We start from the raw sequence: 114906 nt of genomic DNA, 5'->3' as shown, positions 1-114906 counted from the left end.
GAAGTTTCCTTGTCGACCAGGGGGTTGCGCACCGTGCCGCCGGTGTATACGCCGTTGACGATGCTGCCGCCGGAGATCAGGCCGAAGTAGGAGAAGTTGCCTGGCGCCTTGAAATTCTTCGCTGCATTGAAAAACACCGAATCCGCGGTGGTCAGCTGGTAGCGTGCACCGAAGCTTGGCAGCAGGTCGGAATACGACTTTTGCAGCGTGTAAAAGCCTGGCGAGCTCTGGCTTGGATTGTTGGTGAAGTCGCGGTCGATGCTCGAGTAACGGGCGCCGATCTGCAAGTTCAGCTTGTCCTGCATCAGGCTGATATTGTCTTGCGCAAAAGCCGATTTGCCGGTGCTGATGGTCATGGTGTCGCGGTACTGGACGTAAGAGCCATTCTGGTTCTTCAGCCACAGGCCCGGATTGTTGAGCCAGACATCGGCAGCGTTGCCGTTGTTGTCGATCGGCGTGAACGGGCCGGTTTGCTGATGGCGCGCGCGCTCGTACCAATAGCCGACCATCAGCTTGTGGTTGTCGATCTGCTGGTTGTATTTGATCGTCACGCCCGGACGGTAGGTGCGGGTGCGGCTGCCTTCGTAGACGAATACGGTGTCCTTGGTGTCGCCGTCGTGGTTGATGTCGCGCACGCCGCCGCCCAGCAGGTTGCCGGCGTTGCCTTCGGTGAGGGTTTGCAGCTGGTTGCCGCCAGTGCCGAAGCCGTACCACATGTAGGGACTGACATCGACGCTGGAAGTCGGCGCCAGCTGGAAGTGGGCGTTCATGGTGGCGAGCCAGTTCTTGAACGGGTTCAGGTTATAGCCGTAGTACAGATTCTTGTTGCCGGAATTGATGCCGGCATTCGGCCCGTAGGTCGAGTCGTTTTGTGCGCCCGGGCCACCGGGCTGGTGCACTGGCGGTACGGTGCCGAAATCCAGGTTCGGACCGAACTGAGCGATCTGCGCCTTGGTCAGCGAACGATAGTTGTTGTTGAGCGCCGAGTTGTACATGAAGCCGGTGTCGACATAGCTGCCGCCGCCGAGGTCGAAATTACTGTTGAAATCGGTATGTTCCTTGTCGGCGCGGCCGTCGCCCTTGAATTTGTTGGCCTGGGTTTTCGAATAAGAGATGAAGAACTTGAAGCGGTCGTTGAATATCTTGCCGGAATCGAGGCGGACATAGCCTTTTTGCAGACTGTGCGAGCCGAAAGTGTATTCGGTGCGGAAACGCTGCTGGTCTTCCGGCGTGCACATGGTCATGCCGATGTTGCCGCCAGAGGCGCCGACGTGAGGCGCTTCGGTATCGGTGGATCCTTGCGTGACGAAGATATTACACAGGTTTTCGGCGTCGGTGTATTCCTGCGGATAGACAGCAAAGCTGCCGGAATCGTTGACCGGCGCGCCATTGATGGTGAAGCCCAGTTGGTCGCTGTTGAAACCGCGCACCCGGACGTTGCCGCCGAACAGGCCGCTGCCGTCCTGGTCGTAGGAATTCACGCCAGGCAGCAGGTTGATCATCTGGAACGGGTTGCCAGTGCTGCTTTGCTTTTCGATATAGCCGCGGTCGACCGAGCTGCGCGCCTTGGCCGACTCTTCCTGCTGGATCAGGCCGGTGCTCTGGCCGCCGCCGGCATCACCCTGCACCGTGACCTTGCCGATATCGGAGGTATCGGCGGCATAGGCCAGCGGACTGGCGGCGATGAATAGCCCGGAGATCAGCAGCGACAGCCGGGTGACTTTGAATTGCATGGTTCTACTCCCTGTAGTTTTTTGGTGTGTGCCTGAACCAGGCGTTCAGGCGATGTCTTCAACTCGGTTTGCAAACTGCTGCTTCATCCCGCTCCCGGGATGAACTCCAACTCGGCGCTGAATCTGTGGGTGGCTTCGCCAGCCCAGCTGGACTCTGGGAAAGCGGTAAACGTGGCGCGGTTGATGGTCTTGCGGGCGGCTTCGTCAAGCAGCATGGAATTAGACGATTCAGCTATCCCTTGCTCGACCAGCGTGCCGTCGCGGTTGAGCACGAACCAGACCTTGACCTTGCCTTGCGGCCGCTGCTGGCTGGCTTCGCGGCCGGTCGGGTAGCGCTTGATGCTGTTCAGGTGGGCGCGCAATTTACTGATATAGCTGGCCTCGATGCCGGCGTTGTTCGGCTTTGCTGCTGGCGCCGGTGGCGGCGTTTCCTGAGGTGGCGCAACCGGTGCTGCGATCGGCCCGGCTACCGTTTTGGGCGGAGCCGGCGCTGCAACTTCCGGGTTCGGTGTGTTGCTGACCGGGGTTGCGGTGACTGTCTGCGGCGGGGTTGGCCGCGGCGTCGGTTGCGGCGTCGGCTTCGCCACCGCTTGCGGTTTGATTTCTTGCGGCGCTACCGGTGTCGGCGGCGTTGGTGCGGCTACCGGTGGCGCCGGTTCCGTCAGCGCAATCTGCACCAGGGAGTCGTCGACGTGCGGCTGGATCTTCACGGCTTTCTGGATGCCGGCGAAGATCAGGATCGCCAGGATCAGCACTGATGGCAGGATTGCCAGCGCATCGCGGAAGCGATAAAAGAACGGCATGCTCATCATTGCCTGCATCACGGCTTGCGGGTGGCGATGGAAATGGATTCGAAGCCGTTCTGCTTCAGGTTATCCATTACTTCCACCAGCCGTTGCACTTCGACGCCGCGATCGCTGTTGACGATCACGTTGAGTTTTTCACCGTTCTTTTTCGCCAGGTTCAGGCGGGTAGAGAGTTCGCCGATTTTTGTGTCGACGCCGTCAACCTGCAGCGCATCGTTGAGGCCGATGGTGATCACTGCCTTGTTTTGCGGCTTCAAGTCCTGTGAACTGCTGGCGCTCGGCAGGTGCGTCTTCAAGCCCAGGGCCGGAATCACATTGAGACTGATCAGCACGAAAAACACCAGGAGAAACATCATGACATCGATCATGGGAATGATTTCGACGCGTGCTTTCCGCTTTTTTGGTTCGTCCCAACTACGCATTGCTATACCCCGATGTATGAGTTGTCGTGATAGCGGAACGCGCACAAAGCTCCGCCCGAGGCGTAGCCTGGCGTTGGCTGACCGCTATAATTTCTATAACTGTGCGGCAGAATAGCGAGGAATTATTTCGGCAGTATTACAATCGATGACAATGTGGCGATCGTGCCACGCAGCACCGGCAGCACCGGCAGGACGCGCTCAGCGGCGCGGCACCGGGAAGAAGGACAGCAGGAGCTTGATCGCATACACCACGATCAGCGAGCCGGTGAGATCGCCGATGGACATGACGATCAGGCCCGACCAGAAGTGATAGGAAATGCCGCGCATGACAAACCACATCAGCTGCAGCAGCGGATTGGTCAGGCCGTACAGCAGGATGCAGGCCAGCAGGCGCGTGGTGGTCAGGTTCCCGAGCGAAGGCTGCAAGCGCATTTCCTGCAAGGTGAAGCGGTAGGCGAGATAGGGCGCCAGCGCCGAGATGACGCTATAGCCGATGGTGGTCACCGGATCGCCGGGAAAGATGGCATAGATGCTGGAGGTAAGCAGCGAGGCGATCAGGATGCCGAACACCCCGGCCTCGGCAAACAGCAATGTGCAAATCAGCCGTATCCCCGCCGGCAGATAGATCCAGGCGATCCCCTGGGTAAACTCTATGTGCTTGAACAGCCAGTCATTGGTCATGTACACCAGCATGTAGGCCGCCACCGTGATGGTGACAGTCAGCAGGTGCAGACGGAATTTCTCGGTAGGGAACGAAGTGGGGGACATAGCGCGCGTATATTACCGAACTATCCGCATATGTGTGGCGGGAGTGTGGCAAGATGCTTGCGGAGGCCGTAAATTGGCGAGTATGATCGTTATGAAATCAACAGCGATAGTTTTTCGTTTTTCCTGCAGTTTATAAAATAGCCATGGACAAAAACAGCCGACCTGCAGATATCTATGTGCGTTTCCTGCAACTGGCGAACGCGCTGCGCGGCTTGCCGTCGTTGCCGTCGCTGGATCCGCTGGAAGACCGCATCCTGGCCTTTGTGGCCCGCGCAGGGCAGGCGCGCGAACGGCTTTCGGTGCGCGACATGATGGCGCAGAGCGAACTCGGTTCGCCAGCCATGCTGCATGCGCGCCTGAAGTCGATGCGCGAAAAGGGCTGGATAGTATTGTCGGATACCGACGATGCGCGCCGCAAGCAGGTTGAGCTGAGCCAGGCGGCGTGGCTGCATTTTGACAAATTATCCAAGTGCTTGGTGCAGGCAACGCGGGACGTCAGCAAATAAGACCGTTTTCCCTGCTGTCGCGGCAGCACCTTCCCTGAAATGAAAATACGCCGACGGCATGCGCCTTCGGCGTATTTTTTTGCCTGCCGAATGTAACAAGCGCGTCACATTTTATTTTTATAATTTATCAACTCAGCATTATCCACCTTCATCCTTGCGAGCATCATGGACGCCATCGAGCAACAGCAGCACCGTAAGCCATTTGTAAATGCGTTCAAGTTCGCTTCAAGCATGGCCCTTGCTCTGCTGGCAGCGGCCTGCGGCGGCAGCGACAGCAACGTTGACGCCGGCGTCAAGGCAGCCTGGGTGGCGATCGGCAGCAACAACCAGGCTATCGTCAGGGTGATCACCAGCGACGCCGGCTGCCCTGATGTGCGCGATGGTTCCAGCTATGTGGCGATGACGGTGCGCGCCGCCGCCGCGACCGTGGCGCAGCGCCCTACCGCCAGCGCGGCTGCGGATTCCAAGCCTTCCGCTTTCCCGGTCACCGCCTGTGAATACCTGGTGCCGGCCGACAGCAGCGGCGTCTCGGTCGGCTCCCGCAGTCTGCCGTTGCCGAAACAGGCGCCGCAGCGCATCGTGGTGCTGGCGGATACCGGCTGCCGCCTGAAAAAGGCCGACAACGCCTGGCAGGCCTGCGATGACGGCGACTCCTGGCCGTTTCCCGAAATCGCCAGCACCGCTGCCGCCATGAAACCGGATCTGGTGCTGCACATCGGCGATTATCATTATCGCGAAAACGCTTGCCCGGCGGATATCGCCGGTTGCAAGGACAGTCCCTGGGGCTACGGCTGGGATGCCTGGCAGGCGGACCTGTTCAAGCCGGCGGCGCCCTTGATGGCGGCGGCGCCGTGGGTCATGGTGCGCGGCAATCACGAGGAATGCGCGCGCGCCGGCCAGGGCTGGTTCCGTTTCCTCGATACGCAGGCGGCGGATCCCAAGCGTTCCTGCAACGATCCGGCCAATGATGCGGCCGGCAATCTGTCCGATCCGTATGCCGTGGCGGTCGGCGCCGACACTCAGGTGATCGTGTTCGATTCGGCCAAGGCGGGCAGGGCGGCGCTGGCGACCAGCGATCCTCAGTTCATCGCTTACCAGGCGCAATTCCAGGCGGTCAACCGGCTGGCGGCGAAGGCCGGCGTCAACAGCATTTTCACGAATCATCATCCGATCCTCGGTTTCGCACCGATAGCCGGCGCGCCACCGGCCCCGGGCAATCAGGCGCTGCAATCGGTTATGCAAAGCGTCAACCCGACCGCGTTCTATCCGTCCGGCGTGAAGACGGCGATCCATGGCCACGTCCATGATTTCCAGGCCATCAACTTCTCTTCAGCTCATCCGGCCACTTTCGTCTCCGGCAATGGCGGCGATAATCTCGATGTGAATTTTGCCGATCCTTTCCCGGCCAACACCAATCCGGCTCCCGGCGCCATCGTCGACAAGATTTCCCATACCAGCAGCTTCGGCTTCATGGTGATGGACCGCCAGAGCAATGGCGCGTGGGCATACAAAGCGTATACCCGCAAAGGCCTGCTGCTCACCACCTGTCTGCAAACCGGCAGTAACATCAGTTGCGACAAGACCGGTTATCTGGCGCCAAACTGATGTTGTTGGCGCGGTTGAAATGGCTCCTGCTGAGCGGCCTATTCCTCGTCGGCGTAGCGCCGGCGGGCACGCCGCCGCTCTATCCCGAAATGCCGGCGCCGGCTGCCGCGCCTGCTGATTCCTCGGCGCTGGTTGCGTTGGGCCGCAAACTGTTTTTCGATACGCGCCTGTCGGAACCGCGCGGCACCAGCTGCGCCAGCTGCCATGCACCGGCGCAGGCTTTTTCAGGAAATCACGGATCGCGCACCGGCGTCGCGCTCGGCAGCCGTCCAGCCAGCCTGGGTACGCGCAATACGCCTTCGGTGCTGTACCTGCGCTATACGCCGCCGCGCTTTTTCTATCAGGACGATGATGCGCTGGCGCCGATTCCATTTGGCGGATTTTTCTGGGACGGGCGCGCCGATACCTTGGCGGAACAGTCGCAGGGCCCTTTGTTCAATCCGCTGGAAATGAATAACCGCAACCCGCGCCAGCTTGCGCGCAAACTGGCGCAAGCTTATGCACCCGATATGCGTGCGCAGTTTGGCGCCGCGATATTCGAGCGGCCGGCGCAGGCCAGCCAGGCTGCCGGCCGGGCGCTGCAAGCATTTTTACGCAGCGATGAAATGACGCCCTTCAGTTCCAGGTACGACGACTATATCCGCGGCAGCGGAAAATTGAATGAGGTTGAGCTGCGCGGGCTACGTTTGTTCAAGGATCCTGATAAAGGCAACTGCATGTCCTGTCACAAGTTCAACGACAAATCCGCTAATCCGGCTCGTTCGATGTTTACCGATTTCGGCTACGACGCGGCAGCCGTGCCGCGCAACCGCCGCATCGCTGAAAACCGCAATCCCAAGTTCTACGATGTCGGCCTGTGCAAAACCGCGGCCGATCTGAAGTGGCCGGACAGCAGCCAGTGGTGCGGCTATTTCAAGACCCCCAGCTTGCGCAATGTCGCCGTGCGTGAAAGCTATATGCACAATGGCGTGTTCACCTCACTGCGTGATGCCGTCGCGTTTTATGCAACGCGCGCCACCAAGCCGGGCGACTGGTACAAGACCGGCGTCAAATTCGATGACGTGCCGCCCGCCTATCGGGAAAACGTCAATATCAACTCGGTGCCATACAACCGGCGCGAAGGCAGCACGCCGGCCTTGAGCGATAGCGATGTCGACGATCTGGTGGCTTTTTTGAAAACATTGACCGACGCGCAGTTTGTCAAGCCGCCCGCAGAATCTGCCCATAAATAAAATGGCCGGTTGCATGCAGGGGAGGCCCTTTTCTCCTTGAGTAGCGACTGTTTTTTCAGCCAAGACTTATGAATATCCCTATGAGCCGGACGTAAAAATCAGGCGAGACTAGCATCTCTCGTTGAGCGAATGCTCGCTTCCATTTGTCAGTCCGATTTTATTGGAATGTCATGAAAGATGCTATTATTGGTGCTGTTAATAATACTTTTAAGAGTATTTCTATGGTGCACCTTATTCTTGCCGAAACCACCGCCAGTGTTTCCGAGTTAAAAAAAGACCCGATGGGGACCGTCGCCACCGGCGAGGGATTCCCTGTGGCGATCTTGAACCGGAACCAGCCTGCCTTCTACTGTGTTCCGGCAAAAGCCTATGAGGCCTTGATGAACAAACTGGAAGACATGGAGCTGAATGCCATTGCGGATGCCCGCACCGGGCAGGCTGTCATCAAGGTCAGGCTGGATGAACTTTGAGCTCGCGTTTCTTGAAGAGGCGCTGAAGGAATGGCGCAAGCTCGACCCCGGCATGCGTGAGCAATTCAAGAATAAGCTGGAAGAGCGTTTGCAGAATCCGCATGTGCCCTCGGCGCAGCCATCCGGCTCTCGCAGCCGTTATAAGATCAAGTTGCGCCAGGCTGGCTATCGCCTGGTCTACGAAGTGCGCGACAAACAGCTGATCGTGCTGGTCGTGGCGGTGGGCAAGCGTGAGCGCAATGCCGCGTACAAGGCCGCTGAAAGAGGTTAGGGAGCTTGCGTTTCCTAACGTCTTTCAGTGTGCTTAGTTTTTATTCAGGATGCTCAAGGCAACCGCTTCCGCCACCCGAATCCCATCAATCGCCGCTGACATGATGCCGCCGGCATAACCCGCGCCTTCACCCGCCGGGAACAGACCGGTGGTATTCAGGCTTTGCAGGCTGTCGTCGTGGCGCTTGATGCGGATCGGCGACGAGGTGCGGGTTTCGACGCCGGTCAGCACCGCATCATTCATGGCAAAGCCGCGTATCTGTTTATCGAAAGCCGGCAAGGCTTCGCGGATAGCGGCGATTGCGTAATCAGGCAGCGAAGTACTCAGATCGCCCAGCAGCACGCCCGGCTTATAGGATGGAATCACTGAGCCAAGCGTGGTCGACGCGCGGCCGGCGATAAAGTCGCCCACCAGCTGGCCCGGCGCATCATAAGTGCCGCCGCCCAGTTCAAACGCGCGCGATTCCCATTGCTGCTGGAAGGCGATCCCGGCCAGCGGATGACCCGGATAGTCGGCCGGCGTGATGCCGACCACGATGCCGCTGTTGGCGTTGCGCTCGTTGCGCGAGTACTGGCTCATGCCGTTGGTCACCACGCGTCCTGGTTCCGAGGTGGCAGCCACCACAGTGCCACCCGGGCACATGCAGAAACTATAGACCGCGCGGCCAAGGGCTTGATCCGATTCACAGTGATGCACCAGCTTGTAGTCGGCCGCGCCGAGAATCGGATGGCCGGCGCTCGGGCCGAAACGGCAGCGGTCGATCAGCGATTGCGGATGCTCGATGCGGAAGCCGAGCGAGAAAGGCTTGGCTTCGATGTAGACGCCGCGCTCGTACAGCATCTGGAAAGTATCGCGCGCGCTGTGGCCGATTGCCAGCACCACATGGTCGGTGACGATGGTCTCGCCGCTGGCCAGCACCACGGCCTGTACCTGGCCCTGGCCGTTTTCGGACTTGATGGCGATGTCCTCGACCTTTTGCTGGAAACGGAATTCACCACCCAGCGCCTCGATGGTGGCGCGCATCTGTTCGACCATCTTGACCAGGCGGAAGGTGCCGATATGCGGCTTGCTGACGTACATGATTTCTTCCGGCGCGTCGGCCTTGACGAATTCGGTCAGCACCTTGCGGCCGTAATGCTTGGGATCCTTGATCTGGGTCCACAGCTTGCCGTCGGAAAAGGTGCCGGCGCCGCCTTCGCCGAATTGCACATTGGATTCCGGCTGCAGTTCGCGTTTGCGCCACAGGCCCCAGGTGTCCTTGGTGCGTTCGCGCACTGCCTTGCCGCGTTCCAGGATGATCGGATTGAAGCCCATCTGCGCCAGGATCAGTCCGGCAAACAGGCCGCAGGGCCCGGTGCCGATCACCACCGGCCGCGATTTCAGCTGGCTGGGGGCTTGCGCTACGAAGCGGTAGTTGGTGTCCGGCGTCGCCATCACGTTGCGGTCGCCGGCGCGCCGTTTAAGAACCGAGCTCTCATCCTTGAGTTCGACATCCACCGTATAAGTCAGGATCACCGCGGTTTTTTTACGGGCATCGTAACTGCGCCGGAAAATTGTGTAACCGAGCATTTCCTCCGCGGCGATTCCCAGCCGCTCCAGGATCGCGGCATGCAGGGCGTCTTCAGGATGGTCCAGGGGTAGTTGTACTTCGTTCAATCGCAACATGGGTAATCCGGGAAGTCAGGTGGGGACAGGTCGCAAGCTTGGCCTGGCAAGGCCAAGGCGCTATCCCGCACATATTTTATAAAACGACAATGCCGTCTGGCAGGCCGTCATTTTACCTTAGGGGGCGCTGCTACGGCAGTTCGCAAGGTATTTCCATGCTTTCAAAACGTGTATCTTTTGGAAACACAAAATTACAAGTAAGCCCATGTTTATGACCTATATTTAATCGTCGTCCGATGTTTTCAAACAAATTAAGGAGGTCCCCAATGAAGATCAAATCGATATTATGCGTGAGTGTCCTGGCCCTGGGCGCCGGATTCATGGCGCCAATGACGCAGGCTCAGGCACAGGCATATGCGAACGTCCGGATCGGTCAACCGCCGCCGCCACGCCATGAAGTAATGCCGGCGCCGCGCCGCGGCTATGTCTGGGCGCCCGGATACTGGCAATGGAATGGCCGCCGTCACGAATGGGTTGGCGGCAGCTGGCTGAGAGCGCGGCCGGGTTACCGTTACGTGCCGCCAAGCTGGGTCAGAGGACCGCGCGGCGATTGGCAAATGAGGCCGTATCGCTGGGCTCGCTAAATCGACACAGGGTGCCTCAGGGCGCCCTTTTGACTGAGCCTGCGACATTTCGGTGCTGTTTTTTTAGTAAAAACCGCGCCGGATCGAGCGCCGCTGCCAGATCGGCCTCGATCGGCAAAGGCTCGCCTTCCAGTTGCGCCGCCAGCAACTCTGCCGCTAGCGGCGCCCAGATCAATCCCCGCGATGCATAACCAAGCAGACTGTACAGGCCGGGAAAGCGCGGCGGCAGGTCTTTCAGTTTCGCCTCGCGCACGCTGCATGGCCCGTGTTTGTCCGGCACGGCGCCGACCAGGGGTAAACGGTCGCTGGCGACACAGCGGAAGCCAACTCGCCCGGCCAGCGGCAAGTCGCCGGCGAACCAGCCCGGCAGCATATTGACCAGCCGCGCCAGATTGTCGTCCTGGCTGTTTTGCCGCAGCGCCTGATCGCTATCTTCGTCGTAAGAAGCGCCGACGCTGCAGATATTTCCGCTGGGCGGGGTCAGATAGGCTTCGCCGCAAATCACCGGCGCTATGGATGGCGCCAGGCTGGCGTCGACATGGGTGATCTGCCCGCGTACGGTGGTAAGGGGCAAGTCTTCCGCTTGCGGGAAAGCGAGTGCGTCGCAGCCGTTGGCCAGTATCAGTATGGGCGCGCGGGCAATTTCGATGCCGCCTTCAGCGCGCACTACCCAGCGTTGCTGCTCATATTCAAGTCTTTCGACTCGCTGTCCGAAAAGAATTCGTAGGCTGGCGCCGCAGTCGTCCAGCATGGCCCGGCACAAGCTGCGCGGTTGTACCCAGCCGCCGGCCGGGAAGTGCCAAGCGCCATTGCTGACCGGAGTACCGGCCAGACGGCTGGCCGCGGCCTGGTCCAGCCATTCCGCAAAATCGGCAGGATAGCGCCAGTGGCTTGCCAGTTGTTGCTGGGCGCCGGCGTGCTGGGCATCGCGGGCGATTTGCAGCACGCCGCAGGCGGCGCCGGTGAAGGCATTGCCGATGCCGCCCAGCTGGCGCCAGACGTGCCGGGCGAACAGATAGGCGCTGCGGCTGAGGCGTGAACTTGGGTTGTCGTCGCGCGACAGCAGGGGCATGAAAATGCCGGCGGCGTTGCCCGAGGCTTCCTGTGCTATTTCAGCGTGGCGTTCGATCAATGTGACGCTCCAGCCGCGTCGCGCCAGCCGCTGGCAAGCAGCGCTGCCGGCCAGTCCGGCGCCGATTACGATGGCATGGCGCTCTGTCAAAGGCGGTGTGCTTGCGAGCGGCGACCTGGGCGTAAAGCGCGGCGCAAATTGCGCGCGCAAGGCGTCTTCTTCAAAGACGAATCCCGCTTGCTGCAGCGCCGTCCGTTGCGCGTCTTGCGGCACGGCGCCAGGGCCGGAAATGGCGAGGCTGGCTTGCCTGGCGGCCAATCTGCCTAGCGTGTTGAACATGGGCAGCGGCCATTCCTGCCAGCCATGCCCACGCAAGTGGAAGGCATCGACACTGGCCACGATCTGGCGCAGGCAGGTGGCGCTATCGCCAAACATCAGCGTCAGCACCAGCTGGCCATCTTGCAGGAAGATCCGGTGAAATCCCGGGACGGCCGGCGGCCATGCGGCGCAAAGCTCGGCCGCCAGAGCCTGCCACTGCGGTGCTTGTTCCAGCATCCGGCGCAAGGTGTGTAGGGTAGTCATGGCCGGCACCAGCGCCAGGTAATGCAGTTGCCGCGGACGGTTGGCATCGTCGCGCCAGGCTAGCCAGGTCGCAAAAAACTGTGCGCTGTCGCCAAAATCGCTGTCCAGCAGCACGTAGCGATCCCGCCCTTGCCAGCGGCTGGAATCTGTCGGCAATGCTGAGACTGGATGAATGAGAGGCAAGATGGCAAGAAATTGGTAATCAATAAGCGATTATATGCAGTATCGAGCGTGCGGCGCTCATAGTAAAGCTGGCGCTTGATCTATATCAAAGCGCTTGCCGGCTCGGCCCGCTACGCTGTGGCGATGGATACAGCCAATCGCCGGAGCCGGTACATGTTAACTTCCCAAGAGACGATAGCCGCAGCAGCGCCGCTGGCTGCGCTGGCGTTTGAACCCGCATTGCTAAGCAGGATGAACCAGCTCGGACCGCGTTACACCTCCTATCCGACGGCAGACAGGTTCTCCGCGGAGTTCGACGCCGAAGCCTATCATCAGGCAGTGTCGGAGCGGCATGCGATGGGTGCGCGGCATGCCTTGTCGCTGTACTTGCACATTCCGTTTTGCGATACGGTTTGCTACTACTGCGCCTGCAATAAAGTGGTGAGCAAGAATCTGAGCAAGGCCGCACTCTACCTGACGTATCTGAAGCGCGAGATTTCGATGCAGGCCGCCTTGTTTGAAGGCATGAACCAGGTGGAGCAGCTGCATTTCGGCGGCGGCACCCCAACCTATCTCAGCGACCGCCAGATGAGCGAGCTGATGGCGCATTTGCATCAGCATTTTCAGTTCGCGCCCGGCCAGCTGGGCGAGTATTCGATAGAAGTCGATCCGCGCACCGTCACGCCGAAGCGTATCGTCACGCTGCGCCGCCAAGGCTTCAACCGGCTCAGCCTGGGCGTGCAGGATTTCGACCCGGCGGTGCAGAAGGCGGTGAACCGGATACAGGCTGAAGAAGACACGCTGCGCATCATCGATGCGGCGCGTTTTGCCGGCTTTCGTTCAGTCGGCATCGATCTGATTTATGGCTTGCCCAAGCAGAGCCTGACATCCATTGCGCAAACGCTGGAGAAGGTGATTGTGGCGTCGCCGGACCGCATCGCCATCTACAATTATGCCCACATGCCGCACCTGTTCAAACCGCAAAGGCGGATAGCCGGCAGCGATCTGCCGACGCCGGCAGAAAAAATCGACATGCTGTTTCTGTGCATTCAGCGCTTGACCGAAGCCGGCTATGTGTATATCGGCATGGATCACTTTGCCAGGCCGGGTGACGATCTGGCGATTGCGCAGCGGCAGGGGCGCTTGCACCGCAATTTCCAAGGCTATTCGACCCATGCCGAATCTGATCTGGTGGCATGCGGCGTATCGGCGATCAGCGCTGTCGGCGCCAGCTACAGCCAGAATGAAAAGACGCTGGAAGCCTACTATCTGCGGCTCGACCGGCAGGAACTACCGATTGCGCGTGGCATCAAGCTGAACCTGGACGATTTGCTGCGGCGGCTGATCATCCAGCATCTGATGTGTCATTTCGAACTGTCGCTGGCTTCGATCGAGATCGCGCATCCGGTCCGGTTTGCCGAATATTTCGCCGCCGAGCTGGTTCAATTGCGGCAGCTGGAAGCCGATGGTTTGCTGACCATCGATGAGGATTGGATCAGCGTGACCACGAAAGGGCGTTTGCTGATCCGTAATATCTGCATGGTGTTCGATCGTTATCTGGATCCGCACAGAACGCCGCTGCGCTATTCAAAAACCATCTGAGGCCAGACCGTCAGCAGGCTTCGGCGCCAGTCGCCAGCGCTTTCAGCATCGGTAAATCGGTCAGTTCGATTTCCCTGTTGCTGACTTTCAGCAGGCCATCCTTCTTGAGCTTGGACAGCAGGCGGCTGATGCTTTCGATCGTCAGGCCGAGATAGTTGCCGATGTCTTCGCGCGTCATGCGCAGCTGGAAGCTGGTCGGTGAATAGCCGCGCGCCGCATAGCGCGACGACAGGTTTACCAGGAAAGCCGCAAAGCGCTGCTCCGCGCGCATATTGCCGAGCAACAGGATGACGCTTTGCTCGCGCGTGATTTCCTTGCTCATGATGCGATGAAAATGCCGCAGCAGGGTCGGAATCTCGCCGAACAGTTCTTCCAGCCGCGCGAATGGAATTTCGCAGACTTCACTATCTTCCAAGGCTACCGCGTCGCATTGATGGGTGTCGGTGCTGATCGCATCCATGCCGAGCAATTCGCCGGTCATCTGAAAACCGGTGATCTGGCGCGCGCCGTCGGGATTGGTTTGCGAGGTCTTGAACTGGCCGACCCGCACCGCATACAGGGAAACGAACTTGTCGCCGATGCGATACAGGCTGGCCTCGCGCGATACGCGGCGGCGGCCGATAATGCCGTCGAGCCGTTGCATCTCAGTTTCATCCAGCCCCATCGGCAGGCATAGCTGATGCATGCTGCAAGACGAGCAGCTGGTGCGCAGGGCACGGACATCCAGCAGCGGCGCTGCACGGAGTGGAGCATGATTCATGGCGGGATCCGATGGAGGGCGTGGCGTTGCAACTTGCCAAGATCCCTCATTTTACCGCCATGTACCCTGCTACGGCTGCAATCCTGCCGCAATTGCACGCCGCTCAATTGAGGCAGGCGGCGCTGGTCGGCATGCCGGAGAAATCGGTCCAGCAATGGCGCCGGAAATCGTACAGCTTGCAGCGCCGCGCGGTATCAAAATACCAGCGCCAAGAGAATTTCTGGATCACGATGCGCAAGGGCAGCATGGTTTCGAGAATCTGCTGTGCTTCCTGCAGGCGATACAGCGGGATGCTCATGTCGACGTGATGCGCGGTATGTTCCATGATGTGATGCAAGAGCGCGCCGATACGGCAGCGGAACGTCAGGTGCACGGTGGTGGAGACAAACGGTTGCGCTGCCGCCCACACGGTTTTCTGGTCATACCAGGCGACCCCGGTATGGGTGTGATGCACGTACACCACAAAGCCGATCATCGCATTCCAGAACAGCAAAGGCAGCACAAAGCCGGCCAGCAGGGTCAGCCATAGCGGCTGCGCGGTCGCCAGAGCAGCTGCAGCCAGCAGGGCAATCCACAGCAGCGCCGCTGCCGTAACCAGTATGCCATCCCAGACGAATGCCGGACGCCGGGTCGGCATGGTGCGGCGGCTCGGAAAATACATGCGCTGCCACCACATTTCCACCAGATAGTAGAGCCAGGGCGCCCAGCCGCTACGGTAGACGCGCTCCAGCCATTGACGCCGGCGCGGCAGCGCCTGAAATTCCTCCAGCGACAGCGGATGCCAGACAAAGTCGAAACCCTTCAGATTGGTATAGCCGTGATGAACTACGTTATGGCCCATATCCCACAGACTGTAAGGCGTCAGCGAAGGCAGGAACAGCAGGCGGCCGAGCCAGCGGTTGAGGCGCCGGTGCGATGTAAAGCTTTGATGGCAGGCGTCGTGGCCGAGTATGAACAAACGGCCGATGATGAAGCCGGCGACTGCGCCGAGCAGCAATTTCGCGGCGGCATTGCGTAGCCAGACTGTGGCCAGGATAGCCGCCGAAAACAGGCACAGGTCAAGCAGCACCAGCGCCAGCGCACGGCCGGTATCGCGTTGCGCAATCGGCAGCAGCCAGGAGCGGATCACTTTGCGATGCGGCATGGCTGCCGACGGTGATGCCGGCTCTGGCAAGTGAGAGGAATTCATGTGGCAAACCTTTGAGATAGAGATAACGCCGGCTGATCTTAGAAGACTTGAAGCAGCCTGGCGTTGATTTCGATCAAAGATTATGCAGATTGCAGTACTGGTTCCGCCTGGCCGCGGCTTGCGGCAGGCAATGGTATGGCAAGGCGAGCGCCGCCGGCCTTCAGTAAATCCGCTTCACCGTATAGCCGCGCTGCTGCAGGATCGCCAGCACGCTGTTTGGTCCGACCAGATGCAGCATGCCGATGGCGACGAAGGGATCGGTTGCGGAGCTCGTCAGTTTTGCGATACCGTCCGCCAAGCCGGGATTCCTGCCGTCGAGCAGGGAGTGCTGCATGAATTTGCTGGCAAAGCTGTCCTCGGCATTCATTTCCGCCAGCATCGCGGCCAGGCCGTCGAGATCGCCGTTGCGCCACAAATTGACGAGGTCCAGGGAGCGCCGCGCCTTGGCCGGATCCTGTATCTCATCGACGCTATCCTGCAGGAACTGGACTTGTTCGGCAAGCGACAGCTTGCCCAGCAACGCCAGTTGCGCATCGGCGGTTTCCAGCTCGACCAGGCGCTTGTTGCTGCTTTTCGCCAGGCTGGCGAGCGTGCCGTCGACCCCGTATTGCGACAGATAACCCTGGCTGGCGTATTCGCTGATGCCGAGCATGGTGGCAATCAGCCATGGTTTCAGGCTGGCTATCTGCTCCGGCGCCATATTGTATTTATCCAGCAGCGCGGTCAGTTGTTTTTGCAGCTTCGGCGGCAAGTCTTTCTGGTGCGGTTTGCCATCCAGGTAGAAACCGTATTTTTTCATCAGCGGAAGCATGGCCTGAGTATTGCCAGGATCGATTTCCAGCGCAAGACAGCATGATTGTTGTAGAGCTTGCAATACTTTTGCATCCATCGGATAGAAATCCGGCTTGCCGACGTGGATGGTGCCGAATACATAGGCGCTGCGGCCGTCGCGCTGTATCTGGAACATGGCGCCGCCCTGGCGGACCGCGGCAGACGGTTGCAGGGAAGCGCCGGCGAGGACGTCCTGGGCGAAAAGCGGCGGCGCGCTCGCCAGCAAAGCACCTAGGCCGAGGGGCAGCATCAGGCGGCGCAGGCGGCTCCCTTGCAAGGGCTGCAGCAACTGCGCGAGTAATGTCACTATAATCTGATGAAACACATGTTCCCCTTTGGTTAACGATTTCAACGATTTTAATTCCGGGCAAGCACCGGCGCACATCATGGTAATGGATACACGCAAGAAAAAGCCAAGGGAGAAAAATAATACGGCGCTCTGGCTGTTCGACCTGGACAATACCCTGCACAACGCATCGCATGCGATTTTTCCGGCGATTCACGTCAACATGAACGCCTTCATGGCGCGCACCCTGGGCCGCAACGGCGTCGATGCCGACGTCGCCACTGTCAACGCCACCAGAGAAAACTACTGGCGGCGCTATGGCGCAACCTTGCTGGGCATGGTAAAACACCATCAGGTGCGGCCCGAGGACTTTCTGCGCGAAGCCCATCGCTTCGACGATTTGCTGGGGATGATCAGGGCCGAGCGCGGCCTGATCAATCTGCTCAGGCGGCTGCCGGGCCGCAAGATCCTGCTGACCAATGCGCCGCTGGGCTATTCCGGCGACGTCATGCGCCATCTGCGCCTGCAGCGTCAATTCGGCAAGCATATTTCGATCGAATCCATGCATGTGCACCGCCAGTTGCGCCCCAAGCCCTCGCGCCTCCTGTTGCGGCAGCTGATGGCGCGCGAGAAGGTGCCGGCGCGGCGCTGCATCCTGGTGGAGGATACCATCGCCAATCTCAGGGCCGCCAAGCGGGTCGGCATGCGCACTGCATGGGTGACGCAGTACTTGAAGGACCAGTCAAATACGATAAAGCGCCCCAACTACGTCGATGTCAAAGTAAAATCCGTCCGTCAGCTGAGCAAGAATCTGCACCGTTTGCGTTGAAGCCCCGATAGCGGCTGGATGTTGGCTTCAATCCTGCGCGCCGGTTCAGCCTCAGTTTTCCTTATCTCCATCATTACTAAAATAAAAAACCATGGCTACTACCAAACCAGGCGAGCGTAAACTACAAATCCTTCAGACCCTGGCGGTCATGCTGGAACAACCCAAAGGGGAAAAGATCACTACGGCCGCGCTGGCCGCCAGGATAGCGGTATCCGAGGCTGCCCTGTACCGGCATTTCGCCAGCAAGGCGCAAATGTTCGAAGGTCTGATCGAATTTATCGAGACCACCGTATTCGGCCTGGTCAACCAGATTACCGAACAGCAGGAAAAGGGACTGCACCAGGCGCAGGCGATTACCTTGATGCTGTTGAATTTTGCCGAGCGCAATCCGGGCATGACCCGTGTCATGATCGGCGACGCGCTGGTGAACGAGGACGAGCGCCTGCAACTACGCATGAACCAGTTCGTCGACCGTATCGAACTGGCGCTGAAGCAGGCGCTGCGTACTGCCGCAGCACAAGGCGAGGCAAATGAGGTGGAAACCGCGATGCGCGCCAATATCCTGACCAGTTTCGTGCTGGGACGCTGGCAGCGTTTCGCCAAGAGCCGTTTCCAGCACAAGCCAGGCGCCGACGCCGCCCAGCAGGTCGCCCTGATGCTGGTTTGATTTTTTTGCTACCATCGCTGGCGCGGTGGTAGTGTCTAACGCTGGCGACGCCCGCCATGGCAGGCCGCACGCCGTACAACTCAATGGAGCAGATCAGATGAAAAAAGCATGGTTGGGGACCACCGTTTCCGCAGCATTGGCAATTACCCTGGCCGCTGGCAGCAGCGGCGCATTTGCCCAGATCAAGGTGGGCGTGAGCGTTTCCGCCACCGGTCCGGCGGCGTCGCTGGGTATCCCGGAGAAGAACACGTTTGCCTTGCTGCCCAAGGAAATCGCCGGCCAGAAGGTGCAGTACATCGTGCTGGACGACGCCACCGACAGCACCACCGCGGTAAAAAATGCACGCAAGCTGGTCAGCGAAGAAAAGGTCGACCTGCTGATCGGCTCGACCACGGTGCCCGGTTCGCTGGCGATGAGCGATGTCGCCGCCGAATCCGGTACGCCGATGATTTCGATGGCGGCTTCTGCGTCGCTGATCGAACCGGTCGACGCCAAGCGCCTCTGGATTTTCAAGACGCCGCAGAATGATTCGCACATGGCGACCGCGATCATCGCCCACATGGCGGATGCCGGCGTCAAGAGCGTGGCCTTCATCGGCTTTTCGGATGCCTATGGCGAAGGCTGGTACCGCGAGTTTTCCAAGCTGGCCGAGCTGCGCAAGATCAAGATCGTCGCCAACGAACGTTTCGCCCGTCCTGACACTTCAGTCACCGGCCAGGTGTTGAAAATCGTCAGCGCCAATCCGGACGCCGTGCTGATCGCCGGCGCCGGCACGCCTGCCGCCTTGCCGCAAAAAACCTTGAAAGAACGCGGCTACAAAGGCAAGATCTACCAGACCCACGGCGTCGCCAATAATGATTTCCTGCGTGTCTGCGGCAAGGATTGCGAAGGGACTTTCCTGCCGGCCGGGCCCTTGTTGGTGGCGGAGCAGCTGCCCAACAGCAATCCGGTCAAGAAATCGGCCATGGCCTACCGCAGCGCCTATGAAAAAGCCTATGGCGCCGGCAGCATTTCCACCTTCGGCGGCCATGCCTGGGATGCCGGCATGCTGCTGGGTGCGGCTGCGCCTGAAGCGCTCAAGAAAGCCCAGCCCGGCAGCAAGGAATTCCGTGCCGCGCTGCGCGATGGCATCGAAGCCATCAAGAACCTGCCGGTCTCGCAGGGCATCGTCAACATGAGTCCAACCGACCATGTCGGGTTCGACCAGCGCGCCCGCGTGATGGTGGAAATCGTCAACGGCAAATGGAAACTGCTGGGCGCCGCGCAATAACGCTGTATAGAAAAAAGCATGGATCTCTCAATCGCCGCCATCCTGGCCCAGGATGGCATCACCAGCGGCGCCGTATATGCGCTGCTGGCCTTGGCGCTGGTGCTGGTGTTTTCAGTTACCCGCGTCATCTTTATCCCGCAGGGCGAGTTCGTGGCTTTCGGCGCCTTGACGCTGGCCGCCATCCAGGCCGATAAATTCCCCTTGTCGGCGACCCTGCTGGTGGCGCTTGGCGTATTGAGCTTCGTGCAGGAAACAGTGATGCTGCTGATCGGCCGCAATGGCGCAAGCCAGGCTGAGGCAGCGCTGGTCCGCCGCATCGGCCTGGCTTTGCTGAAATTCGTCGTGCTGCCTTTGGCGATCTATGGCGTCGCCCGCCTGTATGGCCATGCGGCGCTGGCCATGCCTTTGCAGGTCTTGTTGACGCTGGCGATCGTGGTGCCGATGGGGCCGATGGTTTATCGGCTGGCCTTCCAGCCGCTGGCGGAAGCCAGCACCCTGGTGTTGCTGATTGTCTCGGTGGCGGTGCACTATGCCTTGATCGGCATCGGCCTGCTGATGTTCGGCGCCGAAGGATCGCGCACCACCTCGTTTTCCGACGCCCGTTTCGAGATCGGCAGCCTGACCGTCTCCGGGCAGAGTTGCGTGATCATCGTCGTCTCGCTGCTGCTGATCGTTGCGCTCTATCTCTACTTCGAGCGTACTTTGTCCGGCAAGGCGCTGCGCGCCACGGCCGTCAACCGCCTCGGCGCGCGGCTGGTCGGCATCGGCACCACGCAGGCGGGGCGGCTGGCGTTTACGCTGGCTGCTGCGCTGGGCGCCTTGTGCGGCATCCTGATCGCGCCGCTGACCACCATCTACTACGACAGCGGCTTCCTGATCGGCCTGAAAGGCTTTGTCGGCGCCATCATCGGCGGCCTCGGCAGCTACCCGATTGCCGCCGCCGGCGCTGTGCTGGTGGGTTTGCTGGAGTCGTATTCTTCATTCTGGGCCAGCGCCTTCAAGGAAGTGATCGTATTCACCCTGATCATCCCGGTGCTGTTGTGGCGTTCCCTGACCAGCAAGCAGATCGACGAGGGGGATCAGTGATGCCGCGCTTCTATCTGGTGAAACTGCCGTTCATCGCGTTCGTGGCGATCCTGCTGTTGCTGCCGATATTTCCGACGCCGGAGTTCTGGATCACGCTGGCCAACTATATCGGCCTGTATGCCATCGTGGCGCTGGGGCTGGTGCTGCTGACCGGCATCGGCGGCCTGACTTCTTTCGGCCAGGCCGCTTTTGTCGGCCTGGGTGCTTATTCCACCGCCTACCTCAGTACGCAGTTCGGCCTGTCGCCCTGGATCGGCCTGCTGGCAGGCCTGGGCGTGACGACGCTGGCGGCCCTGGCGATCGGCGGTATTACCATGCGCTTGTCCGGACACTACCTGCCGCTGGGCACGATTGCCTGGGCCTTGTCGCTGTATTTTTTGTTCGGCAATCTGGAGTTCCTGGGCAAGTACGACGGCTTGAACGGCATTCCCGCCGTCAAGCTGTTCGGCATCGAGCTCGACAACGGCCGCAAGATGTTTTACCTGATCTGGGCGATCCTGCTGCTCGCGCTCGCAGGCCTGCAAAACCTCTTGAATTCGCGTTCCGGCCGCGCCATCCGGGCGCTCAACGGCGGCGGCGTGATGGCGGAAGCGATGGGCGTCAATACCGCCTGGATCAAGGTGCTGATCTTTGTGCTGGCAGCCTTGCTGGCCAGCGTCTCTGGCTGGCTGTATGCGCATCTGCAGCGCTCGGTGAGTCCGACGCCGTTCGGCCTGAACGCCGGCATCGAATACCTGTTCATGGCGGTGGTCGGCGGCGCCGGCTATGTGTGGGGTGCGATCCTGGGATCGGCCTTGCTGACTGTGCTGAAGGACCAGTTGCAATCGTGGCTGCCGAAACTGCTGGGCGCCAACGGCAATTTCGAGACTATCGTCTTCGGCATCCTGATGGTGTTGCTATTGCAGCGTGCACGCGACGGCCTGTGGCCGTATCTGCGCAAACTGGTTCCGGCCAAAGCAACGGTAAGGGCGCCCGAATCGGCGGCTGCGCTGCCGATTCGGGACAAGCATGCCGATGTCGGCGTGGTGCTGGAGATCGATCGCGCGCGCAAGGAATTCGGCGGGCTGGTGGCGGTGAACGACATGAGCTTCAGCGTCGGCGCGGGACAGATCGTCGGCTTGATCGGTCCCAATGGCGCCGGCAAATCGACCATGTTCAACCTGGTGACCGGAGTTTTGCCTTTGACCAGCGGCGTGATCAGGTTCCGTACCCGGCAGGGTTTACAGCCGATCTCGGGTTTGCCTTCGCGCCGGATCGTCGCGCGCGGGATTGCCCGCACTTTCCAGCACGTACGCCTGATGGGTAGCATGTCGGTGCTGGAGAACGTCGCGATAGGCGCGCACCTGCGCGGTACGCACAAGGATGTCGGCGGCATTGCCGCCAGCCTGCTGCGGCTGAACCGGGCAGAAGAACAGAGCTTGCTGTTTGAGGCCAGGACACAGCTTGAACGCGTCGGTCTCGGACATTTGCTGTATGAAGAGGCCGGCAGCCTGGCGTTGGGCCAGCAGCGGATCCTGGAAATCGCCCGTGCCTTGTGCTGCGATCCCAGCTTGCTGCTGCTCGACGAACCGGCCGCGGGTTTGCGTTATCAGGAAAAACTGGCGCTGGCCGATTTGCTGCGCAAGCTGAGGGCCGAAGGGATGAGCATCCTGCTGGTGGAACACGATATGGATTTTGTCATGAACCTGACCGACCGGCTGGTGGTGATGGAATTCGGCAGCAAGATCGCCGAAGGCTTGCCGGCCGAGATCCAGCAAGATCCGGCCGTGCTGGAAGCTTATCTGGGAGGCATCGATGAGTGACGCGGTCGCCAACCCGGTGCTGGAAGTGAGCGACCTGCACGTCGCCTATGGCAAGGTGGAAGCCTTGCATGGCGCCAGCCTGCAGGTCGGCGCCGGCCAGATCGTGACTGTGATCGGCCCCAACGGCGCCGGCAAGTCGACCATGCTGAACGCGATCGCCGGCGCCATGCCGGCCAACGGCAGCATGCGCGGCACGGTGCGATTGCTGGGCCAGGATACCGCTGGAGTGGCGATCGAAACACGGGTCGCGCGCGGCATGTGCCTGGTGCCGGAAAAGCGCGAGCTGTTCGCCAGCATGACGGTGCAAGACAATCTGCTGCTCGGCAGCTATCGGCGCTACCAGGCAGGGGAGAGCGGCTACGCCGACCAGATGGCGGTGGTGTACGAGCTGTTTCCGCGTTTGCAGGAACGGCGCAAGCAGCAGGCCGGCAGCCTGTCCGGCGGCGAACGGCAGATGCTGGCGCTGGGACGAGCCTTGATGGCGAAGCCGCAATTGCTGATGCTGGACGAGCCCAGCCTTGGCCTGGCGCCGCTCATCGTCAAGGAAATTTTCCACATCATCGTGCGTCTCAAGCAGACCGGTGTAGCGATCCTGCTGGTCGAGCAGAATGCCCGTGCCGCCTTGCAGGCGGCCGATTACGCCTATGTGCTGGAAACCGGCGACATGGCCATGCAAGGGCCGGCAGTCGAGCTGGCGCATGATCCCAAGGTCATCGATACCTATCTGGGACTGGCGAAGAAAACCAGTTGATGTTGCGGATGCCGGATCGGGGCGGCTTGTGCAACGCCGCAAATTATGTGATAAATTCTCGGCTCGGTTAAGCGATTGACCGAGACGTTCTCAGGGCGGGGTGCGATTCCCCACCGGCGGTAATTGCGCGCAATGCGCATAGCCCGCGAGCGCTTGTTGCCACAGCCGTGGCGACAAGGTCAGCAGACCCGGTTGGATTCCGGGGCCGACGGTATAGTCCGGATAAAGAGAGAACAGGTTGCACCGTACTGTCAGCATTGATAAGGGTCTTGCTGCGTGTCGCCTCGGCGACGGCAGCGCTATTGCCATCGGCATGACGTTTATCGCAGCTGGCAAATGCGTGCTTCCTTTCGATCCAACGCGCCCTGTTTTTATCACTTAAACAGGAGTCTTCAGATGCAACAGCAACACAGCAAAACCCCCGGCACAGCCAACGAACGCATCGCTTTCATCCAGGCCGGCTGGCACCGCGAGATTGTCGATCAATGCCGCATCGCCTTCGTTGCGGAAATCGCCAAAGCCGGCTACAGCGAGCAAGACATCGATTTCTTCGAAGTCGCCGGCGCCTTTGAAATTCCCTTGCATGCCAAGCTGCTGGCCAATAGCGGCCGCTACGCGGCAGTCGTGGCCACCGCGCTGGTGGTGGACGGCGGCATCTACCGCCATGAATTCGTCGCCCACGCGGTGATCGACGGGCTGATGCAGGTACAGCTGGAAACCGGCGTGCCGGTGTTGTCGGCAGTGCTGACGCCGCACCATTTCCACGGCGGCGAAGAACATCACAAGTATTTCTTCGAGCATTTCCTGGTGAAGGGGGCAGAAGCGGCGCGCGCCTGCGTCGACACCATCCAGAAGCTGCGCACGCTGAAGGCCATGCAGGCCTCCGGCGCGGTACGTGCCTTGCATAGCGCTTAAAGTCGGACCCGCTGTCGCCTGCCGTTGTCTCGGCCGGCGACAGCGCCCATCAATACCCGATCAAATGTTGTCTTCGATCAGCGGCGTGGTGGAGCCCTTGGCCAGCGTCATGCGGGTGCGCTTCAGCAAGGGTTGCGCCGGCGCGCTGCCGTCGCTTGCCAGCGGCTTGACCTTGTTGAACACCACTACCATGCTGTCGCTGGTGATGGTGGCCGTGGCGTAACCCTGGGCATCGTGGTCGACATAGGCAAAGTCGGGATTGAAGTGTTTCAGCAGGCTGTCGAAAACCTGGGGCGTCTGCACCAGTGCGCCGAGCAGGGGATTGACCACGGCGGCGCCGGACTTGATGTAGTTGTAGAAGGACTGGCTGCTGATGCCAGCCGTCAGAAAATCCACCAGCACCGGCGGACTGTTCAGATCGCCGGGATTGGCGCGCACTACGCCGCACTGGAAGGCGTGCAGGTCGCCGGTGATGGCCACCACGTTCTGGATGTTTTGCGTATGCAGGTAAGACAGCAGTTCCGCCTTGTGGCTGGGGAAGCCGTCCCATGAATCGCAATTGATCACGTACAGCTGGTTGTAAGGCGGTGGAATGCCCAGCGCCGGCGGCGTCAGGTCGGCCCACATGCGGTTCAGCATGATTTCATTGCCCCATACCTTCCAGGTCGCATCCGAATTTTTCAGGGTGTCTTTCCACCATTGCGTTTGCGTCGGGCCGAGTATCGACGGCGCCCGTCCCAGCTTGGCGCTTTCCTGCGCTTCCATCTGCAGCAAGAGCGGCTGCGGCACAAAGTAGCGCGAACCTATCGAGTCGTCGCCGTTGACTGGGTCATGGCCCAGCTGCTGCGCCACCGATTGCTCGCTGACGATGTGATCGTCGCGGTACAGGCGCTCGTCGGTCATCACCAGGTGCACCAGCTTGCCGAAGCGGAAATCGCGATAGATGCGGATGTTCTGGTAGCTGCTGTTGTTGAGGTCGAAGGAGAGGTCGCCGAAATCGATAGGCGTATATTCCGCCCAGGCCTGGGTGGCGCTGCGGCGGCGCGCGGTCTGCTGCTTGTTTTCATTGGTGTAGACCTGATGGTCTTGCCAGCAATCGTCGGAAAATTCGTGATCGTCCCAGATCGCGATGACCGGGAATTTATGATGAATGCTCTGCAGGCGCGCATCGGTCTTGTAGGTGCGGTACAGGGTGCGGTAGTCGTTGAGCGTATTGGCGTAGATGCCGCCGCCCGGATGCGCCAGGCCGTCTGGCAGCTTGATCGTGCCGTGCGCCGGTTCTGCGCCGCCGGTCTGGAACGAGGCGCCCACGGTTTCATAGATGTAGTCGCCGACGTGCACCACGAAATCCAGGCTTTCCTGCGCCAGCAAGGACATTGCCTGCCAGTGGTTGACCGACCAGTCCTGGCAGGTGAACCAGGCAAAGCGCACCTGGCTGCTGCTGCTGGCGAGCGGCGCGGTCTTGGTCTGGGCGGTGACGCTGACGTCGCTGCCGGCGGCAAACCGGTAGTAATAGACGGTGTCGGGAGTGAGCTGCGTGACCTTGGCGCGTACCGTGAAATCGTAGTCGGCGCTGGCGCTCAGGTTGACTTGCGCCGCGAAGGTCGAGAAATCCTGCCTGGTGGAGACATCCAGGCGGACATTGACGGCGTCGGCAATGACGCTGTTGTTGCGCACCACCCGCCCCCAGAATACGACGCTGGTATCCTTCGGATCGCCGGAGGCAATCCCCTGCGGAAAGGCAAACATTCCCGGACTGCCGCCGCCGATATCAGCGCTGCCGCCGCAAGCGCTGAGTATTCCCGATGTTGCAGCTACTACCGTGAAAAATGCCGAGCCTTTCAAAAACTGTCTGCGCTTCATTGCTTTATCTCCTGCTTATAGTTATGTGATGTTTATCGCGGCATTTGATGACACGATAACAAGACGTAATTTAAAGCAGCGGATGAATTGCAGGAAGAAAAAACCGGCAATCTGAGGATTATTACTAATCATCAACTTAGCGATTGCATAAACGCCGATTCGCGGGCAGTTCCGCGCAATGCGTGCTCAGGGATGTTGCGCGCCGCAAACCGGGCAGCCGGCATCGCGGGCGACGCCGATGCGGGTCCATTCCATGCTGCGCGCATCAAGCATCAGCAGGACACCCGCCAGGGAGGTGCCGATGCCGGCGATCAGCTTGAGCGCTTCGGCTGCCTGCATGCTGCCGACGATGCCGACCAGCGGTGCAAACACCCCCATGGTGGAGCAGGCGACTTCTTCAAATTCGCGGTCCGGCGGAAACAGGCAGGCGTAGCAGGGCGATGTCTCGGAGCGCGCATCGAAGACGCTGATCTGGCCGTCGAACTGGATCGCCGCGCCCGACACCAGCGGTACTTTCAAAGCGACGCAGGCACGGTTGATGGCTTGCCGGGTGGCGAAGTTGTCGCTGCAGTCGATCACCACATCGGCATCGCTTATCAACTGCTGTAGGCGCGCCTGGTCCGCGCGCTCAGGCAGGGCGATGATGTCGATTTCCGGATTGATCTGCGCCATGGCGGTCTTGCCGGAGCTGACCTTGGCCTGGCCGACGCGGTCGCTGGTATGCAGGATCTGCCGCTGCAGGTTGGTCAGGTCGACCGTATCGTTATCCACCAGCGTAATGCGGCCGACGCCGGCCGACGCCAGATACATCGCCACCGGCGAGCCGAGACCGCCGGCGCCGACGATGAGCGCATGCGCCGCCAGGAATTTTTCTTGGCCGGCGATATCGATATCGTCCAGCAGGATGTGGCGCGAATAGCGGAGTAATTGCTGGTCGTTCATAAAAAACTGTCAAATAGGTAAGTTGTGCTGCCGTATCGGCCAAGCGCCGCATCCATAAAAAAAGGCCGCATCGCTGCGGCCTTAGTGTAGCGTGAAAAGCGATTATTTTTTATCGCCCTTCTTGCCGTCTGTCTTATCGTTGCTCGGTTCATCTTTATGGATGATGGCGCCGGCGGCCGGATCCGCCTTGTCATCTTTCGATGTCTTGTCGTCCTTGTCGCTTTCCGAGCGCACTTCCGGCTTGACCTTGGATATCTGCACCGGCAAGCCTTTCAGCTGGTTGAGCGCCTGCGCCAGCTGGAAGTCATCCTTGCCGCCGTATTCCAATGGCTTGCGCTTTTTCTCGGCAGCGGCGATCCGTTGCGCTTCTTCCAGTTCATCCACCTTCGCCTTGATCTCAGGACCCTTGTCGGTGTCGTTGCTCAGATGCTTGGTGAGGTCGGCTTCGCGCAGGCGCAGTCCGTTCAGGCCGTCGCCGTCGGCATATTCATCCACCATGACGTCCGGCACGATGCCCTTGGCCTGGATCGAACGGCCGTTAGGCGTGTAGTAGCGCGCGGTAGTCAGCTTGACCGCGGTGTTGCGGTCCGGCGGCAGGGCGATCACCGATTGCACCGAACCCTTGCCGAAGGTCTGGGTGCCCATGATGGTGGCGCGCTTGTAGTCTTGCAGGGCGCCGGCGACGATTTCCGATGCAGAGGCGGAGCCGGTATTCACCAGCACCACCATCGGCACCTTTTTCAAGGCGTCAGGCAGGCGCGCCAGCGGGTCGTTGCCCGGGTTGGCATAGTATTCGCGCTTGGCGTAGAAGGAAGCCTTGGAGCTCGACAGCTGGCCGTTGGTGGTCACCACCACCGAATCCTTGGGCAGGAAGGCGGCGGAAACGCCTATCGCGCCTGGCAGCACGCCGCCCGGATCGTTGCGCAGGTCCAGCACCAGTCCCTTCAGGTTCGGCTCCTGGGCATAGATGGCGGCAATTTTCTTGGCCATGTCGTCCACCGTCGGTTCCTGGAACTGGGTGATGCGCAGCCATGCATAACCCGGTTCAACCACTTTCGACTTGACGCTCTGGACGCGGATTTCCTGGCGCGTGATGCTGAAGATCAGAGGCTTGTCTTCATCCTTGCGCGAAATGGTCAGGGTGATCTTGGTGTTCGGTTCGCCGCGCATGCGCTTGACGGCCTGTTCCAGGGTCAGGCCCTTGACCGGGGTGGCGTCCAGACGGGTGATCAGATCGCCCGCCTTGATGCCGGCGCGGTAGGCCGGCGAATCCTCGATCGGCGAGACCACTTTGATGTAGCCTTCTTCCATGCCGACTTCGATGCCGAGCCCGACGAATTTGCCTTGCGTGCTCTCGCGCAACTCTTTATAGGCTTTCTTGTCCAGATAGGCCGAGTGCGGGTCGAGCGAAGCCACCATGCCGGAAATGGCTTCGGTCAGCAGCTTTTTGTCGTCCGCCGGTTCCACATAGTCGGACTTGATCAGTCCGAACACATCGGCCAGCTGCCGCAATTCTTCCAGCGGCAACGGCGCGGCGGCACTCTTCTGCGCAATGGCGTCGAACTGGATAGATGCGCCGATGCCCGCGATGACGCCTAAACTGATTAGACCGATATTTTTAAGCTTACTGCCCATGTTTCACCTAGTAGTTACCCATCCGAGTGGGTCAAACGCACGGCCTTGATGCCGAATTTCAAAGTATAAACCTGATTGTTCATTACCGCCGCTGTTGCCGGCGTTGGCAATCACGTCGCCGGCTTTGACCGCATCGCCGGGGCGCTTCAATAATGCCTGATTATTACCGTAAATAGTCATGTACTGGTTGCCGTGGTCGACAATGATCAGATTGCCGAAGCCGCGCAGCCAGTCGGCAAACACCACGCGGCCAGAGGCGACCGCCTTGACTTCGGTGCCTTCCGGGGTACGGATGAACAGTCCTTTCCAGCTCGGGCCGTCACCGCGCTTGCTGCCGAAGCGCGCCATGACGTCGCCTCGTACCGGCAGCCGCAGCTGGCCGCGCAGGGATTCAAACGGCTTGCCATAAGAGACATCCTTGACCTCGGGCTCTGGCGTCAGTTCGTTGCGCGCCAGCGGCGGCACAGGAGCCGGCGTCGGCGGCGTGACCGCCACGGCGGGCGGCTGATCGTCGTCGATGGCGTCCGGATTGACCGACTTGGGTTTAACCGTATTGTCTGTTGCCGGCGGCTTTCCGGCCTGCGCGGCGCGTTGCTGCTCCGCCAGGCGCTGGCGCTCGCGCGCCGCCTGGGCTTGCGCCAGCGCTTCGGCCTTGGCTTTTGCCTGGGCCAGCTGTTGCAGGCGCTGCTTTTCGCGGGCGGCGGCTTCCGCCTGCTTCTGCGCCTCGATCAGCTGCGCCAGCTTGTCCACCAGGCCGGACAGGCGCTGGTCGTCGCGCTGGATATTGCCGGCTTCCTTGCGCTGGCTGTTGAGTTTGCTGGAAAGCTGGGTCAGCAGCGTCGCCCGCTTGGCTTTTTCCTGTTCCAGCAGCTTTTTCTGGTCGCGCTGTTCCTGGGCGATCTCGTCCAGGTCGTCCTTGGCGTTCTGGGCTTCGGTCTGGTTGGCCTCTACTGCAGCGAGGTTGGCGCGCAGTGCTTCCAGCAGCTTGGCCTGCGCCTGCGAGACATAGCCCATGTATTGCAGGTCGCGATTGATGCGGTTCGGATTGTCGCCTGACAGCAGCAGCTTGATGCGGTCCTCGTTGCCTGCCACGTACTGCTGGCGCAGCAGGTTGGCCAGTTGGGTTTGCTGCCGGGTCACGGTCTTGCTGAGTTCGTCGTGCTGCTTGGCCAGCCTGGCGACCTTGGCCTCGGTCTGCTGCTGCTCCGCGCTCAGGTCGCGCAGGGAGCGGGTGGCCTTGGAAACAGCTTCCTCGGAGTTGGCCAAGGCGTCGCTGGCGTCGTCTTTTTCGGTTTCGGTCTGGCTGATGTCGCGTTTGAGGCTGTCCAGCTTTTGCCGCAAGTCGGCGCGCTGCGCTTCCGCCGCCTGTTTTTGCTTGCTGCGTTCGGTGATTTTAGCGGGGGCGGCGTTGACAACCACCGGTTGGGCTGCCGCCAGCGTGGCTGCCAGCAGCAGCGCCAAAGGCCACGCCAGGAGCGCCGGCTGGCGGCTTCTGGCGTGGTTGCTGTTGCGCTTGCTGAGAGGTGTCAGGAGCTGTCCCAGCGAGATATTTATTTCGCTTTCCCCTGGCTGGCGACGGCGTTCATCGCCGCTGTTATCGCCTCCTGGTCGCCCAGGTAGTAGCTCTTGATCGGCTTCAGGTCCGCGTCCAGCTCATAGACCAGCGGCTGGCCGTTAGGAATGTTGAGGCCGACGATATCCTCGTCGCTGATGCCGTCCAGCATCTTGATCAGGGCGCGCAGGCTATTGCCGTGCGCAGAAATGATGATGCGCTTGCCGCTGCGGATGGACGGCGCGATTTCATCGTTCCAGAACGGCAAAACACGCGCCACGGTGTCTTTCAGGCATTCGGTCAGCGGGATTTCCTCGCGTTTCAGGCCGGCGTAGCGCGGGTCGGCGTAGGAAGTGCGCGGATCGTTCGGGTCCAGCGGCATTGGCGGCGTGTCATAGCTGCGGCGCCATACCATGACCTGCTCGTCGCCGTACTTGGCCGCGGTTTCCGCCTTGTTCAAGCCTTGCAGGGCGCCGTAGTGGCGCTCGTTCAGGCGCCAGTGATGCTTCACCGGCAGCCACATCAGATCCATCTCGTCGAGCGTGCCCCACAAGGTGCGGATCGCGCGTTTCAGCACCGAGGTATACGCCAGGTCGAAGGTGAAACCGGCTTGCAGCAGCAGCTGGCCAGCCTGCCTGGCTTCCGCCACGCCCTTGTCGGTGAGGTCGACGTCGACCCAGCCGGTGAAGCGGTTAGCCAGGTTCCAGGTGGATTCGCCGTGGCGCATCAATACGATTTTGTACATAATAGTTTGCTAACTAAGTTAGATAGGTAAGTAGGAAATTGCTTGCTCGCCATCGGAATCCAGCTGCGGCGCTCAAAGGTTTTTCGAGCTGAGCTGATACGAATTGAATGGCGCTACAGCTTCTATTTTATAATGGCGGGATTAACTAATACCATTGGATCGCCGTGAAATTCTTGATTGATAACATTTTTCTGATTGCAGTAGCAATATTGTCGGGTGGCGCACTGTTGCTGCCTTTGTTGCAAAAGCGCGGTAACCGGGTGTCGACTTTACAGGCCACCCAGCTGATCAACCAGGGCAAGACGCTGGTGCTGGATGTGCGTGACAGCGATGCATTTGCCGCTGCTCACCTGATCGACGCCAAGAACATCCCCTTGAAAGATCTGCCGCAACGCATGGCTGAACTGGACAAGTTTAAAGCAAAGAATGTGTTGGTGGTGTGCCAGAGCGGCAGCCAGGCCACCAAGGCGGTAGCGCAATTGACCCAGGCCGGCTTTGCCCAGGCCTATAACCTGGAAGGCGGCATCGCCGCCTGGCAGACCCAGGGCCTGCCTACCGTTAAATAAGTGCCGCCAGCTGGCTGGCGTTGGGGTTGAACAAGGAAGAGTAGTCATGACAGCACATGTTGTAATGTATAGCACAGCGGTATGCCCATACTGCATCCGCGCCGAGCAGTTGCTGAAGGCAAAAGGCGTGGAAAATATCGAAAAGATCAGGATCGACCTCGATCCCTCGCAGCGCGAGACCATGATGCAAAAGACCGGCCGCCGCACCGTGCCGCAAATTTATATCGGCGCGACCCATGTCGGCGGCTTTGACGACTTGCATGCGCTCGATCGCGATGGCAAGCTGGAGCCCCTGCTGCAAAGCGCCTGATTTTCGGCAATTTCTCCAGGGAATCAGGTATTGTTGCAAACTGCATTGAAAACCGGCCAGGTCGCAGGCATTGCCGTCTGGCTAATTTAAATTAACTGAAAGAGTGTCATGGCTGAAGAGAACCAACAAGTTGAAGCACCAGTGTTCCAGATTCAACGCGTCTACCTGAAAGATTTGTCGCTGGAGCAACCGAATTCGCCGGCCATTTTCCTTGAGCAAGAGGCTCCGCAGATCGAAGTGGCAGTGGATGTGGGCGCTGAAGCGCTGGCCGAAGGCATTTTCGAGTCGACCGTGACGGTGACCGTCACCGCTAAAGTGAAAGACAAGGTCGCGTTCCTGGTCGAAGGCAAGCAAGCCGGTATTTTTGAACTGCGCAACATCCCGACCGAACAACTGGATCCATTGCTCGGCATCGGCTGCCCGAACATCGTCTACCCGTATCTGCGCGCCAATCTGGCGGACGCCATCACGCGTGCCGGTTTCCCGCCTATCCACCTGGCCGAAATCAATTTCGAAGTGTTCTATCAACAGCGTCTGCAGGCACTGGCCGAGCAAGCGCAAAAAGGTAGCGGCGACAGCATCGCGGTTGACGGCTCGACAGCCATCAATTAATTTCGCAAGGCGCAGCGGCGGCCTGGCACAGTGCCGGTCGCCGGCGCCGGCCGCGGATGATCGCGGCAAGGAGAAGGGCGCTCGCCCGCAGCTTTTTCCTGTGATTTTGCGGCAACCCTCGCCGTATCTGGAGACCAATAGATGAATTTTGCACGCATAGCCGCTGCCGCCGCGTTGTTGCTGGGAAGCTCGCTCGGCGTTGCCGGTTCTGCCCACGCCCTCGATTTCAAGGCGGTTGGCGCAGCACCCGTGGTTTTATACGATGCACCTTCGGAAAAGGGCCGGCGCGTGGCTGTTGCGCCGCGCGGCATGCCGGTCGAAGTGGTGCTGACCTACGGCGAATGGACCAAAGTGCGCGACGCCAGCGGCGATTTGTCATGGCTGCAGTCGAAGGGACTGGTCGCCAAGCGCAACCTGCAGGTGACCGTGGCCAATGCCAAGATCCGCGCCAATCCTGACGACGCCGCCGCAGTCGTGTTCAGCGCCGACAAGGGCGTGTTGCTGGAACTGGTCGATCCGGTCGCCTCGGGCTGGGCCAAAGTGCGCCATCGCGACGGCCAGAGCGGCTACGTCAAGGCGGCCGAAGTCTGGGGCGATTGATTTTTCCTCGTATTTTTGTCATTTCTAGCCGCCCGTGTCTTCTGAACCCACCATTCCATCCATGAATATAACTGTACTCGGCGCCGGCGCCTGGGGCACGGCGCTGGCGATCACCCTGGCGCAGCGCCATAGCGTGACGCTGTGGGGACGGAATCCCGACACCATGGCGGCAGCCGCCGCCCAGCGCGAAAACAGCGTCTATCTGCCCGGTTTCCCCTTGCCGGACAATCTGCGCCTCTCGTCCGATTTCTCGCAGGCCGTCGCCCACATCACCGGCGACGCGGCCGCCGCCCAGGCGGAAGGCTTGCTGATCGTGGCATCCTCGGTGGCCGGTTTGCGGGAACTGGCGCAGCAGCTGCAAGCCTATCCGATACCGAATATCGTCTGGCTGTGCAAGGGCTTTGAAGAAAACACCAGCCTGCTGCCGCACCAGATCGTGCGCGAAGTGCTGGGCGACGCGATGCCGGCGGCGGCGCTGTCGGGGCCGTCGTTTGCGCAAGAAGTCGCGCGCGGCCTGCCTTGCGCCTTGTCGGTCGCCAGCGTCCATGCGGGCTTGTGCGAGCAGGTGGTGGCGGCGGTGCATGGCGATAACATCCGGGTGTATTCGACCGACGACCTGATCGGGGTTGAAGTCGGCGGCGCGGTAAAGAACATCCTGGCGATTGCCACCGGCGTCGCCGATGGCCTGGGACTCGGCTTGAATGCGCGGGCTGCCTTGATCACCCGCGGCCTGGCGGAAATCACCCGGCTCGGGGTAGCCCTCGGCGGCCGCAGCGAAACCTTCATGGGTTTGTCCGGCGTCGGCGATCTGATCCTGACTTGCACCGGCGATCTGTCGCGCAACCGCAAGGTCGGGCTGGGACTGGCGCAGGGCAAGCAGCTGGCATCTATCGTCACCGAGCTCGGCCATGTCGCCGAGGGCGTGCGCTGTGCCGCCGCAGTGCGTACTCTGGCGCAGCAGCGCGGGGTCGACATGCCGATTACCAATGCGGTCGCCGGCGTGCTGTTCGACGGCGCTTCCCTGCGTTCCGTGATGGAACTCCTGCTATCGCGCAATCCTCGCGAAGAGGCCGCATAAGGCGCTTGCCAGCCGGCCGGCAAAGCCGATTTACATAGTGATGCAATGTCTCCATGCCGCTTTGCCACAGCATCAAGTAATATCATTTCTTTGTGTCAAATCAATGACAAAACCTGGATAAATACGCCGAAGATAATTAAGTGTATTTCTCCTGCTTGTTGGCAACGATTGCGGCATATAATCGCCCTTTCCAAACATGGTCGTGGTTTTTTTGATAAGGAAAGAAATGCATAGCACAATGTTCCCGGCTGTTCGACGTCGCTCTGCCCTTATGCAACGCGGATTCACGCTGATTGAAATCATGGTGGTGGTGGTGATCATGGGGATTCTGGCGGCCTTGGTCGTGCCTAAACTGATGGGCCGCACCGATGATGCGCGGATCCAGGCTGCGCGCCAGGATATCGGCACTCTGATGCAGGCGCTCAAGCTGTACAAACTGGACAACCAGCGTTATCCGACCACTGATCAAGGCTTGCAGGCGCTGGTGGTCAAGCCGACCAGCGGTCCTGCCGCCAATGGCTGGAAAAGCGGCGGCTATATCGACAAGCTGCCAAAAGACCCTTGGGGCAATCCGTATCAATTCCTGTCGCCCGGCATCCATGGCGAAGTAGATATATTTTCCTATGGCGCCGACGGCCAGCCGGGTGGCGAAGGTAACGACGCCGACATCGGCTCTTGGGACTTGTAATAATGTCCCTCATGGCGCATCGCAATCTGCGCCAGGGTGCAGCGCGCGGCTTTACCTTGCTGGAGCTGCTGGTGGTGGTGGTGATCGCGGGCATCACGCTTGGCGTGGTATCGCTCAACGCGTTTCGCAGCGATCGCCAAGTCATGCAGGACGATGCCAAGCGGATTGCCTTGCTGCTGCAGCTGACGCGGGAAGAAGCCATCCTGCGCAATCGTCCGACGGCTTTCGAAGCTGACGCCAGCAGCTATCGTTTCATGGTGCGTGAAGAAGCCGGCTGGCAGCCGCTGGCCCAGGACGACATGCTGCGCCAGCGCGATTTCAAGCGCAGTCCCATGCTGCTGGCCATGGATCCGGCGCCGACCGAGGCGGCGCCGCCAAATACCCTGCGCATCACCTTCGGCCGCGAGCCGGTCGACAAGCCTTTTACCCTGACCATGAGCAGCGGCGACAGCACGGTCCTGATCCGCGCCGATGGCATCGGTCATTTTGCGGTTGAATAAATGCCTAACTTGCGCATGCCTCCCCACAGTTATGAAGCAGGCTTCACCTTGCTGGAAGTGCTGGTGGCGTTGGTCATTGTCGGCACCGCGCTGGGCGCCAGCTTGCGCGCGGTCGGCAGCCTGACGCAGAACAGCAGCGGCTTGCGGGCCGCCATGATGGCTTCCTGGTCGGCGGAAAACCGGCTGACGCAAATCCGCATCGGCCATGAATGGCCGGCAATCGGCAACCGCTCCTTCGATTGTCCGCAGGGCGATCTGCCGCTGTATTGCCAGGAACACGTGCTGGGTACGCCCAATCCCTATTTCCGGCGGGTGGAAGTATCGGTGTTCGCCGATGCCAACTCCGAGCGGCGCATCGTCAATCTGTCGCAGGTGGTGCCGAATGCGCGTTAGCAGAAAGCTGAAAAGCGGCAGCGGCGGTTTTACGCTGGTGGAGCTGATCATCGCCGTCACCATCCTGGCGATGGTGGCGATACTCGGCTGGCGCGGCCTGGACGGCATCGTGCGTTCGCGGATTTCGCTGACGGCGGAAATGGAGCAGACGCGCGGCATGCAATTGACGTTTGCCCAACTGCAAAGCGACTGCGCCCAAATCGCTCCCAAGATGCTGATGACCACGCGCCCCTATTTATCGGCGGAGCCGGGGCGTTTGTTGATGGTGCGGCTGGTGTTCGCCGACCAGCAGCCGACCCGTCTGCAGGTGGTGGATTACCGTCTGCGCGACGGCCGCCTGACGCGCCAGGAATCGGTGGCGACGCGGGATCCGAGCGTGATCGATACCTTGTGGCAGAACGCGCTCAACGATAGCGGCGACGGCGCCAACAGCCAGGCGGTGTTGCTGCAATCCGATATCGCCAGCATGCAGACGCAGGTGTGGGGCAGCGACCAGCAAGGCTGGCGCCCGTCTTCCGCCATCAGCGCCGGTAGCCAGGACAGCAACACCAACGCCAACAAATGGACTGGCTTGCAAGTGGCGCTGCAGCTACGCGGCCGTAGCGGCTCCATGGCCAAGACTTTTCTGCTGGGGGCCTCATGAGACGCTTGCCGCGGAGCCGGTATGCCCAGCGCGGCGTCGCGGTAGTAACCGCCTTGCTGTTGACTACCCTGGCAGTTACCATCGTCGCCAGCCTGTTCTGGCAACAGCAAGTGCAGGTGCGTTCCATCGAAAACCAGCGTTTGCAACTGCAGAAAAACTGGATCATGCGCGGTGCGCTGGATTGGGCCAGCATGATCCTGCGCGCCAGCGGCAAACAATTCCGTTACGCTGACCTGAGCCAGCCGTGGGCTGCGCCCCTGGCTGACACCCGTCTCGACCAATATGTGGAAGACGGACAGGCAGTTGGCGATGCCGGCGACGCCATCCTTTCCGGCCATATCGTCGATGCGCAATCGCGCTACAACCTGAATAACCTGAGCGTGGGCGGCAAGCCTTCCCCCGATGAGGTGGCCGCTTTCAAACGCCTGCTGAGTTATCTGCGCCTGCCAGGCACGCTGGCCACGGCGGCCGCCCAGGCCATCGCGCAAGGGTTGCCGGCCGCGCCGTCGGCCACCCCGCCAGCCACGCCGCCGACGGGGCAACAGGGGAACGCCGCTACCACTGCCAGTTCGACATTGCCGATGATGCAGGTCGACGATTTGCTGTCGGTGCCAGGATTCACGCCGGATATCGTGCGCCAGCTGCAGGATTATGTAGTAGTGCTGCCCTGGACCGGTGGCCCCACGCCGATCAACGCGAACACAGCGTCGGCCGAGGTGCTGGCTTCCCGTTTTCCTAACTTGTCGCTGGCGCAAGCCAATACGCTGGTGGCCATGCGGCGCACGGCGCCATTTACCGATATCGCCAATTTCGCGGCGCAGCTGTCAAACCTGTTCAACATAACAGTACCGGCAAACGCGTATATCGAGGTTTCCAGCAAAAATTTTTTGGTCTACGGCAAGATTCGCATGGGTCGCGCCGCCCTGAATACCGTATCCTTGCTGAACCGTGCCGATAACGGCGCTAGCACCAATATCGTGTGGATTAGAGAACAATAAATGGAAGATGCGTTTTGAGTACCTTACTTCTCCGCTTACCCGCCAGGGCGACTGTGGACAGCGCCGCGGCGGTGGCCATGCCCGATTGCCGCTACGCGCTGGTGTCGGACGCCGGCCGCATCGAGCGCCAGGGCGCCGAACAGCTGTCCGGCCTGGCCGAGCAGATTGCCGCGGCGAGCCGGGTGGTGCTGATACTGGCCGCGGCCGACGTCAACCTGCTGCAATTGCAGGTGCCGCCGCTGTCCGACGCCAAGCTGAAGATGGCGCTGCCGAACCTGGTGGAAGAACAATTGCTGGTCGATCCCTTCGACTGCGTGATCGTCGCCGGCCGCAAGCGCGTCGGCAGTGCCGGCCGTGTCGCCGACAATAACCTGCGCCTGATTGCAGTGGTGCAAAGAGACTGGCTGGAATTGCTGGTCAAGACCTTGCTGGCGCTGGGCGCGCATAACCTGCAAGCGTGGCCGGCCCAGCTTTGCCTGCCCCTGCGCGAGCCGGATACGGCGGTCGCCGCCATCACCGATCACGGCGGCGACATCGATGTCGCCTTGCGCCTGTCAGGCGAACAGGGCATGGGCTGGTCGCTGTCGCCGGTTTCGGGACAGTCGGTAGCGCAGGAAGTACTGGAGGGATTGACTTCCATCCTGCCGCAGCAGCAGATTACTTTATATGTACCGCAATCTTCCCTGGCGGCTTACCAGGAACTGGAGCCGGCGCAGGTCACAGTGCTGGCCGACGACTGGTCGCACTGGCTGGCCGGCACCCAGGAACAGGCGCGCAGCGGCATCGACCTGATGAGCGGCCTGACCGCCAGCGCCGCCGGCACCGAATTCAGCTGGCGCCGCTGGCGCTGGCCGCTGGGCCTGGCGGCGGCGCTGCTGCTGGTGAATGTCGTCAGCCTCAACTATGATTGGCTGCGCATGCGGCGCGAGGCTACTGCCCTGCGCAGCGGCATGCTGCAAAACTACCGCGCCGCCTTCCCGAAAGAAACCGTGATCGTCGACCCGATCGCCCAGGCCAAGCAAAAAGTCGCAGCGGCTCAGCGCGACGGCGGCCAGCTGGCGGCGGACGACTTCATCGCCCTGGCAGCCGCCTTTGGCTCGGCCTGGGCAGGCTTGCCGCAGAGTTCCGACAACGGCGCCATCGCCAGCCTGGAATATCGTGACCACCATCTGCTGGTGCGCCTGAAAAATCCCGGCGACGCGGACGGCGCCGAAGCGCAGCTCAAGAGTGCACTGAGCAGCATGAAATTAACGCTCAGCAAACCGGCTACCGGGGTCTGGCAAATCGGGAGCGGCAAGTGACGTCTACACGCAACCCCCTGCAGCAAGCCTGGCACAAGATTTCGCTGCCGGCCGGCGCCTATTGGGCGCAAAGAAACCAGCGCGAACGCCGTCTGCTCGGCGCTGCGGCGGCAGTGATCCTGCTGGCCGTCATTTATCTGCTGTTGCTCGATCCGGCCCTGAGCGGCCGTAGCCGCCTGCAAAAGGACTTGCCGGCGCTGCGCCAGCAAGCGGCCGAATTGCAGGCCTTGACGGCCAAGGCGGCATCGCTGTCCGGCCAGATGGCGGAGCGGCCGGCTTCGCCCTTGAGCAAAGAGGCGGTTGAAACAGCATTGAAGAGCAAGGGACTGAGTCCGCAAAGCGTGACGCTGAACGGCGACATGGCCAAGGTGCAGTTGGCGGCGGTGGCCTTTGCCGGCTTGCTGGACTGGCTGGACGAGGTCCAGAAGAATTCGCAATGGCAGGTAGTGGATGCCAGTGTCACGGCGCTGGGCGGGACGACGCCGCAGCCGGGCATCGTCAACGCCACGGTTACTTTATTGCAGCAAAAACATGAGTAATGTGCTGCAAGGGATGTCGCCGGCATCGTTGTTCCGGATTGCAGGATAGCGATGCGCGGACTAGGCAGAGCATTGATATGGCTGGTGGCGGCAGGGTTGAGTGCACTGATCACGATACTGGCTTTCTTGCCGGCGGCGTGGCTGGCGCCGTTGCTGGAGAGCCGCACCGGCGGCCGTCTCACCTTGGGCGATGCGCAAGGATCCTTGTGGCAAGGCTCGGCTTTTATCGGCGCCGCGCCTAGCGGCAAGGATGCGGTGGCGGCGCTGTTGCCGGGGCGTTTTTCCTGGCATTTGTCGCCGCTGGTGTTGCTGGGACGGGTCGATGCAAGGCTGGAGAATGCGCAAGTGCTGGCTAGCGCGGTCAGCATCCGCGGCAGCTGGAGCGAATGGACCGTCAGTCCGTCCAGCATGCTGTTGCCGGCCGAGCGTTTGTCGGCCTTGGGTGCGCCATTGAATACCTTGCAGCCGTCGGGCAAGATGCAGCTGGGCTGGCAGCAGCTGACGCTGGCGCGGACCAAGATAGGCAACGCCGACGGCATTGCCCTGCACGGCGTCATGACGCTGGACCTGCTGGCGATGGCGTCGCGCTTGTCGCCGGTCAAGCCGCTGGGCAGCTATCGCATGCGGCTAGACTGGCAGGGTACGCAGGCGGACATGACGCTGAGCACTTTAAGCGGCGCGATGTTGTTGAATGGCAGCGGCAAACTGCAAAACGGTCATTTTCAGTTTTCGGGGACCGCGGAAGCGGCGGTGGGACAAGAGGAAAAGTTGGCTACTTTACTGAGCCTGCTCGGCCAACGGCGCCAGATGAATGGCAGAAATGTTATCGGACTAGAGTTTAAATCATGAAAGATAAAATGTATCTCGCACTAATCAACACAACTGCGAACACCACTGCGTCGACCTGTGAAACTCCCCATTTGTCCCTGGCAGCGCGTAGTTCCTGGCGTTACGCCGCCGCTATTGCCTTGTTGACATGTGCCGCCGGCGTCCAGGTTGCCGCCAGTGCGCAGCCGGTGCTGGGTACGCCCCCCTTGGGCGCCAGCACTGAGGGGGCGAACGGCCAGGCAGTGATGAATTTTGTCGGCGCCGACATCGAGTCAGTCATCAAGGCGGTCGGCCAATATACCAACACGACTTTCATTGTCGATCCGCGCGTCAAGGGCACCATCAACCTGGTCTCCGAAAAGCCGGTGAGCAAGACGCAGGCCTTTGATCTGCTTGCCTCCACTTTGCGTCTGCAAGGCTATGCCGTGGTGCGCGGCGATGGTTTCGTCAAGGTCGTGCCGGAAGCCGACGCCAAGCTGCAGGTGGCGCCAACCCGCCCGGCCAGCGTCCGCGGCGACCAGATCGCGACACAGATTTTTTCCCTGAACTATGAATCGGCCACCAATATCCTGCCGGTGCTGCGGCCGCTGATTTCGCCGAACAACACGATCAACGCCAACCCGGGCAACAACACCCTGGTGGTGACGGATTACGCGGAAAACCTGCAGCGCCTGGGGAAAATGATCGCCGCGCTGGACGTGCCGGCGGTCAACGACCTCGACGTGATCCCGATCCGCTATGCGGTGGCCAGCGATATCGCCGTGATGGCCAGCAAGCTGCTGGATGCAGGCTCGGCGGCGCCGGGCGCCGGCGACAGTGCGCGCACCATCATCATGGCGGATTCCCGCACCAATTCGGTGGTGATACGGGCGCCGTCCGCCGGCCGCGCCAACCTGGCCAAGTCGCTGATTTCCAAGCTTGACCAGCCGACTGCCAATGCCGGCAACGTCCACGTGGTGTACCTGAAGAATGCCGATGCGGTGAAACTGGCCAAGACCTTGCGCGCGATTGTTTCCAATGACACCTCGCTGCCGACTTCCAGCCAGTCCAGCAAGAGCTCCGGCAGCGGCTCGGGCGGCATGTTGCAAGGTTCCAGCGGCGGCGGAGCGCTAGGCACAGGAAACTCGACCACGCCGCAGTCCCAGACACCGCAGGATAGTTCATCGCAATCGTCCGGCGGTGGCGGTGGCAGTGGAGCTGCCGGCTTTATCCAGGCTGACGACAGCACCAATACACTGATCATTACCGCCAGCGAACCGGTCTACCGCAATATCCGCGGCGTCATCGACCAGCTCGACACACGGCGCGCCCAGGTTTATGTGGAAGCCTTGATCGTTGAAGTGACCGACACCGCGGCAAGCGAGATCGGGGTGCAGTGGATGGCCTTGAGCGGCGACAAGAACAGCGCCTACCGGGTCGGCGGCGGTACCGGATTCTCTGGCACCAATAGCGGTATCAATCCGGCCAATACGAGCGGTAATCTGTTGAATGCGGCAATTGTGAACGCTGCAGGAACTGCTACCGGCACTCCCACTCTCGGCAGTGGCTTGCAGCTCGGCGTATTCCGCCAGATCGCTGGCAAGATCGGTCTCGGCGCGTTGGCTAGCGCATTGAATGGCACTACCGGCGGCAATGTGTTGTCGATGCCGAATTTGCTGACGCTGGACAATGAAGAGGCAAAAATCATTGTTGGTCAAAACGTGCCGTTTGTCACTGGTTCTTACGCCACGACGGGCGGCACCACCACTAGCAATCCGTTTACCACGGTTGACCGCAAGGATGTCGGCACGGCTTTGAAGATCAAGCCGCATATCTCGGAAGGCGGTACGGTGCGGCTGGAAATTTCTCAAGAAGTTTCTTCCGTGGTGCAAGGCACTGCGTCCAACCAGAATGGACCGACCACTAACAAACGTTCTCTGGATACCAACGTTGTGATCGATGATGGCGAGATCATTGCATTAGGCGGTCTGATCGGTGACGAAAACGCGAACAATATCCAAAAAGTGCCTTTGCTGGGCGACCTGCCGTTTATCGGCAATTTTTTCAAGTATCAAACCGGTTCTCGTAACAAAACCAACCTAATGATTTTCCTGCGTCCGACGATTGTGCGCGACAAGGAAACCAGCAGCAGATTGGCCGCGGATCGCTACGACTACATGCGTGCGCAGCAGATTCATGTACAGCCGGGCAAGTCGATCCTGACTGATTTCGGCTCTTCGGTGTCGGCCAAGCTGGAAGACGGCGGTCCGTTCATCGATTTGCGTAAGAAGCAGAACGCGCCGGATGCGCCCGACCAGCCAACGCCGGAACAGCAACAGATGCCGATGCTGGTGCCGGCCAAGCCTCAGGTCTCGCCGGCTCCCGGCTTCCAGAACGACAGAACGCCATGAGCGATCCCAGAATGACCGATACGCGCCTGCTTCCCTACGCCTTCGCCCGCAATTTTTCATTGCTGGCGCAGCGTACCGAGGATGCCAACGGCGCCGACAATCCGGTGGAGTTGTGGATTTCCGACGCCACCCAGCCGAGCGCGATCGCTGAAGTCAGCCGGCGCTTCGGCCGCATCAAGTTCCGCAAGTTTTCGCGCGATGAACTGGAGGCGGCGATTGCCGCTGCCTACGCCGGCTCTGGCGGCGATGCGGCGCAGGTGGTGGATGAATTCGAATCGGATCTCGACCTTGCCAAGCTGATGCAAGACATGCCGGCCATCGAAGATCTGCTGGAATCGTCCGACGATGCGCCGGTGATCCGCATGATCAACGTGTTGCTGACGCAGGCTTTGCGCGAAGGTGCTTCCGATATCCATATCGAACCGTTCGAGCAGATCTCGGTGGTGCGTTTCCGTATCGACGGCAGCTTGCGCGACGTGGTGCGGCCGAAGAAGGCCGTGCATGCCTCGCTGATTTCCCGTATCAAGATCATGGCGCAACTCGACATCGCCGAAAAGCGTTTGCCGCAAGATGGCCGCATCACCCTGCGCGTCGGCGGCAAGCCGGTCGACGTGCGTGTTTCCACTTTACCTACCGGCCATGGCGAACGCGCGGTGTTGCGTTTGCTGGACAAGGAAGCCGGCCGCCTGGATTTGCAGCATCTTGGAATGAGCCCGGATGTGCTGCCGCAGTTCGACCGTCTGATCGCGCAGCCGCACGGCATCGTGCTGGTCACCGGACCGACCGGTTCCGGCAAGACCACCACGTTGTACGCCGCGCTGTCGCGCCTGAATACCAGCAGCACCAACATCCTGACGGTGGAAGATCCGATCGAGTATGAACTGGCCGGCGTCGGCCAGACCCAGGTCAATGCGCGCATCGAAATGACTTTCGCCAAAGCCCTGCGGGCAATCCTGCGGCAGGATCCGGACGTCATCATGATCGGTGAAATCCGCGACCTGGAAACCGCGCAGATTGCAGTGCAAGCCTCGCTCACCGGCCACCTGGTGCTGGCGACCTTGCATACCAACGACTCGGCGGCTGCCGTTACGCGCTTGCTGGACATGGGGATCGAGCCCTTCCTGTTGTCATCCTCCCTGCTGGGCGTGGTGGCGCAGCGGCTGGTGCGCAAGCTGTGCGTTCATTGCCGCCGCCATGACGGCCAGATGTGGCATGCGGTCGGCTGCGAACAGTGCGGCCATACCGGTTATCACGGCCGGGTAGGGGTCTATGAATTGCTGCTGACTACTGACGAGATCACCGCGCAGATTCACAACCGGGCTTCCGAAGCCGAGATCCAGCAAGTGGCGCAGCGCAACGGCATGCGCACCATGCGCCAGGACGGCGAACGCTGGCTGACCGAAGGCGTGACGACGCAGGCTGAGTTGCTGCGCGTGACCAAAGAGTAAGCCTGAACAGTAAGCTGAATACATAAGCGAGGAGCAGAGTGCCAGCATTTCGTTACGAAGCGGTAGATAGCAGCGGCGGCAGCGCCAAGGGCGTGGTGAACGCGGACAGCGCCAAGGCGGCGCGGGCCGATCTGCGTGCCCAGGGTTTGCTGCCGATCACGGTCGACATCATTGCGCAGCAGGTTGACGCCGCCGGCAACACCCAGCGGCGCGGTTTCGGCGAGCATTTGTCGACGGTGGAGATCGCCTTGTTTACGCGCCAGCTGGCCAGCCTGCTGGAAGCCAGCCTGCCGTTGGAGCAGGCACTGACGGCCTTGCTGGAACAGTCCGAGCGCAATTACCAGCGCGACCTGATCGCCTCGATCCGTTCCGAAGTGATGGGCGGCGCTTCCCTGTCCAGCGCGCTGGCCGGCCATCCGCGCGATTTCGCCGAGATCTACCGGGCGCTGGTGGCGTCCGGCGAACAGATCGGCCAGTTGTCGCGGGTGCTGTCGCGCCTGGCAGATTACATCGAACGGCGCAACTCGCTGGTGCAAAAGGTCAAGCTGGCCTTCACCTATCCGGCGATCGTGACCGTGGTGGCGTTCGTGATCGTGATCTTCCTGCTGACTTATGTGGTGCCGCAGATCGTGTCCGTGTTTGCCAATACCAAGCAGAAACTGCCGATGCTTACCGTCATCATGCTGGCGACTTCGGATTTCGTCCGCAACTATGGCTGGATCGTCCTCATTGCGGTGATCGCGCTGTTCTACGGCTGGCGCACCGCGCTCAAGAATCCCGCCACCAAGATGCGCTGGCATACCTGGCTGCTGGTCGCGCCCTTGTACGGCAAGTTCGAACGCAGCCTGAACACGGCCCGTTTCGCCAGCACCCTGGCGATTACCACCGGCTCCGGCGTGCCTATCCTGAAGGCGCTGCAGACCAGCCGCGATACTTTGTCCAACGTCGCCATGCGCCAGCAGGTCGACACTGCCGCCACCAGCGTGCGCGAAGGTGTCGGCCTGGCGCGCGCACTGGCCGCGCACAAGCATTTTCCACCGATGCTGATCCACATGATACGCGCCGGTGAAGTGACCGGCGAACTGCCAGCCATGCTGGAACGCGCCGCCAGTGCCCAGGAACAGGATCTGGAACGGCGCGCCATGACCATTGCCGGCTTGCTGGAACCGGCCCTGATCCTGGCGATGGGGGTCGTGGTGTTGCTGATTGTGCTGGCTGTGCTGATGCCGATTATTGAAATCAACCAGTTGGTCCATTAGGAATATTAGGAATCAATGTGAAGCTACCGATAACAAAAAAACTGGGACGGCACACCAAGCGCCTGCCTGAATTCGTCAGCCTGCTGTTGTTCATGCTGCTATGCGCCTGTACCGCCTATTGGGTGATGCAGCTGATCAAGCCGCCGCTGCGGCCTGTGACTGCGCCGCCGCAGGCTGAGGATACTCAGGTCGACGTGACCTTGGCGGCCGGCTTGTTCGGCGGCCGCGGCACGGTCACCGTGGCCAGCAATTATCAGCTGCTGGGCGTGGTCGCAGCCAAGCGCGACGGTGAAAGCGTAGCCATCCTCAGCGCCGACGGCAAGCCGCCGCAGGCGGTCCGCCAGGGCAAGGAGCTGCTGCCCGGCACCAGCATCAAGGAGGTGCATTCTACTTACGTGCTGCTGTCGGAAGGAGGCGTGCTGAAGCGGGTGATGCTGCCGGAAGACGCGCGCGCCAAAGCGGGCCTGGGAGGCGCTTCACAGATGCTGGCGTCGCCACAGCCAATGCCGCAACAGATGCAGCAGCCACAGCCTGCGCCTAACCAGGACCTGCCGCCGGAACAGCCGGCGGTGCCGGTGCAGGATAAGTAAGCGTGGGAAATTAAGAAACTTCCCAATATCATAACGAACATCAGTGTCTTAGACTGTTTTCTCCAGGGCCAGTTAGGAGAGCAGCGTGTGCTGTGTTTCCCCATCGTGGGTAGTAGGTTGTGTCTTAATAATGTGCTGTTCTTATGCCGAGTCGTGCAGCATTTACTTCACATCCCCGCCTAAAAACAGTGTGCTACGTATTCCTAGCGTCACTCTTCGGGCCGCTGGCACTCCTGCCGTCTGGTCAAGTAATTGGGATTTGGTTGGGATTGATGAGGATGATCTTCCTTTTTTTGATGAGCTGGGTGAGCTGCCTAATCCAATGCCCTTTTTGATTATGATAATCCGGTAGGTCTCGCCGAGGGCCGTACCTTTTTCAAAGTATATGGCGAAATAGGCTTACCAGCAGTTTGCAAAGCATCAGATTCGATGCGCATATTTTATATGCGGCCTGGTGATCAGTGTTATGCGATGGTGGAAGAGCTTGATAAAATCCCACAACCCCCCCCAATGATCCGACCAACGGTTTTGTCATCAACCAGCGTTGTATCGCCAAATACTCTTGCGGCAGCCGTCCGCAAATGCAAGACCCAAGCTGGTTGACCAAGGTCGTGCCTGCTTTTGTGCAGCCGTTTTTGGAAAAATCGGGGAAATGGAATACCGTAATGGCTGAATGCCATCAGCAAAGTAACTGGTTACCTTCATATGTCCGCAAACGCTCGTGCGAGAAGTGGATGGCGGAATATCATATTGCGCAAGATCTTCAGCAGTCCCTGAACATGAATGGATGTGGTGTGTTACCTGACTGGGAAGAGGTCGGAACGTATATCAATGAATGTGTTGCGGAGCAAAATACTGCGGCGGAGGCGGCAGTGATTAAGTTAATTGTGGCAAGAAACCGAAACAAAGTACGACAAATCTGTATCCGGGAAAATGGAATACAGAATCTGGCTTCAAAATCCAGAAGGGATTGATATGAAACGAACTTTCCTGTTTTTTCTATTTTGTCTCATGACTTCTTGTGCGCTGGGTGCTTCTATTGGCGGGTATGTGGGTGATGCTCCAAATGTGGAGTTGCAGGTTAGTATTGATGGTCAAACCATCTTAGGTGAGAGAGAGTTGGAGAAACTATCATTGTCAGCGACGGAAGCCGAGCTTCGCACTGCCTTTGATCAAAATATAATCCGGCTGGTTCGAGGACAAAGCGTGCAGCTTACGGTTGAGATGGTAGAGCGCAATGGCACTCGAAGTAATGTAATGGCGAATCCAGCACTATTTTATGAAGCGGTTGGCAAAGATACGCTTTCCGTAAGCAAAGAAGGACTGGTAACTGCATTGCCTGAAAGTTCGGGGTCAACTTTAGGGCAGCTTCTGGTGCTATATAACACCCCGGAAAAATCGGGATTTAATTATATATATTTTGATATAGACCCGGGCAAGTAGGGCGGGCACAAATTACCAGCCCTACTGATTGTCTTACAGCACGTAGCGCGACAAGTCCTCATTGACCACCAGAGCGCCGAGGCGCTCATCGACATAAGCGGCATCGATCACCATGGTCTTCTCGCCGGCGTTGGTGGCCGAAAACGAGATTTCCTCCAGCAGTTTTTCCATCACCGTGTACAAGCGGCGGGCGCCGATGTTTTCCGTCTTTTCATTGACTGAAAAAGCGATTTCCGCCAGCCGCTGCACACCTTCCTTGGCAAATTCCAGCGTTACTCCTTCGGTCGCCAGCAGCGCTTCGTACTGCTTGGTCAGGCAGGCGTCGGTGCCGGTCATGATTCTTTCGAAATCGCTGATCGAGAGCGAATCGAGTTCGACCCGGATCGGGAAGCGCCCTTGCAGTTCCGGGATCAGGTCGGACGGCTTGGCCAGATGGAATGCGCCGGAAGCAATGAACAGGATGTGATCGGTCTTGATCATGCCGTACTTGGTGTTGACGGTGGTGCCTTCCACCAGCGGCAGCAGATCGCGCTGTACGCCGGCGCGCGAGACATCGGCGCCGCCGTTTTGGGAACGGGTGGCGATCTTGTCTATCTCGTCCAGGAAGACGATGCCGTTCTGCTCGACATTGCTGATAGCTTTTTGCTTCAGTTCGTCTTCATTGAGCAGCTTGGCGGCTTCTTCTTCGATCAGGACTTTCATTGCATCCTTGATCTTGATCTTGCGGTTTTTCTTGCGGTTGCTGCCCATTCCGGAAAACATGGACTTGATCTGCTCGGTCATTTCTTCCATGCCGGGCGGCGCCATGATTTCCATCTGCGATGCAGCTTCCGACAATTCGATCTCTATTTCCTTGTCGTCGAGCGCGCCTTCGCGCAGCCGTTTGCGGAATGTCTGGCGGGTATTGTTACCCTTGTCCGCGCTGTCGCCGTCACCGGAACTTTGCTCCGGATGAAAGCCGAAATCGCGTGCCGGCGGCACCAGGATGTCGATGATGCGGTCTTCCGCCGCGTCTTCCGCACGGGTGCGGACCTTGCGCATTTCGCTTTCGCGGGTTTGCTTGATGCCGATATCGATCAGGTCGCGGATGATGGTGTCGACATCGCGTCCGACATAGCCGACTTCGGTGAATTTGGTCGCTTCGATCTTGATGAACGGCGCATCGGCCAGTTTGGCCAGGCGGCGCGCGATTTCAGTCTTGCCGACGCCGGTAGGGCCGATCATCAGGATATTTTTCGGGGTGATTTCGTGGCGCAGCGGCTCGGCGATCTGCTGCCGGCGCCAGCGGTTGCGCAAGGCGATCGCCACCGCGCGCTTGGCGCGATCCTGGCCGACCACATGTTTATCCAGTTCCGAAACAATTTCTTGGGGCGTCATGTTCATGTTTTTTTCCGTGTTGGGTTTTGGGTGCGCAAATTCGCCGATTTGCCCGGCCGTATACAAGTCAAGCCAGGTCAGGCGTTCATCAGAGCAAGGCGGCGTTGCGCATCACAGAAGGAAGTCTTAGTCGAGGGTTTCGATGATGTGCGACTGGTTGGTATAGATGCAGAGCTCGCCGGCAATCACCAGCGATTTCTTGACGATCTCGGCCGGCGTCAGCTCGGTATTTTCCTGTAGCGCCTTGGCGGCTGACTGGGCGAAGGTGCCGCCGGAACCGATGGCGCCGATGCCGTCGGTCGGCTCCAGCACGTCGCCGTTACCGGTGATCACCAGCGTGGTTTCGCGGTCAGCTGTCAGCAGCATGGCTTCCAGCCGGCGCAACATGCGGTCGGTGCGCCATTCCTTGGCGAGGTCGACCGAGGCGCGCATCAGATTGCCCTGGTGCTTTTCCAGTTTCGATTCGAACAGGTCGAGCAGCGTGAATGCATCGGCGGTGCCGCCGGCGAAGCCGACCAGCACTTTGCCTTGGTACAGCTTGCGTACTTTGCGGGCAGTGCCTTTCATTACGACATTGCCGAGTGTTACTTGACCGTCTCCGCCCAGGGCGACGCTGTTGCCGCGCCGTACTGACAGGATGGTGGTGCCATGAAATTGTTCCATTTTGCTAGCCTCAGAAAATGCGGACGGTGCCGCTCATGCAGGGCGCAGGATGCTGCGGCCTTGCTGCATGTGATTCAGTATCAAGCGATAAGTTGATGCTGTTCCGAAAAAATGGGGACGGCTGGCGTGATTACAAGCGCGATTTAAAGCGACTTGGATAGCTTTGGCGTTGTTTTTTAACTACGGCTGAGCCTGGCTTTGTTAAAAAATCAATTCTTGCGCGGCACTACCCGCACGATTTCCTGTATGCCCACTACCTTGAACAAGGCGGTCACCAGATGGTTGACGTTGTGGAATTCGATCGCATTGCCGTTGCTGGCAAGCTGGGCCAGTCCGTTCAATAATTCGCCCGCGGCGCTGAAATCCACCCTGACCAGGCGCGAACAGTCCATGATCGCCGGACTGTGGCTGTTGGCGTGGGTTTGAATTTTGGTCAGCAGCTCTTCGGTGCGGCCCTCGATCAGGATCGGCATGAGCAGGCTGTTGCTGCCGACCGTATTGGCGGCAGGGGTTTCTTCAGCGGCCGTAATGATCTTGGAATGCGGCGCGACGAACGGCGGCGGCGAAACTTCGAAGGTGATCGAATAATCGATGCTGGCGTCTTCGTAGGCTTGCTCAAGATTGAGCAGATGCAGGATTTCCAGCAGCAACAGCCATGGCGCGGCGGTTTCGTCGCGGCGGCCGACCAGCAGGATCTCGCGGATCTTGTCGGCCAGCTCATCGGCGCCGACCAGGACTAGGTCGAGTCCGGATTTTTGCAGTTTTTTCAACATGCGCAGCAGCAGGCCGCAGCCGATAGGGTCGACCGAGCTGACGCGGGTGAATTCCAGCCGTACCGCCGGGTGGGTAACGCTCAGTTTCTGGGCACGCTCAAGTTGCTTGCCGATGTTGGCGTCGAGCTTGCCGGAAAATGCCACTGCGGGGGTGGCGCCGGTCTTTTCCTGGTTCTTGGCCTGCGGATCGAGGGTCATGATATCGATCCAGGTCGGCGGCGAGGTTTCAAATTTGTTGGCGAAATCGACCGAGAGGTTGTCAAATTCCTGTTGCTTGCCGGTGATCTGGTACAAGTCCAGCAGCATCCACCAGACAATGTGGGTGGAGGAGCCGAGCTGGTCTTCGCCGATCGCGCTCAGCAGCAAGGCTTCGGCGATGTCGCTCTGGTCGCTGGCAAACAGCACCGCGGCTTCTTCGATCACTTCCGGCGTGTCGGATACCGATACTTCGATGCTGCCGCTTCTGGATTGATCGTCCAGATATTCAGTGGTCCGGCTCATGACCGGCAGCGTCAGCTGAGTGGTATTCGCTCCCAGCGGGGCGGACGGCGTCGTGGCAGAGTCTGCCAGCGATTTCTGCGACTGCGGCAGATGGACGAATTCGGAAGACATCTCAGATTCGATCGCATCGATCTTCATGGTGGTCGTGCTGCGCACGGAACCATCGCGCACGGTGGTCGTGTTGACCAGCCGCTCCGGGCTTTCGCCAAACAGAACCGGCGCCTGATTGTCTGCCGCGGCTGGTAACTTGTCATCCTCCGGCCGCGTACCGCCTGGACGATTATTTTTGCCGAAGAGCGAGAAAATCCCCACGTGTTAATCCTGAAAGTTAGTTGCTGTTAAAGCTGCGTGAGTAGCTGTAATTTTGTTGAAAACCGGGTTGTCGGATAAGGCCGCTTGCTACCGGGCCGGGCACCGATTCCGCGAATTTCCAGATGCGCTTTTGTCATCGCTTTGCCAATGCTTTTGCTATCTTCATGGCCGCATTTTTGTTTTGGGACTGCCCCTGCTTTTACCTGTTTCAGATAAAAAAAAGCACGATCAATCGGTACCGCTAAAGGTAACACAAAGCCACCCAGGAAGTATGTCTGGAACCCTCTAAGTTATGACATAAATATGTTGTGATTTTTGCACATTTCCCACGAAAAGCGCCCATCCTCCAAGCGCTGGTTCAAGGCACATCGGGATTGCGCAGCGCTGGCGCTTTGTGCGCGCCTGATATTCCGGCCTTGCAATCCCGCTGCCTCAGCTTAGAACTTGCTGCGCACCCCCAGGATCAGGCTGCGTCCCGGCTGCGGCGCGACATCTTTCAGCACCGAGGTCGCCAGGCGGATATCCTGGTTCAGCAGGTTTTTGGCCAGGGCGAACCAGGTTAGCTTGAGTGCGCCTAAAGTTTGCGTGTATGCGAGGCTGGCATCGATCTTGGTGTAGGCCGGCGTGGTGCTGTGCTCGAATGCCGCCAGCCGGTCTTGCTGCTGGGCGCGCAGGATGGTGAGGCCGCTGCGCCATGCGCCTTGGACATAGCCGAGATCGACACCGTAGCGGCTGGCAGGCTGCAAGGGCAGATTGCCCATGTTAGTCAGTTTGCCGCGCGAAGTATCGGCAAAGCCGCGCACCGAAAAGCCTTCGCCCAGCAGGTTATAGCTGATTTCCGCTTCGGCGCCGCGGATGGTGGCGTCGGCCTGCGACCAGAGCCGTTCCGTGAATTCGCCATGATCATGGTCGTGATCGTCATGAGCGCTGTGATCGTGATCGTCCACAGCTGCCTCGCCCATGCGGCCATAAACATAGTTGCGTACGTGGTTTTCGAACAGGTTGGCTTTCCAGCGTATCAAGCCCGTGGTTTTCTGCAATGTGAGTTCGATGTTGCGCGAGGTTTCCTTTTTCAAGGCCGGATCGCCGATATCGAAAGTGGCGGTCGCTTCGTGCGGCCCATGCGAATACAGCTCTTCCGCGCCAGGCGCGCGCTGGGCGACGGAGAGTGTCGGACCGAAGCTGTAGCCGGGAGCGAAGCGCCACAGGCCGCCGATCGAGTACGAGGCCAGATTGAACTTGCGGTCGGCCAGCTGGGCTGCGGCATCCGGCTGACGCTTCACCGATTCCAGGCGCAGCCCGGCTGTGGCGAGGACGGGACCAAAATCGCGCTCTTCGACCAGGAATGCGGCGAATGAGGTGGATTTGGTTTTCGGCACCGTGTCGGGCATATTGCTGGCCGCGCCGAGCGAGGAGAAGCGGGTGTCGTCGCTCTGCACGCCGAAAGTGCCGTGCCAGCCTGCCATCGGCTTGTGCGCCAGCTCCAGCCGGGTTTCCGTGGACTGGTTAGAGAAAATCGTGTGCGCCGCGCCGTCTTCTCCCTTCTCGGTGTGGCCGTAGTCGGTGCGGCCCAGCTTGAAGCTGAGTTTTTCGAAGCCGGTCAGCGGCTCATCGATCTGGCCGGCGATGTCGTAACGGGTCTGGTGCAGGTCGATGAACGATTTTTCATCGGTTGGAATGCCGTAATGATCGTCCAAAGTTGCTACCGACGCGCCGATATAGCCCCAGGAAGCGATATACGAGGCGCCGAGGCCGAGATTGGTTTCGTGGGTAAAGGAGGTCGGTAGCCGGCCTGATGCTGAAGCGGGATCGTTCAGGGTGGCATTGCCGGGGATTTTGTAGTTGCCGGTGTCGCGCCAGTTGCTGTCCAGATGCATGCCGACTGGTCCGGCGGAGCCGTCCAGCATCACGGAGCTGCTTCTGCCGTTGTCGACGCTGCTATAGCGCGCCTCGGTTTCGCCGCTGATTTCTTTTTGCAGCCGAGTCGGGATGCGGTCGTTGACGACATTGACCAGGCCGCCGATGGCGCCGGAGCCATACAGTAAAGCGGCGGGGCCGCGCAGGATTTCAATTTGACGGGCCAGTGCGGCTTCGGTGGCGACCGCGTGATCGTCGGACAGGCTGGAGACGTCGGCCACCGACATGCCGTTTTGCAGGATCTTGACGCGTGGCCCTCCCATGCCGCGGATGACAGGGCGGGAAGCGCCGGCGCCGAAGCCCGATGCGGAAACGCCGAGCTCTTGCGACAAGGTATCGCCCAGCGAGGTGCCGGTCTTGTTGCGCAGCTCGGTGCCAGACAAGACTTTGGTCGGACTCAGGATCTGGGTGTCGACGTTGGCGTTGAGCGGGCTGGCGGTAACCACGATAGGCGGCAAGGCGCCGGCCTGCTCGACGATCTCGGCCTGGGCGGATGCCGCAGACGATAGAACGGCCAGGGCGGACAGAACCGCGCTGGATAACAGCGTACGTTGGACAAGCATGATGATTCCTAGACAGGTAAGGGCCGTCGATGTCGGGATCGATGCGTGAGCAATGCGTGCTGGCGCTGCATCGGCTGCCAGCAGCGCCAGGCAAGGTGAATCGTGCGAGGCGGCAGGCAGCTGAGCATGGCTAATGCGCTATCGGTCGGGCATGGTCCCGGATGACGGCAATAAATGATTTGGCGCTTCGCGGTGAGCGAAGCCGGCAATGGCGTCCTGTCAGGAACGAGGCGGAGCGCGCGAGGAGAAATGGCAGGTGAACGGGGCATCCCAGGAGGCGAATGCCTGCCACAGGGCCAGCAGGTGTTTGCCCGGCATTGGCGGCAAGGTTGGCGGCGCCGAGTATATCGTCGCCGCCAGGGTGGCGTCGTCGAATGCTGCGCAGGAGTGACGTGCTTTGCTGCCGCCCTCGATGGCGCGTTCAATCACCGAGGTGATGTGCGTCAAGTGGGTCTCGGCTTTATTTTCCCAGGCGGCATGGACAATGCTATGCGTCAGTCCCAGCCATTGGGCGAACAGGATCGAAAACATCAGCAGCGGCGTCAGGACGGCGTGCCGGAGATGTCTTGATCGGAATGGCTGGGCTGGCATCAGGGATTCTGGATAAAGCAAACGGCGGTGAATCAGGCGTAACGATCCGAAGACAGGGAGGCTATCCGCCGTGCGCCGGTTCCGACTGCAGGAACTTGTCCTTGCAGTGTTTGCCGGCAGCTCCTCTCTCAGGACCGCTGGCGCGGATCAGTCGCCGTAAAGTTTTTGCTTCAGTTCGCGGCGTTGCTGCGCTTCCAGCGACAGGGTTGCTGTCGGCCGCGCCAGCAAACGCGGAATGCCGATCGGCTCGCCGGTTTCTTCGCACCAGCCGTATTCGCCGGCGTCGATCGATGCGATCGATTGCTGTACTTTCTTCAGCAATTTGCGCTCACGATCGCGCGTGCGCAGTTCCAGGGCATGCTCTTCTTCGATGGTGGCGCGGTCGGCAGGATCCGGCACCAGCACGGTTTCACGCAAATGTTCAGTGGTTTCTCCGGCGTTTTTGAGCAGGTCGATTTCCAGCTGCTGCAAACGCGCCTTGAAGAACGCCAGTTGTGCCTCATTCATGTAATCCTTTTCGCCCATCTTAAGGATTTGCTCTTCGGATAACAGAATGTCAGAGGTTGGTTTGGTTGTTTTAGTAGCCACTTCGCTTGCTTTCGATACGACGTTTTTTTCAATTTTATCCGTTAATCCGGCGCTTGCAGGCTTGCTGCTGGTATTGCTGGCGCCGGATCTGGCCGTTGGTGAACTCAGTTTCTTTGTAGCAGAACTACTGGTCGTTGTCTTACGCGTCACCTCATTGCGTGTTGCCTCGTTGCGTCTTTCCTTGTCAGCGTCGAGATCGGATCTTGTTGCAGTCGCTGATTTCTTGGCTAGGGATTTTACAACAGGTTTGGGACTGGGTTTGGCAACTTTGGAAACAGCCTTGGTTGCGGTTGCAGCAGGGGCTTCGGTTTTCCGATGCCCCCCGGCGGAGAGTTTTGCCGATTTTTCAGCCGTTTTTGCGCCGTCGCCAGTGCCGCTGCCGATCTTGCCGGCGACAGCAGGAGCCTGGCCCGTTTTCAGGGCTTTGCTTGATGACGTCAGTTTCCCTTGCGAAACCGCTGCCTTGGCGGCGGTCTTCTTGTCGGTCAGGTTCATGGTCCTCTCCCTTAATCAGCGGCCAAAGGACGATGCTATTGGCCTGCTATCCAGTGATTTCCCAGCGCAAAACTGCCATAGTTTATACCAAACATTGCTCCAAACCGCGAATAAAGATGTCTTTCGGCAGATTCTTGCCGATGAAGACCATTTTGCTGCCGCGTGTCTCATTTGCATCCCATTTGCCGCCGACGTCGCTGCCCATGATCTGGTGCACTCCTTGGAACACCACCTTGCGGTCGGCGCCATCCATCAACAATACGCCTTTGTAGCGCAACATGCGCGGTCCGTATACCTGCACCAGGCTGCCGAGAAACTCGTCCAGGCGGGCGGTATCGAAAGGTCTTTCACTTTTGAACACAAAAGCGGCGATTTCATCGTCATGATGGGCATGATGATGGTCGTGGTGGTGCTCATGGCCATGCTGGTGGGACGGATGGTCGCAATCGTCGCCGCCATGGTCATGCTCTTCTGTTGCCAAAAAGTCAGGGTCGATCTCCAGCTTGGCGTTCAGGTTGAAACCGCGGATATCCAGGATTTCTTCAATCGGTGTGTGCTGCGGATCGAGTGTAATGAGCGGTGCGCGCGGATTGATGCGCTTCAGGCGTGTGCTCAGGGCGGCAACCTCCTCCGGGCTGACCAGATCGGTTTTGGAGAGCAGCAATTTATCGGCGAAACCGACCTGCCGCTGCGCTTCTTCCTGCTGGTCGAGCTGCATCATTGCATGTTTGGCATCAACCACGGTGACGATCGCATCCAGCATGAAGTGCATCGCCACTTCGTCGTCGACAAAGAAGGTTTGCGCCACCGGACCCGGATTGGCCATGCCGGTGGTTTCGATGATGACCCGGTCGAAGTTCAGCTCACCGGCGCTGCGGCGGCGCGCCAGCGTAGTCAGCGCCACGATCAGGTCGCCGCGCACGGTGCAGCAGATGCAGCCGTTGTTCATTTCAACGATTTGCTCGGTGCTGTCCTGCACCAGGATTTCATTGTCGATATTTTCCTGGCCGAACTCGTTTTCAATCACGGCAATCTTGTGGCCGTGCTGCTGTTGCAGGATGCGGTTCAGCAAGGTGGTTTTGCCGGCGCCGAGAAAGCCGGTCAGGATGGTGGTAGGAATAAGTGCCATGGCGGATTCTAGAAATTAAAAAGGGGAAAAGCGGGTTTGGCAGGGCGGGCGGTGCCCGCGCTGGCAAAATGGCGGATTAGGCGGCAGGCTAATGCACGCAGTCGGCGCACCAGCCTTTGATCGTCAATTCTATCTCATGGCCTTGGAAGCCCTTGCCCAGCGTGTCTTGCAAAGCCTGCTGCAGCTGCTTGCGCAGTGCCGCCGGACTGCTGTCGCCATGTTTGTCGCCGAGCGCCAGTATGCTGTCCAGGAAGCCGGCATCGCCGCTGCCGTCCAGGCAAAACACCTTGGCGCAACGGGTGCATTTGAAATGACCGTGCTGATGCTGTGCATGATGCCCCGGGTCGCCATGTGCGCCGCCATCGCCATGATCGGCGCCGGCGCTGTAGCGAAACACCCGGTCGTCGCCGGCGATCTTGTGCGCCAGGCCGGCGTCGGTCAGGCAGTCGAGTGCGCGATACAGGGTAACCCGGTCCATGTCGACAAACTGATCCTGCATGTCTTGATGCGAAAAGGCGCAGCGCGCTTCCAGCAGGGCCGCCAGGACCTTGATGCGGACCGGCGTGATGCGCAGCGCTACTTCGCGCAGCTGCGCCTCGGCCAGGACGGCGGCATGTTGATGGAGACTCGTCTTGGCGGCTGTTGCGGTGGCGCCGCCGGCGACAGATTTGGATTTTTGGCCTGGGTTCATGATGCGATGCCGGGATAAACAAGGATTCAATTATGCCTGAAATGCAATTGAGTTGCATCTTTGCTGTCGCGTTTGATGCGGGCAGCCGGTTTGCGCTGTTTGTCCACAGCTTGTCTTTATTTGTCAGAGATTTTTTTTGCGCGCGGATGGGCCGCATCGTAGACCTGCGCCAGGCGCTGGAAATCCAGCGAGGTGTAGACCTGGGTGGCGGCGATTGAAGCATGGCCCAGTAGCTCCTGTACCGCGCGCAAATCCCCTGAGCCTTGCAGCATGTGCGAGGCGAACGAATGGCGCAGCATATGCGGATGGACATTGCTGCCGATGCCGAGCGCCTGTGCGTGATGTTTCAGGCGCAATTGAATCACGCGCGCAGACATGCGGCTGCCCCGCTCGGTCAGGAACAGCGCCGCGGCATGCTCGCCTTGATCGGCTTTCAGCAGCGTTTCTCGTTGCGGCAGCCAGGCGGCGATAGCGCGTATGGCGGGGCCGCCGACCGGCACGCTGCGCTTCTTGCTGCCTTTACCTGTGACGGTGACCTCGGCGCCGTCCAGATCGATCCAGCCGGCCGATTCATAGCCATCCTGGCGCGTATAGCGCAGATCCAGCCCGGCCAGCTCCGAGACCCGCAGTCCGCTGGAATACAGCAGCTCGAACATGGCCTGGTTGCACAGAGCCATGCTGGAGCCGGCGTCGGCCAGCGGATTGCCGCTGGCGACCAGGTGGATGGCGTCGTCGGCGGCCATCGCCTTGGGTAGCGGTTTGACGCGTTTGGGCGCCTTGACGCCTTCGACCGGATTGCTGGCGAGCGCGGTCTGCTGCGCCAGCCATTCGAAAAAGCCGCGCCAGGCCGACAGCTTGCGGGCAATCGAGCTTGGACTTAAGCCGCGCGCGTGTAATTGGGCAGCGAATTTGCGGATGTGGAAATGGCTGACCGCGGCAAACTCCCACTGTTCGCCTAGCGCCTGCGTAAAAGCCCTCAGTTCCCTCAGATCGCGTGCATAGTTGCTGATGGTGTGCGCGGATAGCTGGCGCTGGCCCGCCAAGCTATCCAGGTAGCCATTCAGGTAGGACTGGTTGGCGGCGGCATCCACGTTATTGCTGATCCAGGCCTATTCGAGCAGGCAAGCGAGCGCGGCGCTTGCGGTTTCGCCGATCTGCACCAGGAAGTCGGTCGCCATGTCGGCACTGAAGCGTTGCGCGTCGGGCGAACCCAGCACCAGCAGGCCAAAGGTGGCCGACGATGTTGAGCCGCTGCGCAGCGGCAGCATGGCGATCGACTGCACATCCTGCTCCAGCCAGGAGGCGGCTTCGAAGTCGTTATTGCCGCCGCAAAACGGCATGCTCAGGCCGTTTGCGAAAATCTTGACGTCTTCGGACGCCGCCGCTGCAAACCAGGTATGCGAATAAGCTTCGGCCACGCCCCACAGCCGCAAGGTCGCCTGAGGCACCGCAAAAGTGCTGCGCAGGCCATCCACCAGCGTGTGCGGCAAGTCGACATCATTGCGCGCCAGCAGCAGGCTGCGCGCCCAGCCAAACAGTTTCTGGGCACTGGCATCGTTTTCCTGAGCGTTACGCACCATGTCGGCCAGCCGCAGATCCTGCACTTTGATTTTCTCGCGCAGTATTTCCATTTGCCGTTCCTGCAGCGATACGGCGCGCCCCAGGAGTGGGCTGCTGAGGCGGATTTTGCCCAGCAGTTCGGCGTGTTCTTCGAAGAAATGCGGCGAGTCGATCAGGTATTGGGCGATGCTGTCGGGATCCAAGGGGGAGGTCATGTGCTGTATGTCGCTGATGAAGAAAGAGAATGACCTAGGGTACACCGCTAAGCGGCTGTATGACAACCTGAGGTATTCAGGGATTGGCGAAGGGGATGCGGCAGGCGATAAAAAAAGCCCACATGGCGAACCATGTGGGCTTTTTAGATCTTGATTCAAGCAACCTGGCCCGCTTGCCGCCGCGGGTTCGGTCAACTTAAATTAGAACTTGTGACGGATACCAACAGCAACTGCTGTTTGGTTGTTGTCGGAACCAGTGCTGTCGCCGAAGACGCCTGGATTGACTGCATCCTTAGCGCGCAGGAACGATGCGAATGCATACAGGTCAGTACGCTTCGACAGGAAGTAGTCTGTACCCAGGTTGACTTGGGTCAGCTTGCCCTTGTTCGAGCCAGCATCAGCAAATGTCAGCTTGTTGTATTGAACGCTAGCCAACAGGTGCAGAGGTGCAGTAACAGCGTAGTTCACGCCCAGTTCGAAGATGTCAGCCTTGCTGTTGTTGAAGCTGCCAACAGAGAAGCTGCCTGGTTGAATGATGCCGGTAGCAGCCAGAGTCGAGCTAGTAGCCAAAGGCTGCTTGACGCGCGACCAGTTACCGTACAGACGTGCAGGACCAGCTTGGTAGCTAGCGCCCAGGCTGAATGTCTTCAGTGCTGTGTCGCCGGCTTTGCCAGAGAATGCAGCTACTGGAGCATTGTTTGTCAGGGAAACGTCAGCAGGTGTAGTACCCAGCTTCGATTGGTAGTAAGCAGCGAACAGACCCAGTGGGCCGTTTGCGTACTGACCGCCCAGACCGAACGATTGGCCGTTCGAAGTTTGACCAGCAGCTTCGCCGAAGCCATAGATCAGGCTACCAGTGAAACCAGACAGATCTGGCGTGTTGTAGCGGATCGAATTGTTAGTACGTGTACCTTCCAAACGGTCCAGATTGTGACCGACGGAACCAGTTACACCACCGAAGTCTTGAACCGAAGTCCATTGGCTGACGTCGTCCAGGATGTCAGTTTGACGACCCAGCAGAACGGAACCGAAGTTGCCGCCCAGACCGACTACCGACTTACGACGGAACAGAGTCGACGAACCCTTGTCGCTTTGCAGCGCGCCAGTGTCGTTCGAGAAGCCAGCTTCCAATTGGAACAGAGCCTTCAGACCGCCGCCCAGATCTTCAACGCCTTTGAAACCCAGACGCGAACCTTGGATAACGCCGGAGTTAACACTGAATTTGCTGCCGTTGTTCGACGACAGGCCAGTAGCTGGGTTAGTTGCAGTCGAAACTTTGCTTGTGTAAACGATACCAGTATCAACGATACCGTAGATGGTGACGGAGCTTTGAGCTTGTGCTGCACCTGCGATTGCGCCGAGTACGGCCAGTGCGATTAGTGATTTCTTCATTTGACGTCCTTTATTTAGAAAACTGTCTTAAGGATCCGTACATCTTGCCGGATGGATGAACATTAAGGGGTCTGGCCATCTATGCTGGCGGTTTGGTTTCCTGTGGTGCTATAAATTGGTCGAAATTGAAGAAGATTGTTAATTGTGTTGTATTTTTGTGACAGGCGAGGGAAGGCATGAGCAACGCTTGTAGCGGCTCAGACTTGCGCAAATTGGAAGATTGCGGGATTTGTAATTTGGCAATTACGCATGTTGCGTAACTGATATCAGGCTTTTTGCCAGAATTGGTAAAAATCCCGGGCGGGGTAAGCCGCCCGGGATTTAATGCAAAAACAAGCTTTGCTGCCGGACGGCTAATTTACTTTAGAACTTGTGGCGGATACCGACTGCAACAGCTGTCTGGTTGCTCTTGCCTGTTTCGCCCTGCACAGCGGGGGCCGAGATGTCGCCGACCGGAGCACCATTTTTGCCCTTGGCGTAAGACGCCAGGGTATACAGGTCAGTGCGCTTGGACAGGTAGTAATCCACGCCCAGGTTGGCTTGGGTAACTTGCGGCTTGGAGTTGTTGCCGCCAGTGTTGCCAGTCTGCGAGTACTGGGTATGCTGCACCGAAGCCAGCAGGTGCAGCGGAGCGGTCAGAGCGTAGTCGGTGCCCAGTTCAAAAATGTTCTGCTTGTATTGCTCAGGAACATTGATGCGTGACCAGTTGCCATACAAGCGAGCCGGACCAGCCTGATAGCTGGCGCCCAGGCTGAAAGTCTTGTTCATGGTGTTGCCTTCGGCAACAGGATTCAGCTGGAACAGCGGTGCAGTATCAGCGGAATTTTTGCCTGCCTTCGACTGATAGTAGCCCAGGTAAGCACCAAGAGGACCATTGTCATAAGCAACGCCGCCGCCGAAAGCTTGGCCATTGGAGTTGGCGCCAGCTTCTTCACCGAAGCCGTAAATGGCGCTGGCAGTAACGCCGCTGAAGTTCGGCGAGTTATAGCGGATCGAATTCTGGGTGCGCGAACCTTCCAGGCGGTCGCCAACGTGTGGGCTGCCGACAAAATTGCCGAAGTCCTTGACTGAGGTGTACTGGTGACCGTAGTCGTCCAGGACGTCGGATTGACGACCCAGCAATACGCTACCGAAGTTGCCGCCCAGGCCGACCACCGATTTGCGGTTGAACAGCGACTTGTCTTGTTCGAATCCGCCGGTATCGGTGTTGAAGCCTGCTTCCAGCTGGAACAGGGCTTTCAGGCCGCCGCCCAGATCTTCCACGCCCTTGAAGCCGATGCGGGAAGTGTCAATGTTGCCGGAGCCGACGCCGAACTTGCTGCCGCCCAGGCGGTTGCCGGTGTCGGCGTTGCTTGCTGGAACGTTGTTGTTTGAAAAAGTAACGCCGGCATCAACGGTACCGTAGATGGTGACGGAGCTTTGAGCTTGTGCTGCACCTGCGATTGCGCCGAGCGCGGCCAGTGCGATTAGTGATTTCTTCATTTGACGTCCTTTGCATAGAAAACTGTCTTAAGTATCCGTACATCTTGTCGGAGGGCTCAACCTTAAGGGCTCAAGCCGCACGGTTTTGAAAAATGGTTCGTTATTCTTTTATTAATTTGCGAAAATAGTGAAAAATAGACAATTACGTTGTATTTTTGTTACATAAATTGTGCTAAAGAATGATGTGTCGACGGGCAAAAAGCGGCAGGTTCAGTACATCCAAGATGTTGCGCAAAAGATGCATATCTCGTAAAAAATCAGCAAATATAAAATTTTCCCGATTTATAAAGGATAATTTACGTTTTGGTAATGGATGCTTATGGCTAAACGTGAAGACTTGGCGATTATCCGCGCCGCCCGTGCAGGGCAGGGGCCGGCACAACTGGCCTTGGGTAAACGCTATCTGTTTGGCGGCAACGGTTTGCCGCAAAGTTTGTCGACGGCGCTGCATTGGCTGGATCGGGCAGCGCAGCAACAGGAGTCCGAAGCCTGGATGCTGATCGGCAGCCATATCCCGCTGGATGTGGCGCGCGCTGCCGCCAATCCGCTCGACCTGTGCGTCTGGTACGAACGGGCTTTTGACGCCGGCTTGATGCAAGCCGGGCTGGTGCTGGCGCAACTGGTGCTGACCGGCGACAGCCAGGCGGCCATTCAGCAGGCATCGCCCGGATTGCGCGAGAAGGTCATCAAGGTGCTGGAAACCGCGGCAAATGCAGGTGTTGCCGAAGCCCAGTGGCTGCTGGCGCAGCATGCCGATATTGCACCGCCGGTACTGCCCGAGAGGAAAACGCCGGCCGAGCGGGTTATCGCTAGCCAGCCGCGCAAGCCGGCTGAGCCGCGGGTGGAACAGGACGTTACCCTCAAGTGGACTGCCCGCGCCGCCGACGCCGGCGTCACGCAGGCGCAGCAATCGCTGGCGCAGCTGGCCTGGGAAAAAGCCGATTGGCCGGTGTTTCTGGAAAGAGCGCTGCCGCTGGCCAAGGCGCTGGCAGAGCAATATACCGACATCCTGGCGCAATTGAATGTGCCTTCGGAAACCTTGGCGCGCCAGCTTGGCGAAGAAAACCTGTCCATGCTGCTGCGTTGCGCGCAGGTGCTGCAGAGCAGCGCCAGCTTCGATGCCGCTGAAGTGCAGCAGTTTCTGGAACTGGCGGCCTTTGGCGACGACAAGGCCGCTCAATTGGCGCTGGGTCTTTGGTATGCGCGCATGAACAGCGATGGCGAGCGCTTGCTGGTGGGAACCGGTTCGGCAAATTATAAGAAAGCGATCCGTTGGCTGACGCTGGCTGGGGAGGCCGGCCTGGCGGATGCCTGGTACGCCCTGTCGCGGATCTATCTGAAGTCCGAATTTTCGCAGCGTAATCTGGTCGACATGCAGCGCCACCTGGAGCATGCCGCTGAAATGGGGCATTGCGCGGCGCAACTGGAATGTGGTTTAAGCGCCTGGCGCAATCGCCGCGAAAAGCTTGCCAACGATGTTCGCGCGGTCTATTGGCTGCAAAAGGCGGCGGCGCAAGGCAGCAGCGAAGCCGCCAATTTGCTGGCAAAGATTGCCGACGGCGCCGCACCGGCAGCCTGGGCCGAATCTGCCAAACAGCAGCTGACACGCGAGCTGGTCAAGGCCCATCCGTTTCTTGCGGCGCGCATTGAGCTGGCAACCATATTCGGCTTGAGCCGGCCGGAAGCCCTGTTGCTGGATTTGAACCAGGCCGATTGCGGGCATTGCCTGGTGGTCGACATCCGGGTGCATTATGCGCGCAGCAAGCGGCGCCTGATCCAGATCCAGACAGGCGACGAGCGCCAGGCGTTGAGCCGGATCGCGCGCTTGTTTGAAGATGTGGATTGCGGGCCTAACGGCCCCGAGGGCAATTATCGCCAGCGCCTGTACCGTTTCAAGGCCGCGGTGGCTTCCGCCAGCGGCGCTGACGATCCGGCTTAGCCGGCGTTCATCTCGATTTCGCCCTCGAATACCGATACCGCCGGGCCAGTCATCATGACCGGCTGCTGGCCGCCCGCCCAGGCAATCGACAGTTCGCCGCCGTGGGTCTCGACTTTCACCGGCGTATCCAGCAAGCCGCGGCGGATGCCAGCCACAACCGCAGCGCAAGCCCCGGTGCCGCACGCCAGCGTTTCCCCTGCGCCGCGTTCGAACACGCGCAGCTTGATGTGATGGCGGTCGACCACTTGCATGAAGCCGGCGTTAACCCGCTTCGGGAAGCGCGGGTGATGTTCTATCAGCGGGCCATCGGTCAAGACCGGCGCGGCTTCGCTGTCCTCGACTACTTGCACCGCATGCGGATTGCCCATCGACACCACCGAGATCCAGGTTTGCTTGCCCTGGATTTCCAGCGGCCAAAGTGTATCGCCTCCCTGCGGCCGGCTGTCCAGCTTGCTGGCGTCGAACGGCACCGCGGCCGGCGCCAGGATGGGCGCGCCCATGTCGACCGTGATGCGGCCGTCGTCTTCCAGCCTTGGCTCGATGATGCCCGACATGGTTTCCACGCGAATGCTGCGTTTGCTGGTCAAGCCTTTGTCGGTGACGAACTTGACGAATGCGCGGGCGCCGTTGCCGCACTGTTCGACTTCGCCGCCGTCGGCGTTATAGATGCGATAGCGAAAATCGACGCCCTCCGCCGGCGACTTTTCCACCACCAGCATCTGATCGGCGCCCACGCCAAAGCGGCGGTCGCCCAGATGCTGCCATTGCGCCGGGGTGAAGTCGATATGCTGGCTGATGGCGTCGATCACGACGAAGTCGTTGCCGGCGCCATGCATTTTGGTGAATTTGAGTTTCATAAAGCTATTATCAGGTAAACAGTGTGCAGATGCTGGATTGTTTCAAGTCTGCTCTGGCGTGGTTGTGTTGTAAACATCAGCCTGTCCCGGCGGCCGGCTCTTGAAGCGCTTGTGGGCCCAGAAATATTCGGCCGGCGCTTCCAGGATGCGTGCTTCGATAAAGGCGTTCATGCGGCGGGTCGCTTCTGTCATGTCGCCGCCGGGGTAGTTTTCCCAGGCCGGGTAGAAGGTGACTTTCCAGCCTTTGTAGCCGGGCAGGAAAGTCGCAATCATCGGCACCACATTGGCTTTGGTGGCGGCGGCGATCCTGGCGGTGGCGGTCAGCGTTGCAGTCGGCACGCCAAAAAAAGGTACGAACTCCGCATCCTTCATGCCGAAATCCATATCCGGCAGCATGATGAAGGGATAGCCTTCGCGCATGGCGCGGATGATGGGTTTGACACCTTGCTCTCGGGAAAATAATCTGACCGGCCGGAAGCGCGAACGTCCTTTCAGCAGCGCGGCATCAATGACCGCATCTTGCTGGCGGGTATAGATGGTGCAAATCGACAGCGACGAATTCAGCACCAGTGCAATGCCGGGAATTTCCAGGCAGACGAAATGCGGGCACAGCAGGATGGTCGGGCCGGATTGCAGGGTGCTGAGCGGGAGGTCGGATTCGATCTTGATCAGGCGCCGCAAGCGTTTTTCGGACGCCCACCACAGCACGCTGCGCTCCAGCACGCTGCGCGAATAAGCCTGGAAATGGCGGCGCGCCAGCGCAACCCGTTCCTGTTCCGGCATGTCGGGAAAGCACAGGCGCAGGTTGGTCAGGGTAATGTGGCGCCGCGGCTTCATGATGATGAACAGCAATGAGCCCAGCGCTTCACCGATCGGACCCAGGATCCACAGCGGTAAAAAATGCACTACCCACAACAGCCATAGCAACGCCCTCATGCCTGCGGCTCCTGCGCCGCCGGCGCAACCCCGGGCGGCGTCTTATAGCGGTTGTAGCTCCAGATATATTGCGCCGGACAGCGCGCGATCAGCCGCTCCATCGCCTGGTTGATGGCCAGCGTTCTTTGCTCCGGCGTATGGCCCGGAGTTTCGTCGAAAGGCACAAAGCGGATCACGTAGCCGCGCCCGAACGGCAACCGTTCGGCGTAAGACAGGATAATCGGGGCGCCGCTCATCTGCTGCAGCTTGGCCGGCAAGGTCATGGTGTAGGCCGGACGGCCAAAGAAATCGGCCCATATGCCTTCGCCGTTCTGCGGCACCTGGTCCGGCAGCAAGCCGATCGCCTGGCCTTTCTTGAGCGCCTTGAACAAGGTGCGCACGCCCGCCAGGCTGGCCGGCGCCAGCAGCAGGTTGTGGCGTCCGCGCGCACCTTCGATCAGCGGCTTGAGCGCGGCCTTGCGCGGCGGCCGGTAGAGCGCCGTCAGTGAAGTCTTGGTGGCGATGGCCTGGGCGATGATTTCAAAGCAGCCCAGATGCGGCGTCAGGAAAATCACACCGGTCCTGGCGTCCAGCGCCGCCTGCGCCAGTTCCCAGTTTTCGATGGCGGCGGTGCGCAGCACCCGTTGCGGCGAGGCGCACCAGATGAACGGCAGCTCGAACATGCTCTTGCCGGATTCGCTGACCGCTTGCGCCAGGTCTGCCTGATAGCCGGCCTGCGTCAGATTCTCTTTCAGTTTATGGCGATACGAGGAAGAGGCCAGATAGACCAGCCAGCCGCCGGCCGTGCCTATTGCATGTAAGAATGGAAGCGGTAGTTTCGATAGCAGGCGAAAGAGTGATACGAGCATTAGCGGGGCCTAAAAGAGCCAAAAAAGACCCAAAAGGGGCCGGATTTTGCCGATTTTTTTCAAGAGGCGTAAAATAGCACAATAGTTTCGAATTCAAACAGCGTTGCTAGCTTGTCTGGATTGCAGAGAGATTGCTTATCAGAATCATCTTAATATATAGTAATTAGCATTATCCGCCGAGTTAATAGACAACTTGCGAGGCGGAATACAAATTTCGCTAAAGCGTCGCAGGCTCAACAGGTTTGACTGCGACATGGTCACCACTTGTTTTTTTGTTGGAGCTTGCAATGGCACATGAATACCTCTTTACTTCGGAATCCGTTTCCGAAGGTCACCCCGATAAAGTCGCGGACCAGATTTCCGACGCGATTCTCGACGCAATTTTCACCCAGGACCCGCACGCCCGGGTCGCTGCCGAAACCCTGTGCAACACCGGTCTGGTCGTGCTGGCAGGTGAAGTCACCACCTTCGCCAATGTCGATTACATCGCTGTTGCGCGCGAAACCATCAAGCGCATCGGCTACGACAATGCCGACTACGGCATCGACTACAAAAGCTGCTCGGTACTGGTCGGCTACGACAAGCAATCGCCGGATATCGCCCAGGGCGTGGATGAAGGCAAGGGTCTCGATCTCGACCAGGGCGCCGGCGACCAAGGTCTGATGTTCGGTTACGCCTGCGATGAAACGCCGGAACTGATGCCTGCCGCGATCTACTACGCGCACCGTATCGTCGAACGGCAGTCGCAATTGCGCAAGGACGGCCGCCTGCCATGGCTGCGGCCGGACGCCAAATCGCAGGTCACGTTGAAATATGTCGACGGCGTGCCGGTTGCGATCGACACCGTGGTGCTGTCGACCCAGCATGCGCCGGAAATGCAGCACAAGGCGATTGAAGAAGCGGCGATTGAAGAAATCATCAAGCCGGTAGTGCCGAAGGAATGGCTGCAAAATACCCGTTACCTGGTCAACCCGACCGGCCGTTTCGTCATCGGCGGCCCGCAAGGCGATTGCGGCCTGACCGGGCGCAAGATCATTGTCGACACCTACGGTGGCGCTGCGCCTCACGGCGGCGGCGCATTTTCCGGTAAGGACCCGTCCAAGGTGGACCGTTCGGCAGCCTATGCCGGCCGCTACGTGGCGAAGAATATCGTTGCCGCCGGCCTGGCCTCCCGCTGCCAGATCCAGATCTCGTACGCGATCGGCATCGCCAAGCCGACTTCGGTGATGGTCACCACTTTCGGCACCGGCAAGATCAGCGACGAAAAGCTGGCGCAGCTGGTGCTGGAGCACTTCGACCTGCGTCCCAAGGGCATCGTGCAGATGCTTGACCTGCTGCGTCCGATCTATCAAAAGACGGCCGCCTACGGCCATTTCGGCCGTGAAGAGCCGGAATTCACCTGGGAACGCACCGACAAGGCTGCCGCACTGAAGGCTGCTGCGCTGTAACGACTGCTCAGGTATGGGGTCTGGCGAGGATATGCTTCCTCGCCAGGCCAAATAGCGGCAACGCCAGAATCGTGCTTTGCACGATGGTAACGACTTGTTACACTGATCGCCTCAGTGACTATCCCACAAGAAAGATACAAGAGCTTTACTTCGCTTCCGCTGTATTTTGCGTGAGTATTGCGCTTGATCTAACCAAGTCCCCCACATGGCCTCTGCCCCCAAACACGTACCCGAATCTGTGTCTCGACAACTGCGTCCGGTAGTTACCGAGCTGCCGCGCTTTCGCCTGGCCGCCTGGCTGGTGGCGCTGGCCGCGCTGTTCCTGGTGATGTCCTTGCATATGCTGACGGCGTTGCTGGCCGGTTTGCTGGTGTATGAGCTGGTGCGCACGCTGACGCCGTTTGTCCAGCGTCGCCTGACCAGCCAGCGGGCCCACCTGATTTCGGTGGTGTTCCTGTCGGTGATCATTATCGGACTGTTGTCATTGGTGATTTTCGGCTTGATTGCCTTTTTCCACGGCGGCCCCGACCGCCTGCAGGTGCTGCAATCGAAGCTGATGCTGGTGGTCGACCAGGCGCGCACGCAGCTGCCGGAATGGCTGCAGCAATATCTGCCGGACGACGTCGAAGATATCCGCCAACTGGTCAGCGACTGGCTGCAATCCCATAGCGGCCAAGTGCAACTGGCAGGCAAGGAAGCGGTGCAGGTGTTCGTGCATGTGCTGATCGGCATGGTGCTGGGCGCCATGATTGCCTTGAATGCGGCGCATCCGATGCCTTTGCTGCAACCGCTGGCGAGCGAATTGCTGGGGCGCGCGCATTTGCTGGCGGATGCCTTCCGCCGCGTAGTGTTCGCCCAGATCAAGATTTCCCTGCTGAATACCACCTTGACGGCGATCTTCCTGCTGGTCGTGCTCAAGCTCGCCGGCATCCACCTGCCTTTGACCAAGACCATGATCATCGTCACCTTCCTGGCGGGCTTGCTGCCGGTGATCGGCAACCTGATTTCCAACACCTTGATTGTGCTGGTCGCCTTGTCGGTATCGGTCTATGTGGCCTTGGCGGCGCTGGTGTTCCTGGTGGTGATACACAAGCTGGAATACTTCCTGAACGCGAAGATCGTCGGCACCCAGATCAATGCCCGCAGCTGGGAGCTGCTGCTGATGATGGTGCTGGCAGAAGCTGCATTCGGCCTGCCGGGACTGGTGGCGGCGCCGATTTACTATGCTTATATCAAGAGCGAGTTGCATGAAATGGGCTGGGTCTGAGGCCCGCCTGCTTATTCGGATATCGGGATAACCGGAATATGTGCTTCAGCTGGCCGAAAACCCGCCGTTTGCATTAAAATGGCAGATCGTATCCAAGGAGCGTTGCGACAGACACGGTCTGCCAGGCTTGGAACGGTCAATACGCAACTGCGCTCACGTTACTTTTTTTCTAACGAAAGGAGGGCGTGATGAACGCCGCTGTAATGAACTCTACCGCACACTCAAACTCTTCAACCCAAGATTACGTCGTTGCCGATATCAGCCTGTCCGGCTGGGGCGACAAGGAAATCAAGATCGCCGAAACCGAAATGCCGGGCCTGATGGCGATCCGCGACGAATTCGCCGCTGCGCAGCCGCTCAAGGGTGCGCGCATCACTGGTTCGATCCACATGACGATCCAGACCGCGGTGCTGATCCAGACCCTGGAAGCGCTTGGCGCCAAGGTACGCTGGGCATCCTGCAATATCTACTCGACCCAGGACCACGCCGCCGCCGCGATCGCCGCTGCCGGCACGCCGGTGTTCGCCTTCAAGGGCGAATCGCTGGACGACTACTGGGAATTCACGCACCGCATTTTCGAATGGCCGGGCGAAGAGCAAGCCAACATGATCCTGGACGATGGCGGCGACGCCACCTTGCTGCTGCACCTCGGTACCCGCGCTGAAAAAGACGCGTCGGTCTTGAACAACCCGGGTTCGGAAGAGGAAATCTGCCTGTTCAACGCCATCAAGAAAAAACTGGCGACTTCGCCCAGCTGGTATTCGACCCGCCTGGCCCAGATCAAGGGCGTGACCGAAGAAACCACCACCGGCGTGCATCGCCTGTACCAGATGCACAAGGAAGGCAAGCTGGCTTTCCCCGCCATCAACGTCAACGACTCGGTCACCAAGTCGAAGTTCGACAACCTGTACGGCTGCCGCGAATCGCTGGTTGACGGCATCAAGCGCGCCACCGACGTCATGATCGCCGGCAAGGTCGCCGTGATCGCCGGCTATGGCGATGTCGGCAAGGGTTCTGCACAAGCCATGCGCGCGCTGTCGGCGCAAGTCTGGGTGACGGAAGTCGATCCGATCTGCGCCCTGCAGGCGGCGATGGAAGGCTACCGCGTGGTGACCATGGAATACGCGGCCGAGCATGGCGACATCTTCGTCACTTGCACCGGCAACTACCATGTGATCACTCATGCGCACATGCAAAAGATGAAGAACCAGGCGATCGTCTGCAACATCGGCCACTTCGACAATGAAATCGAAGTCGCCGCCCTGAAGCAATACACCTGGGAAAACATCAAGCCGCAAGTCGACCACATCATTTTCCCCGATGGCAAACGCATCATCCTGCTGGCTGAAGGCCGTCTGGTGAACCTGGGCTGCGGCACCGGCCATCCGTCGTATGTGATGAGCTCGTCGTTCGCCAACCAGACCATCGCCCAGATCGAATTGTTCGTGAACACCAAGGCTTATCCGGTCGGCGTCTACACGCTGCCGAAGCACCTGGATGAAAAAGTCGCGCGCCTGCAATTGAAAAAGCTGAACGCGCAACTGTCTGTCCTGACGGAAGAGCAAGCTGCTTATATCGGCGTCAAGCAAACCGGCCCTTACAAGCCGGAACACTACCGCTATTAATAGCCCGGCCGCCGGCTGCCTTATGGCGGCCGGCGGATCTTCCACCATCAAGAGGAAACCTCAATGCGCTTACTGATTACCTGGCTGATTAATACCCTGGCCTTGCTGGCGGTGCCGTATCTGATGCACTCGGTGCAGTTCACCAGTTTCGGTGCGGCGCTGATCGCTGCGCTGGTGCTGGGTTTCGTCAATACCTTGATCCGCCCTGTCTTGTTGTTGCTGACTTTGCCGGCGACCTTGCTGACCCTGGGCTTGTTCATCTTTATCATCAACGGCCTGATGTTCTGGCTGGTTTCGCATCTGGTAAGCGGTTTCTATGTCGCCAGTTTCTGGGCGGCGGTAGGCGGCGCTATCTTGTACAGCATCGTTTCGTGGGCGTTGTCCACGCTGCTGTTGAAGAAGAATTGATTGGCACAGAAAATGGCAAAAAAGAATTTTAGTATCGAATTTTTCCCGCCGAAGACGCCCGAGGGAACGGAAAAACTGCGGGTCACGCGCGCCAAGCTGGCGGAACTGCATCCGCGCTATTTCTCGGTGACTTTCGGCGCCGGCGGCTCGACCCAGAAAGGCACGCTGGACACGGTGCTGGATATCCGCAGCGAAGGCCACGAAGCGGCGCCGCATCTGTCCTGCCTGGGCAGTTCGCGTGAATCGCTGCGCGCCATCCTGGCGCAATACAAGGATCACGGCATCAAGCGCCTGGTGGCCTTGCGCGGCGATCTGCCGAGCGGCTACGGCGCCATGGATTTTTCTTCCGGCGAATTCCGCTATGCGAATGAGCTGGTGGAATTCATCCGCGCCGAAACCGGCGACTGGTTCCATATCGAAGTCGCGGCCTATCCGGAAATGCACCCGCAGGCGAAGTCGCCGCAGGACGACGTGCAGCGCTATGTCAGCAAGGTCAAGGCCGGCGCCAACGGCGCCATCACCCAGTATTTCTACAATGCCGACGCGTATTTCCGTTTCGTCGACGAAGCGCAAAAACTGGGGGCGACGGTGCCTGTGGTGGCTGGCATCATGCCGATCACCAACTACTCGCAACTGATGCGTTTTTCCGACATGTGCGGCACCGAGATCCCGCGCTGGATCCGCCTCAAGCTGGCCAGCTATGGCGACGACACCGATTCGATCCGTGCTTTCGGGTTGGACGTGGTGACCCAGCTATGTGAGCGCTTGCTCGCCGGCGGCGCCCCGGGATTGCACTTCTATACCTTGAATCATTCGCCAGCGACGATCGCCATCTGGCAGCGCCTGAAGTTATAGGCTGCTACAATCCGCCAGCTTCGGTGATGATGGCGTCCAGCGCAATATCATGCGCGGCGCCCTCGAATTCCGCCAGTCCGCAGGAGTAGGCAATCCCGATTGCCTGCGGACGCGGCGCCAGCGCCAGGGTCCTGTCGTAAAAGCCGCCGCCGTAGCCCAGCCTGAGCTTGCCGCGGTTGAAGCCGACGCAGGGAATCAGCAAGGCCGACGGCGTCGCGCCCACATCGCTGGCCGGCACTGCGACCCCGAAACTGTCTTTCACCATGCTGTCACCGGGCGTCCAGGCGACAAAACGCAGGGGGCTATCGTTATCCACCACGATCGGCAACGCCAGCGGCACACCGTTTGCCGCCAGTTCGGCGTAAGCCGGCCGCAAATCCGGTTCGCCGCGGATCGGCCAGTAGACCCCCAGCACGCCGTCCGGCTGTGCCTGCCGCCATGACGCGACCCAGGCGATTACGCGGCGCCCCAGTTCCAGGTCCCAGTCGCGGCGGCTGTCGGCGGCTATCGCCCGCCGCGCGGCCAGGAGGGCAGGGCGCAACAATGCTTTGTCGGGGTTTGGTGTTGCATCACTGGCATCACATGCTATGCTAGGCGTCATCGTTCGTACCCGTAAAAAATAGGTTTAACATGTTCAAAAAGAAATGGCTTGCTGTCATCGCCGTCGCCGTGGCTTCCTCCGCCGTACTGACAAGTGCAGCTTATGCGCAAAAGCGCTCCGCCAGCAGCGCATCCAGCGGCAGCTACGCCAGCCAGGATGACGCTTTCCTGGCCTTGCGCGACGCCGCGCGCGCGAATAACGCCGACAAGGCAGAACTGCTGTCTTCTACCCTGAGTGATTATGACATTCCTTCATATGTCGATTACTACCGCCTGAAACCGCTGATCAAAGACCTGGTCGCGCCGCAGGCCGATATCCGCGACTACCTCAGCCGTTACGACGGCAGCGCAATCGCTGATCGCCTGCGCAACGACTGGCTGCTGGAGCTGGGCAAGGCCGGCGACTGGGCCACTTTTGATGAACAATATCCGAAATTCGTGCTGGACGACGACACCCAGCTGAAATGCTATGCGCTGACCTCGGCCGCCCAGAAAGGCACGAATGTGGCGGCGGAGGCACGCGCCTTGCTGACCACGCCGAAGGACTTCGGTCCAGGCTGCACCGACCTGGTCGGCACGCTGGCGCAAAACGGCCAGTTCAGCGCCGACGATGTCTGGTTCCAGGTCCGCCAGGCGGTGGAGTCCGGCTTTGCAGGGGTGGCGCGCCGCATGACGCCGTTCGTCGACGCCGACGATGCTCAGGTGGCGCAAGCCATCGACAAATCCGCGCTGGTGCTGGCGCGCGGCCCGGGCGCCGGGCGCAGCGGCCATGAATTATTCATCCTGGCGCTGGGACGCGTGGCGAAGAACGATACCGGCCGTGCGGCCGGCGCACTGAACGCATCCCTGGATCAATTGACATCGACCGAGCGCTCGCTGGCATGGGCGCAGATCGCCTTGCAGTCGGCGCTCAAGCTGGAGCCGCAAGCGATCGACTATTGGCGACAGGTAAAGGGTAGCGCGCCATTGTCCGGCGACGCTTATCAATGGCGCGTGCGCTCGGCCCTGCGCGGCGGCGACTGGAAGCTGGTCAGGAGCGGCATCGAGGCGATGCCGGCGGCCCTGCGCAGCGACCCGACCTGGATCTACTGGCTGGCCCGCGCCGACCAGGCCGAAGGCAAGGTTGATCAGGCCCAGCAGCAATTCCAGGCTATCGCCGACCAGACCAATTTCTATGGCCAGCTGGCGCTGGAAGAGCTGGGGCAGAAAATCATTGCGGTTTCCTCCAGCCAGACATTTACTCCAATTGAAATGGCGGCGATGACAAATAACCAGGGCTTCCGTCGCGCCTTGCGGTTTTTTGACATGAATTTGCGGTTTGAAGGTGTGCGCGAATGGAATTGGGAACTGCGCCAGATGACTGATCGCCAATTGCTGACAGCGGCTGAATTCGCGCGCCAGAACAATGTCCTCGACCGCATGGTGAACACTTCGGACCGGACCAAGGTCGAAGTCGATTTCAATCAGCGCTTCCCGTCGCCGCATCGCGATGTCATGAGCACCAATACCCAAAGCCTGGGGCTCGACATGGCCTGGGTATACGGGCTGATCCGGCAAGAATCGCGCTTCATGCGCAGCGCCCGCTCGAACGTCGGCGCCAGCGGCCTGATGCAGGTGATGCCGGCGACGGCAAAATGGGTTGCCAAGAAAATCGGCCTGAGCGGCTTTACCGTCGACCAGATTGCCGACGTGAATACCAACATCCTGCTGGGCACCAACTATCTGAGCATGGTGTTGTCCGATCTGGACGGTTCGCAGGCGCTCGCGTCGGCCGCCTACAATGCCGGTCCTGGACGGCCGCGGGCCTGGCGCTCGACGCTGCCCGGCACGGTGGAAGGTGCGGTATTTGCCGAGTCGATTCCGTTTAATGAAACCCGCGGCTACGTCAAGAATGTGCTGTCGAACGCGACTTACTATGCAGCTTTGTTTGACGGCAAGCCGCAGTCCCTGAAAGCACGCCTGGGCACGGTCGCACCCAAGGGTTTTGTCGAGTCGGCGCTGCCTTGATATAGCCTTGAGTAGAATTACTGCGTGGAATCTCGACATTCGTAGTCCCGGAGCTGTATATGCAAACCACAGAACTCGATCCAAGCCTGTCAGCCGCTTTGCAAAAAGCCGGAAAGGACGGCCTGATCCTGGTGATCGGCAATAAAAACTATTCTTCATGGTCGATGCGGCCATGGGTGGCGATGACTGCGTTCGGCATTCCGTTCAAGGAACACAAGATCTTGTTGCGCCAGCCGCACACCGCCAACGAAATAGGACGTTATTCCGCCAGTGGCCGGGTGCCGATCCTGCTGGTGGGCGAGACGCCGGTCTGGGATTCGCTGGCCATCTGCGAATACCTGGCGGATCAGTTCCCCGATCTCGGCATGTGGCCGCAAGACACGCTGGCACGCGCCACCGCGCGTTCGATCTGCGCCGAGATGCATTCCGGATTTGCCGCCCTGCGTGCAGACATGCCGATGGATATTCGTGTCCACAAGCCGGGACACGGGCGTACCGCTGGCTCGCAGGCCGATATCGCCAGGGTGGTGGAAATCTGGGAAACCTGCTTATCCGAATTCGGTCATCATCAGTTTTTGTTCGGCGCATTTTCGATTGCCGACGCCTATTTTGCACCGGTCGTCATGCGCTTCCACAGCTACGGCGTATCGCTGGCGCCGGCATTGCAAGCCTACGCCGAACGGGTGCAGGCACACCCGGCGGTGACGCGCTGGATGCGCGAGGCATTGGCGGAAACCGAAGTCTTGCCAGATTAATTGCAAGTCCAATCTCATCAGGTTCAATCAACGACATGAAAGTTTTTGCGGTAGGCGGCGCGGTACGCGACGAGTTGCTCGGTTTGCCGGTCAAGGACCGCGATTACGTGGTGGTCGGAGCGACGCCGGACGATATGCTGGCGCAAGGATTCCGCCCGGTCGGCAAGGATTTTCCAGTGTTCCTGCATCCGCAAACGCATGAGGAATATGCGCTGGCGCGCACCGAGCGCAAGACTGCGCCCGGCTACAAAGGTTTTGTGTTCCATACCGCCGCCGACGTCACGCTGGAGCAAGACCTGGTGCGTCGCGACCTGACCATCAACGCCATTGCGCGCGCCGAGGACGGCGCCCTGGCCGATCCTTTCAACGGCCGCCAGGATCTGCAAGATCGTATATTCCGTCACGTCTCCGACGCCTTTGCCGAAGATCCGGTGCGCATCCTGCGCGTGGCGCGCTTTGCTGCGCGCTTCACCGACTTTACGGTTGCGCCGCAAACCAACGCCCTGATGCAACGCATGGTAGCCGCAGGTGAAGTCGATGCGCTGGTGCCGGAACGGGTCTGGCAAGAGCTGGCGCGCGGCCTGATGGAAAGCCAGCCGTCGCGCATGTTCGAGGTCTTGCGCGCGTGCGGCGCGCTGGCGCGCATCCTGCCGGAACTGGATGCGTTGTGGGGTATACCGCAGCCGGAAAAATATCACCCTGAAATCGATACCGGCGTACATGTGATGATGGTGGTGGATACCGCCGCCCGCGCAAACTATCCGCTGCCGGTGCGCTTCGCCACCATCATGCACGACCTCGGCAAAGGCGTGACGCCGGCCGCAGGCTGGCCCAGCCATCACGGTCATGAAGGCCTTGGCGTGGAACTGGTGGAACGGGTTTGCCAGCGTCTTAAAGTGCCGAGCGAGGCGCGCGACCTGGCCTTGATGACGACCCGCGAACACGGCAACGTCGGCCGCGCTTTCGAGCTGCGCGCCGCCACCATCGTCAACCTGCTGGGACGCTGCGACGCATTTCGCAAGCCCGAGCGTTTTATTGATATGCTACGTGCCACCGAATGCGATTACCGCGGCAGGACCGGCTACGAGGAGCGGCCGTTTCCGCAGCTTGCTTATCTGCAGGCGGCATTGCAGGCAGCGCAGTCGGTCAATGCCGGCGTTATTGCAGGCATGTTCCAGCAGCAGCCGCAACGGATACCTGACGCTATCCATGCCGCCCGGGTTGAAGTGGTCGAGCAGCTGCTGCAGGCGCAACGACCGTAAACCAGATCAGCTTGTCCGACCAGAGAGGCCAGGATGACAGCCACAGATGCGAAGACGGGCGGCGCCGGCAGCCCGGCGCCGGTAACAGCCGGTGGCTCCGGTTCCGGCCATGCCAAGGCTGCGCGGCCTATCATCTTCGTCAAGGAATTGTCGCGCCGGGCGCGCAAGCGGCTGTTGCGCCATTTCCTGGCGTTGAGCAGCGGTGACCGCTTGCTGCGCTTCGGTTCGGTGCTGTCGGATGATCTGGTTAGCCGTTACGTGGAAAATATCGATTTCTCGCGCGACACCGTGTTCGGCGTCTACGATCGTAAGCTGCGCTTGCTTGGGGTCGGCCACCTGGCTTTTGCGCCGCGCGAGGCGCTGCCTTCGGTGAGCGCTTCGACCACCAAGGAAAGGGTCGCCGAATTCGGCGTCTCGGTGGCCGCTTCGGCACGCGGCATGGGTGTCGGCAGCCGCCTGTTTGAACGGGCGGCGATACGCTGCCGCAATGTCGATATCGACACCTTGTATATGCACTGCCTGTCCTCAAACAAGGTGATGATGCATATCGCAAAAAAGGCCGGGATGGCGATCCACCGCGATTACGGCGAGGCTGACGCTTATCTGAAGCTGCCGCCGGCCAATCCTGCCAGCGTGTTGCAGGAGGCGGTGCAGGAGCAGGCGGCGATGCTGGACTACACCTTCAAGGCGAATCTGCGCGCCGCGCTCAAATGGCTGAGCAACCTGCCCGGCATCAAGCGCGACTAAATGGCCCGGCTTCGGCCAGGTTGCGCGTTTTGCGATAATATTTCCATCTCATCATTTGCCTCCGGAAGTTCCTATGTACCGCTATCTGGTCACCACAATGCGCACTCCCGCCTTCCAGCCGAGTGTAGTGGAGCAGCACTATGCTTTTCTCGATCAGCTGCGGGTGCAAGGCAAGCTTGAGCTGGCCGGGCCGTTTACCGACAAGTCGGGCGGCGCCTATCTGATCAAGGCCGCCAGCCTGGAAGAAGCACAGAGCCTGGCGTTCACCGATCCGGTGCATGTCAGCGGATCGTCGCTGGTGACGGTCTACGAATGGAACGCGGTCTAGGATCCGTTAAAGCAAGGGTAGTGCCGTCGTATCTTTCACCCGTTGCAGCGCAAAACTCGATTTGACGTCCAGCACCGCCGGATGGCGCAGCAGGGTCTCCATCATGAAGCGGGAGAAATGCGCCATGTCTTCCACGTGCACTCTCAGCAAGAAATCCATCTCGCCAGTCATGGCGTAGCAGGCAACCACTTCCGGCCAGCGCTCTACCGCGGTAGAAAACGAAACCCGCGGCGACATGGTCTGATGCTGGGCCGCCGCCGCTTTGGTGCCGCTCAAGTACAGCGGATCGCTATGCTTTTCCAGGCGCACGTTGATATAGGCCAGCAGGCCCAGGCCGATCTTGTCCGGCTCCAGCAGCGCCACGTATTGCCGGATTACGCCGGCCTGTTCCAGTTGCTTGATGCGGCGCAGGCAGGGCGACGGCGACAGGTTGACCCTTTCCGCCACCTCCTGATTGCTGAGGCGGCCATCCTCCTGCAAGATCGCCAGGATTTTCCGATCGGTTGCATCCAATGCAATCGTTGGCATAATTCACCTTTAAATTGATGTTTTAAGACATATTAATGCTCAAATTCTGGTTTGTGGAACAAATTTTGCAATTAACTGCCCTCGTCTCAGCCCTATACTGTAGGCATAAAAGTAGCTAAACGCGTTGAATCCGGGACCTACAGAATGAATGCAAACGTAATGGACATGAGCTTGAACACCGATGATTTTTTTGCCACCGTCGCTGAAAAGTCGGACGGCGCCTCCCTGCGCGGCGACTACAGCAAGATCGACGCGCGCTATGTGGTCAAGCAGGACTGGGATGCCTACACGCCGGAGCAGCACGCTCTGTGGCGCCGCCTGTATCAGCGCCAAGCCAAGCTGATCCCCGGCCGTGCTTGCGACGTCTTCATCGAAAGCCTGGAACTGCTCAATATCGGCGACGGCATTCCGCGCTTTGAAGAAAGCTCGGCCTTGCTGTTCAAGGCTACCGGCTGGACGCTGGTGGCGGTGCCGGGCCTGGTGCCGGACCACGTTTTTTTCGAGCATCTGGCCAGCCGCCGCTTCCCGGTCACAGTCTGGCTGCGCGATCCGGAAGAATTCGACTACATCGTCGAACCCGATGTGTTCCATGATTTTTTCGGCCACGTGCCGCTGCTGTTCAATCCGATTTTTGCCGACCATCTGCAGGATTACGGCAAGGGCGCGCTGAAGGCGATGAAACTGGACGGCCTGTCGATGCTGGCGCGCCTGTACTGGTACACGGTTGAGTTCGGCCTGATCCAGAGTCCGGAAGGCCTACGCGTGTACGGCGCCGGGATTCTGTCGTCCGGCGGTGAAATCGAGCATTGCCTGAGCAGTCCCGCGCCTTTGCGCCTGCCGTTCGATGTCGAGCGCGTGATGCGCACCCTGTACAAGATCGACTCTTATCAGGAAACCTATTTTGTCATCAATGATTTCAAGCAACTGTTCGACGACACCGCGCCGGATTTCACGCCCATCTATGCGCGCCTGAAAGCCTTGCAGCCGTTGCCGGCGAATGCCTTGCTGGATGGCGAGGCAAATCTGCAGTTGAAATAAAAAAGCGGATCCTGCCGGGGAGGGCAGAATCCGCAAACTAGTGATAATGGGAACACTAGAGGGAGGAATGCCCGACATGGCTGGTCCAGGGGAGGTATTCAGCCACATCTGACAAGTTGCCATTACACGCCCAGTCGTGCTCCCGATCTACTCGATTTACCAGTTGTTACAGTTGTTACCCTGAGGCTGCTTAGCATTTGATTTGGAAATGCGACCGCGCGGCAGGCGCTACAGACCCAGTACCGGCGCGGGTGATTGCTGCGCCGTGCATTGAGTCGGCCACCCGCTTGTGATAATCTGGTGGCTGCAGGAAATAGTAAAAAACAGGACGATTTGCCCACAAGGCGAAGACGTTTTACCGCGTAGGATAACCTCCACGCAGTGCAATCAAAAACATAATTTTTGGCACGGAGACTGAATGAACGCACCACTCAAATCGGCGCAAGCCTTGCTGCCCACGCAAGCGTCTGCAGCTGATAGCATTTCCCTTGATGATAAATTTACACTAGAACGCGGCCGTGCTTTCATGACGGGCACGCAGGCCATCATTCGTTTGCCGATGCTGCAACGGCAGCGCGATGTGCAAGCTGGATTGAACACCGCCGGTTTCGTGACCGGTTATCGCGGTTCCCCGCTCGGCAGCGTCGATCTGACCGCCGCCAAGGCCAAGAAATATCTGGAATCGCATCACGTCAAATTCCACCCCGGCATGAATGAAGACCTTGCCGCCACCAGTGTCTGGGGTACGCAGCAGGTCAATCTGTTTCCCGGCGCGCAGTACGATGGCGTGTTCGGCATGTGGTACGGCAAAGGCCCCGGCGTCGACCGTTGCGGCGACGTCTTCAAGCACGCCAACATGGCAGGCACTTCCAAGAATGGCGGCGTGCTGGTGCTGGCCGGCGACGATCACGCAGCAAAATCGTCGACCACCGCGCACCAGAGCGAACATATCCTGAAAGCCTGCGGCATTCCGGTGCTGTATCCCTCCTCGGTGCAGGAATATCTCGACTACGGCTTGCATGGCTGGGCCATGAGCCGCTATACCGGTTTGTGGGTATCGATGAAATGCGTCACCGACCTGGTCGAGTCCGGCGCTTCGATCGATCTCGATCCGGACCGCGTCAAGATTGTCTTGCCGACTGCCGCCGATTTTGAACTGCCGGCCGACGGCTTGAATATCCGCCTGCCAGACACCGTGCTGGGACAGGAAGCGCGGATGAACAATTACAAATGGTACGCAGCGCTGGCCTATGCCCGCGTCAACAAGCTGAACCAGATCGTCTGGGACAGCCCGCGCGCCAAGATCGGCATCATCACCGCCGGCAAATCCTATCTGGACACGCGCCAGGCGCTGGCCGACCTCGGCATCGACGAAACCGTAGCGCGCGACATCGGCATCCGCCTGTACAAGATCGGCATGACCTGGCCGCTGGAAGCGGAAGGCGTACGCGAGTTTGCGCAAGGCCTGGAAGAAATTCTGGTGGTGGAAGAAAAGCGCCAGATCCTCGAATACCAGGTCAAGGAAGAGCTCTACAACTGGCGCGACGATGTGCGGCCACGCGTGGTCGGCAAGTTCGACGATACCGGCGAATGGAGCAACCGCAGCGGCGAAGGCCATGGCGACTGGCTGCTGCCGGCCACCTATGAACTGAACCCGGCGCAGATCGCCCGCGCCATCGCCACCCGCGTGTCGAAATACTTTGCCGGCCATCCGGTAGCACAGCGCGTGCAGCAACGGGTCGCCTATCTGGAAGCCAAGGAAGCGCTGCTGAACATCAGCAGCAAGCCGGATCCGAACAAGGACCGCGTGCCGCATTTCTGCTCCGGCTGTCCGCACAATACCTCGACCAAGCTGCCGGACGGCAGCCGCGGCCTGGCCGGTATCGGCTGCCATTACATGGTGCTGTGGATGGACCGCGAATCGTCCACCTTCACCCACATGGGCGGCGAAGGCGTGACCTGGGTCGGACAAGCGCCGTTCACCACGGAAAAGCACGTGTTCGCCAATCTCGGCGACGGCACTTATTTTCACTCCGGCCTGCTGGCGATCCGTGCATCGGTCGCGGCCAAGGTCAACATCACCTACAAGATCCTGTTCAACGATGCGGTCGCCATGACCGGCGGCCAGGCTTTCGATGGCCCGCTCGATCCGGCCATGATTTCGCGCCAGATCGCGGCGGAAGGCGTGACGCCGATTATCGTGGTGACCGACGAACCGGAAAAATACGGATCGAGCGTCGACTGGGCGCCGGGTGTGACGATCCGTCATCGCAGCGAACTGGATGCCGTGCAACGTGAGCTGCGCGAGATCGAAGGCTGCTCGGCCATGATTTACGACCAGACCTGCGCTTCGGAAAAACGCCGGCGCCGGAAACGCAATGAATATCCGGATCCAGCCAAGCGCGCAGTGATCAACGAAGCCGTGTGTGAAGGCTGCGGCGATTGCAGCGTGCAGTCGAACTGCCTGTCGGTGGAGCCGCTGGAAACCGAGTTCGGCCGCAAGCGCCAGATCAACCAATCTTCGTGCAACAAGGATTTCTCTTGCGTTACCGGATTCTGCCCGAGCTTTGTGACGGTCGAAGGCGGCAACCTGAAGAAGCCGGCCAAGATATCGGCCACACCGGCTACAGCGGACGCTCCGGTAGCGGCCCTGCCGTCGCCGGTCCTGCCAAGCACTGTCAAGCCTTTCGGCATCCTGGTGACCGGTATCGGCGGCACCGGCGTGGTCACCATCGGCCAGATCCTGGCGATGGCAGCGCACGTCGAAGGCAAGGGCTGTTCGGTGCTGGACATGAGCGGCCTGGCGCAAAAGGGCGGTCCGGTGATGTCGCACGTGCGTCTGGCGGATCATCCGGACGATATCTATTCGACGCGCGTCGGCACCGGCGACGCCGACCTGGTGATCGGCTGCGACGCCATTGTCAGCGCCAACCGCGATGCACTGTCGCGCATGGGCGAAGGCCGCACATACGCGGCGATCAATTCGACCCGTACGCCGACTGCGGCATTCGTCAAGAATCCGGACTGGCAATCTCCCGATGCAGCAGCCGAGCACGATATCCGTGCGGCCTGCGGCAGCGATCGCGTCGAGTTCATCAACGCCGGTCATATCGCGACGGCCTTGATGGGCGACGCCATCGCCACCAATATGTTCATGCTGGGCTATGCCTGGCAAAAGGGCTGGGTGCCATTGACCGAAGCATCGCTGATGCGCGCGATCGAACTGAACGCCTTGCAGGTCGCGTTCAACAAGCAGGCATTTGTCTGGGGCCGCACGGCTGCGATCGATCTGGCGGGACTGGAAAAGCGCACTCGTCTCAGTGATACGCAGGCACAGGTGATCGAATTCAAACGCACGCCTAAGCTGGATGATTTGATCAAGCGCCGCGTCGCCGTCCTCACTTCCTACCAGGACGCCGCCTATGCAGAACAGTACCGCGCTTTTGTCGAGCAGGTGCAGGCTGCAGAACACCTGCATGGCGGGCATCGTTTGAGCACTGCGGTCGCCACGTATCTGTTCAAGCTGATGGCTTACAAGGATGAGTATGAAGTAGCGCGTCTGTATACCGACGGTGCGTTCAAGGCGAAAATTGCCGCCATGTTCGAAGGCGACTACAAGCTCAAGTTCCATCTGGCGCCGCCGCTGCTGGCCAAGCACGATGCCCACGGCCATCTGATCAAGCAGGAATTCGGACCATGGATGATGCGTGCTTTCGGCGTCCTGGCGAAACTGAAATTCCTGCGCGGCAGCGCGCTGGACGTTTTCGGCTACACCGCTGAGCGCAAGGAAGAGCGGGCCTTGATCGTGCATTACAAGGAAATCATTACTTCCTTGCTGCCGAAACTGACTGCCGACAACCTGACCAGCGCCGTCGCGATTGCCAGCCTGCCGGAAGAAATCCGCGGTTATGGCCACGTCAAGGACCGGCATCTGGCGGCAGCCCGCGCCAAGGAAGCACAGTTGCTGAATCAGTTTGCTGCACCTGAAGCAAAAGGGGAGTTGTCTCGTTCGATCGCGGCTTGATTGATCGCGGTTGATCGTTAAAAAAACGGCGGGTAGATGAAAATCTACCCGCCGTTTTGCATTTCAGTGTACGGAATATCTCGGCGATTGCCAGACTGACCTTTCAGGCCGCCGCGCCTTGCTTGAATTGCTGGTAGCCGCGCGCCCGCAACGCACATGCCGGACAAGTGCCGCAGCCATAGCCCCAGTCATGCAAAGCGCCGCGCTCGCCCAGATAGCAGGTATGGGTATCGGCCCGGATCAGGTCGACCAGGGCATCGCCGCCAAGATCTTGCGCCAGTTTCCAGGTTTCCGACTTGTCGATCCACATCAATGGCGTTTCCAGCTTGAGCTGGGTCGCCATGCCGAGGTTGAGCGCCACCTGCAAGGCTTTCATGGTGTCGTCGCGGCAATCCGGATAGCCGGAGAAGTCGGTTTCGCACATGCCGCCCACCAGCACGTTCAAGCCGCGTCGGTAGGCGACGGTGGCGGCCACTGTCATGAACAGCAGGTTGCGGCCGGGAACGAAAGTATTCGGCAAGCCGTTTTCCTGCATCACGATTTCGACGTTTTCTGTCATGGCGGTCGATGAGATCTTTGAAATCAGCGACAGGTCGATCATGTGGTCTTCGCCCAATTTATGAGCCCAGTGCGGAAACTGGGCGCGGATTTTCTGCAGCAGGATCGGGCGCACGGTCAGCTCGACAGCATGCCGCTGGCCGTAGTCGAAGCCGATGGTCTCGACCCGCTCATAGCGCGCCAGGGCCCATGCCAGGCAAGTGGTGGAATCCTGGCCGCCGCTGAACAGGACGATGGCGCCGTTTGGTGTGCTGCTTGGTGCGCTGTTTGCTGTACTCATATTATTTTGCTCCCTTGTTGCTGACCTGTTGCAGAGTCTGTTCGACAAAATCCTTGTTCGGTTCGGTGAAGCGCAAACGCACCGGATACCATTCCAGGGAAGGCGCCAGCCAGATATCGAGCTGCTGGTCCTTGGCGTCTGGCGGTGGCGCCTTGAAGATATGAATGGTCTCAAGATCGCCCATGGGGGTCTTGATTTTTTCGGTATTGACGACCTTGAAAGTCCATGCTTCGGCATCGTGCATGCCGGCCACGAAGAAGGTCCAGTTTGACCCCGGCTTGAACTGTTGCGGCGCCGCCCGCGCCACGGAAATCAGCTGCCAGATGATGCTGGTGCGATCCTGCTCGCCGCCCTTCAGCGGGTAGCTGTCGCTGGATTCGGAAAAACCGATGGTGCCGCTGTCGCGATGGAAGGTGGTGGTGGTGGCTTGCTTGCGGTAGCGTTTGTTGATGAACTGCGTCGGCGCCAGGCCGAAATCGTCGATCGCGCCTTCGCTGGACGATTCCAGGATTTTCCCGAACAGCATGGCGCGGGTTTCCGAATTGACGCTAAAGCGCTTGTCCGCTACCTGCCACCTGACTGTGCCTTCACCGCCGAGCGCGATGCCGCTTTGCTTGGCTTGAATCGCGTAGTCCAGCTCGGCCGACGGCGGCAGGTCGATTTTGTACTTGGTGGCCGGATGATCCGTGCCGGCTGCGCTGGCGCTCAGCAGATGACAGCAGAGCGCGGCAGCGGCGGCAAGACGGAACAAGGACAATGTTGATGATTTCATGATTTCCCAAAAAAATTGCTGGTTCACCAGCTTGGTCTAATTCAGCGCGTTTGGATCCAGCTGCTTTAGCTTGGACAAGGACATGTCGAGGTAGTCGCCGTCGGTTTCGGTAAAGCGCAATTTGACCGGATACCATTCCTGTTGCGGCGACAGCCAGATGTCCAGCCGCTGTTCGTGAGAGCCGGGCTCCGGAATGCGGATCACATGCCAGACTGCGCGCTGGTCGCCGTCGACATCGATTTTTTCCTGGCCGACGATCTGCATGCGCCAGGTTTCGGCGTCCAGCGGACCGGCGACAAACAGGTCGATCACTGCGCCCGGTGCAAATTGCGAGCTGTCGCCGCGGCCGATGCTCGCCAGTTGCCAGACTACGCTGGCGCGGTCCTGCTCGCCGCCGCTGCGCGGATATTTGTTGTCCGAAGAGGAAAAGACAATCTGGTTGAGTTCGCGGTGAAAAATCGTTTTCGTCGCAGGCTTGCGGAAACGCTTTTGCGTGTAAGTTATGGGCGCCACGCCAAAGCCATTGAATTCGCCTTCGCTCTTGAAATCCAGAACGGTGATGAACAAGGCGCCTGCCTCGCCATTGACGGTGTAGCTGCCGCCATCGGTTTGCCAGGTGATTTTACCGCTGCCATGATAGTTCTGGCCCTTTTGCAACGCTTCCACAGCGTATTTCAGTTCCGCTGAAGGCGGCGGACTGGTTTGATAGTGCTTGCCGGCGGCAGGAGTGACTTTCGCCGGCTCTGCCGGTCCGGGATGCTCCACCGGCGGTTTGGCTTCGGCGGCGCCGGCAGCTGCGTCAGCCATGGCTGGTCCGGCCGGCTGGGCATCGACAATAGGCATCACGGTTTCCCTGATCGGCATATCCGGCACTTCTACCGCCGGCTCGGGAGCCGGCCGGGGTTTGGCCGCGGCAACCGGACGCGGTCGTGGGCTGGTTTTCGGCTGCGGTTTTGGTTCTTGCGGCAACAGCACCGGCTTTTCCACCGGCGGCAGGGCCGCGATATTGGTCATGATGATGTGGTCGCGCCGCTCCACCGACAACGGTGCGTTGAACTGGCGGCCGCCCCATACGATCAGCAGGATGTGCAGCAAAGCAGTGAGCAGCAATACCCCCAGCCAGCGACGACGGCTGCCAAAGGTAAAACGCGGTGTTGAGGTGTATTCGGAGGAAGACGACATCCGCATAGTGTAAACGATCCGTCCAGATTAACTCCTTCCAGCGCAAGAGTATGCAATAAACAACGTAAAATATTGGACCTATATCAAACTGGAATAGTTGCCGATGTCGCAGCAATCACGTTTTACCGCCAGCCTGGCGCTGGCATTCATGCTGGCCGGTGGGCTCATGCCGCCGCTGGTCCTGGCCGCGGCTCCCGCCATGCTGGCGCCGATCCGGCTGGGCATGATCGAAGGCATGTCGGGCCCGTTTGCCAATGCCGGCGAGGCAGTGGAGCACAATATCCGTTTCGCGGTGGAGCAGGTCAATGCGCGCGGCGGCGTGCGCTTGCCGGACGGCCGCCATCCTCTCAGCCTGAGCGTGTTCGACAGCAAGCAAGGAGTGGAAGACGCCCTGTTGCAGTTAAAGCAATTGACTGACCAGAAAATCCCCTTCGTACTGGAAGGCAATAGTTCTGCCGTGGCCGGCGCACTGGTCGAGGCAATCAACAAGCACAATGTCCGGACGCCTGACAATCGCGTGCTGTTCCTGAACTACTCGGCGGTCGATCCGGCGCTGACCAATGAAAAATGCAGTTTCTGGCATTTCCGTTTCGATGCCAATGCCGATATGCGCATGCACGCGCTGGTCGAAGTCATCAAAAGCGACGACAAGGCAAAAAGTGTTTACCTGATCGGCCAGGATTACAGTTTCGGCCAGCAGGTGGCCAAGGCCGCGCGCCAGCAACTGCAGGCGGCGCGGCCGGACATCAAGATCGTCGGCGATGAATTGCATCCGATCGGCAAGGTCAAGGATTTCGCTCCCTACATCGCCAAGATTCGCGCCAGCGGCGCTGATACGGTCATCACCGGCAATTGGGGTAATGACCTGACCCTGCTGGTGAAAGCCGCCAAGGAAGCCGGCCTGCGCCTCAAGTTCTATACCTTCTATGCCAATAGCCTGGGGGCGCCGGCGGCCATCGGCGATGCGGGTGTGGGGACGGTGCGTGCGGTCGCAGAGTGGCATCCTAATATTGCCGACGGCGTCCAGAATGCCGCCAGCGACGTTTTCTATCGCAGTTTCCGGCAGCGCTTCCCGCAGCCGAAAGATGACTATATGTTTTTGCGCATGGATGTCATGATAGACATGCTGGTGAGCGCCATCGAGAAGGCCCAATCGACGGAGGCGGCAGCGGTGGCGCGAGCGTTGGAAGGGGCGCAATACAAAAGCAGGTTTCACGAAGCAAGCATGCGCGCCAGCGACCATCAATTGATCCAGCCGCTGTATGTCGCGGTGATGCAAAAGCTTGCCGACGGCGGCATCCGCTTTGACAATGAAGGCAGCGGCTACGGCTTCAAGACCGAGCGCTATCTGGCGCCGGCGGCGACGGCGCTGCCCACTACCTGCAAGATGCAGCGCCCCTGAGGCGGAAGTAGCGGTAAGATGGATTTTCCTTGAAGGAGATTGGCGATGAGCGGTTCTAATATTCCAGGAGCAGACGCAATGCAGGACAGTCTTGAATTCATCAAGAAGATGTGGGGCGGCATGGGTGTGCCGGGCATGGTCGTGCCGACCTTGTCGGTGGAAGAGATCAACAAGAAGATCACCGATCTGAAGGCGGTGGAGTCATGGCTGAATCTCAACCTGAACATGCTGCGCACCACCATCCAGGCGCTCGAGGTACAGAGCGCGACGCTGTCGGCGCTGCGAGCAATGGGCACCGCTGTCAATCAGCCAGCAGAGGAAAACGGCGATGAGCCGGCAGCGAATGCATGGGCCATGCCCTCGGGTTTTCCGTTTTCATTCATGAACGCGGCGCAAAATGCCGATGCGGCGCCGGCAGCGAAAGAGCATGAGCCGGAATCGCCGGTGCCGCCAGCGCCGGATGCCGCTGCTGTCCCTCCCTCGGCAGGAAATGCCAATGCCTGGTGGGACCTGCTGCAAAGCCAGTTCAAGCAGGCAGTGAACAGCGTTGCGGCAACGGAAAAAGCGGCGAAACCGACGCCAGGCACGGCAGCCAGGAAAGATGCCAAGAGCAGCGCCAAGCCTGTGGTAAAAAAGGCCGGCGGTGCTGTCGTCGGCAAGGCAAAAACGGCAACAGCGAAAATCAAACCGGCTTCTAAATAAGGACTACGCCACGGATAGCGCAGGCTTGGGAAGTTGCACGCAGTGCGAAGACCGTAGTGAGTGAGATTGGCGCTTTGTTCCAAGGGGGTTGCGGATGTCGTTCGTCATCATGACTGGATATGAGGTGCCGGTTGCCACTGTGGCAATGTCGGTTCTTCGAACAGCTTGACTAGCGTCAGATAAGTGCGATGATTGAAGACTAGGAAGCCGGTGCCGGCACCGGAAGTCTGGCCTCGCCGTGGCGAGCTGCGCACGATATCCAAGCCAATGAGCGCAATTTTCATCCGCCGCTTTCTACATAGCTTGTGCACCGGCTGGCGGTATGAATGCGGGCTTGTAATGTGATACGCGGCAGAATGGACAATCGGATTTGAAAGTGGCGGCTTGGCTAACTATTTTTATCGTGGTGCAGCCGATGGCGCTAGCCGCTTTTCCGCAGCTGGCGTGTAAAACAGCCCAGAGGACCGGCTTCTGACCGACTGAAAACTCTAAACGACCAATTGACTTTGTTGTGATTTAAGCCAAATTTCCAGCAAAAAAGGGCCGGTCGACAGGTTTATAAACGGCCTTGTAACAAATTCTTGGTAAAATCGAACAGTTAACTCACTTGCTTAAGGTATGTATGCTGTATCCAGAACTGTTTAAATCGCTTGAACAAGTCCGCTGGAACATGGAGACCGATATTCCATGGGACAAGTTTGATGCCACCCAGCTGTCCGACGAACAAGCTCAAACTATTCGTATGAATGCGATTACGGAATGGTCGGCGCTGCCTGCAACCGAGATGTTTTTGCGTGATAACCACGGCGACAGCGATTTTTGCGCTTTCATGTCGGTCTGGTTCTTCGAAGAGCAGAAGCACTCGCTGGTGCTGATGGAATACCTGCGCCGCTTCCGGCCTGAGCTGGTGCCTACCGAAGCCGAGCTGGACAATGTGCGTTTCGAATTCGATCCGGCGCCGGCGCTGGAAACCCTGATGATGCATTTCTGCGGCGAAATCCGCCTCAATCACTGGTACCGCTGCGCCTCCGACTGGCACACCGAGCCGGTGATCAAGCAGATCTACAAGATCATCAGCCAGGATGAAGCACGCCACGGCGGCGCTTATCTGCGCTACATGAAGAAGGCCTTGTCCGAAGTCGGCGACAGCGCTTCGGCCGCATTCGCCAAGATCGGCGTCCTGATGGCTTCGGCGCGCCGCACCGAAAAGCCGCTGCACCCGACCAATCTGCACGTTAACCAGTCTCTGTTCCCGAACGACACGGTGCAAAGCCGCCTGCCGGATCCGGAATGGCTGGAGCGCTGGCTGGACGACCAGATCAAGTTCGACGGCGTGTGGGAAAAGAAAGTGGTCGATCGCATCCTGCACAATATGTCCTTGCTGTTCGAACGCACTTTCGACACCGTGCAGGAACTGAACCGCTATCGCAAGGAAGTGGTTGCGCGCCTGGCGCTGAAGTCGGCCGAAGCAGTCTGATCACCGGGAGCATCGGCGGCGAAATTTTCCACGCTGCCTCCCGGACCTTCATTGATACCAAGCCGCGTTGTTGCGGCTTTTTTTATATTCGCCATGCCTACATTTGAAAACAAGCTTTGTACCCGCGCCGAATTGAAGGCGCGGATTGCCGCTCTGCCGCAGCCGGTGGTGCTGACCAATGGCGTGTTCGACCTCTTGCATCGCGGCCATGTCACCTATCTGGCGCAGGCGCGCGAGCAGGGGGCGTCGCTGGTGGTCGCGGTGAATACCGATGCCTCGGTCAAACGTCTGGGCAAGGGCGATGACCGCCCGATCAATACCTGCGCCGACCGCATGGCAGTGCTGGCGGCGCTGGAAGCAGTCAGCCTGGTGGTCGAGTTTGACGAAGATACGGCGCTGGAGGTGGTGCAGGAAGCGCGGCCCGGCGTGTATGTCAAAGGCGGCGATTATCAGATGGATGCGATTCCGGAAGGCCAGGCGGTGCTGGCCTACGGCGGCCAGGTGGTCGCCATCGCCTTTGCCCATGACCGCTCGACCAGCAAATTGCTGGACAAGGTGCGGCAAGGCGCGTGACGGCAGTGGCACGGGACGAAAAAAAAGCGCGGATTCCGCGCTTTTTTTATGGGCCGGCGGCAGCTGCCTAGTGCTGTTGATGCATTGCCTCAGCCGATTTTCCGCTCATGTCGGTGACACTGACCGATACGTCGATTTTGCCGGCTTTCTGGAAAGTCAGCGTCAGCGGAAACTTGTCACCCGCCTTCAACGGCTGGGTCAGGCCGATCAGCATGATGTGATAGCCGTTGCCCGGTTTCATGTCGACGGTGGCGGCTGGCGCAAGTTCAATCTCGCCGACCTCGCGCATTTTCATGACATTGCCGTCCATGGACATGGTGTGGATCTCCGCGCTCTTGGCCGCCGGCGAACTGACGCCGATCAGCTTGTCGGCATCCTTGCCGGTATTCTCGATGCTGAGGAAGGCGCCGCCGCTGGGCTGGCCCGGCACGGTGGCGCGGGCATAAGGATGGCCGATATGCAAAGCGCCGACTGTATATTCGTGGGCATGGGCCGACACGCTGATCGCCAGCGCGCAGAAGAACAGGGAAACCGAACGTAAAGACATGCTGATCCTTTGAGTAGATTGCGCAGATTGTTCCTGCAGCGCGGCTGCGTTGGTTGCTGCAGCCTGACTTACGATTATAGCAATGCGGCCACGCTTATGATTTTATTCATGGAAATGTTTATCAGGCGCCGCCGCTGAAGCCATTCTGGCGCCAGGCTTCATAGACGACCACCGCCACGGTATTCGACAGATTCAGACTGCGGTTATCCGGCCGCATCGGCAGGCGGATGCGCTGCGCAGGCGCGAATGATTCGCGCAACGCCGGAGCCAGGCCGCGGGTTTCCGAACCGAACACGAAGACGTCGCCCGGCAGGAAGGCCAGGCTGGCGAACGGCGTCGAGCCATGGGTGGTCATGGCAAACATGCGCTCCGGCGCATAGCTGCCGGCCGCACGCATGCTGGCAATGAAGGCATCCCAGTCGACATGTACTTTCATGCTGGCGTAGTCGTGATAGTCGAGACCGGCGCGGCGCATCTTGGCATCATCGAGCGGAAAGCCGAGCGGCTCGATCAGGTGCAGCTGCGCGCCGGTATTGGCGCACAGGCGGATGATGTTGCCGGTATTCGGTGGAATTTCCGGTTCAACCAGGACGACGTGGAACAATCTGCTTCTCCTTCTATATAGAGTAATGACGACGCAAGCCACTTAAGGGGTTCTTGCGAAGACGAAATTGGTGATCCGGCGGGCGCCATGGCGGCGCAGGGTCTTGGCCAGCGCGTGCAGCGTTTCGCCGGTAGTCATGACATCGTCGACCACGCCTATATGGCGGCCGCCGATTTTTGCGCTTGCCGCCGGCGCCATGGCAAAGGCCTGGCGCAAATTGCGGCGGCGCTGCTCCAGGTCCAGCCCCATGGATTGCGGCAAGGTGTCGCGCTGACGCTGCAACAGATCGTGGCGCAGGGGAATGCCGGTCAGGCGCGCCAATGGCTTGGCTATCTCATGCGCCTGATTGAAACCGCGCTGCTGCAGCCGCTGTGCGCTGAGCGGAACCGCCATCAATATTTCCGGCAGTTCCAAGCGGGCGACTGTTGCCTGCAGCAGCATGGCATCCCTCAGCATTTGCGCAAACACCGGCGCCAGCGCCAGCTGGCCGCGGAACTTCAGCGCCAGGATCAGCTGGTCGACCGGCGCTGCATAATCGCATACAACGATAGTGGCGTCGAAGGCCCTGGCCTGCTTCAGGCAGTTGCCGCACTGGAGCAGGCTGGCGCCGCCGGGCTGGGGCAGCGGATTTGCACATTGGGCGCAGCGGCGCGGCCGGTCGGCAAAGTAGTGCTTGCTGCAGCCGTCGCAAATCACGCGCTTGCCGTTCTGCCCGCATAAGGCGCAGCAGGACGGCATGCCGCGCAGGATGCGGGCAAGTTGCTGTTGCGGCCATAGGCGCAGTCGGGGGAATAGCAAAGGACAAGTCTCGTTCTGGTTAATCAGGGCACTGAATCAGGACACTGCAGTCAGCTTACATACAATCAAGCGTGTAAACTACTGGCGATTATCGCATTTCATCTCACCTGCCGGATTTTGATGTCTACCTCATTGCCTCCTTCTGAAACCAGCCAAAGCGCCCCGATCGACTTGCGCCGGGTACGCGAACTGTTTGCCCAGCCTGCACTGGTGCGCGAATCCGAGTTCATGCGCCGGGAAATATCCAGCCGCATGCACGAGCGCCTTGCTCTGGTGAAACTAACGCCGCAGCGGGTGCTGGATGCCGGCTGCGGCGCCGGCCCTGATATATATACATTGCAGCAGCGCTTTGCCGATGCCGCGATTATCGGACTGGATGCTTCGGCCGCCATGTTGTCGTTAGCAAAAGAGCAACGGCAGGGTGCGCAGCTATCGGTCAACCGCTTATTAAAGAAGTGGCTGCCGTTTACCAATAGTGGCGAGCAGTTGTCGTCGGCGCTGCTGTGCGGCGATTTCGCCCAGTTGCCGCTGGCGCCGAACACAGTCGACCTGGTCTGGTCGAACCTGGCGCTGCACTGGCATCCGCAGCCGGACCGCGTGTTCGCCGAGTGGCGCCGCATATTACGGGTGGACGGCCTGCTGATGTTCTCCTGCTTCGGGCCGGATACCTTTAAAGAGCTGCGCAATGCATTTGCCGGCATCGACGCCGGCGCTCATATATTGCCGTTCGTGGACATGCATGATTTCGGCGACATGCTGGTCAATGCCGGTTTCTCTACACCGGTCATGGATATGGAAACGATTACCGTCACCTATGACACGGTGGATAAGCTGTTGGCCGATGTAAGAGCGTGGGGCGGCAATCCTCTGGCGACGCGTGGCCGCGGCTTATTAAGTAGGGAGGCAGGCGTACGCCTTAAAGCTGCGCTGGAAGCGCGCCGCCGGGCGGACGGCAAACTGCCGCTGACCTTCGAGATCATCTATGGCCATGCCTTCCGCCCAGTGCCAAAGACTACTGGTAGCGGCGAGTCCATCGTGCGCTGGGATTTGGGTAAAAGCAGGTAAATCGAAATATTTTAAAGAATTTGGTTAAAAGTACTTGCGGGGAATTGAGGGGGTTGCTATAGTTCGCCTCCCGTTGAGAACGACGCGAAAGAAGCGAAGCAGCAGCAAGGAATTGAGGCTGATTTGAGCGCGAAGTTTGAGGGGAAAAAAGCGGGTTGCAGGTTGTGTTGGAAGTAAAAAGTTTTTCGGTGAGAAGTAAAAAAGTAGTTGACGAAAAACTTGAAACGCTACATAATCTCATCTCTCTGCTGCTGACAAACAAAACGATTTGACAGCGACGCGAACCGGTAAGACGGTGACGCGAAGTAGAAGGTTCTTTAACAATTAACAGTCGATAAGTGTGGGCGTTTGATGGAAGTGCAGCGCTGCTGATGTAAATCAGGAGCGTATAACTTAAAACATTAAATGTTCACAAAAGAAGAAAATAGGCGCTTCTGCAAAGAAGTGGCCTGTCAGTATTTTGAGTGAGCGATAGCAGAGATGCTAGGCAGCAATGCCACAAAACAGAGATTGAACTGAAGAGTTTGATCCTGGCTCAGATTGAACGCTGGCGGCATGCCTTACACATGCAAGTCGAACGGTAACAGGGAGCTTGCTCCGCTGACGAGTGGCGAACGGGTGAGTAATATATCGGAACGTACCTTTGAGTGGGGGATAACTAGTCGAAAGATTAGCTAATACCGCATACGATCTACGGATGAAAGTGGGGGACCCGTAAGGGCCTCATGCTCATAGAGCGGCCGATATCTGATTAGCTAGTTGGTGAGGTAAAGGCTCACCAAGGCTTCGATCAGTAGCTGGTCTGAGAGGACGACCAGCCACACTGGGACTGAGACACGGCCCAGACTCCTACGGGAGGCAGCAGTGGGGAATTTTGGACAATGGGGGCAACCCTGATCCAGCAATGCCGCGTGAGTGAAGAAGGCCTTCGGGTTGTAAAGCTCTTTTGTCAGGGAAGAAACGGGATGTCCTAATACGATGTCCTAATGACGGTACCTGAAGAATAAGCACCGGCTAACTACGTGCCAGCAGCCGCGGTAATACGTAGGGTGCAAGCGTTAATCGGAATTACTGGGCGTAAAGCGTGCGCAGGCGGTTATGTAAGACAGGTGTGAAATCCCCGGGCTTAACCTGGGAATGGCATTTGTGACTGCATAGCTAGAGTGTGTCAGAGGGGGGTAGAATTCCACGTGTAGCAGTGAAATGCGTAGAGATGTGGAGGAATACCGATGGCGAAGGCAGCCCCCTGGGATAACACTGACGCTCATGCACGAAAGCGTGGGGAGCAAACAGGATTAGATACCCTGGTAGTCCACGCCCTAAACGATGTCTACTAGTTGTCGGGTCTTAATTGACTTGGTAACGCAGCTAACGCGTGAAGTAGACCGCCTGGGGAGTACGGTCGCAAGATTAAAACTCAAAGGAATTGACGGGGACCCGCACAAGCGGTGGATGATGTGGATTAATTCGATGCAACGCGAAAAACCTTACCTACCCTTGACATGTACAGAATCCCGAAGAGATTTGGGAGTGTTCGAAAGAAAACTGTAACACAGGTGCTGCATGGCTGTCGTCAGCTCGTGTCGTGAGATGTTGGGTTAAGTCCCGCAACGAGCGCAACCCTTGTCATTAGTTGCTACGAAAGGGCACTCTAATGAGACTGCCGGTGACAAACCGGAGGAAGGTGGGGATGACGTCAAGTCCTCATGGCCCTTATGGGTAGGGCTTCACACGTCATACAATGGTACATACAGAGGGCCGCCAACCCGCGAGGGGGAGCTAATCCCAGAAAGTGTATCGTAGTCCGGATTGTAGTCTGCAACTCGACTACATGAAGTTGGAATCGCTAGTAATCGCGGATCAGCATGTCGCGGTGAATACGTTCCCGGGTCTTGTACACACCGCCCGTCACACCATGGGAGCGGGTTTTACCAGAAGTAGGTAGCCTAACCGTAAGGAGGGCGCTTACCACGGTAGGATTCGTGACTGGGGTGAAGTCGTAACAAGGTAGCCGTATCGGAAGGTGCGGCTGGATCACCTCCTTTCTAGAGTTTGCATGAAAGTTAAGCGTCCACACTTATCGTCTGTTAATAAAGAAGAACAGGTATCGGTCAAAGGCTGCGGCGTGAAAGCGCTGGAGTTGATGGTAGGCTCGTACTGATCCAAGCGGGTCTGTAGCTCAGTTGGTTAGAGCACCGTGTTGATAACGCGGGGGTCGTTGGTTCGAGCCCAACCAGACCCACCATAAAGTTTCGGGGGTTTAGCTCAGCTGGGAGAGCACCTGCTTTGCAAGCAGGGGGTCGTCGGTTCGATCCCGTCAACCTCCACCAAGTTTCCTTGGTGAGAAGAAGCAAGAAATATCAAACCTAAGTCGGCGCAGTAGCGCGCTGGGATTTAGGTTTGGTCTTTTTAAGATCACTGGTTTTACCGTTCTTTAACAATCTAGAAGAAGTAGTAAAGATTCGTCCATGACAAGACATTGTTGTGGATGGGTATGATTGTATCAAATCAAAAAGTATGTAAAGAGTTCTCAAAAGACTCCATGGGCGCAAGCTGCATGGAGAATGCGATAACACTTTGGATACGGCAAACGCTAAACTCATAGAAATACCTCTATAACCGCTTTTTAGCTGTGAACGCAGCTAGAGGCTAAAGTTATAGGGACAAGTGAATAAGTGCACATGGTGGATGCCTTGGCGATATCAGGCGATGAAGGACGTAGTAGCTTGCGATAAGCTGCGGGGAGCTAGCAAACAAGCTTTGATCCGCAGATTTCCGAATGGGGAAACCCGGCCCTAGTGGTCATTGCAACCTGAATACATAGGGTTGCAAAGCGAACGCGGCGAACTGAAACATCTAAGTAGCTGCAGGAAAAGAAATCAACCGAGATTCCCAAAGTAGTGGCGAGCGAAATGGGAACAGCCGCAAGTTTTAGCAGTGGACATAGTAGAACGACTTGGAAACGTCGGCCATAGAGGGTGATAGCCCCTTATACGAAATGATCATTGTGGAACTAAGCTTGCAACAAGTAGGGCGGGACACGTGTAATCCTGTCTGAACATGGGGGGACCATCCTCCAAGGCTAAATACTCGATATCGACCGATAGTGAACCAGTACCGTGAGGGAAAGGCGAAAAGAACCCCGGAAGGGGAGTGAAATAGATCCTGAAACCGTGTGCATACAAACAGTAGGAGCGGACTTGTTCCGTGACTGCGTACCTTTTGTATAATGGGTCAGCGACTTACATTCAGTGGCAAGCTTAACCGTATAGGGAAGGCGTAGAGAAATCGAGTCCGAATAGGGCGTTCAGTCGCTGGGTGTAGACCCGAAACCAAGTGATCTACTCATGGCCAGGATGAAGGTGCGGTAACACGCACTGGAGGTCCGAACCCACTAATGTTGAAAAATTAGGGGATGAGCTGTGGGTAGGGGTGAAAGGCTAAACAAACTTGGAAATAGCTGGTTCTCTCCGAAAACTATTTAGGTAGTGCCTCAAGTATCACCATCGGGGGTAGAGCACTGTTATGGCTAGGGGGTCATCGAGACTTACCAAACCATTGCAAACTCCGAATACCGATGAGTGCGAGCTTGGGAGACAGACGCCGGGTGCTAACGTCCGACGTCAAGAGGGAAACAACCCAGACCGCCAGCTAAGGTCCCAAAGATTGGCTAAGTGGCAAACGAAGTGGGAAGGCTAAAACAGTCAGGAGGTTGGCTTAGAAGCAGCCATCCTTTAAAGAAAGCGTAATAGCTCACTGATCGAGTCGTCCTGCGCGGAAGATGTAACGGGGCTAAGCCAGTCACCGAAGCTGCGGATATCCGTAAGGATATGGTAGGAGAGCGTTCTGTAAGCCTGCGAAGGTGTCTTGTAAAGGATGCTGGAGGTATCAGAAGTGCGAATGCTGACATGAGTAGCGATAATGGGGGTGAAAAGCCCCCACGCCGTAAGCCCAAGGTTTCCTGTTCAACGTTCATCGGAGCAGGGTGAGTCGGCCCCTAAGGCGAGGCAGAGATGCGTAGCTGATGGGAAGCAGGTTAATATTCCTGCACCGTCGTTAGATGCGATGGGGGGACGGATCGCGGAAGGTTGTCCGGGTGTTGGAAGTCCCGGTTCCTATATCACAGAAGGCTGTTAGGCAAATCCGGCAGCGTAATTCAAGGGTATGGGACGAGCCAATTTATTGGTGAAGCAATCGGAAGTGGTTCCAAGAAAAGCCTCTAAGCTTCAGTCTAACGAGACCGTACCGCAAACCGACACAGGTGGGCGAGATGAGTATTCTAAGGCGCTTGAGAGAACTCGGGAGAAGGAACTCGGCAAATTTGTACCGTAACTTCGGGATAAGGTACGCCCCGGTAGTTTGACTGGCCTGCGCCAGAAGGACGAAAGGGCTGCAATAAAAAGGTGGCTGCGACTGTTTAATAAAAACACAGCACTCTGCAAACACGAAAGTGGACGTATAGGGTGTGACGCCTGCCCGGTGCTGGAAGATTAAATGATGGGGTGCAAGCTCTTGATTGAAGTCCCAGTAAACGGCGGCCGTAACTATAACGGTCCTAAGGTAGCGAAATTCCTTGTCGGGTAAGTTCCGACCTGCACGAATGGCGTAACGATGGCCACACTGTCTCCTCCCGAGACTCAGCGAAGTTGAAATGTTTGTGATGATGCAATCTACCCGCGGCTAGACGGAAAGACCCCATGAACCTTTACTGTAGCTTTGCATTGGACTTTGAACCAATCTGTGTAGGATAGGTGGGAGGCTTTGAAGCGGGGACGCTAGTTCTCGTGGAGCCAACCTTGAAATACCACCCTGGTTTGTTTGAGGTTCTAACCTTGGTCCGTTATCCGGATCGGGGACAGTGCATGGTAGGCAGTTTGACTGGGGCGGTCTCCTCCCAAAGTGTAACGGAGGAGTTCGAAGGTACGCTAGGTACGGTCGGACATCGTGCTAATAGTGCAATGGCATAAGCGTGCTTAACTGCGAGACTGACAAGTCGAGCAGGTACGAAAGTAGGACATAGTGATCCGGTGGTTCTGTATGGAAGGGCCATCGCTCAACGGATAAAAGGTACTCTGGGGATAACAGGCTGATTCCTCCCAAGAGTTCATATCGACGGGGGAGTTTGGCACCTCGATGTCGGCTCATCACATCCTGGGGCTGTAGCCGGTCCCAAGGGTATGGCTGTTCGCCATTTAAAGTGGTACGTGAGCTGGGTTTAAAACGTCGTGAGACAGTTTGGTCCCTATCTGCCGTGGGCGTTGGAAATTTGAAGGGGGCTGCTCCTAGTACGAGAGGACCGGAGTGGACGAACCTCTGGTGTACCGGTTGTCACGCCAGTGGCATTGCCGGGTAGCTAAGTTCGGAAGAGATAACCGCTGAAAGCATCTAAGCGGGAAACTTGCCTTAAGATGATATTTCCCGGGAACTAGATTCCCCTAAAGGGTCGTTCGAGACCAGGACGTTGATAGGTCAGGTGTGGAAGCGTAGTAATACGTTAAGCTAACTGATACTAATTGCCCGTGAGGCTTGTCCCTATAACCTTAGCAGGTTATATGATGAGCTTTTTTGTTTGCCTAGGTGACTATCCATCAAAGATAGCAACACCGTTTGGACATTCATACCCAACCGGGCTCACTCACCCTAGTGAGCTCGGTATAAAAAACTACTTCTTCTAGATTGCGTTGTTTGTTGCTCCTACTGGAGAACAAGCAGCGGTTACAAGTTATGCCTGATGACCATAGCGATTTGGTACCACCCCTTCCCATCCCGAACAGGACCGTGAAACGAATTTGCGCCGATGATAGTGCTGCAACCAGTGTGAAAGTAGGTCATCGTCAGGCTTTTATTAAAAAACCCTCTGCAACTTACCTTGCAGAGGGTTTTTGCTTTGCGCGATCGATTTGTAAAAGACCGCAAAAATGCACTTAAAAATCAACGCTGTGCCGAAATTCGATGAAGATTCACGCCACGGACGGCACCGCAATACGGAAAAATGCTATCTCAGACGCCAAATCTTTCCGATATTTTCCGTAGCACCTTCGAAAAATCGACAAAAAAAAAGCCAGTCTGCTTTCGCGACTGGCTTTTCTGCTTACGTATTCTGCTTTTTATCTTGATCAACGATCGCAATTAGAACGGATAAGCCACCCGCAACACGGCAAAGTTAGCGCCGCTGTTCGGCTTCTTGATGCCGCCGTTGGAGAAATGCTGCAGCTTGATGCCGACATCAAGGCCGTTGCCGAACACATAGCCGGCGCCCAGGTGGTCGCCAAATTCAAAAGCGGTCGAAAAACGGCGGCTGTTGTTGTCATACAGGTGCGACATCAGGTGTACGCCGATGCCGGCTTCACCGTACAGGCCTCTTTTATCGTTGCTCTGGAAGCGGAACACAGGCGTGAAGCCGATGTCGGTCAGGTTTTTCGATTGGCCAGGAACATTCTGGTATTGGTTCTGACGGAATTCAGCCAGGCTCAGATCCCAGTAGCCGCCGAGTTGTGTGCTGCTGCCCTGCCACAGCGGCGCGTTCCAATTCCATTGTGCGGCAACCCTGGCCAGTTGGCTCTTGTTGCCGGTACCGAGTTCGAACGATGCAGAGTCAACGGCGAAGCTGTTCGCGTGAGCGCCAGCCAGCAGGCAGGCTGCAGCAAGCATCTTGAGTCCGGTTTGTTTTTTTTGCATAAAAGACTTTCGAGCGTAAAAAATAAAAAACGAATGGCAGACAAGCCCTCGCCTTATTCATGGAAAGGTTGCGCTGGCCGACGGTGCCGCCGACAGGCACATATTGCCCCCGGTGCGGATTGCCGCGGCGCGCAGCTACAGCCCTAAAGAATAGTCGAAAACGAAGATTGTTGCCGGACTACAGTCAATTCGTGTCGTAAAACGGCGCTTCTGTATATTGAAATCAGGCGATATAAGCGGGTTCTGTTCTACCAGGTACATCCACGCGCAGCGCCAGGACACAGCCGGACAGCGGATATTTTTCAAGTTCTGCCGTACTGCGTTTTTCACGCACGCTGGTGATATACAGCGTACGCAGATCAGGTCCGCCAAACGCCATCATGGTCGGGCAGCGCACCGGTACGATCACCTCTTGCAACACTTCGCCGGCAGGCGACAGGCGCAGCAGCCGGCCACCCTCATACATGGCGCACCAGTAAGCGTCTTCGCTGTCGACCGCCGCGCCGTCAGGGCGGCCGCCATAATCCGGCGCGTTCTTGTCCATGGCGAACTGCCTGAGCACATGGCCAGCGCCAATCTTGCCGCTGGCCAGATCGAAGTCGTAGCTGGTGATCCTGTGCGCAGTGGTGTCGCTGTGATACAGGGTACGGCTGTCGCCGCTGAAACCGAGGCCATTGGAGACCGTCACCGGATTTCCGGCGGCGCGCACCACGCCTTTTTCGATCGCATACAGCTGGGCGCCGGTATGGTCGCGCGGCTCATAGATGGTGCCTGCCCAGAAGCGGCCGGCAGCGTCGCAGCGGCCATCGTTGAAGCGCGCGGTGGCCGTGTCATAAGGCGCATCGGCGATGTGGGTGAGCGCGCCGCTATCCGTATCCAGGCATGCCACGCCGGTGCGCATGGCGACGACCAGCCCGCCGCCGGCGCGCAGGCCGATGCAGCCTGGCTCGGCATCCAGCTGCCACATGGCGTGCTTGCCGTCGGCAGGATGCAGCCGATGCACCTGCATCGCTGAAATATCGACCCAGTAAAGAGATGCTTCCGCTGCATGCCAAAGCGGGCACTCACCCAGTTGCATAGGGACGTCGTACGCGGCTGCGATTTGATTCATGTGTGTGATGTGGAAAGAGAAGGCGGAAAGGAAGCAATCGGCATGCTGTGATTCGCAATCGAATCACAGCCGCCAGATCGCATCATGGAAGTAGTTGCTGCGTCGCTCACAACTCGGCAATTACTGTTTCTTTAAATAAGTTTCAGCGAGATTAACCCAGTAACTGGCGCCAATCGGCAGCAAGTCGTCGTTAAAATCGTAGCTGGCGTTGTGCAGATTGCAGGGGCCGAGGCCGTGGCCGCTGTCCCGGTGGGCGCCTTCGCCATTGCCAATGAAGACATAGCAGCCCGGTTTGTTCTGCAGCATGAAAGCGAAATCTTCCGCGCCCATGGTCGGTTCAACCTGCGGATCGACGTTGTCGCTGCCAACCATCGCCTGCAGCACCTCGACTGCAAATGCAGTCTCCTTGGCATGGTTCACCAGCGGCGGATAATTACGGTGGAAGCGAAATTCCACTTCAGCGCCGAATGCCGCCGCGGTATGCTGCGCCACTTCGCGCATGCGCGCCTCGATCGTATCCAGCACCGGCAATGAAAAAGTCCGCACCGTGCCGATCAGCGTGGCGACATCGGGAATCACATTGGTGGCGCTGCCGCTATGAATCTGCGTCACCGACAGCACTGCCGGATCGTTGGGGTTGATGTTGCGCGAAACAATGGTTTGCCAGCTTTGCGCGATCTGCACCGCGACCATGACTGGATCGACGCTTTTGTGCGGCTGCGCAGCATGCGAACCCTTGCCCGTGACGATCACTTCGAACTCATTACTGGACGCCATCATCGGCCCGGGCGTCACGCCAAAGCTGCCAGTCGCCATGCCTGGCCAGTTATGCATGCCGAACACCGCTTCCACAGGGCATTTCTCAAACAAGCCATCATCGATCATGCGTTGCGCACCGCCGCCGCCTTCTTCCGCCGGCTGGAAAATCAGATATACAGTACCGTCGAAATTGCGGTGCCGGGACAGATGATGCGCCGCACCAAGCAACATTGCGGTGTGGCCGTCATGCCCGCAAGCGTGCATCTTGCCCTGATGTTGGGAGGCATGTGGAAAAGTATTCAACTCTTGCACCGGCAAGGCATCCATATCGGCACGCAAGCCGACAGCGCGGCCGCTGCTGCCGTTCTTTATGATACCGACAACACCGGTGACGCCCATGCCGCGCAGGATCGGGATCTGCCACTCGGTAAGCTTGCGCGCCACCACGTCGGAAGTGCGCTGTTCTTCATAGTTGAGTTCGGGATGTGCGTGTAAATCACGTCGGATGGCTTGCAGTTCCGCCTGGAAGGCGATGATGGGATCGATCAAATTCATATTCGGCTCCTGATATATGGCATGCCTCTTGCCTGTAAAAAGGTCGGAGGCGTAGCGTCCAGAATGTGTATATTACGCCTACACGGTCCATCGGTGTTCACTCACAGGAGAGCATTATGCGTCTGATGTCTTGGCCAGCAATGGGATTACGTGCATTCTTCATGGCTTGTCTGCTGGCGCTGGCGGCGTCTGTCCTGCCTCCCGCGGCAGCCCAGGAGTTCAAGCTGGCGATGAGTTCACCGCCGTCTTCGATGGATCCCCACTTCTACAATCTGTTTCCAAATATCAACGTTTCCGATCATATCTTTGAACAACTGGTGGCGATGGATGCCGACAGCCACATCATTCCGGCGCTGGCCGAGTCATGGACGCTGGTGAGCAGCCTGACCTGGGAGTTCAAGCTGCGCAAGGGCGTGAAATTTCACGACGGCACGCCGCTGACGGCGGAAGACGTGGCCTGGTCGCTGGAACGGCCGGCCACGATCGTCGGCAGCCCGGGAAAATTCGACACCTACACCAAAGCCATCGTCAATAAAAAAATCATCGATCCTTATACGATCCAGCTCACGACCAAAGAGCCGTATCCGCTGCTGCTGGCGGACCTGACCTCGATTTACATCGTGTCGAAGAAGGCTACGCAAGGCCTGAGCAGCGATGACTTCGCCAGCGGCAAGGGCATGGTCGGCAGCGGCCCCTTCCGCTTCGTCAAATTCCAGCGCGACGACAGGGTCGAACTGGAACGCAATAACGACTACTGGGGAAAGAAGCCGGCCTGGAGCAAGGTCACCCTGCGCTTCATCCCCAACGACGCGACCCGCCTGGCGGCCTTGCTGGCCGGCGACGTGCAAGCCATCGAAAATGTGCCGACGCCGGATCTGACCAAAGTCAGGGCGGACAAGAACCTGAGTTTCTACTCCAAGGTCTCGCACCGCGTGATTTATCTATATCCGGACACGCGCCGCGAAAAGTCGCCGTTCGTTACCGACAAAGACGGCAAGCCGCTCGACAAGAATCCGCTGATGGATCAGCGTGTGCGCCACGCCCTGTCGATCGCCATCAACCGCGACGCCATCCGCGACCGCGTCATGGAAGGTTTGTCGGAGCCCACGATCAACCTGGTGCCGGCCGCGCTGTTTGGCCATAATCCGGATCTCAAACCGCCCAAATACGATCCCGAGGCAGCCAGGAAACTGCTGACCGAAGCAGGTTATCCGAACGGTTTCGGCCTGACCTTGCATACCCCGAACAACCGCTATATCAACGACGAGAAAATCGCCCAGACCATCGCTCAGATGTGGTCGCGCATCGGGGTCGCCACCAAGGTCGAAGGGGCGCCGATGTCGGTCTATGCGGCACGCGGCGCCAAGAGCGAGTACTCGATCGGCCTGCTGGGATGGGGCGCGCAGACCGGTGAAGCTTCGTCGCCGCTGCGGGCGATGGTGGCTTGCGATAATCCAGCGAAGGGCATGGGTGCAGTCAACTGGCTGAAATACTGTAATCCTAAAATGGATACGGTACTGGCCAAGGCACTCACCAGCGTCGATGACAAGGAGCGTTCAGGCCTGCTGCAGCAGGCCACCGCGATCGTCATCGACGACGGCGGCGTCATCCCGATTCATCAGCAAGTGACGACATGGGCCACAAAAAAAGGTATCGTATATATCCCGCGCACCGATGAGCGTACCCACGCTTATCAATTCTACCCGCAATAAAGAGAGGGATAAAATCGCGCGCATATCCGCTCACTGCTAGTGGCGAGCGGATTTTTTATGGATTCCGGGATATTCGATGCTGGCTTTTATCATCCGCCGCGTACTGCAAAGTCTGGTCGTGCTGCTGGTCATGTCGCTGCTGGTGTTTATCGGCGTGTATGCGATCGGCAATCCGATCGACGTCCTGATCAGCCCCGATGCCGATCAGCTGGAGCGCGCCAAGGTGATCGCTGCCTTTGGACTGGACAAGCCGCTCTGGCTGCAATATTTCATTTTCCTGAAGAACGCGATCGGCGGCGACCTGGGGCGTTCATTTGCCTATTCGACGCCGGCCCTGAGCCTGATTTTCGAGCGCATGCCGGCGACGCTGGAATTGTCTTCGGCAGCCATCCTGCTATCCATCGTGCTGGGACTGCCGCTCGGCCTGCTGGCCGGCCTGCGCTCCAACGGCATCGCCGGCAAAGCGATCATGGCGGTTTCCATCCTCGGCTTTTCGCTGCCGACATTCTGGGTCGGCCTGATGCTGATCATGGTGTTTGCGGTGCAGCTGGGATGGCTGCCCACCAGCGGTCGCGGCGAGACGCAATTGCTGCTGGGAGTGCCGGTCAGCTTCCTTGGCTGGGACGGCCTGAAGCATCTTCTCATGCCAGCTTTCAACCTGGCGCTGTTCAACATCGCGCTGGTGATCCGCCTCACGCGCTCCGGCGCGCAGGAGGCGCTGATGCAGGACTATGTCAAGTTCGCTCGCGCCAAGGGCTTGCGCAACAGCCGCATCATTGGCGTCCACGTCCTGAAAAATATCCTGATTCCTATCGTCACTGTGATCGCCTTGCAGTTCGGTTCGATCATTGCGTTTTCCATCGTCACCGAAACTGTGTTCGCCTGGCCCGGCATGGGCAAGCTGATCATCGATTCGATCCGCGTGCTGGACCGGCCGGTGATCGTCGCTTATCTGTTATTGATCGTCACCATCTTCATCCTCATCAATCTGGTGGTGGACATGCTGTACTCGCTACTCGATCCGCGCGTGCGCCTGGCAGAAAGCAAAGGCTGACATGCAACTGACCCAGGCAATTGAGATCGTAGAAACACCCTGGCAGCGTTTCGTCAGGAATTATTTCAGCAGCAAGATCGCCACCATCGGTTTCGTGCTGCTGGTGCTGATTCTGCTGGCGGCCATATTCGCGCCTGTGATTTCACCGCAGAATCCCTACGACCTGGCCAAGCTGGATGTCATGGACTCGCGCCTGGAACCGGGCAAGGCTTCGGTCGATGGCAGCATGACTTATCTGCTCGGCACCGACGACCAGGGACGCGACATGCTGTCTGCAATCCTGTACGGCATTCGTATTTCCGTGATGGTAGGCGTGGTCAGCACAGTCATCGCGCTGTCGCTGGGCTTGACGCTGGGCTTGCTGGCGGGGTATGCCGGCGGCCGCACGGAAGCGTTCATCATGCGGATAGCGGATATCCAGCTGTCTTTTCCACCCATCCTGATCGCCCTGATCCTGTTGGCGCTGACCGGCCGTGGCGTGGACAAGATCATCATTGCACTGGTGGCGGTGCAATGGGCTTATTACGCGCGCACTACCCGCAGCGCGGCGCTGGTCGAACGCAAGAAGGAATACATCGAAGCGGCCACGGCGCTTGGCCTGTCGCCCTTGCGCATCATGTTCCGCCATCTGCTGCCAAACTGCCTGCCGCCGCTGATCGTGATCGCTGCCTTGCAGGTGGCGTCGGCGATTTCGCTGGAAGCGACGCTATCCTTCCTTGGTCTGGGCTTGCCGATTACCGAACCGTCGCTAGGTTTGCTGATAGCTAACGGCTTCCAGTATCTGCTCTCCGGTAAATACTGGATCAGTGTGTTTCCCGGCATCGCCTTGTTGCTCACCGTGGTGACCATCAACCTGGTGGCGGACCAGATGCGCGACGTCCTCAATCCACGCCTGCAAACACAATAAAAAACCATGGATACTCCAGCGACATTAGTGGTGAACAATCTGCAGACCCAGTTTGCCACTCGCGCCGGACTGGTGAAAGCGGTCGACCAGGTTTCGTTTTCCATCAAGCGCGGTGAAATCATGGGCCTGGTCGGCGAATCGGGCTCGGGAAAATCGATGACCGGTTATTCCATCATGGGCTTGATCGACGCCCCTGGAAAAATTGTCGCCGGCGAGATTCTGCTGCAGGGAAACGAGCTGCGCGGCTTGCCGGCGGAAGCCATGCGCAAGATCCGCGGCAATCGTATCGCCATGATTTTCCAGGATCCGATGATGACCTTGAATCCTGTGCTGCGCATCGATACGCAAATGATGGAAGCCGTGCGTGCGCATCAGGATGTGAGCAGGATGGTGGCGCGCGAAATGGCGCGCGAGGCGCTGGTGCGGGTCGGCATTCCTTCACCGGATGAACGCTTGCAAGCGTATCCGCATCAGTTTTCAGGCGGCATGCGGCAACGGGTGGCGATTGCGATCGCTTTGCTGAACAAGCCGGACCTGATCATTTGCGACGAACCCACCACCGCCCTGGATGTGACGATACAAGGACAGATCTTGTACGAGATGCAGAAGTTGTGCCGGGAATCAGGCACGGCGCTGATCTGGATCACGCACGACCTGTCGGTGGTGGCCGGCCTGGCCGATACCGTGGCGGTGATGTACGCCGGCCGCATCGTCGAAAGCGGCATGGTGCAGCAAGTGCTGGAACATCCGCGTCATCCTTATACCCATGGCCTGATCGCGTCGGCGCCGTCACGCAATCCGCGCGGCCAGCCGCTGCAGCAGATTCCCGGCATGACGCCATCACTATTGAATCTGCCCGAAGGCTGCGCATTCCGTACGCGCTGCGCCCATGCCACCGATGAGTGCCTGCGGACGCCGCCGCTGCGCGCGATCGGCCAGCGCATGCTGCGCTGTTTCCATCCACTGCAGGATAGTCCGAATGGGGCAGTGCAATGAGTGCGCTTGAAGACCGTCAGGCCGAAATAGTCTCAGCTTCGCCGCCGCTGCTGGAAATGCAGGCGGTCAGCAAGCAGTTCGTCAAGGGCCTGGATAGCGCAGAGAAAATCGCCAACTTGTTTGGCGCCCGCATGCAGCAGGAAGTGGTGCATGCGGTTGACGACGTCAGCCTGAGCATCGCGCGCGGCGAAGTTGTGGGGCTGGTGGGCGAGTCGGGCTGCGGCAAGTCGACCTTGGGGCGGATGGCGGTCGGTTTGCATAGCCTCAGCGCCGGCGCGCGCTTGTGGAAAGGGCAGTCGCTGGAACAGCTGGCTGTGCCTGAACGGCGCAAGAAGCAACTGGCGATCCAGATGATTTTCCAGGATCCCTATGCCTCGCTGAATCCGCGCATGCGGGTGCAGGATATCGTCGGCGAAGCGCCGCTGGTGCATGGCATGGTGAGCGCTGCGCAACAGCGCGAATATGTCGAGAGCCTGTTGCAAAGGGTGGGGCTGGACGGCGGCATGCTGCGCCGTTTTCCGCACCAGTTTTCCGGCGGCCAGCGGGCGCGCGTCGGCATCGCGCGCGCCCTGGCGGTCAAGCCGGAATTCCTGGTGTGCGACGAGGCCGTGGCGGCGCTGGATGTGTCGATCCAGGCTCAGGTGCTGAACCTGTTCATCAAGCTGCGTGATGAGCTCGATCTGACCTATCTGTTCATCAGTCACGACCTGGGCGTGGTTCGCCATTTGTCGGACCGGGTGCTGATCATGTATCTTGGCCGCATTGTCGAATCGGCCGCGGCCGACACCATCTTCGGCCGCGCGAATCATCCGTACACCCAAGCCTTGCTGGCGTCGGCGCCCAAGCTGGAAGTCAGGAGAACCGAATTCTTTGCGGTGAAGGGCGAAATCCCGTCGCCGCTGCATCCGCCCGCCGGCTGTCATTTCCATCCGCGCTGTCCGCATGCGATGGCGCGCTGTAAAGAGGAAAAGCCGGAGTTGAAAGAAATCAGCAGCAACCATTTTTCCGCCTGCCATTTGAACGATGGCTAGCCCACAGGACAAATTATGACTACCCCGCACACTACCGCACTGGCACCTTCCGCCGAGGTCATGGCAATGATAGAACGCCTGATCGCGTTCCCGACCGTATCGCGCGATTCCAACCTGGGATTGATCGAATGGACCCGCGACTACCTTGCTGGCTTCGGCGTCAAATCGCGCCTGTCCTACGATGCCAGCGGCAAGAAAGCCAATCTGTTTGCAACCCTGGGCGAAGGTTCCAAGCCGGGCCTGATCTTGTCGGGCCATACCGACGTGGTGCCGGTCGAAGGCCAGGCCTGGGACAGCGATCCCTTCAAGGCCATCGTCAAGGATGGCCTGCTGTATGGCCGCGGCTCGGCCGACATGAAGAGCTACATCGCCACCGCGCTGGCGCTGACGCCTCAATTCCTGGCGGCGAAGATGGATGCGCCGCTGCACTTCGCTCTGTCGTATGACGAAGAAGTGGGCTGCATCGGCGTGCAAGGATTGATCAAGGATCTGCAGGAACTGGGACTGAAACCGGCGGCTTGCATAGTCGGCGAGCCGACCTCGATGCAGCCGATCATCGCGCATAAAGGCACGCATCGTTTCCGCTGCTGCGTGCGCGGCCGCGAAGCCCATTCCAGCTACACCACCATGGGCGTCAATTCGATCGAATACGCGGCGCGCGTCATCGTCTACATCCGCCAGATGGCAGACCGCTTCGCCCAGCTTGAGACGCGTGACTATGGCTTTACGGTGCCTTACACCACCATGCAGACCGGCCTGATCCATGGCGGCCTGGCCGCCAACATCGTGCCCAAGGATTGCCGCTTCGAATTCGAGGCGCGCACCATGCCGGGCATCGATGTCGAACGCCTATATCAGGAAATCCAGGATTTCGCCGCGACCTTGCTGCCGGAAATGCAAAGGGTGGAGCCGAATGCCGCCATCGACTTCGAATGGCTGGCGTCGGCGCCCGGCCTCAACATGCAGGAAAGCGATGCCGTGGTGCAGCTGGCGAAGGCGCTGGCGCGCAATAAATCGCATGGCGCGGTTTCCTACGGCACTGAAGCCGGCCTGTTCCAGCGCGCAGGCATTCCGACCGTGGTCTGCGGTCCGGGCAGCATCGAGCAGGCGCATCGGCCGAATGAGTTCGTGGCGCTGGAGCAGGTGGCGCAGTGCGAAGCTTTCATGCTGCGCCTGATGGATCCGGGGATGCAGCTGCAAGCCGGCAAATAGGAAAAAAGAGCGCGGCTATCTAATAGTCATCCTGTGCGGCAGGATTTTGCTAAAGTAGCGTATTGAAGCGCCTTGGTTCTGATGACATTATGACTACTTCCATCATTCGTGCTGCTTGTCCGCATGACTGCCCCGATACCTGTGCATTGCTGGTGACGGTGACCGACGGCGTCGCCACCGAAGTTCGCGGCGATCCTGACCATCCCACCACCGCCGGCGTCCTCTGCACCAAGGTCTCGCGCTACACCGAACGGACCTATCACAAGGACCGCCTGCTGCATCCGCTCAAGCGGGTCGGCAACAAGGGCGAAGGCAAGTTCGTGCAGATCAGCTGGGATGAAGCAATCGCCACGATTGCCGAACGGCTGGGCCAGATCGCCGCGCGCAATCCGCAAGCCATCCTGCCTTACAGCTATGCCGGCACCATGGGCCTGGTGCAGGGCGAGTCGATGTCGATGCGCTTTTTCAACCGCATCGGCGCCTCGCTACTGGACCGCACCATCTGCGCCTCGGCCGGCGGCGCCGGCTACAAGTACACCCTGGGAGCCAGGATAGGCACTGACCTCGAACAATTCCAGAACGCCAAGCTGATCCTGATCTGGGGCGGCAATCCGATCGCCTCCAACCTGCATTTCTGGATGCGCGCGCAGGAAGCCAAGCGCAACGGCGCCAAGTTGATCGCCATCGATCCCTACCGTTCCCTGACCGCCGACAAATGCCATCAGCATATTGCGCTGCTGCCGGGCACCGATTCGGCGCTGGTGCTGGGCATGATGCATGTGCTGATCGCCGAAGGTTTGCTGGACCACGATTACATTGCGCGCCACACACTGGGGTTCGAGCAGCTCAAACAGCGGGTGCTGGACTGGACGCCGCAAAAGACTGCGGAAGTGTGCGGTATTACTGCCGAAGAAGTGACCGAGCTGGCGCGCGCCTATGGCGCTGCGGCCTTGCGCGGCGAGGGCGCGGCGATCCGCATCAACTACGGTTTGCAGCGCGTCCGCGGCGGCGGCATGGCGGTGCGCAATATCAGCTGCCTGCCGGCGCTGGTCGGCGCCTGGCGCCATGCTGCCGGCGGCGTCCAGCTGTCGGCTTCGGACAGCTTTCCGAAGAACAGCCAGGCTTTGCAGCGTCCCGATTTCCTGGCGAAACAAGGAGTGGCGCCGCGCACCATCAACATGAGCACCATCGGCGACGATTTGCTGCGTGAAGCCTCGCCTGAATTCGGCCCGAAAATCGAAGCGGTGATCGTGTATAACTCGAATCCTGTGGCGGTGGCGCCGGAGTCGGGAGTGGTCGCCCACGGCTTTGCGCGCGAAGACTTGTTCACCGTGGTGCTGGAACATTTCCAGACCGATACCGCCGATTACGCCGACATCGTATTGCCGGCAACTACCCAGCTGGAACACGTAGACGCCCATTCGGCCTACGGCCACCTGTACATGCTGGCGAACAATGCGGCGATTGCGCCGCTCGGCGAAGCCAAGCCGAACACCGAGATTTTCCGCCTGCTGGCGGCGCGCATGGGATTCGACGATGCCTGCTTCCGCGAGAGCGACGATGAAATCGCCGCGCAAGCGTTTGACCGCAAGAACGTACGCGCCATCCATTTCGACTGGGACACGCTCAAGCAGAACGGCTGGCAGAAACTGAACATGCCGGATGCGCCTTTCGCCGATGGCGGCTTCCCCACGCCCTCCGGCAAATGCGAGTTCTACAGTGCGCAAATGCTGAAAGACGGCCTCGATCCTTTGCCGACGTATATCGCGCCATACGAGTCGCGCGCCAGCAATCCCGAATTGGCCAAGAAATATCCGCTGGGGATGATTTCGCCGCCGGCGCGTAACTTCCTCAACTCCAGTTTCGTCAACGTCAAAAGCCTGCGCGATACCGAAGGCGAGCCCCATCTCGACATGCATCCCGCTGACGCCGCGCAACGCAGCCTGGCCACTGGCGATACGGTCCGCATCTTCAACGACCGCGGTAGCTTCAACGCCAAGCTGAGAGTCACCGACAAGGCCAGGACCGGCCTGGTGGTGGGCTTGTCGATCTGGTGGAAAAAAATGGCCAGCGACGGCAAGAATGCTAACGAAGTGACCAGCCAGCGCCTGACCGACATGGGACGTGCGCCGACCTTCTACGATGTGCTGGTGGAGGTGGAAAAAGTGCAAATCAGCGGCGCCGACGGGATGAGCGCCAACGCATGAGAACGCGCCGGCTGCTTCCGCTGCTTGCCTTGGTGCTGGTGTCGGGATGCGCCCAGCTGGCCTATTACGGACAAGCCGCCAACGGCCAGTTTTCCCTGCTCGACCGTGCCCATCCGATTGAAGACTGGCTGGCCGATCCGAACGCCGACGCCGGTCTCAAGGCCAAGCTGAAACGCAGCAAGCAGATGCGCCGCTTTGCCGTCACCGACCTCGGCCTGCCCGATAACCGCAGCTATACCGAGTACGCTGACCTGCAGCGGCCCTTCGCCTTATGGAACGTGGTGGCGGCGCCGGCGCTGTCGCTGGAACCCCGGCAATGGTGTTTTCCAATTGCCGGCTGCGTGAATTATCGCGGTTACTTCAGCAAGGAAGCGGCGCAAAAATTTGCCGCCGAGATGCGGCAGCAAGGCTACGATGTCCAGGTCAGCGGTGTGCCGGCCTATTCGACGCTGGGCTGGTTTAACGACCCGCTGCTGTCGACCTTCATCAAATACCCGGACGGCGAACTGGCGCGGCTGATTTTCCATGAGCTGGCGCATCAGACCGTCTATGCAAAAGACGATACCCAGTTCAATGAATCGTTTGCCACCACCGTGGAACAAGCCGGCGTCGAGCGCTGGCTGCAGGCGGTCGGCGACCAGAAAATGCGCGATGCCTACGTCCAGTTTGAGGGACGCAAGCAAGAGTTCCTGGCCTTGCTGCTGAAGTACCGCGAACAGCTGGCCAGCAACTACGCCAGCGATCGCAGCGACGCTGAGAAGCTGCAGCGGAAAGCCGCGATCTTTGTAGCCCTGCAGGACGATTACCAGCGGCTCAAGGCTAGCTGGGGCGGTTATACCGGCTACGACCGCTGGTTTGCCGAGCCGCTGTCGAATGCGCACCTGGCGCTGGTGGCGACCTATTACGACCTGGTGCCGGGATTCAAGGCTTTGCTGGCGCAGCAGCAGACCTTGCCGAAGTTTTATATCGCCGTCGCCAGGCTGGCCAAGCTCAGCAAGGAAGAAAGGCATCGCCAGCTGGACGCACTGGTAAAAACTCCATCCGCATAAGAATGCCGGCCCGATCGTCGTATTGCGATAGGCTATTGGTTACAATGACAAGATGACCTTCAATACCGACCTGCATCGCAGCACCCTGAAATTGCCCGGCCGCCTGACGCGCGACGGCAGCGCCACGCTGGAAATGAGTGTCATCGATGCCGGTCCGGAATATGGCCGCGGCGCCAGAAACCAGCAGTCGACCATGGTGTTCATCCACGGCTTCGGCGGCCGCGCCGCCTATTGGGAATACCAGCTGGAGCAGTTCCAGGCCGACTACCGGGTGATCGCACTGGATCTGCGCGGCCACGGCTATACCGATGCACCGACCGAGGCCGACGGCGCACACTACGATGTGCCGGAGCTGGTCGCCGACATTGCCGCCGCGCTGGAGCTGCTGGAAGTGCCGCCGCAGTTCATCCTGGTGTGCCATTCATTCGGCGGCGCGCTCTCCGCCTTTTTCCTCAAGCAGTTTCCGCAACGCGTATCGGCATTGATCATGATCGCTTCGGCCGCGCGTTTCCGCCTGCGCTGGGCCGGCCGTACCTTGCTGCGCATGCCGCCGCCGATTTTCGGCATGGTGCGCAGTCTGATGCCGTATTTCGGCATCGCCGCCGCCCGCATCTATCCGCCGCCGCATGTGGTCTACCTGCAAAACAAGAACGCCTTACTGCCATGGGAAGGCAGCGAATATCTGCGCGCCATCAAGGTGCCGGCGCTGGTGATTCTCGGCCACCGCGATATCCTGTTCGATGAAGCCGCCTACAAAGAAGTCGCCAGCCTGATTCCCGGCGCCGAGGAAGTGGTGGTGCCGGTCTCCGCCCATCAGGTGATGGTAGAGCGGCCCGATGCCGTCAACCGCGCCATCGAACGCTTCCTGCAAATACAGTCCGATCCTGCCGAGCAGGCCGAGCGCCGCCTGCGGCACAAGGCGGAACGGCGCGCCGCCCGCAAGCAGCTGGAGAGCGAACGGCCGTGGCTGAAATTCTACGATGCCCGCACTCCCTACCGCATCAAACTGCCAACGGTGGCCTTGCCGCGCCTGCTGGAAGCGACCGCCAGGCGCTTTGCCAAGACCGCCGCCTTGTCCTACCGCGGCGGCAGGATCGACTGGCGCGAATTGGACCGCCAGGCAAATCGTTTCGCCAACGGCTTGATCGACATGCGCATCAAGCCCGGCGAGCGGATCTTGCTGGCCATGCCGAATATCCCGTCCCTGGTGATCGCCTATTTCGGCATCTTGAAGGCCGGTGCGGTAGCGGTGCTAAGCGATGCCGCCACCCCTGCAGAAATCCTGCTGACGCGGATTGCCGACGCCGGCGCCGTAATGCTGGTGACCACCACTAGCCGCTACGACGAGTTGCGCGACGTCTTGCAAAGCGATCGCCGCGCTGCGGCTTTGCGGCGCGTGATCTTTGCCTCGATGATCGATCACATGGGCTGGCGCGAAAAGCTCAAGTTCGCCGCCTTGCATCATGTCCAGGAAGGCCACTGGCTGCCATGGTTCCGGCAAGACAAGCAGCACCGCAAGCAGGAGCGGCGCTATCTGAAATTCAAGCAGGTGCTGGGGCGCGGCACGGTCTATCCTGCCGAGCTGACGCAAGACGTCAACGATATTGCCGTGGTGGTCTACACCTATGGCGCCAGCGGCACGCCGCTGCCGGTGGCGCTGTCGCATCGCAACCTTGCAGCAAATGCCTTGCAGCTGCGGCACTGGCTGCCGGAATCGCGGCCCGGCGACGAACGCTTCCTGGCGCAGCAGCCCTTGTCCAGCGCCTACGGCCTGACGGGAGTATTGCACTTGGGCGTCTACTTGGGCGCTACCCTGATCCTGCTGCCGGGGGCCGAGCTGGAACCCTTGCTGAAGACTGTAAAAAAAATGCGCCCTACTTATTTCCCGACCACGCCGCGCATGGTGCGCGAGCTGGCGCACACGCCCGGCGTGCGGCGCTACGGCCTGGCGTCGATTCGCGTGTGCGCCGTCAGCGGGTCGCCGCTGGCGCAGGAAATCCGCGAGGAATTTGAAAAGCTGACGCGCGGCCGCCTGGTCGAAGCCTATGGCTTGACCGAAGCCTCGCCGGCGGTGCTGGCGATGCCGCTGTCGGCGCGCCGCAACCCGGGCGTGGTCGGCGTGCCGCTGCCGGATACTGAAGTGAAAGTGGTCGACCTGGACAGCGGCGAACCTCTTCCTAGCGACACCCTGGGCGAGCTATGGGTGCGCGGACCGCAGCTGTTCGCCGGCTACGACCAGGGTCACGCCGATGGCGCCGGACACGGCGCCACCGTCTTGAATCTGATTGCCGAAAAAATAAGCAAGGAACGCCTGCATGAAGGCTGGCTGGCCACCGGCGACGTCGCCAGCATCGACGAAGACGGTTTTGTCTCCATCATCGACCGCAAGAGTAATATGTTGATACGGGGTGGCCAGCGGGTGTTCCCGCGCCAGATCGAAGAAGTCTTGTTCGAGCATCCCGCGGTAGCCGTCGCGCACGTGAAATGGAGTCCGGATGAGGAGGGCGTGAAGCACTTGCGGGCAGAGGTTTTGCTGCACCACAACATGAAGCTGAGTGTCGACGATTTGCGCAAATATGCGTCAAAACGCTTGCATGCCGACGCTTTGCCCGATAGCATCGCGATAGAACAAAAAAATACAACCGTGCTTTTTTAGTGGTCGCCAGCAATATCCCCTTACAGGCATGTTTTCTTCTAGTGAAACAAGCCAAAAACAATGCATTTATAACAATCAGAGACTAAAGGCAGAACATGGATAAATTTTGGCTCAAATCGTATCCTGAAGGCGTCCCGACTGAGATCGATTACATGCAGTACCAGTCGTTGGTGCAATTGCTGGAAGAAGCATTTCAGAAATATGCAACACGCAATGCCTATGCCTGCATGGGCAAATACCTGACCTATGCCGAGGTCGACCAGTTGTCCCGCAAGGTCGGTGCCTGGCTGCAAGGCAAGGGCCTGCAAAAGGGCGCGCGCGTGGCCATCATGATGCCTAACGTGCTGCAATATCCGGTGGCGATCGCCGCCATCCTGCGTGCCGGCTATACCGTGGTCAACGTCAATCCGCTGTACACCCCGCGCGAACTGGAACACCAGCTCAACGATTCCGGCGCCGAAGCCATCTTCATCCTCGAGAATTTCGCCACTACATTGCAGCAAGTGGTT

101 protein-coding genes, 2 tRNA genes, 3 rRNA genes and 2 riboswitches (2 of these 108 cut by a window edge) are annotated in these 114906 nt (G+C 59.2%); of the genes, 66 read left to right on the top strand and 40 right to left on the bottom strand.

Annotated elements, in window-relative coordinates:
• From BCF11_RS08565 to BCF11_RS08550, 4 genes are all read right to left on the bottom strand, one after another.
• Nucleotides 1-1733: the 5' portion of a TonB-dependent receptor gene (locus BCF11_RS08565; protein WP_098494364.1), read on the bottom strand. Its footprint begins 661 nt before the window's first position; only the first 1733 of its 2394 coding nucleotides appear in the window; it begins with the start codon at nt 1731-1733; the stop codon falls past the left edge of the window.
• Nucleotides 1734-1816: 83 nt separating this feature from the next.
• Nucleotides 1817-2536 carry a TonB family protein gene (locus BCF11_RS08560; protein WP_369827737.1) on the bottom strand — a complete coding sequence of 240 codons (720 nt, stop codon included), beginning with the start codon at nt 2534-2536 and terminating at the stop codon, nt 1817-1819.
• Between the two features lie 17 nt (nt 2537-2553).
• Nucleotides 2554-2961: a biopolymer transporter ExbD gene (locus tag BCF11_RS08555; RefSeq protein WP_098494363.1), complete on the bottom strand. Its 408-nt coding sequence runs from the start codon at nt 2959-2961 to the stop codon at nt 2554-2556.
• Between the two features lie 198 nt (nt 2962-3159).
• Nucleotides 3160-3729, bottom strand: a complete 570-nt coding sequence (locus BCF11_RS08550; RefSeq protein ID WP_098494362.1) for a hypothetical protein — start codon at nt 3727-3729, stop codon at nt 3160-3162.
• A 143-nt stretch (nt 3730-3872) separates the two neighbouring features.
• Between BCF11_RS08550 and BCF11_RS08545 the strand changes: the two genes are divergently transcribed.
• The 5 genes from BCF11_RS08545 to BCF11_RS08525 all read left to right on the top strand — a co-directional run bounded on the left by BCF11_RS08545 (nt 3873) and on the right by BCF11_RS08525 (nt 7813).
• Nucleotides 3873-4235 (top strand): MarR family transcriptional regulator, encoded by a 363-nt coding sequence (locus BCF11_RS08545; protein WP_098494361.1) that lies wholly within the window; start codon nt 3873-3875, stop codon nt 4233-4235.
• Between the two features lie 165 nt (nt 4236-4400).
• Complete coding sequence (locus tag BCF11_RS08540) at nt 4401-5840, top strand: metallophosphoesterase (RefSeq protein WP_098494360.1); 1440 nt, start codon at nt 4401-4403, stop codon at nt 5838-5840.
• A 14-nt stretch (nt 5841-5854) separates the two neighbouring features.
• On the top strand, nt 5855-7072 hold the full coding sequence (locus BCF11_RS08535; protein WP_233212421.1) for a cytochrome-c peroxidase: 1218 nt from the start codon (nt 5855-5857) through the stop codon (nt 7070-7072).
• Nucleotides 7073-7293: 221 nt separating this feature from the next.
• A complete protein-coding gene (locus BCF11_RS08530) occupies nt 7294-7542 on the top strand; it encodes a type II toxin-antitoxin system Phd/YefM family antitoxin (RefSeq protein ID WP_098497388.1) in 249 nt (82 codons plus the stop codon).
• Nucleotides 7532-7813: a type II toxin-antitoxin system RelE/ParE family toxin gene (locus BCF11_RS08525; RefSeq protein WP_098494358.1), complete on the top strand. Its 282-nt coding sequence runs from the start codon at nt 7532-7534 to the stop codon at nt 7811-7813. The genes BCF11_RS08530 and BCF11_RS08525 overlap by 11 nt, the downstream gene beginning before the upstream one ends.
• A gap of 33 nt (nt 7814-7846) precedes the next feature.
• Here the strand turns inward: BCF11_RS08525 and BCF11_RS08520 are convergent, their stop codons facing one another.
• Nucleotides 7847-9478, bottom strand: a complete 1632-nt coding sequence (locus BCF11_RS08520) for an NAD(P)/FAD-dependent oxidoreductase (RefSeq protein ID WP_098494357.1) — start codon at nt 9476-9478, stop codon at nt 7847-7849.
• Nucleotides 9479-9744: 266 nt separating this feature from the next.
• Between BCF11_RS08520 and BCF11_RS08515 the strand changes: the two genes are divergently transcribed.
• Entirely contained in the window at nt 9745-10062 is a 318-nt protein-coding gene (locus tag BCF11_RS08515) for a YXWGXW repeat-containing protein (protein ID WP_098494356.1), read from the top strand.
• Nucleotides 10063-10078: 16 nt separating this feature from the next.
• On the opposite strand, the gene mnmC is transcribed toward BCF11_RS08515, so the two are convergent.
• Nucleotides 10079-11872, bottom strand: coding sequence for an FAD-dependent 5-carboxymethylaminomethyl-2-thiouridine(34) oxidoreductase MnmC (gene mnmC / locus BCF11_RS08510; RefSeq protein ID WP_098494355.1), 1794 nt, complete (start codon nt 11870-11872; stop codon nt 10079-10081).
• A gap of 180 nt (nt 11873-12052) precedes the next feature.
• Here mnmC and hemN point away from each other — a divergent pair, with 180 nt between their 5' ends.
• Nucleotides 12053-13480: an oxygen-independent coproporphyrinogen III oxidase gene (gene hemN / locus BCF11_RS08505; RefSeq protein ID WP_098497387.1), complete on the top strand. Its 1428-nt coding sequence runs from the start codon at nt 12053-12055 to the stop codon at nt 13478-13480.
• A 10-nt stretch (nt 13481-13490) separates the two neighbouring features.
• Here the strand turns inward: hemN and fnr are convergent, their stop codons facing one another.
• The 3 genes from fnr to BCF11_RS08490 all read right to left on the bottom strand — a co-directional run bounded on the left by fnr (nt 13491) and on the right by BCF11_RS08490 (nt 16567).
• Nucleotides 13491-14240, bottom strand: a complete 750-nt coding sequence (gene fnr / locus BCF11_RS08500; protein ID WP_098494354.1) for a fumarate/nitrate reduction transcriptional regulator Fnr — start codon at nt 14238-14240, stop codon at nt 13491-13493.
• Nucleotides 14241-14343: 103 nt separating this feature from the next.
• Nucleotides 14344-15429: a fatty acid desaturase gene (locus BCF11_RS08495; protein ID WP_233212420.1), complete on the bottom strand. Its 1086-nt coding sequence runs from the start codon at nt 15427-15429 to the stop codon at nt 14344-14346.
• Between the two features lie 160 nt (nt 15430-15589).
• Nucleotides 15590-16567 carry a TraB/GumN family protein gene (locus tag BCF11_RS08490; protein WP_158229164.1) on the bottom strand — a complete coding sequence of 326 codons (978 nt, stop codon included), beginning with the start codon at nt 16565-16567 and terminating at the stop codon, nt 15590-15592.
• Between the two features lie 79 nt (nt 16568-16646).
• Here BCF11_RS08490 and BCF11_RS08485 point away from each other — a divergent pair, with 79 nt between their 5' ends.
• From BCF11_RS08485 to BCF11_RS08455, 7 genes are all read left to right on the top strand, one after another.
• Entirely contained in the window at nt 16647-17375 is a 729-nt protein-coding gene (locus tag BCF11_RS08485) for an HAD-IA family hydrolase (RefSeq protein ID WP_233212419.1), read from the top strand.
• 91 nt (nt 17376-17466) lie between these two features.
• Nucleotides 17467-18042, top strand: a complete 576-nt coding sequence (slmA, locus tag BCF11_RS08480; RefSeq protein ID WP_098494351.1) for a nucleoid occlusion factor SlmA — start codon at nt 17467-17469, stop codon at nt 18040-18042.
• Between the two features lie 97 nt (nt 18043-18139).
• Nucleotides 18140-19312 (top strand): ABC transporter substrate-binding protein, encoded by a 1173-nt coding sequence (locus BCF11_RS08475; RefSeq protein ID WP_098494350.1) that lies wholly within the window; start codon nt 18140-18142, stop codon nt 19310-19312.
• Between the two features lie 18 nt (nt 19313-19330).
• Nucleotides 19331-20398, top strand: coding sequence for a branched-chain amino acid ABC transporter permease (locus BCF11_RS08470; RefSeq protein ID WP_098494349.1), 1068 nt, complete (start codon nt 19331-19333; stop codon nt 20396-20398).
• The gene (locus BCF11_RS08465) at nt 20398-22200 is read left to right on the top strand and encodes an ATP-binding cassette domain-containing protein (RefSeq protein WP_098494348.1); all 1803 of its coding nucleotides are present in this window, start codon (nt 20398-20400) and stop codon (nt 22198-22200) included. The genes BCF11_RS08470 and BCF11_RS08465 overlap by 1 nt, the downstream gene beginning before the upstream one ends.
• Nucleotides 22193-22951 carry an ABC transporter ATP-binding protein gene (locus BCF11_RS08460; protein ID WP_098494347.1) on the top strand — a complete coding sequence of 253 codons (759 nt, stop codon included), beginning with the start codon at nt 22193-22195 and terminating at the stop codon, nt 22949-22951. Before BCF11_RS08465 ends, BCF11_RS08460 begins: the two co-directional genes overlap by 8 nt.
• 82 nt (nt 22952-23033) lie before the next feature.
• A riboswitch (FMN riboswitch) is annotated at nt 23034-23190 on the top strand.
• A gap of 157 nt (nt 23191-23347) precedes the next feature.
• Nucleotides 23348-23866 carry a 6,7-dimethyl-8-ribityllumazine synthase gene (locus BCF11_RS08455; protein ID WP_098494346.1) on the top strand — a complete coding sequence of 173 codons (519 nt, stop codon included), beginning with the start codon at nt 23348-23350 and terminating at the stop codon, nt 23864-23866.
• 60 nt (nt 23867-23926) lie between these two features.
• On the opposite strand, the gene BCF11_RS08450 is transcribed toward BCF11_RS08455, so the two are convergent.
• The 5 genes from BCF11_RS08450 to gpmA all read right to left on the bottom strand — a co-directional run bounded on the left by BCF11_RS08450 (nt 23927) and on the right by gpmA (nt 30603).
• A complete protein-coding gene (locus BCF11_RS08450) occupies nt 23927-25729 on the bottom strand; it encodes an alkaline phosphatase (protein ID WP_098494345.1) in 1803 nt (600 codons plus the stop codon).
• Nucleotides 25730-25915: 186 nt separating this feature from the next.
• Nucleotides 25916-26671, bottom strand: a complete 756-nt coding sequence (locus tag BCF11_RS08445) for a molybdopterin-synthase adenylyltransferase MoeB (protein ID WP_098494344.1) — start codon at nt 26669-26671, stop codon at nt 25916-25918.
• Nucleotides 26672-26773: 102 nt separating this feature from the next.
• On the bottom strand, nt 26774-28306 hold the full coding sequence (locus BCF11_RS08440) for a S41 family peptidase (protein WP_098494343.1): 1533 nt from the start codon (nt 28304-28306) through the stop codon (nt 26774-26776).
• A gap of 3 nt (nt 28307-28309) precedes the next feature.
• Nucleotides 28310-29767 carry a murein hydrolase activator EnvC gene (locus tag BCF11_RS08435; protein ID WP_098494342.1) on the bottom strand — a complete coding sequence of 486 codons (1458 nt, stop codon included), beginning with the start codon at nt 29765-29767 and terminating at the stop codon, nt 28310-28312.
• An 89-nt stretch (nt 29768-29856) separates the two neighbouring features.
• The gene (gene gpmA / locus BCF11_RS08430; RefSeq protein ID WP_098494341.1) at nt 29857-30603 is read right to left on the bottom strand and encodes a 2,3-diphosphoglycerate-dependent phosphoglycerate mutase; all 747 of its coding nucleotides are present in this window, start codon (nt 30601-30603) and stop codon (nt 29857-29859) included.
• A 164-nt stretch (nt 30604-30767) separates the two neighbouring features.
• Here gpmA and BCF11_RS08425 point away from each other — a divergent pair, with 164 nt between their 5' ends.
• From BCF11_RS08425 to BCF11_RS08335, 19 genes are all read left to right on the top strand, one after another.
• Nucleotides 30768-31169, top strand: a complete 402-nt coding sequence (locus BCF11_RS08425; protein ID WP_098494340.1) for a rhodanese-like domain-containing protein — start codon at nt 30768-30770, stop codon at nt 31167-31169.
• 46 nt (nt 31170-31215) lie between these two features.
• Nucleotides 31216-31479, top strand: a complete 264-nt coding sequence (gene grxC, locus BCF11_RS08420; protein ID WP_098494339.1) for a glutaredoxin 3 — start codon at nt 31216-31218, stop codon at nt 31477-31479.
• Between the two features lie 108 nt (nt 31480-31587).
• Nucleotides 31588-32091, top strand: a complete 504-nt coding sequence (secB, locus tag BCF11_RS08415; protein ID WP_038493558.1) for a protein-export chaperone SecB — start codon at nt 31588-31590, stop codon at nt 32089-32091.
• Between the two features lie 141 nt (nt 32092-32232).
• Complete coding sequence (locus tag BCF11_RS08410) at nt 32233-32691, top strand: SH3 domain-containing protein (RefSeq protein ID WP_098494338.1); 459 nt, start codon at nt 32233-32235, stop codon at nt 32689-32691.
• A gap of 61 nt (nt 32692-32752) precedes the next feature.
• Nucleotides 32753-33769 (top strand): NAD(P)H-dependent glycerol-3-phosphate dehydrogenase, encoded by a 1017-nt coding sequence (locus BCF11_RS08405; RefSeq protein WP_098494337.1) that lies wholly within the window; start codon nt 32753-32755, stop codon nt 33767-33769.
• Between the two features lie 271 nt (nt 33770-34040).
• Nucleotides 34041-34457: a type II secretion system major pseudopilin GspG gene (gene gspG, locus BCF11_RS08400; protein ID WP_304441860.1), complete on the top strand. Its 417-nt coding sequence runs from the start codon at nt 34041-34043 to the stop codon at nt 34455-34457.
• 2 nt (nt 34458-34459) lie between these two features.
• On the top strand, nt 34460-34957 hold the full coding sequence (locus BCF11_RS08395; RefSeq protein ID WP_233212418.1) for a GspH/FimT family protein: 498 nt from the start codon (nt 34460-34462) through the stop codon (nt 34955-34957).
• Nucleotides 34958-35350, top strand: coding sequence for a type II secretion system minor pseudopilin GspI (gspI, locus tag BCF11_RS08390; protein WP_098494335.1), 393 nt, complete (start codon nt 34958-34960; stop codon nt 35348-35350).
• Nucleotides 35340-35993 (top strand): type II secretion system protein J, encoded by a 654-nt coding sequence (locus BCF11_RS08385; RefSeq protein ID WP_098494334.1) that lies wholly within the window; start codon nt 35340-35342, stop codon nt 35991-35993. The genes gspI and BCF11_RS08385 overlap by 11 nt, the downstream gene beginning before the upstream one ends.
• Nucleotides 35990-36991 carry a type II secretion system minor pseudopilin GspK gene (gene gspK, locus BCF11_RS08380; RefSeq protein ID WP_098494333.1) on the top strand — a complete coding sequence of 334 codons (1002 nt, stop codon included), beginning with the start codon at nt 35990-35992 and terminating at the stop codon, nt 36989-36991. Before BCF11_RS08385 ends, gspK begins: the two co-directional genes overlap by 4 nt.
• A gap of 14 nt (nt 36992-37005) precedes the next feature.
• Complete coding sequence (gene gspL / locus BCF11_RS08375) at nt 37006-38292, top strand: type II secretion system protein GspL (protein WP_098494332.1); 1287 nt, start codon at nt 37006-37008, stop codon at nt 38290-38292.
• Nucleotides 38289-38831 carry a type II secretion system protein GspM gene (gene gspM, locus BCF11_RS08370; RefSeq protein WP_098494331.1) on the top strand — a complete coding sequence of 181 codons (543 nt, stop codon included), beginning with the start codon at nt 38289-38291 and terminating at the stop codon, nt 38829-38831. The genes gspL and gspM overlap by 4 nt, the downstream gene beginning before the upstream one ends.
• 51 nt (nt 38832-38882) lie before the next feature.
• On the top strand, nt 38883-39680 hold the full coding sequence (locus tag BCF11_RS08365; protein WP_098494330.1) for a type II secretion system protein N: 798 nt from the start codon (nt 38883-38885) through the stop codon (nt 39678-39680).
• Nucleotides 39681-39688: 8 nt separating this feature from the next.
• A complete protein-coding gene (gene gspD, locus BCF11_RS08360) occupies nt 39689-42049 on the top strand; it encodes a type II secretion system secretin GspD (RefSeq protein WP_233212417.1) in 2361 nt (786 codons plus the stop codon).
• Entirely contained in the window at nt 42046-43497 is a 1452-nt protein-coding gene (gspE, locus tag BCF11_RS08355) for a type II secretion system ATPase GspE (protein ID WP_199110794.1), read from the top strand. The genes gspD and gspE overlap by 4 nt, the downstream gene beginning before the upstream one ends.
• A 38-nt stretch (nt 43498-43535) precedes the next feature.
• Complete coding sequence (gene gspF, locus BCF11_RS08350; RefSeq protein WP_098494328.1) at nt 43536-44756, top strand: type II secretion system inner membrane protein GspF; 1221 nt, start codon at nt 43536-43538, stop codon at nt 44754-44756.
• 17 nt (nt 44757-44773) lie between these two features.
• Nucleotides 44774-45346: a type II secretion system protein N gene (locus BCF11_RS08345; RefSeq protein WP_233212416.1), complete on the top strand. Its 573-nt coding sequence runs from the start codon at nt 44774-44776 to the stop codon at nt 45344-45346.
• 581 nt (nt 45347-45927) lie between these two features.
• Nucleotides 45928-46320 carry a hypothetical protein gene (locus BCF11_RS08340; RefSeq protein WP_098494327.1) on the top strand — a complete coding sequence of 131 codons (393 nt, stop codon included), beginning with the start codon at nt 45928-45930 and terminating at the stop codon, nt 46318-46320.
• 1 nt (nt 46321) lies between these two features.
• Nucleotides 46322-46789 (top strand): hypothetical protein, encoded by a 468-nt coding sequence (locus BCF11_RS08335; RefSeq protein ID WP_098494326.1) that lies wholly within the window; start codon nt 46322-46324, stop codon nt 46787-46789.
• Nucleotides 46790-46822: 33 nt separating this feature from the next.
• Here the strand turns inward: BCF11_RS08335 and hslU are convergent, their stop codons facing one another.
• The 12 genes from hslU to BCF11_RS08275 form a co-directional block, all read right to left on the bottom strand.
• Nucleotides 46823-48172, bottom strand: coding sequence for an ATP-dependent protease ATPase subunit HslU (gene hslU / locus BCF11_RS08330; protein ID WP_098497383.1), 1350 nt, complete (start codon nt 48170-48172; stop codon nt 46823-46825).
• A 120-nt stretch (nt 48173-48292) separates the two neighbouring features.
• The gene (gene hslV, locus BCF11_RS08325; RefSeq protein ID WP_038493529.1) at nt 48293-48829 is read right to left on the bottom strand and encodes an ATP-dependent protease subunit HslV; all 537 of its coding nucleotides are present in this window, start codon (nt 48827-48829) and stop codon (nt 48293-48295) included.
• Between the two features lie 209 nt (nt 48830-49038).
• The gene (locus tag BCF11_RS08320) at nt 49039-50415 is read right to left on the bottom strand and encodes a hypothetical protein (RefSeq protein WP_098494325.1); all 1377 of its coding nucleotides are present in this window, start codon (nt 50413-50415) and stop codon (nt 49039-49041) included.
• Nucleotides 50416-50852: 437 nt separating this feature from the next.
• Nucleotides 50853-52895 carry a TonB-dependent receptor gene (locus BCF11_RS08315; RefSeq protein ID WP_098494324.1) on the bottom strand — a complete coding sequence of 681 codons (2043 nt, stop codon included), beginning with the start codon at nt 52893-52895 and terminating at the stop codon, nt 50853-50855.
• A 219-nt stretch (nt 52896-53114) separates the two neighbouring features.
• Nucleotides 53115-53486 (bottom strand): hypothetical protein, encoded by a 372-nt coding sequence (locus BCF11_RS08310; protein ID WP_098494323.1) that lies wholly within the window; start codon nt 53484-53486, stop codon nt 53115-53117.
• 147 nt (nt 53487-53633) lie between these two features.
• Nucleotides 53634-54038 carry an RNA polymerase-binding protein DksA gene (gene dksA / locus BCF11_RS28610; protein ID WP_061946557.1) on the bottom strand — a complete coding sequence of 135 codons (405 nt, stop codon included), beginning with the start codon at nt 54036-54038 and terminating at the stop codon, nt 53634-53636.
• A gap of 613 nt (nt 54039-54651) precedes the next feature.
• Entirely contained in the window at nt 54652-55698 is a 1047-nt protein-coding gene (locus tag BCF11_RS08300; RefSeq protein ID WP_098494322.1) for a GTP-binding protein, read from the bottom strand.
• An 88-nt stretch (nt 55699-55786) separates the two neighbouring features.
• Nucleotides 55787-56389: a Fur family transcriptional regulator gene (locus BCF11_RS08295; protein WP_098494321.1), complete on the bottom strand. Its 603-nt coding sequence runs from the start codon at nt 56387-56389 to the stop codon at nt 55787-55789.
• A 116-nt stretch (nt 56390-56505) separates the two neighbouring features.
• Nucleotides 56506-57480 carry a tyrosine recombinase XerC gene (gene xerC, locus BCF11_RS08290; RefSeq protein ID WP_098494320.1) on the bottom strand — a complete coding sequence of 325 codons (975 nt, stop codon included), beginning with the start codon at nt 57478-57480 and terminating at the stop codon, nt 56506-56508.
• 18 nt (nt 57481-57498) lie between these two features.
• Nucleotides 57499-58164, bottom strand: a complete 666-nt coding sequence (locus BCF11_RS08285; RefSeq protein ID WP_098494319.1) for a DUF484 family protein — start codon at nt 58162-58164, stop codon at nt 57499-57501.
• Between the two features lie 201 nt (nt 58165-58365).
• On the bottom strand, nt 58366-59556 hold the full coding sequence (locus tag BCF11_RS08280; protein ID WP_098494318.1) for a porin: 1191 nt from the start codon (nt 59554-59556) through the stop codon (nt 58366-58368).
• A gap of 363 nt (nt 59557-59919) precedes the next feature.
• Nucleotides 59920-61038, bottom strand: a complete 1119-nt coding sequence (locus BCF11_RS08275) for a porin (RefSeq protein ID WP_098494317.1) — start codon at nt 61036-61038, stop codon at nt 59920-59922.
• 319 nt (nt 61039-61357) lie between these two features.
• Between BCF11_RS08275 and BCF11_RS08270 the strand changes: the two genes are divergently transcribed.
• A complete protein-coding gene (locus BCF11_RS08270; RefSeq protein ID WP_098494316.1) occupies nt 61358-62977 on the top strand; it encodes an SEL1-like repeat protein in 1620 nt (539 codons plus the stop codon).
• On the opposite strand, the gene dapF is transcribed toward BCF11_RS08270, so the two are convergent.
• Genes dapF through BCF11_RS08255 form a run of 3 tightly spaced genes read right to left on the bottom strand, consistent with a single transcriptional unit; the run spans nt 62974 to nt 65618 of the window.
• On the bottom strand, nt 62974-63834 hold the full coding sequence (dapF, locus tag BCF11_RS08265; protein WP_098494315.1) for a diaminopimelate epimerase: 861 nt from the start codon (nt 63832-63834) through the stop codon (nt 62974-62976). The two genes, BCF11_RS08270 and dapF, sit on opposite strands and share 4 nt — an antisense overlap.
• Nucleotides 63835-63876: 42 nt before the next feature.
• Complete coding sequence (locus BCF11_RS08260; RefSeq protein ID WP_098494314.1) at nt 63877-64770, bottom strand: lipid A biosynthesis acyltransferase; 894 nt, start codon at nt 64768-64770, stop codon at nt 63877-63879.
• Nucleotides 64767-65618, bottom strand: a complete 852-nt coding sequence (locus BCF11_RS08255) for a lysophospholipid acyltransferase family protein (RefSeq protein ID WP_098494313.1) — start codon at nt 65616-65618, stop codon at nt 64767-64769. Before BCF11_RS08255 ends, BCF11_RS08260 begins: the two co-directional genes overlap by 4 nt.
• A 287-nt stretch (nt 65619-65905) precedes the next feature.
• On the opposite strand from BCF11_RS08255, the gene metK reads away from it, so the two are divergent.
• From metK to metF, 5 genes are all read left to right on the top strand, one after another.
• On the top strand, nt 65906-67066 hold the full coding sequence (gene metK / locus BCF11_RS08250; RefSeq protein ID WP_098494312.1) for a methionine adenosyltransferase: 1161 nt from the start codon (nt 65906-65908) through the stop codon (nt 67064-67066).
• A gap of 238 nt (nt 67067-67304) precedes the next feature.
• The gene (locus tag BCF11_RS08245) at nt 67305-68333 is read left to right on the top strand and encodes an AI-2E family transporter (RefSeq protein ID WP_233212414.1); all 1029 of its coding nucleotides are present in this window, start codon (nt 67305-67307) and stop codon (nt 68331-68333) included.
• Between the two features lie 88 nt (nt 68334-68421).
• Nucleotides 68422-68495: riboswitch (S-adenosyl-L-homocysteine riboswitch) on the top strand.
• 26 nt (nt 68496-68521) lie between these two features.
• Nucleotides 68522-69958, top strand: coding sequence for an adenosylhomocysteinase (ahcY, locus tag BCF11_RS08240; protein WP_098494310.1), 1437 nt, complete (start codon nt 68522-68524; stop codon nt 69956-69958).
• Nucleotides 69959-70021: 63 nt separating this feature from the next.
• Nucleotides 70022-70366, top strand: a complete 345-nt coding sequence (locus tag BCF11_RS08235; RefSeq protein WP_098494309.1) for a phage holin family protein — start codon at nt 70022-70024, stop codon at nt 70364-70366.
• Nucleotides 70367-70378: 12 nt separating this feature from the next.
• On the top strand, nt 70379-71221 hold the full coding sequence (gene metF / locus BCF11_RS08230; protein WP_098494308.1) for a methylenetetrahydrofolate reductase [NAD(P)H]: 843 nt from the start codon (nt 70379-70381) through the stop codon (nt 71219-71221).
• A gap of 4 nt (nt 71222-71225) precedes the next feature.
• Here metF and BCF11_RS08225 read toward each other — a convergent pair whose 3' ends face one another.
• Nucleotides 71226-71762 carry a 5-formyltetrahydrofolate cyclo-ligase gene (locus BCF11_RS08225; protein ID WP_233212413.1) on the bottom strand — a complete coding sequence of 179 codons (537 nt, stop codon included), beginning with the start codon at nt 71760-71762 and terminating at the stop codon, nt 71226-71228.
• A gap of 89 nt (nt 71763-71851) precedes the next feature.
• Here BCF11_RS08225 and BCF11_RS08220 point away from each other — a divergent pair, with 89 nt between their 5' ends.
• The 5 genes from BCF11_RS08220 (at nt 71852) to BCF11_RS08200 (ending at nt 76920) form a co-directional block, all read left to right on the top strand.
• Nucleotides 71852-73828: a lytic transglycosylase domain-containing protein gene (locus BCF11_RS08220; protein ID WP_098494306.1), complete on the top strand. Its 1977-nt coding sequence runs from the start codon at nt 71852-71854 to the stop codon at nt 73826-73828.
• A gap of 59 nt (nt 73829-73887) precedes the next feature.
• Nucleotides 73888-74583: a glutathione S-transferase family protein gene (locus BCF11_RS08215; RefSeq protein WP_098494305.1), complete on the top strand. Its 696-nt coding sequence runs from the start codon at nt 73888-73890 to the stop codon at nt 74581-74583.
• A gap of 35 nt (nt 74584-74618) precedes the next feature.
• Nucleotides 74619-75845 (top strand): multifunctional CCA addition/repair protein, encoded by a 1227-nt coding sequence (locus tag BCF11_RS08210; protein ID WP_098494304.1) that lies wholly within the window; start codon nt 74619-74621, stop codon nt 75843-75845.
• Nucleotides 75846-75878: 33 nt separating this feature from the next.
• Nucleotides 75879-76592, top strand: coding sequence for a GNAT family N-acetyltransferase (locus BCF11_RS08205; protein ID WP_098494303.1), 714 nt, complete (start codon nt 75879-75881; stop codon nt 76590-76592).
• 73 nt (nt 76593-76665) lie between these two features.
• Nucleotides 76666-76920 carry a YciI family protein gene (locus tag BCF11_RS08200; protein ID WP_098494302.1) on the top strand — a complete coding sequence of 85 codons (255 nt, stop codon included), beginning with the start codon at nt 76666-76668 and terminating at the stop codon, nt 76918-76920.
• 6 nt (nt 76921-76926) lie between these two features.
• Here BCF11_RS08200 and BCF11_RS08195 read toward each other — a convergent pair whose 3' ends face one another.
• On the bottom strand, nt 76927-77448 hold the full coding sequence (locus BCF11_RS08195; protein ID WP_098494301.1) for an Lrp/AsnC family transcriptional regulator: 522 nt from the start codon (nt 77446-77448) through the stop codon (nt 76927-76929).
• Between the two features lie 159 nt (nt 77449-77607).
• Here BCF11_RS08195 and phhA point away from each other — a divergent pair, with 159 nt between their 5' ends.
• Both phhA and BCF11_RS08185 read left to right on the top strand, forming a co-directional pair.
• Nucleotides 77608-78486 (top strand): phenylalanine 4-monooxygenase, encoded by an 879-nt coding sequence (phhA, locus tag BCF11_RS08190; RefSeq protein WP_098494300.1) that lies wholly within the window; start codon nt 77608-77610, stop codon nt 78484-78486.
• A 418-nt stretch (nt 78487-78904) separates the two neighbouring features.
• Nucleotides 78905-82510: an indolepyruvate ferredoxin oxidoreductase family protein gene (locus tag BCF11_RS08185; protein ID WP_098494299.1), complete on the top strand. Its 3606-nt coding sequence runs from the start codon at nt 78905-78907 to the stop codon at nt 82508-82510.
• Nucleotides 82511-82613: 103 nt separating this feature from the next.
• Here the strand turns inward: BCF11_RS08185 and queC are convergent, their stop codons facing one another.
• Genes queC through BCF11_RS08170 form a run of 3 tightly spaced genes read right to left on the bottom strand, consistent with a single transcriptional unit; the run spans nt 82614 to nt 85302 of the window.
• Nucleotides 82614-83348, bottom strand: coding sequence for a 7-cyano-7-deazaguanine synthase QueC (gene queC, locus BCF11_RS08180; RefSeq protein WP_098494298.1), 735 nt, complete (start codon nt 83346-83348; stop codon nt 82614-82616).
• Between the two features lies 1 nt (nt 83349).
• Complete coding sequence (locus BCF11_RS08175; protein WP_098497382.1) at nt 83350-84120, bottom strand: DUF3108 domain-containing protein; 771 nt, start codon at nt 84118-84120, stop codon at nt 83350-83352.
• Nucleotides 84121-84156: 36 nt separating this feature from the next.
• Nucleotides 84157-85302 carry a DUF3108 domain-containing protein gene (locus BCF11_RS08170; protein WP_098494297.1) on the bottom strand — a complete coding sequence of 382 codons (1146 nt, stop codon included), beginning with the start codon at nt 85300-85302 and terminating at the stop codon, nt 84157-84159.
• A 103-nt stretch (nt 85303-85405) separates the two neighbouring features.
• Between BCF11_RS08170 and BCF11_RS08165 the strand changes: the two genes are divergently transcribed.
• The 4 genes from BCF11_RS08165 to rfaE2 all read left to right on the top strand — a co-directional run bounded on the left by BCF11_RS08165 (nt 85406) and on the right by rfaE2 (nt 89456).
• A complete protein-coding gene (locus BCF11_RS08165; RefSeq protein WP_369827736.1) occupies nt 85406-86704 on the top strand; it encodes a branched-chain amino acid ABC transporter substrate-binding protein in 1299 nt (432 codons plus the stop codon).
• A 45-nt stretch (nt 86705-86749) separates the two neighbouring features.
• Nucleotides 86750-87406 (top strand): PhaM family polyhydroxyalkanoate granule multifunctional regulatory protein, encoded by a 657-nt coding sequence (locus BCF11_RS28150; protein WP_199110792.1) that lies wholly within the window; start codon nt 86750-86752, stop codon nt 87404-87406.
• Nucleotides 87407-88028: 622 nt separating this feature from the next.
• Nucleotides 88029-88883 carry a ferritin gene (locus BCF11_RS08155; RefSeq protein WP_098494296.1) on the top strand — a complete coding sequence of 285 codons (855 nt, stop codon included), beginning with the start codon at nt 88029-88031 and terminating at the stop codon, nt 88881-88883.
• A 93-nt stretch (nt 88884-88976) separates the two neighbouring features.
• Nucleotides 88977-89456 carry a D-glycero-beta-D-manno-heptose 1-phosphate adenylyltransferase gene (gene rfaE2 / locus BCF11_RS08150; RefSeq protein WP_098494295.1) on the top strand — a complete coding sequence of 160 codons (480 nt, stop codon included), beginning with the start codon at nt 88977-88979 and terminating at the stop codon, nt 89454-89456.
• Between the two features lie 67 nt (nt 89457-89523).
• On the opposite strand, the gene BCF11_RS08145 is transcribed toward rfaE2, so the two are convergent.
• The 3 genes from BCF11_RS08145 to BCF11_RS08135 form a co-directional block, all read right to left on the bottom strand.
• The gene (locus tag BCF11_RS08145; RefSeq protein WP_098494294.1) at nt 89524-90003 is read right to left on the bottom strand and encodes a copper chaperone PCu(A)C; all 480 of its coding nucleotides are present in this window, start codon (nt 90001-90003) and stop codon (nt 89524-89526) included.
• A gap of 121 nt (nt 90004-90124) precedes the next feature.
• Nucleotides 90125-90607: a tRNA (cytidine(34)-2'-O)-methyltransferase gene (locus tag BCF11_RS08140; RefSeq protein ID WP_098494293.1), complete on the bottom strand. Its 483-nt coding sequence runs from the start codon at nt 90605-90607 to the stop codon at nt 90125-90127.
• A gap of 42 nt (nt 90608-90649) precedes the next feature.
• A complete protein-coding gene (locus BCF11_RS08135; RefSeq protein ID WP_233212412.1) occupies nt 90650-91405 on the bottom strand; it encodes a ComF family protein in 756 nt (251 codons plus the stop codon).
• A 120-nt stretch (nt 91406-91525) separates the two neighbouring features.
• On the opposite strand from BCF11_RS08135, the gene BCF11_RS08130 reads away from it, so the two are divergent.
• The 6 genes from BCF11_RS08130 (at nt 91526) to rrf (ending at nt 98310) form a co-directional block, all read left to right on the top strand.
• A complete protein-coding gene (locus BCF11_RS08130; protein ID WP_098494292.1) occupies nt 91526-92470 on the top strand; it encodes a methyltransferase domain-containing protein in 945 nt (314 codons plus the stop codon).
• Between the two features lie 512 nt (nt 92471-92982).
• Nucleotides 92983-94515: ribosomal RNA gene (locus BCF11_RS08125) — 16S ribosomal RNA — on the top strand.
• Nucleotides 94516-94638: 123 nt separating this feature from the next.
• A tRNA-Ile gene (locus BCF11_RS08120) sits at nt 94639-94715 on the top strand.
• Nucleotides 94716-94724: 9 nt separating this feature from the next.
• Nucleotides 94725-94800, top strand: a tRNA-Ala gene (locus tag BCF11_RS08115).
• Nucleotides 94801-95131: 331 nt separating this feature from the next.
• Nucleotides 95132-98004: ribosomal RNA gene (locus tag BCF11_RS08110) — 23S ribosomal RNA — on the top strand.
• A 193-nt stretch (nt 98005-98197) separates the two neighbouring features.
• Nucleotides 98198-98310: ribosomal RNA gene (gene rrf, locus BCF11_RS08105) — 5S ribosomal RNA — on the top strand.
• The 16S, 23S and 5S rRNA genes sit together here with 2 tRNA genes alongside, the layout of an rRNA operon.
• Nucleotides 98311-98599: 289 nt before the next feature.
• Here the strand turns inward: rrf and BCF11_RS08100 are convergent.
• The 3 genes from BCF11_RS08100 to BCF11_RS08090 form a co-directional block, all read right to left on the bottom strand.
• Entirely contained in the window at nt 98600-99148 is a 549-nt protein-coding gene (locus tag BCF11_RS08100) for an acyloxyacyl hydrolase (protein WP_098494291.1), read from the bottom strand.
• Between the two features lie 223 nt (nt 99149-99371).
• A complete protein-coding gene (locus tag BCF11_RS08095; protein ID WP_098494290.1) occupies nt 99372-100259 on the bottom strand; it encodes an SMP-30/gluconolactonase/LRE family protein in 888 nt (295 codons plus the stop codon).
• 120 nt (nt 100260-100379) lie between these two features.
• Nucleotides 100380-101573, bottom strand: coding sequence for a M20 aminoacylase family protein (locus BCF11_RS08090; protein ID WP_098494289.1), 1194 nt, complete (start codon nt 101571-101573; stop codon nt 100380-100382).
• A gap of 161 nt (nt 101574-101734) precedes the next feature.
• Here BCF11_RS08090 and BCF11_RS08085 point away from each other — a divergent pair, with 161 nt between their 5' ends.
• The 10 genes from BCF11_RS08085 to BCF11_RS08040 all read left to right on the top strand — a co-directional run.
• The gene (locus BCF11_RS08085; protein ID WP_098494288.1) at nt 101735-103285 is read left to right on the top strand and encodes an ABC transporter substrate-binding protein; all 1551 of its coding nucleotides are present in this window, start codon (nt 101735-101737) and stop codon (nt 103283-103285) included.
• Nucleotides 103286-103361: 76 nt separating this feature from the next.
• Nucleotides 103362-104339, top strand: a complete 978-nt coding sequence (locus tag BCF11_RS08080) for an ABC transporter permease (protein WP_098494287.1) — start codon at nt 103362-103364, stop codon at nt 104337-104339.
• 1 nt (nt 104340) lies between these two features.
• Nucleotides 104341-105246 carry an ABC transporter permease gene (locus BCF11_RS08075; protein ID WP_098494286.1) on the top strand — a complete coding sequence of 302 codons (906 nt, stop codon included), beginning with the start codon at nt 104341-104343 and terminating at the stop codon, nt 105244-105246.
• 6 nt (nt 105247-105252) lie between these two features.
• Complete coding sequence (locus tag BCF11_RS08070) at nt 105253-106242, top strand: ABC transporter ATP-binding protein (RefSeq protein WP_098494285.1); 990 nt, start codon at nt 105253-105255, stop codon at nt 106240-106242.
• Nucleotides 106239-107273 (top strand): ABC transporter ATP-binding protein, encoded by a 1035-nt coding sequence (locus BCF11_RS08065; protein WP_098494284.1) that lies wholly within the window; start codon nt 106239-106241, stop codon nt 107271-107273. The genes BCF11_RS08070 and BCF11_RS08065 overlap by 4 nt, the downstream gene beginning before the upstream one ends.
• A 15-nt stretch (nt 107274-107288) precedes the next feature.
• Nucleotides 107289-108485, top strand: coding sequence for an acetylornithine deacetylase (argE, locus tag BCF11_RS08060; RefSeq protein WP_098494283.1), 1197 nt, complete (start codon nt 107289-107291; stop codon nt 108483-108485).
• 89 nt (nt 108486-108574) lie between these two features.
• Nucleotides 108575-110692, top strand: a complete 2118-nt coding sequence (locus tag BCF11_RS08055; RefSeq protein WP_098494282.1) for a molybdopterin-dependent oxidoreductase — start codon at nt 108575-108577, stop codon at nt 110690-110692.
• Complete coding sequence (locus BCF11_RS08050; RefSeq protein WP_098494281.1) at nt 110689-111741, top strand: aminopeptidase; 1053 nt, start codon at nt 110689-110691, stop codon at nt 111739-111741. The genes BCF11_RS08055 and BCF11_RS08050 overlap by 4 nt, the downstream gene beginning before the upstream one ends.
• A 52-nt stretch (nt 111742-111793) precedes the next feature.
• Nucleotides 111794-114397 (top strand): alpha/beta fold hydrolase, encoded by a 2604-nt coding sequence (locus tag BCF11_RS08045; RefSeq protein ID WP_098494280.1) that lies wholly within the window; start codon nt 111794-111796, stop codon nt 114395-114397.
• Between the two features lie 95 nt (nt 114398-114492).
• On the top strand, nt 114493-114906 hold the beginning of the coding sequence (locus tag BCF11_RS08040) for a long-chain fatty acid--CoA ligase (RefSeq protein ID WP_098494279.1). It continues 1281 nt past the right edge of the window; 414 of the gene's 1695 nt are visible here — the first part of the coding sequence; its start codon is at nt 114493-114495; the stop codon falls past the right edge of the window.

This window comes from Collimonas sp. PA-H2 (assembly GCF_002564105.1).
Taxonomy (GTDB): Bacteria; Pseudomonadota; Gammaproteobacteria; order Burkholderiales; family Burkholderiaceae_D; genus Collimonas.
This window is presented reverse-complemented; position numbering and strand designations above follow the sequence as displayed.

Excerpts from the sequence above, each read along its gene's own strand:
- BCF11_RS08560 (WP_369827737.1), bottom strand. The coding sequence starts at position 2,536 with ATGCCGTTCTTTTATCGCTTCCGCGATGCGCTGGCAATCCTGCCATCA.
- BCF11_RS08555 (WP_098494363.1), bottom strand. The coding sequence starts at position 2,961 with ATGCGTAGTTGGGACGAACCAAAAAAGCGGAAAGCACGCGTCGAAATC.
- BCF11_RS08550 (WP_098494362.1), bottom strand. The coding sequence starts at position 3,729 with ATGTCCCCCACTTCGTTCCCTACCGAGAAATTCCGTCTGCACCTGCTG.
- BCF11_RS08545 (WP_098494361.1), top strand. The coding sequence starts at position 3,873 with ATGGACAAAAACAGCCGACCTGCAGATATCTATGTGCGTTTCCTGCAA.
- BCF11_RS08540 (WP_098494360.1), top strand. The coding sequence starts at position 4,401 with ATGGACGCCATCGAGCAACAGCAGCACCGTAAGCCATTTGTAAATGCG.
- BCF11_RS08530 (WP_098497388.1), top strand. The coding sequence starts at position 7,294 with ATGGTGCACCTTATTCTTGCCGAAACCACCGCCAGTGTTTCCGAGTTA.
- BCF11_RS08525 (WP_098494358.1), top strand. The coding sequence starts at position 7,532 with ATGAACTTTGAGCTCGCGTTTCTTGAAGAGGCGCTGAAGGAATGGCGC.
- BCF11_RS08520 (WP_098494357.1), bottom strand. The coding sequence starts at position 9,478 with ATGTTGCGATTGAACGAAGTACAACTACCCCTGGACCATCCTGAAGAC.
- BCF11_RS08515 (WP_098494356.1), top strand. The coding sequence starts at position 9,745 with ATGAAGATCAAATCGATATTATGCGTGAGTGTCCTGGCCCTGGGCGCC.
- hemN (WP_098497387.1), top strand. The coding sequence starts at position 12,053 with ATGTTAACTTCCCAAGAGACGATAGCCGCAGCAGCGCCGCTGGCTGCG.
- fnr (WP_098494354.1), bottom strand. The coding sequence starts at position 14,240 with ATGAATCATGCTCCACTCCGTGCAGCGCCGCTGCTGGATGTCCGTGCC.
- BCF11_RS08495 (WP_233212420.1), bottom strand. The coding sequence starts at position 15,429 with ATGAATTCCTCTCACTTGCCAGAGCCGGCATCACCGTCGGCAGCCATG.
- BCF11_RS08485 (WP_233212419.1), top strand. The coding sequence starts at position 16,647 with ATGGTAATGGATACACGCAAGAAAAAGCCAAGGGAGAAAAATAATACG.
- slmA (WP_098494351.1), top strand. The coding sequence starts at position 17,467 with ATGGCTACTACCAAACCAGGCGAGCGTAAACTACAAATCCTTCAGACC.
- BCF11_RS08475 (WP_098494350.1), top strand. The coding sequence starts at position 18,140 with ATGAAAAAAGCATGGTTGGGGACCACCGTTTCCGCAGCATTGGCAATT.
- BCF11_RS08470 (WP_098494349.1), top strand. The coding sequence starts at position 19,331 with ATGGATCTCTCAATCGCCGCCATCCTGGCCCAGGATGGCATCACCAGC.
- BCF11_RS08465 (WP_098494348.1), top strand. The coding sequence starts at position 20,398 with ATGCCGCGCTTCTATCTGGTGAAACTGCCGTTCATCGCGTTCGTGGCG.
- BCF11_RS08460 (WP_098494347.1), top strand. The coding sequence starts at position 22,193 with ATGAGTGACGCGGTCGCCAACCCGGTGCTGGAAGTGAGCGACCTGCAC.
- BCF11_RS08455 (WP_098494346.1), top strand. The coding sequence starts at position 23,348 with ATGCAACAGCAACACAGCAAAACCCCCGGCACAGCCAACGAACGCATC.
- BCF11_RS08450 (WP_098494345.1), bottom strand. The coding sequence starts at position 25,729 with ATGAAGCGCAGACAGTTTTTGAAAGGCTCGGCATTTTTCACGGTAGTA.
- BCF11_RS08445 (WP_098494344.1), bottom strand. The coding sequence starts at position 26,671 with ATGAACGACCAGCAATTACTCCGCTATTCGCGCCACATCCTGCTGGAC.
- BCF11_RS08440 (WP_098494343.1), bottom strand. The coding sequence starts at position 28,306 with ATGGGCAGTAAGCTTAAAAATATCGGTCTAATCAGTTTAGGCGTCATC.
- gpmA (WP_098494341.1), bottom strand. The coding sequence starts at position 30,603 with ATGTACAAAATCGTATTGATGCGCCACGGCGAATCCACCTGGAACCTG.
- grxC (WP_098494339.1), top strand. The coding sequence starts at position 31,216 with ATGACAGCACATGTTGTAATGTATAGCACAGCGGTATGCCCATACTGC.
- secB (WP_038493558.1), top strand. The coding sequence starts at position 31,588 with ATGGCTGAAGAGAACCAACAAGTTGAAGCACCAGTGTTCCAGATTCAA.
- BCF11_RS08410 (WP_098494338.1), top strand. The coding sequence starts at position 32,233 with ATGAATTTTGCACGCATAGCCGCTGCCGCCGCGTTGTTGCTGGGAAGC.
- BCF11_RS08405 (WP_098494337.1), top strand. The coding sequence starts at position 32,753 with ATGAATATAACTGTACTCGGCGCCGGCGCCTGGGGCACGGCGCTGGCG.
- gspG (WP_304441860.1), top strand. The coding sequence starts at position 34,041 with ATGCAACGCGGATTCACGCTGATTGAAATCATGGTGGTGGTGGTGATC.
- BCF11_RS08395 (WP_233212418.1), top strand. The coding sequence starts at position 34,460 with ATGTCCCTCATGGCGCATCGCAATCTGCGCCAGGGTGCAGCGCGCGGC.
- gspI (WP_098494335.1), top strand. The coding sequence starts at position 34,958 with ATGCCTAACTTGCGCATGCCTCCCCACAGTTATGAAGCAGGCTTCACC.
- BCF11_RS08385 (WP_098494334.1), top strand. The coding sequence starts at position 35,340 with ATGCGCGTTAGCAGAAAGCTGAAAAGCGGCAGCGGCGGTTTTACGCTG.
- gspK (WP_098494333.1), top strand. The coding sequence starts at position 35,990 with ATGAGACGCTTGCCGCGGAGCCGGTATGCCCAGCGCGGCGTCGCGGTA.
- BCF11_RS08365 (WP_098494330.1), top strand. The coding sequence starts at position 38,883 with ATGCGCGGACTAGGCAGAGCATTGATATGGCTGGTGGCGGCAGGGTTG.
- gspD (WP_233212417.1), top strand. The coding sequence starts at position 39,689 with ATGTATCTCGCACTAATCAACACAACTGCGAACACCACTGCGTCGACC.
- gspE (WP_199110794.1), top strand. The coding sequence starts at position 42,046 with ATGAGCGATCCCAGAATGACCGATACGCGCCTGCTTCCCTACGCCTTC.
- BCF11_RS08340 (WP_098494327.1), top strand. The coding sequence starts at position 45,928 with ATGCAAGACCCAAGCTGGTTGACCAAGGTCGTGCCTGCTTTTGTGCAG.
- BCF11_RS08335 (WP_098494326.1), top strand. The coding sequence starts at position 46,322 with ATGAAACGAACTTTCCTGTTTTTTCTATTTTGTCTCATGACTTCTTGT.
- hslU (WP_098497383.1), bottom strand. The coding sequence starts at position 48,172 with ATGAACATGACGCCCCAAGAAATTGTTTCGGAACTGGATAAACATGTG.
- hslV (WP_038493529.1), bottom strand. The coding sequence starts at position 48,829 with ATGGAACAATTTCATGGCACCACCATCCTGTCAGTACGGCGCGGCAAC.
- BCF11_RS08315 (WP_098494324.1), bottom strand. The coding sequence starts at position 52,895 with ATGCTTGTCCAACGTACGCTGTTATCCAGCGCGGTTCTGTCCGCCCTG.
- BCF11_RS08310 (WP_098494323.1), bottom strand. The coding sequence starts at position 53,486 with ATGCCAGCCCAGCCATTCCGATCAAGACATCTCCGGCACGCCGTCCTG.
- BCF11_RS08300 (WP_098494322.1), bottom strand. The coding sequence starts at position 55,698 with ATGGCACTTATTCCTACCACCATCCTGACCGGCTTTCTCGGCGCCGGC.
- BCF11_RS08295 (WP_098494321.1), bottom strand. The coding sequence starts at position 56,389 with ATGAACCCAGGCCAAAAATCCAAATCTGTCGCCGGCGGCGCCACCGCA.
- BCF11_RS08285 (WP_098494319.1), bottom strand. The coding sequence starts at position 58,164 with ATGACCTCCCCCTTGGATCCCGACAGCATCGCCCAATACCTGATCGAC.
- BCF11_RS08280 (WP_098494318.1), bottom strand. The coding sequence starts at position 59,556 with ATGAAGAAATCACTAATCGCACTGGCCGTACTCGGCGCAATCGCAGGT.
- BCF11_RS08275 (WP_098494317.1), bottom strand. The coding sequence starts at position 61,038 with ATGAAGAAATCACTAATCGCACTGGCCGCGCTCGGCGCAATCGCAGGT.
- BCF11_RS08270 (WP_098494316.1), top strand. The coding sequence starts at position 61,358 with ATGGCTAAACGTGAAGACTTGGCGATTATCCGCGCCGCCCGTGCAGGG.
- dapF (WP_098494315.1), bottom strand. The coding sequence starts at position 63,834 with ATGAAACTCAAATTCACCAAAATGCATGGCGCCGGCAACGACTTCGTC.
- BCF11_RS08260 (WP_098494314.1), bottom strand. The coding sequence starts at position 64,770 with ATGAGGGCGTTGCTATGGCTGTTGTGGGTAGTGCATTTTTTACCGCTG.
- BCF11_RS08255 (WP_098494313.1), bottom strand. The coding sequence starts at position 65,618 with ATGCTCGTATCACTCTTTCGCCTGCTATCGAAACTACCGCTTCCATTC.
- metK (WP_098494312.1), top strand. The coding sequence starts at position 65,906 with ATGGCACATGAATACCTCTTTACTTCGGAATCCGTTTCCGAAGGTCAC.
- ahcY (WP_098494310.1), top strand. The coding sequence starts at position 68,522 with ATGAACGCCGCTGTAATGAACTCTACCGCACACTCAAACTCTTCAACC.
- BCF11_RS08235 (WP_098494309.1), top strand. The coding sequence starts at position 70,022 with ATGCGCTTACTGATTACCTGGCTGATTAATACCCTGGCCTTGCTGGCG.
- metF (WP_098494308.1), top strand. The coding sequence starts at position 70,379 with ATGGCAAAAAAGAATTTTAGTATCGAATTTTTCCCGCCGAAGACGCCC.
- BCF11_RS08220 (WP_098494306.1), top strand. The coding sequence starts at position 71,852 with ATGTTCAAAAAGAAATGGCTTGCTGTCATCGCCGTCGCCGTGGCTTCC.
- BCF11_RS08215 (WP_098494305.1), top strand. The coding sequence starts at position 73,888 with ATGCAAACCACAGAACTCGATCCAAGCCTGTCAGCCGCTTTGCAAAAA.
- BCF11_RS08210 (WP_098494304.1), top strand. The coding sequence starts at position 74,619 with ATGAAAGTTTTTGCGGTAGGCGGCGCGGTACGCGACGAGTTGCTCGGT.
- BCF11_RS08205 (WP_098494303.1), top strand. The coding sequence starts at position 75,879 with ATGACAGCCACAGATGCGAAGACGGGCGGCGCCGGCAGCCCGGCGCCG.
- BCF11_RS08200 (WP_098494302.1), top strand. The coding sequence starts at position 76,666 with ATGTACCGCTATCTGGTCACCACAATGCGCACTCCCGCCTTCCAGCCG.
- BCF11_RS08195 (WP_098494301.1), bottom strand. The coding sequence starts at position 77,448 with ATGCCAACGATTGCATTGGATGCAACCGATCGGAAAATCCTGGCGATC.
- phhA (WP_098494300.1), top strand. The coding sequence starts at position 77,608 with ATGGACATGAGCTTGAACACCGATGATTTTTTTGCCACCGTCGCTGAA.
- BCF11_RS08185 (WP_098494299.1), top strand. The coding sequence starts at position 78,905 with ATGAACGCACCACTCAAATCGGCGCAAGCCTTGCTGCCCACGCAAGCG.
- queC (WP_098494298.1), bottom strand. The coding sequence starts at position 83,348 with ATGAGTACAGCAAACAGCGCACCAAGCAGCACACCAAACGGCGCCATC.
- BCF11_RS08175 (WP_098497382.1), bottom strand. The coding sequence starts at position 84,120 with ATGAAATCATCAACATTGTCCTTGTTCCGTCTTGCCGCCGCTGCCGCG.
- BCF11_RS08170 (WP_098494297.1), bottom strand. The coding sequence starts at position 85,302 with ATGTCGTCTTCCTCCGAATACACCTCAACACCGCGTTTTACCTTTGGC.
- BCF11_RS08165 (WP_369827736.1), top strand. The coding sequence starts at position 85,406 with ATGTCGCAGCAATCACGTTTTACCGCCAGCCTGGCGCTGGCATTCATG.
- BCF11_RS28150 (WP_199110792.1), top strand. The coding sequence starts at position 86,750 with ATGAGCGGTTCTAATATTCCAGGAGCAGACGCAATGCAGGACAGTCTT.
- BCF11_RS08155 (WP_098494296.1), top strand. The coding sequence starts at position 88,029 with ATGCTGTATCCAGAACTGTTTAAATCGCTTGAACAAGTCCGCTGGAAC.
- rfaE2 (WP_098494295.1), top strand. The coding sequence starts at position 88,977 with ATGCCTACATTTGAAAACAAGCTTTGTACCCGCGCCGAATTGAAGGCG.
- BCF11_RS08145 (WP_098494294.1), bottom strand. The coding sequence starts at position 90,003 with ATGTCTTTACGTTCGGTTTCCCTGTTCTTCTGCGCGCTGGCGATCAGC.
- BCF11_RS08130 (WP_098494292.1), top strand. The coding sequence starts at position 91,526 with ATGTCTACCTCATTGCCTCCTTCTGAAACCAGCCAAAGCGCCCCGATC.
- BCF11_RS08100 (WP_098494291.1), bottom strand. The coding sequence starts at position 99,148 with ATGCAAAAAAAACAAACCGGACTCAAGATGCTTGCTGCAGCCTGCCTG.
- BCF11_RS08095 (WP_098494290.1), bottom strand. The coding sequence starts at position 100,259 with ATGAATCAAATCGCAGCCGCGTACGACGTCCCTATGCAACTGGGTGAG.
- BCF11_RS08090 (WP_098494289.1), bottom strand. The coding sequence starts at position 101,573 with ATGAATTTGATCGATCCCATCATCGCCTTCCAGGCGGAACTGCAAGCC.
- BCF11_RS08085 (WP_098494288.1), top strand. The coding sequence starts at position 101,735 with ATGGCTTGTCTGCTGGCGCTGGCGGCGTCTGTCCTGCCTCCCGCGGCA.
- BCF11_RS08080 (WP_098494287.1), top strand. The coding sequence starts at position 103,362 with ATGCTGGCTTTTATCATCCGCCGCGTACTGCAAAGTCTGGTCGTGCTG.
- BCF11_RS08075 (WP_098494286.1), top strand. The coding sequence starts at position 104,341 with ATGCAACTGACCCAGGCAATTGAGATCGTAGAAACACCCTGGCAGCGT.
- BCF11_RS08070 (WP_098494285.1), top strand. The coding sequence starts at position 105,253 with ATGGATACTCCAGCGACATTAGTGGTGAACAATCTGCAGACCCAGTTT.
- BCF11_RS08065 (WP_098494284.1), top strand. The coding sequence starts at position 106,239 with ATGAGTGCGCTTGAAGACCGTCAGGCCGAAATAGTCTCAGCTTCGCCG.
- argE (WP_098494283.1), top strand. The coding sequence starts at position 107,289 with ATGACTACCCCGCACACTACCGCACTGGCACCTTCCGCCGAGGTCATG.
- BCF11_RS08055 (WP_098494282.1), top strand. The coding sequence starts at position 108,575 with ATGACTACTTCCATCATTCGTGCTGCTTGTCCGCATGACTGCCCCGAT.
- BCF11_RS08050 (WP_098494281.1), top strand. The coding sequence starts at position 110,689 with ATGAGAACGCGCCGGCTGCTTCCGCTGCTTGCCTTGGTGCTGGTGTCG.
- BCF11_RS08045 (WP_098494280.1), top strand. The coding sequence starts at position 111,794 with ATGACCTTCAATACCGACCTGCATCGCAGCACCCTGAAATTGCCCGGC.